General features: G+C 47.3%; 104 protein-coding genes, 1 other RNA gene and 1 other annotated feature (2 of these 106 only partly in view). Of the genes, 98 read left to right on the forward strand and 7 right to left on the reverse strand.

Annotated features, from left to right (window positions below; all coding sequences use genetic code 11):
• From AC3WU2_RS00960 to AC3WU2_RS00975, 4 genes are all read left to right on the forward strand, one after another.
• Positions 1-368: the 3' end of a thiol-activated cytolysin family protein gene (locus AC3WU2_RS00960; protein ID WP_492450516.1), read on the forward strand. Its footprint begins 1141 nt before the window's first position; only the last 368 of its 1509 coding nucleotides appear in the window; its start codon lies off the left edge, out of view; it ends in the stop codon at positions 366-368.
• 262 nt (positions 369-630) lie between these two features.
• Entirely contained in the window at positions 631-1821 is a 1191-nt protein-coding gene (locus tag AC3WU2_RS00965) for a multidrug effflux MFS transporter (protein ID WP_492450518.1), read from the forward strand.
• A 179-nt stretch (positions 1822-2000) separates the two neighbouring features.
• Positions 2001-3053, forward strand: a complete 1053-nt coding sequence (locus AC3WU2_RS00970) for a bifunctional transcriptional activator/DNA repair enzyme AdaA (RefSeq protein WP_492450520.1) — start codon at positions 2001-2003, stop codon at positions 3051-3053.
• A gap of 145 nt (positions 3054-3198) precedes the next feature.
• Positions 3199-3651: a hypothetical protein gene (locus AC3WU2_RS00975; protein WP_492450522.1), complete on the forward strand. Its 453-nt coding sequence runs from the start codon at positions 3199-3201 to the stop codon at positions 3649-3651.
• A gap of 108 nt (positions 3652-3759) precedes the next feature.
• On the opposite strand, the gene AC3WU2_RS00980 is transcribed toward AC3WU2_RS00975, so the two are convergent.
• Positions 3760-4806 carry a PocR ligand-binding domain-containing protein gene (locus AC3WU2_RS00980; RefSeq protein WP_492450524.1) on the reverse strand — a complete coding sequence of 349 codons (1047 nt, stop codon included), beginning with the start codon at positions 4804-4806 and terminating at the stop codon, positions 3760-3762.
• 202 nt (positions 4807-5008) lie between these two features.
• Here AC3WU2_RS00980 and AC3WU2_RS00985 point away from each other — a divergent pair, with 202 nt between their 5' ends.
• From AC3WU2_RS00985 to AC3WU2_RS01010, 6 genes are all read left to right on the forward strand, one after another.
• A complete protein-coding gene (locus AC3WU2_RS00985) occupies positions 5009-6145 on the forward strand; it encodes a glycerol dehydrogenase (RefSeq protein ID WP_492450526.1) in 1137 nt (378 codons plus the stop codon).
• 1 nt (position 6146) lies between these two features.
• A complete protein-coding gene (gene dhaK / locus AC3WU2_RS00990) occupies positions 6147-7910 on the forward strand; it encodes a dihydroxyacetone kinase subunit DhaK (protein WP_492450528.1) in 1764 nt (587 codons plus the stop codon).
• Between the two features lie 31 nt (positions 7911-7941).
• Entirely contained in the window at positions 7942-8088 is a 147-nt protein-coding gene (locus tag AC3WU2_RS00995; RefSeq protein WP_492450530.1) for a hypothetical protein, read from the forward strand.
• Between the two features lie 73 nt (positions 8089-8161).
• Positions 8162-9025, forward strand: coding sequence for an alpha/beta fold hydrolase (locus AC3WU2_RS01000; protein ID WP_492450532.1), 864 nt, complete (start codon positions 8162-8164; stop codon positions 9023-9025).
• 262 nt (positions 9026-9287) lie between these two features.
• Positions 9288-10457 (forward strand): metallophosphoesterase family protein, encoded by a 1170-nt coding sequence (locus tag AC3WU2_RS01005; RefSeq protein ID WP_492450534.1) that lies wholly within the window; start codon positions 9288-9290, stop codon positions 10455-10457.
• Positions 10458-10814: 357 nt separating this feature from the next.
• Complete coding sequence (locus tag AC3WU2_RS01010) at positions 10815-13988, forward strand: beta-N-acetylglucosaminidase domain-containing protein (RefSeq protein WP_492450536.1); 3174 nt, start codon at positions 10815-10817, stop codon at positions 13986-13988.
• A 72-nt stretch (positions 13989-14060) separates the two neighbouring features.
• On the opposite strand, the gene AC3WU2_RS01015 is transcribed toward AC3WU2_RS01010, so the two are convergent.
• A complete protein-coding gene (locus AC3WU2_RS01015) occupies positions 14061-14660 on the reverse strand; it encodes a nitroreductase family protein (protein WP_379342467.1) in 600 nt (199 codons plus the stop codon).
• Positions 14661-14912: 252 nt separating this feature from the next.
• Between AC3WU2_RS01015 and AC3WU2_RS01020 the strand changes: the two genes are divergently transcribed.
• The 16 genes from AC3WU2_RS01020 (at position 14913) to leuS (ending at position 31763) form a co-directional block, all read left to right on the forward strand.
• A complete protein-coding gene (locus AC3WU2_RS01020) occupies positions 14913-15809 on the forward strand; it encodes an aldo/keto reductase (protein ID WP_492450538.1) in 897 nt (298 codons plus the stop codon).
• Positions 15810-16024: 215 nt separating this feature from the next.
• Positions 16025-17281 carry a lysophospholipid transporter LplT gene (lplT, locus tag AC3WU2_RS01025; RefSeq protein ID WP_492450540.1) on the forward strand — a complete coding sequence of 419 codons (1257 nt, stop codon included), beginning with the start codon at positions 16025-16027 and terminating at the stop codon, positions 17279-17281.
• Positions 17282-17334: 53 nt separating this feature from the next.
• A complete protein-coding gene (spoVAE, locus tag AC3WU2_RS01030; protein WP_018756794.1) occupies positions 17335-17685 on the forward strand; it encodes a stage V sporulation protein AE in 351 nt (116 codons plus the stop codon).
• 253 nt (positions 17686-17938) lie between these two features.
• Positions 17939-18892 carry an AAA family ATPase gene (locus tag AC3WU2_RS01035; protein ID WP_314584686.1) on the forward strand — a complete coding sequence of 318 codons (954 nt, stop codon included), beginning with the start codon at positions 17939-17941 and terminating at the stop codon, positions 18890-18892.
• A 3-nt stretch (positions 18893-18895) separates the two neighbouring features.
• Positions 18896-20194, forward strand: coding sequence for a DUF58 domain-containing protein (locus AC3WU2_RS01040; RefSeq protein WP_492450542.1), 1299 nt, complete (start codon positions 18896-18898; stop codon positions 20192-20194).
• Positions 20157-22379, forward strand: a complete 2223-nt coding sequence (locus AC3WU2_RS01045; protein ID WP_492450544.1) for a transglutaminase TgpA family protein — start codon at positions 20157-20159, stop codon at positions 22377-22379. The genes AC3WU2_RS01040 and AC3WU2_RS01045 overlap by 38 nt, the downstream gene beginning before the upstream one ends.
• 402 nt (positions 22380-22781) lie before the next feature.
• Positions 22782-23306, forward strand: coding sequence for a YqeG family HAD IIIA-type phosphatase (locus AC3WU2_RS01050; RefSeq protein ID WP_492452136.1), 525 nt, complete (start codon positions 22782-22784; stop codon positions 23304-23306).
• Positions 23303-24439, forward strand: a complete 1137-nt coding sequence (gene yqeH, locus AC3WU2_RS01055; protein WP_492450546.1) for a ribosome biogenesis GTPase YqeH — start codon at positions 23303-23305, stop codon at positions 24437-24439. Before AC3WU2_RS01050 ends, yqeH begins: the two co-directional genes overlap by 4 nt.
• Before the next feature lie 55 nt (positions 24440-24494).
• Complete coding sequence (aroE, locus tag AC3WU2_RS01060; protein WP_492450548.1) at positions 24495-25358, forward strand: shikimate dehydrogenase; 864 nt, start codon at positions 24495-24497, stop codon at positions 25356-25358.
• 39 nt (positions 25359-25397) lie between these two features.
• Positions 25398-25688: a ribosome assembly RNA-binding protein YhbY gene (yhbY, locus tag AC3WU2_RS01065; protein ID WP_018756787.1), complete on the forward strand. Its 291-nt coding sequence runs from the start codon at positions 25398-25400 to the stop codon at positions 25686-25688.
• 30 nt (positions 25689-25718) lie between these two features.
• Positions 25719-26312 (forward strand): nicotinate-nucleotide adenylyltransferase, encoded by a 594-nt coding sequence (locus tag AC3WU2_RS01070; RefSeq protein WP_492452138.1) that lies wholly within the window; start codon positions 25719-25721, stop codon positions 26310-26312.
• Positions 26296-26868, forward strand: coding sequence for a bis(5'-nucleosyl)-tetraphosphatase (symmetrical) YqeK (gene yqeK, locus AC3WU2_RS01075; RefSeq protein WP_492450550.1), 573 nt, complete (start codon positions 26296-26298; stop codon positions 26866-26868). The genes AC3WU2_RS01070 and yqeK overlap by 17 nt, the downstream gene beginning before the upstream one ends.
• A gap of 3 nt (positions 26869-26871) precedes the next feature.
• A complete protein-coding gene (gene rsfS, locus AC3WU2_RS01080) occupies positions 26872-27216 on the forward strand; it encodes a ribosome silencing factor (RefSeq protein WP_018756784.1) in 345 nt (114 codons plus the stop codon).
• Positions 27213-28124 carry a CvfB family protein gene (locus AC3WU2_RS01085; protein ID WP_492450553.1) on the forward strand — a complete coding sequence of 304 codons (912 nt, stop codon included), beginning with the start codon at positions 27213-27215 and terminating at the stop codon, positions 28122-28124. Before rsfS ends, AC3WU2_RS01085 begins: the two co-directional genes overlap by 4 nt.
• Positions 28121-28903: a class I SAM-dependent DNA methyltransferase gene (locus AC3WU2_RS01090; protein ID WP_492450555.1), complete on the forward strand. Its 783-nt coding sequence runs from the start codon at positions 28121-28123 to the stop codon at positions 28901-28903. Before AC3WU2_RS01085 ends, AC3WU2_RS01090 begins: the two co-directional genes overlap by 4 nt.
• Positions 28904-29016: 113 nt before the next feature.
• Positions 29017-29247, forward strand: a binding site (T-box leader).
• 74 nt (positions 29248-29321) lie between these two features.
• Positions 29322-31763, forward strand: coding sequence for a leucine--tRNA ligase (gene leuS / locus AC3WU2_RS01095; protein ID WP_492450557.1), 2442 nt, complete (start codon positions 29322-29324; stop codon positions 31761-31763).
• Here the strand turns inward: leuS and comER are convergent.
• The gene (gene comER, locus AC3WU2_RS01100) at positions 31744-32589 is read right to left on the reverse strand and encodes a late competence protein ComER (protein ID WP_492450559.1); all 846 of its coding nucleotides are present in this window, start codon (positions 32587-32589) and stop codon (positions 31744-31746) included. The two genes, leuS and comER, sit on opposite strands and share 20 nt — an antisense overlap.
• A gap of 111 nt (positions 32590-32700) precedes the next feature.
• Here comER and AC3WU2_RS01105 point away from each other — a divergent pair, with 111 nt between their 5' ends.
• From AC3WU2_RS01105 to holA, 6 genes are all read left to right on the forward strand, one after another.
• On the forward strand, positions 32701-33222 hold the full coding sequence (locus tag AC3WU2_RS01105; protein ID WP_492450561.1) for a ComEA family DNA-binding protein: 522 nt from the start codon (positions 32701-32703) through the stop codon (positions 33220-33222).
• An 86-nt stretch (positions 33223-33308) separates the two neighbouring features.
• A complete protein-coding gene (locus AC3WU2_RS01110) occupies positions 33309-33815 on the forward strand; it encodes a deoxycytidylate deaminase (protein ID WP_018756778.1) in 507 nt (168 codons plus the stop codon).
• A 107-nt stretch (positions 33816-33922) separates the two neighbouring features.
• Positions 33923-36523: a DNA internalization-related competence protein ComEC/Rec2 gene (locus tag AC3WU2_RS01115; protein WP_492450563.1), complete on the forward strand. Its 2601-nt coding sequence runs from the start codon at positions 33923-33925 to the stop codon at positions 36521-36523.
• 166 nt (positions 36524-36689) lie between these two features.
• Positions 36690-37235 (forward strand): RNA polymerase sigma factor, encoded by a 546-nt coding sequence (locus AC3WU2_RS01120; RefSeq protein ID WP_018756776.1) that lies wholly within the window; start codon positions 36690-36692, stop codon positions 37233-37235.
• A 17-nt stretch (positions 37236-37252) separates the two neighbouring features.
• On the forward strand, positions 37253-38518 hold the full coding sequence (locus AC3WU2_RS01125; RefSeq protein ID WP_492452140.1) for an anti-sigma factor family protein: 1266 nt from the start codon (positions 37253-37255) through the stop codon (positions 38516-38518).
• 286 nt (positions 38519-38804) lie between these two features.
• Complete coding sequence (gene holA, locus AC3WU2_RS01130) at positions 38805-39830, forward strand: DNA polymerase III subunit delta (protein WP_492450566.1); 1026 nt, start codon at positions 38805-38807, stop codon at positions 39828-39830.
• A 56-nt stretch (positions 39831-39886) separates the two neighbouring features.
• On the opposite strand, the gene rpsT is transcribed toward holA, so the two are convergent.
• Complete coding sequence (gene rpsT, locus AC3WU2_RS01135) at positions 39887-40159, reverse strand: 30S ribosomal protein S20 (protein ID WP_018756772.1); 273 nt, start codon at positions 40157-40159, stop codon at positions 39887-39889.
• A gap of 191 nt (positions 40160-40350) precedes the next feature.
• Here rpsT and gpr point away from each other — a divergent pair, with 191 nt between their 5' ends.
• From gpr to deoC, 21 genes are all read left to right on the forward strand, one after another.
• Positions 40351-41358, forward strand: a complete 1008-nt coding sequence (gpr, locus tag AC3WU2_RS01140; RefSeq protein ID WP_492450568.1) for a GPR endopeptidase — start codon at positions 40351-40353, stop codon at positions 41356-41358.
• Positions 41359-41699: 341 nt separating this feature from the next.
• Positions 41700-42968 (forward strand): stage II sporulation protein P, encoded by a 1269-nt coding sequence (gene spoIIP / locus AC3WU2_RS01145; protein WP_492450570.1) that lies wholly within the window; start codon positions 41700-41702, stop codon positions 42966-42968.
• Between the two features lie 23 nt (positions 42969-42991).
• Positions 42992-43405 (forward strand): DUF3679 domain-containing protein, encoded by a 414-nt coding sequence (locus AC3WU2_RS01150; RefSeq protein ID WP_492450572.1) that lies wholly within the window; start codon positions 42992-42994, stop codon positions 43403-43405.
• 88 nt (positions 43406-43493) lie between these two features.
• Positions 43494-45308, forward strand: coding sequence for a translation elongation factor 4 (lepA, locus tag AC3WU2_RS01155; protein ID WP_492450574.1), 1815 nt, complete (start codon positions 43494-43496; stop codon positions 45306-45308).
• Between the two features lie 83 nt (positions 45309-45391).
• Complete coding sequence (hemW, locus tag AC3WU2_RS01160; protein WP_492450576.1) at positions 45392-46564, forward strand: radical SAM family heme chaperone HemW; 1173 nt, start codon at positions 45392-45394, stop codon at positions 46562-46564.
• Positions 46565-46700: 136 nt separating this feature from the next.
• Positions 46701-47162 carry an N-acetyltransferase gene (locus tag AC3WU2_RS01165; RefSeq protein ID WP_018756766.1) on the forward strand — a complete coding sequence of 154 codons (462 nt, stop codon included), beginning with the start codon at positions 46701-46703 and terminating at the stop codon, positions 47160-47162.
• Between the two features lie 253 nt (positions 47163-47415).
• Entirely contained in the window at positions 47416-48192 is a 777-nt protein-coding gene (locus AC3WU2_RS01170) for a hypothetical protein (RefSeq protein WP_492450578.1), read from the forward strand.
• 159 nt (positions 48193-48351) lie between these two features.
• On the forward strand, positions 48352-49377 hold the full coding sequence (gene hrcA, locus AC3WU2_RS01175; RefSeq protein ID WP_018756764.1) for a heat-inducible transcriptional repressor HrcA: 1026 nt from the start codon (positions 48352-48354) through the stop codon (positions 49375-49377).
• Between the two features lie 42 nt (positions 49378-49419).
• A complete protein-coding gene (locus AC3WU2_RS01180; protein ID WP_492450580.1) occupies positions 49420-50934 on the forward strand; it encodes a TCP-1/cpn60 chaperonin family protein in 1515 nt (504 codons plus the stop codon).
• 25 nt (positions 50935-50959) lie between these two features.
• A complete protein-coding gene (gene grpE, locus AC3WU2_RS01185; RefSeq protein WP_492450582.1) occupies positions 50960-51550 on the forward strand; it encodes a nucleotide exchange factor GrpE in 591 nt (196 codons plus the stop codon).
• Between the two features lie 68 nt (positions 51551-51618).
• Complete coding sequence (gene dnaK, locus AC3WU2_RS01190; protein ID WP_492450584.1) at positions 51619-53460, forward strand: molecular chaperone DnaK; 1842 nt, start codon at positions 51619-51621, stop codon at positions 53458-53460.
• A gap of 125 nt (positions 53461-53585) precedes the next feature.
• Entirely contained in the window at positions 53586-54704 is a 1119-nt protein-coding gene (gene dnaJ, locus AC3WU2_RS01195) for a molecular chaperone DnaJ (protein WP_018756760.1), read from the forward strand.
• A gap of 149 nt (positions 54705-54853) precedes the next feature.
• On the forward strand, positions 54854-55006 hold the full coding sequence (locus AC3WU2_RS01200; RefSeq protein WP_314584624.1) for a YfhD family protein: 153 nt from the start codon (positions 54854-54856) through the stop codon (positions 55004-55006).
• Between the two features lie 13 nt (positions 55007-55019).
• Entirely contained in the window at positions 55020-55367 is a 348-nt protein-coding gene (locus AC3WU2_RS01205) for a hypothetical protein (protein ID WP_492450587.1), read from the forward strand.
• A gap of 125 nt (positions 55368-55492) precedes the next feature.
• The gene (gene def / locus AC3WU2_RS01210) at positions 55493-56008 is read left to right on the forward strand and encodes a peptide deformylase (RefSeq protein WP_314584619.1); all 516 of its coding nucleotides are present in this window, start codon (positions 55493-55495) and stop codon (positions 56006-56008) included.
• Between the two features lie 125 nt (positions 56009-56133).
• Entirely contained in the window at positions 56134-57111 is a 978-nt protein-coding gene (gene prmA / locus AC3WU2_RS01215; RefSeq protein ID WP_492450589.1) for a 50S ribosomal protein L11 methyltransferase, read from the forward strand.
• 7 nt (positions 57112-57118) lie between these two features.
• Complete coding sequence (locus tag AC3WU2_RS01220; protein WP_492450591.1) at positions 57119-57805, forward strand: site-2 protease family protein; 687 nt, start codon at positions 57119-57121, stop codon at positions 57803-57805.
• Positions 57806-57900: 95 nt separating this feature from the next.
• Positions 57901-58665 (forward strand): RsmE family RNA methyltransferase, encoded by a 765-nt coding sequence (locus tag AC3WU2_RS01225; protein WP_492450593.1) that lies wholly within the window; start codon positions 57901-57903, stop codon positions 58663-58665.
• A 3-nt stretch (positions 58666-58668) separates the two neighbouring features.
• Positions 58669-60006 (forward strand): tRNA (N(6)-L-threonylcarbamoyladenosine(37)-C(2))-methylthiotransferase MtaB, encoded by a 1338-nt coding sequence (gene mtaB / locus AC3WU2_RS01230; protein ID WP_492450595.1) that lies wholly within the window; start codon positions 58669-58671, stop codon positions 60004-60006.
• 683 nt (positions 60007-60689) lie between these two features.
• Complete coding sequence (locus AC3WU2_RS01235) at positions 60690-61133, forward strand: NUDIX hydrolase (protein ID WP_492450597.1); 444 nt, start codon at positions 60690-60692, stop codon at positions 61131-61133.
• Positions 61130-61813, forward strand: coding sequence for a deoxyribose-phosphate aldolase (gene deoC / locus AC3WU2_RS01240; RefSeq protein WP_492450599.1), 684 nt, complete (start codon positions 61130-61132; stop codon positions 61811-61813). The genes AC3WU2_RS01235 and deoC overlap by 4 nt, the downstream gene beginning before the upstream one ends.
• Before the next feature lie 11 nt (positions 61814-61824).
• Here deoC and AC3WU2_RS01245 read toward each other — a convergent pair whose 3' ends face one another.
• On the reverse strand, positions 61825-62799 hold the full coding sequence (locus AC3WU2_RS01245; protein WP_379342544.1) for a Na/Pi cotransporter family protein: 975 nt from the start codon (positions 62797-62799) through the stop codon (positions 61825-61827).
• A 107-nt stretch (positions 62800-62906) separates the two neighbouring features.
• Between AC3WU2_RS01245 and AC3WU2_RS01250 the strand changes: the two genes are divergently transcribed.
• The 31 genes from AC3WU2_RS01250 (at position 62907) to rnpB (ending at position 101177) form a co-directional block, all read left to right on the forward strand.
• A complete protein-coding gene (locus tag AC3WU2_RS01250) occupies positions 62907-64271 on the forward strand; it encodes a class I SAM-dependent rRNA methyltransferase (protein ID WP_492450602.1) in 1365 nt (454 codons plus the stop codon).
• 29 nt (positions 64272-64300) lie between these two features.
• Complete coding sequence (locus AC3WU2_RS01255; RefSeq protein WP_492452142.1) at positions 64301-65122, forward strand: SPL family radical SAM protein; 822 nt, start codon at positions 64301-64303, stop codon at positions 65120-65122.
• A 113-nt stretch (positions 65123-65235) separates the two neighbouring features.
• Complete coding sequence (addB, locus tag AC3WU2_RS01260; RefSeq protein ID WP_492450604.1) at positions 65236-68787, forward strand: helicase-exonuclease AddAB subunit AddB; 3552 nt, start codon at positions 65236-65238, stop codon at positions 68785-68787.
• Positions 68771-72976: a UvrD-helicase domain-containing protein gene (locus tag AC3WU2_RS01265; RefSeq protein ID WP_492450606.1), complete on the forward strand. Its 4206-nt coding sequence runs from the start codon at positions 68771-68773 to the stop codon at positions 72974-72976. Before addB ends, AC3WU2_RS01265 begins: the two co-directional genes overlap by 17 nt.
• A gap of 92 nt (positions 72977-73068) precedes the next feature.
• On the forward strand, positions 73069-74259 hold the full coding sequence (locus AC3WU2_RS01270; RefSeq protein WP_492450608.1) for an exonuclease SbcCD subunit D: 1191 nt from the start codon (positions 73069-73071) through the stop codon (positions 74257-74259).
• Positions 74256-77708: an AAA family ATPase gene (locus AC3WU2_RS01275; protein ID WP_492450610.1), complete on the forward strand. Its 3453-nt coding sequence runs from the start codon at positions 74256-74258 to the stop codon at positions 77706-77708. The genes AC3WU2_RS01270 and AC3WU2_RS01275 overlap by 4 nt, the downstream gene beginning before the upstream one ends.
• 271 nt (positions 77709-77979) lie before the next feature.
• A complete protein-coding gene (locus AC3WU2_RS01280) occupies positions 77980-78330 on the forward strand; it encodes a histidine triad nucleotide-binding protein (protein ID WP_492450612.1) in 351 nt (116 codons plus the stop codon).
• A 126-nt stretch (positions 78331-78456) separates the two neighbouring features.
• Positions 78457-78630 carry a 30S ribosomal protein S21 gene (gene rpsU, locus AC3WU2_RS01285; protein ID WP_005547957.1) on the forward strand — a complete coding sequence of 58 codons (174 nt, stop codon included), beginning with the start codon at positions 78457-78459 and terminating at the stop codon, positions 78628-78630.
• A gap of 16 nt (positions 78631-78646) precedes the next feature.
• Complete coding sequence (locus AC3WU2_RS01290) at positions 78647-79090, forward strand: GatB/YqeY domain-containing protein (RefSeq protein WP_018756742.1); 444 nt, start codon at positions 78647-78649, stop codon at positions 79088-79090.
• 197 nt (positions 79091-79287) lie between these two features.
• The gene (locus tag AC3WU2_RS01295) at positions 79288-80655 is read left to right on the forward strand and encodes an NfeD family protein (RefSeq protein ID WP_492450614.1); all 1368 of its coding nucleotides are present in this window, start codon (positions 79288-79290) and stop codon (positions 80653-80655) included.
• 26 nt (positions 80656-80681) lie between these two features.
• A complete protein-coding gene (floA, locus tag AC3WU2_RS01300) occupies positions 80682-81680 on the forward strand; it encodes a flotillin-like protein FloA (RefSeq protein ID WP_492450616.1) in 999 nt (332 codons plus the stop codon).
• A gap of 3 nt (positions 81681-81683) precedes the next feature.
• Positions 81684-82178 carry a YqfB family membrane protein gene (locus AC3WU2_RS01305; RefSeq protein ID WP_492450618.1) on the forward strand — a complete coding sequence of 165 codons (495 nt, stop codon included), beginning with the start codon at positions 81684-81686 and terminating at the stop codon, positions 82176-82178.
• Between the two features lie 609 nt (positions 82179-82787).
• Entirely contained in the window at positions 82788-83081 is a 294-nt protein-coding gene (gene yqfC / locus AC3WU2_RS01310) for a sporulation protein YqfC (RefSeq protein WP_018756737.1), read from the forward strand.
• Entirely contained in the window at positions 83078-84259 is a 1182-nt protein-coding gene (gene yqfD / locus AC3WU2_RS01315; protein ID WP_492450620.1) for a sporulation protein YqfD, read from the forward strand. The genes yqfC and yqfD overlap by 4 nt, the downstream gene beginning before the upstream one ends.
• A 14-nt stretch (positions 84260-84273) precedes the next feature.
• Positions 84274-85248: a PhoH family protein gene (locus AC3WU2_RS01320; RefSeq protein WP_492450622.1), complete on the forward strand. Its 975-nt coding sequence runs from the start codon at positions 84274-84276 to the stop codon at positions 85246-85248.
• Positions 85249-85262: 14 nt separating this feature from the next.
• Positions 85263-87497 carry an HD family phosphohydrolase gene (locus tag AC3WU2_RS01325; RefSeq protein ID WP_492450624.1) on the forward strand — a complete coding sequence of 745 codons (2235 nt, stop codon included), beginning with the start codon at positions 85263-85265 and terminating at the stop codon, positions 87495-87497.
• Positions 87498-87508: 11 nt separating this feature from the next.
• Positions 87509-88006, forward strand: a complete 498-nt coding sequence (gene ybeY, locus AC3WU2_RS01330) for an rRNA maturation RNase YbeY (protein ID WP_492450626.1) — start codon at positions 87509-87511, stop codon at positions 88004-88006.
• Positions 88006-88383: a diacylglycerol kinase family protein gene (locus AC3WU2_RS01335; RefSeq protein WP_018756732.1), complete on the forward strand. Its 378-nt coding sequence runs from the start codon at positions 88006-88008 to the stop codon at positions 88381-88383. The genes ybeY and AC3WU2_RS01335 overlap by 1 nt, the downstream gene beginning before the upstream one ends.
• Positions 88384-88396: 13 nt before the next feature.
• Positions 88397-88810, forward strand: a complete 414-nt coding sequence (gene cdd / locus AC3WU2_RS01340) for a cytidine deaminase (protein ID WP_492452144.1) — start codon at positions 88397-88399, stop codon at positions 88808-88810.
• A 26-nt stretch (positions 88811-88836) separates the two neighbouring features.
• Positions 88837-89742 (forward strand): GTPase Era, encoded by a 906-nt coding sequence (era, locus tag AC3WU2_RS01345; RefSeq protein WP_379342578.1) that lies wholly within the window; start codon positions 88837-88839, stop codon positions 89740-89742.
• A gap of 123 nt (positions 89743-89865) precedes the next feature.
• The gene (locus AC3WU2_RS01350; protein WP_018756729.1) at positions 89866-90006 is read left to right on the forward strand and encodes a YqzL family protein; all 141 of its coding nucleotides are present in this window, start codon (positions 89866-89868) and stop codon (positions 90004-90006) included.
• A gap of 45 nt (positions 90007-90051) precedes the next feature.
• On the forward strand, positions 90052-90798 hold the full coding sequence (gene recO / locus AC3WU2_RS01355) for a DNA repair protein RecO (RefSeq protein WP_492450629.1): 747 nt from the start codon (positions 90052-90054) through the stop codon (positions 90796-90798).
• A 472-nt stretch (positions 90799-91270) separates the two neighbouring features.
• Positions 91271-92149: a glycine--tRNA ligase subunit alpha gene (gene glyQ / locus AC3WU2_RS01360; RefSeq protein ID WP_018756727.1), complete on the forward strand. Its 879-nt coding sequence runs from the start codon at positions 91271-91273 to the stop codon at positions 92147-92149.
• 1 nt (position 92150) lies between these two features.
• Positions 92151-94229, forward strand: coding sequence for a glycine--tRNA ligase subunit beta (gene glyS / locus AC3WU2_RS01365; RefSeq protein ID WP_492450631.1), 2079 nt, complete (start codon positions 92151-92153; stop codon positions 94227-94229).
• Positions 94230-94349: 120 nt separating this feature from the next.
• Positions 94350-94814, forward strand: a complete 465-nt coding sequence (locus tag AC3WU2_RS01370; protein WP_492450633.1) for a YaiI/YqxD family protein — start codon at positions 94350-94352, stop codon at positions 94812-94814.
• 35 nt (positions 94815-94849) lie between these two features.
• The gene (gene dnaG, locus AC3WU2_RS01375) at positions 94850-96679 is read left to right on the forward strand and encodes a DNA primase (protein ID WP_492450635.1); all 1830 of its coding nucleotides are present in this window, start codon (positions 94850-94852) and stop codon (positions 96677-96679) included.
• 38 nt (positions 96680-96717) lie between these two features.
• Positions 96718-97851 carry an RNA polymerase sigma factor RpoD gene (gene rpoD, locus AC3WU2_RS01380; protein WP_018756723.1) on the forward strand — a complete coding sequence of 378 codons (1134 nt, stop codon included), beginning with the start codon at positions 96718-96720 and terminating at the stop codon, positions 97849-97851.
• A 112-nt stretch (positions 97852-97963) separates the two neighbouring features.
• Complete coding sequence (locus AC3WU2_RS01385) at positions 97964-98812, forward strand: hypothetical protein (protein WP_492450637.1); 849 nt, start codon at positions 97964-97966, stop codon at positions 98810-98812.
• Between the two features lies 1 nt (position 98813).
• Positions 98814-99587: a tRNA (adenine(22)-N(1))-methyltransferase gene (locus tag AC3WU2_RS01390; protein WP_492450639.1), complete on the forward strand. Its 774-nt coding sequence runs from the start codon at positions 98814-98816 to the stop codon at positions 99585-99587.
• Positions 99563-100678, forward strand: a complete 1116-nt coding sequence (locus AC3WU2_RS01395; protein WP_492450642.1) for a Nif3-like dinuclear metal center hexameric protein — start codon at positions 99563-99565, stop codon at positions 100676-100678. The genes AC3WU2_RS01390 and AC3WU2_RS01395 overlap by 25 nt, the downstream gene beginning before the upstream one ends.
• Before the next feature lie 96 nt (positions 100679-100774).
• Positions 100775-101177, forward strand: an RNA gene (gene rnpB / locus AC3WU2_RS01400) — RNase P RNA component class A.
• A 61-nt stretch (positions 101178-101238) separates the two neighbouring features.
• On the opposite strand, the gene AC3WU2_RS01405 is transcribed toward rnpB, so the two are convergent.
• Positions 101239-103134 carry a S8 family peptidase gene (locus AC3WU2_RS01405; RefSeq protein ID WP_492450644.1) on the reverse strand — a complete coding sequence of 632 codons (1896 nt, stop codon included), beginning with the start codon at positions 103132-103134 and terminating at the stop codon, positions 101239-101241.
• Between the two features lie 145 nt (positions 103135-103279).
• On the opposite strand from AC3WU2_RS01405, the gene AC3WU2_RS01410 reads away from it, so the two are divergent.
• From AC3WU2_RS01410 to thiI, 6 genes are all read left to right on the forward strand, one after another.
• The gene (locus tag AC3WU2_RS01410) at positions 103280-103777 is read left to right on the forward strand and encodes a YpuI family protein (RefSeq protein ID WP_018756718.1); all 498 of its coding nucleotides are present in this window, start codon (positions 103280-103282) and stop codon (positions 103775-103777) included.
• A 100-nt stretch (positions 103778-103877) separates the two neighbouring features.
• Positions 103878-104111, forward strand: coding sequence for a DUF1540 domain-containing protein (locus AC3WU2_RS01415; RefSeq protein ID WP_492450646.1), 234 nt, complete (start codon positions 103878-103880; stop codon positions 104109-104111).
• Complete coding sequence (locus tag AC3WU2_RS01420) at positions 104108-104452, forward strand: hypothetical protein (RefSeq protein ID WP_492450648.1); 345 nt, start codon at positions 104108-104110, stop codon at positions 104450-104452. The genes AC3WU2_RS01415 and AC3WU2_RS01420 overlap by 4 nt, the downstream gene beginning before the upstream one ends.
• 225 nt (positions 104453-104677) lie before the next feature.
• Positions 104678-105391: a lytic transglycosylase domain-containing protein gene (locus tag AC3WU2_RS01425; RefSeq protein WP_492452146.1), complete on the forward strand. Its 714-nt coding sequence runs from the start codon at positions 104678-104680 to the stop codon at positions 105389-105391.
• A 126-nt stretch (positions 105392-105517) separates the two neighbouring features.
• Positions 105518-106669, forward strand: a complete 1152-nt coding sequence (locus AC3WU2_RS01430; RefSeq protein WP_492450650.1) for a cysteine desulfurase family protein — start codon at positions 105518-105520, stop codon at positions 106667-106669.
• An 8-nt stretch (positions 106670-106677) separates the two neighbouring features.
• Entirely contained in the window at positions 106678-107964 is a 1287-nt protein-coding gene (gene thiI, locus AC3WU2_RS01435) for a tRNA uracil 4-sulfurtransferase ThiI (protein ID WP_492450652.1), read from the forward strand.
• Between the two features lie 66 nt (positions 107965-108030).
• On the opposite strand, the gene AC3WU2_RS01440 is transcribed toward thiI, so the two are convergent.
• The gene (locus AC3WU2_RS01440) at positions 108031-108717 is read right to left on the reverse strand and encodes a TerC family protein (RefSeq protein ID WP_492450654.1); all 687 of its coding nucleotides are present in this window, start codon (positions 108715-108717) and stop codon (positions 108031-108033) included.
• A 140-nt stretch (positions 108718-108857) separates the two neighbouring features.
• Here AC3WU2_RS01440 and AC3WU2_RS01445 point away from each other — a divergent pair, with 140 nt between their 5' ends.
• From AC3WU2_RS01445 to AC3WU2_RS01480, 8 genes are all read left to right on the forward strand, one after another.
• Positions 108858-109523 (forward strand): TerC family protein, encoded by a 666-nt coding sequence (locus AC3WU2_RS01445; protein WP_018756711.1) that lies wholly within the window; start codon positions 108858-108860, stop codon positions 109521-109523.
• 137 nt (positions 109524-109660) lie between these two features.
• On the forward strand, positions 109661-110146 hold the full coding sequence (locus AC3WU2_RS01450; RefSeq protein WP_018756710.1) for a hypothetical protein: 486 nt from the start codon (positions 109661-109663) through the stop codon (positions 110144-110146).
• A gap of 162 nt (positions 110147-110308) precedes the next feature.
• Complete coding sequence (gene typA / locus AC3WU2_RS01455; RefSeq protein WP_379342610.1) at positions 110309-112150, forward strand: translational GTPase TypA; 1842 nt, start codon at positions 110309-110311, stop codon at positions 112148-112150.
• Positions 112151-112227: 77 nt separating this feature from the next.
• The gene (locus AC3WU2_RS01460) at positions 112228-112530 is read left to right on the forward strand and encodes a YlaH-like family protein (protein WP_018756708.1); all 303 of its coding nucleotides are present in this window, start codon (positions 112228-112230) and stop codon (positions 112528-112530) included.
• Between the two features lie 32 nt (positions 112531-112562).
• On the forward strand, positions 112563-112838 hold the full coding sequence (locus tag AC3WU2_RS01465; protein ID WP_379342613.1) for a hypothetical protein: 276 nt from the start codon (positions 112563-112565) through the stop codon (positions 112836-112838).
• Positions 112839-112873: 35 nt separating this feature from the next.
• A complete protein-coding gene (locus AC3WU2_RS01470) occupies positions 112874-113899 on the forward strand; it encodes an LCP family protein (protein ID WP_492450658.1) in 1026 nt (341 codons plus the stop codon).
• Between the two features lie 126 nt (positions 113900-114025).
• Positions 114026-114478, forward strand: a complete 453-nt coding sequence (locus AC3WU2_RS01475) for a pyridoxamine 5'-phosphate oxidase family protein (RefSeq protein WP_492450660.1) — start codon at positions 114026-114028, stop codon at positions 114476-114478.
• Between the two features lie 171 nt (positions 114479-114649).
• Positions 114650-115343, forward strand: the 5' portion of a protein-coding gene (locus AC3WU2_RS01480; RefSeq protein WP_492450662.1) for a PhoH family protein. It continues 638 nt past the right edge of the window; 694 of the gene's 1332 nt are visible here — the first part of the coding sequence; its start codon is at positions 114650-114652; its stop codon lies off the right edge, out of view.

The following is a 115343-nucleotide window of genomic DNA, read 5'->3' on the forward strand; positions in this document are numbered from 1 at the left end:
ATACGGAATATATTGAGACCAAAACGACTGAATATACCAGAGGTAAAATTACACTTGATCACAGCGGTGCATATGTAGCTCAGTTTGACGTATCTTGGGATGAATTTACATTTGATGCAAATGGACAAGAAATCATTACGCACAAAACGTGGGAAGGAAATGGTCGAGACAAAACAGCGCATTTCTCGACAGAGATTCCACTTCCTCCTAATGCCAAGAACATCAAAATTCACGCCAAAGAATGTACAGGTCTTGCGTGGGATTGGTGGAGAACCGTGATTGATGAAACGAACGTTCCATTATCCAGCAATATCAAAGTTTCAATAGGGGGTACGACGTTATATCCAAATGGTTCGATTAGTCAATAATCATTAATGTAAGGGGCCGTCTCAAAAGCCATGAAAATGGCCTAGGGACAGCCCCTTTTGTTTTAGGGTTGTTGGTCCGGGCTTTTTTGTGCGATTTTGGAATTATTGCTATAATGCTTGATAGATATACCCCCCTATATAAGAATTGTAAAGGTGAAAATAAGATGCTCTCATTTGCTAGATTGATTAAATGCAAACCCCCGATTCCCTAACAACCCTTAGTCGTTTTTGAGATTTTCGAAAATTATAGGGGGTATTTGCAGTGGAAAGAAAAATCTCAACGCCGTCTTTGTTCTTATTTATTATTCTTGTGGGTTTCCCGCAAATTAGCGAAACGATCTATACACCTTCATTACCGGATATCGCGAATCATCTCCATGCCAGCAGCAACATGATTCAGCTGACGCTTAGCATTTATTTTCTAGGATTTGCTTTTGGTGTTTTTTGCTGGGGAAGGTTATCTGATGCCATCGGACGACGTCCAGCCATGCTGTGGGGCATTGTTGTCTATGGTGTAGGGAGCTTGGGATGTTATTTATCCGGTTCCGTTGAATGGTTATTGGTCAGCCGCTTTATTCAAGCTTTTGGTGCGAGTACGGGTTCTGCTGTGACACAGACCATTCTGCGCGAGAGCATCGATGGAGCGAAGCGTCATGCGGTATTTGCACAAATCTCTGCAGCGCTTGCATTCACGCCGGCGATCGGTCCACTCATTGGCGGATGGGTCGATCAATCCTTTGGTTTTAGGTCGGTGTTCCTGACTCTTGTGGTGATGAGTGTTGGTATCTTGATGTATACGTTCTTTTCGCTGTCTGAGACAAGAGTATCGACCACAGTTACTAAGATCAGTACACTTTCGGTAGCTAGTCGTCTAGTGAAGGATCGTAGAATATGGGGATTTGGTTTCCTCATCGGTGCTACGAATGGGATCCTGTTCAGCTATTACGCAGAAGCTCCTTTTATTTTTATCGAATATTTCCATATTAAACCGGGTGTGTTTGGGTTTCTAGGTATATTCGTAGCGTTATCTTCGATCATCGGTGCGATGCTGTCCCGAAGCATGTTAACCAAATTCTCGGCGACGCATATCATTCTGATCGGTTCCATGGTGACGACGGTAGGAGCCGTCTGTCTAACAGGACTTGTGCTGTCCGGAATAAGCCCATCTGCTATCCATATGTGGCTTATCATCGCCTGCATCTTTATCCTCCTGTTAGGGATTGGTATGGCGATTCCGAATTGCTTGAGTTTGGCATTGGTGCAGTACAGTGACGTACTGGGAACAGCAGGTGCTATTTTTGGATTGGGTTATTATCTGATCGTCAGTCTTATAACGACCGGAATGAGCTATTTGCATAATGGTTCTCTCATCGTGATGCCGGTATATTTTCTTGTCTTGGCGGTTATCATGGTGATTGTAAGCAAGAAGATTGTAAGTAATGAAGTAAGATAAGTAAAATCAATTTGAAATGACAATTGCTAAATCCCCGTCGACCTTTGAAGGTTGGCGGGGATTTTTTGGCGACTTGTTATAGGCGTACAAGACAAAAAAATGAATGCCTGATTTTCGGTTACGGCCCGGCCCGGTTATGGCTATAATAAGGACAACAACACATATTAGGGAGTGCTGCAATGATTCCTACTGCACGGTACGGCGAATATTATCAAGCATTAATCGAGAAAAATTCAGAATACGAAGGTGTATTTTATGTAGGTGTCAAGTCCACAGGGGTATTCTGTCGTCCGACTTGTCCCGCTCGGAAACCGAAGTTTGAGAATTGCGAATTTTATGAGACTGCGAAGGAGGCGCTCCTGGCATCGTTTCGGCCTTGTCAACGCTGTCGTCCCTTGTCCCATCCGAACCAAGTTTCCGATGTTGTTCGTCAGCTCGTGGAAGCGGTGGAGCAGAACCCGGAGAAACGTTGGAAGACCCAAGATTTTAGAGATCTGTCCATGGATGAATCGACCGCGCGTCGACAATTCAAGAAGCGCTTCGGCATGACCTTTATCGAATATGCACGCGCCCGCCGCATGGGACTTGCATTCAAGAACATTAAAGCAGGGCATACGGTCATTGATACCCAATTAGCATCGGGTTATGAGTCCAGCAGTGGGTTTAGAGATGCGTTCTCTCGCATTATGGGCGCAGCGCCTACGATGCTCGATGACAGCAAAGTGCTTAGAGCTACTTGGATCGATACGAAGCTTGGCCCAATGGTCGCGATTGCGGATGAGCATGCGCTATATTTATTAGAATTTGTAGATCGGCGGGGTTTAGAGCGGGAGGTGGAGCGACTTCGACTGCGGACGAAATCGGCGATTATTCCGGGCACTACGAAGCCGATTCAATCGATTGAACAGGAGTTGACGCAGTACTTTGACGGTAAGTTGAAGGCGTTCAAGACGCCGCATCATTTACTCGGATCTCCGTTTCAGAAAAGTGTATGGGATCAATTGGTGCAAATTCCGCCCGGGGAGACGCGCTCCTACTCTGATATTGCGGTAACCCTCGATAGACCGACGGCTTTCCGCGCTGTGGCTCAAGCGAACGGGGCGAATCAGCTAGCCATCGTGATTCCATGCCACCGTGTTATTAATTCGAATGGCGATTTGGGCGGTTATGGCGGTGGATTGTCGCGCAAAGATTGGCTGCTGCAGCATGAGAAGACGATGAGCAGCATCTAGCAGACTATTACGCACTGGGATTTGTGGCTGTTAACCATTGCAAGAAGTTAATAGTTCACAAATTCATCTCCCTCATTCATAATAAAGGTGGAATTATTAACAAATTTTTCTACTAGTTATGAACTATCGGAGGTTGTAATAACGAATGAGAAAAACAAAACTTCTTGCATGGATAGTCGTTGTTTGTATCCTATCTCCTATTTTTGCAGTTTTACCTGCATCTGAAACATCAGCAACATCGAATACCATAATGATGGAAGTTCCTTCGAAACAAGAAATCGTTCTAAGTGATAGTCAACTGATTTCTCCTGTTCGCCATAGGGGTAGAGGAGCGTATCAGGGTTTATTTACGACAACAGCTCAGAATGGTAAAAATATGATCGTTAAAGTTCAGAATAAGGGTAAAGATACGGTGTATATGACCATCAAGCGTAATGATTCGGAGTTTGTATCGGATATTGCGATTCGCGGCGGTTCGCAGAGAGTACAGCATTTTGAAGAACAAGTTGCGATTGGAATTCGTGGAGATTGGAAAATCTATGTATATAGTAGAATAGGTGCAGAGTTGGATCTTCGTATTGAGGCAAATCAGTATTAACGATAGCAACATTGCAAAAGGGGTAGCCTGATTTTCAGGCTGCCCTTTTTGTGAACCACGGTCCGAACAAGCTTCGGCTTATGGGATGTGCTCCAGACGAGCAGTATTTCACTCGGTAGATTTGTTCGTGTATACCGTACGGTATACGGCAGGCGTTAAGTTCTCGAACTTCTTGAAGGTTTTGATAAAATAACCCGCATCGCAAAAGCCGAGCTCATCGCTAATTTGATTCACGGCGAGGTCGGAAGTCTCTAAGAGCTGCTTGGCCCATTCTATCTTAAGTCTAGCAGTAAAGACCGAGAAATTCTCTCCTGTCTCTTTGGTAAACATGCGGCTGAAATAACTCGAGCTCATATGACATTGCTGCGCCATCGATTGCAACGTGAAGTTCTCATTCTTATGGGCATAGATGTAATCAAAGGCTGGTTGAAGCGCAGGATTAGAGGCATGGAAGGTTTGGGCAACGGATTGTCTGACTTTGGTCTCAATCAGTGCGCTGGATAGTTCGTGCTGAATAGCCTGAATATTACGATGCGTGCGTTCCGACGTGTTCATCTCATCGAGAGAGGGATCCGCTTCGAACGATAATGCTTTCTTGTACATATCGATCGTTGCATTCTTATGTATCGCCTCTTCGACGATATACGTGCACAAGTGGAACAGCATGTCCGCTATCGTCGTCACCTCTTCGTAAGACAATACGGGCAGAGCGAGATAGTCTTCCTTCAGGTGTCGGAATTTGTTGTTCGTCTCCGCATTCGATGGACGGGATACGATTCTCTCCAACAGGGGGGCGTCTTCGTCACGAAGCTTGATCTGACCCGCCATGATTGCACCGATATATTGGTTATCGATAATAATCGGAATCGCAATGTCCAGGATATCGAAATGGCAGCGATAAATATAAGGTTTGTTCAGTCGAACCGCTTCCAAGCCGCCACGTGCATCGCATTTCTGACAATATTGCGCGAGGAAGGGATCTTGTCGTACCCCCTGACAGAACGATTGACAATAGCTGTGCTTGGTCACGGGAACCCCTTTGTAATCGACCGTGATGATCGCCATTTTGGTGACGAGGGAGAGTGAGTCCTGCAGCTTATGCCATTTGTCCATATCTATTATTCGTTCAAGATCATAACGTGATTTTACCATCATCGTTTTTTCACCACATTCATCGTATTCTGATTTGCCTCTATTATACGCGATTTTGGGGACACTAGGACAAGATTCTACTATTTTACAGGGAAATGACAAAATAATTCGATCTGAAAACGCTTGAATTCGCACGGATCTTTCCATGAATCTGCTGAGGGACAAGCCTATAATAGAGCTATATTCAACTAGGGAGGAATTCGTTATGAGAAGAGCGTTTATTAGCCCAACCAAATATGTTCAAGGGGAAGATGAGCTTCGGAACCTTGGTTATTTTGTACGGACATTTGGAGAATCTGCCTTATTGATTGCCCACCCTGATGATGTAGCGCGTGTGAAAGATAAGCTTGCTTTTACAAGTCAACAATATGACATCACGCTCGTTGAAAGCGGTTTCCAAGGCGAGTGTTCGAGACAAGAAGTGGCACGTCTGCAAGCTTTGGCGAAGGAACATCAATGTTCTTGTACGATCGGATTAGGCGGGGGAAAAGCAATTGATACGGCGAAATGCGTTGCCGAAGGTGAAGCGTTGATCATCGTACCGACCATTGCAGCGACCGATGCGCCGACAAGTCATTCTGCCGTGCTCTATACGCCAGAAGGCGCGTTCGATGATTATGCGTATTTCAAGCAAAGCCCTAGCGTGGTCATGATCGATACGACGGTGATCGCGAACGCGCCGACAAGATTTCTTGTGGCCGGAATGGGGGATGCGCTGTCGACCTATTTTGAAGCCAGAGCAACGGCAAAGTCTTATTCGAACGTGAATGCGGGCTTGCCATGCGGCGTTCGTGAAGGGGCTTGTGGCGAAGCAAAAGGAACGAAGACAGCATTGGCTCTTGCAAAATTATGCTACGAGACGTTATTAGAAGATGGTGTGAAAGCCAAACTATCCTGTGATCAGAACGTTGTCACGACGGCCCTTGAGAATATTGTTGAGACGAACATTCTATTGTCGGGACTCGGGTTCGAGAGCGGCGGGTTGGCGGCAGCCCATGCCATTCATAACGGATTAACGATGCTCGAAGGAACGCATCACTACTACCACGGGGAAAAAGTTGCCTTCAGTACGCTTGCGCAATTGGTGCTGGAAAATGCGGATCAAGCGGAAATCGATGAAGTGCTCGCGTTCTGTGCTTCTATAGGTTTACCGATTTGTTTAGCTGACATCGGCGTAGACGAGGTGACGCAGCAGGAATTGTTGCAGGTGGCCGAGAAAGCATGTATTGCAGAAGAATCCATTCATTCGATGCCATTCCCGATTACGGTGGAAGCGGTGGCGGCGGCGATTCGAGTTGCCGATCAGATTGGACGTGAATACAAACGGAATCGAGGCGAATAACATGAAGAAAATCATCAACCAACCCGAGACGCTTGTTCGGGAAATGTGTAACGGACTTGTGCTTGCACATCCGAATCTTGCTTTTGACAGCAAGTATAAAATCATCTCGAAGAAAGCGCCGAATCGTGAGAAGGTCACCTTAATCAGTGGCGGCGGTAGTGGACATGAACCCGCGCATGCTGGATTCGTCGGGAAAGGGATGCTCGATGTCGCGGTATGCGGTGACGTGTTCGCTTCGCCTTCGCAGATTCAGGTCTATCAAGCGATTCGTAACTCGGCGAGCAGCAAAGGGACGCTGCTAATCATTAAAAATTACAGCGGCGATATTATGAATTTCAAAAATGCTGCGCATCTTGCGGGTGAAGATGGGATTCAAGTTGATTATGTCAAAGTCGATGATGATATCGCAGTCGAAGATAGCCTCTATACGGTGGGAAGAAGAGGGGTTGCAGGGACCGTTCTGGTTCATAAAGTGGCAGGAGCTGCGGCGGAAGCGGGCTTATCTTTGCAGGAAGTGAAGGAAGCGGCACAGCATGCGATCGATAACGTTCGCAGTATTGGGTTTGCATATACCTCTTGTACCGTTCCGGCAAAAGGCACCCCGACCTTCCAACTCGAAGAGGGGGAAATGGAGTACGGCGTGGGCATTCATGGTGAACCGGGGATCCGTCGTGAGCGTATCCTCTCTGCGGATGAGCTGGCGCATCGTATGGTGACGGCATTGCTTGCGAATTTGCAAATGGGTGAGGGAGCCGAGCAAGAAGTGGCGGTGCTTATTAATGGGTTCGGTGCTACGCCGCTTCAAGAATTGTATCTGCTCAATAATTCGGTGACACGTGAATTGACGGCGAAGGGTGTTAAGATCTTCAAAGGTTTTGTCGGCAATTATATGACGAGTATCGATATGGCAGGCGCATCGGTGACCCTGATGAAGCTCGATGCAACGCTGAAGCAGTGGATATCGGCACCATGCGATACACCGGCGTTAAGCGTACATGAGCCGTTTGAAACCGTGGAGTACACAGAAGTTGTGCATCGACCAAATGCGGCAGAAACCCGCGTATCTTATAAGAACGAGAGCGACCCAGCTTGGGCGACGATGACAGATAACCAACTCTCGCTTCAGAACATGGTGTATCTCATTGATCAGATGAGTGAGATCATTATTGAAAATGAGGTCCCTTTCTGCGAGTTGGATGCCCATGCAGGTGACGGAGATTTTGGGATGAGTGTTGCCAAAGGGTTCAAGCAGCTGAAGACGGAGTGGAAGGATATTCTGGCGTATAGCAGCGGTAGTATTGGAAGCTTCTTGGATGCATGCTCGCTGATCATTATGGAGCATTGTGGGGGTGCATCCGGTCCGATCTGGGGATCGGCCTTCCGGGCAGCAAGTAGACAGGTGGGGGACAAGCAGACCTTGTCCATTGAAGCGTTCGCGGACATGATGGCGGCCGTCGTTAAAGGAATTCAAGACACGGGAGCAAGATCATTCGGACGCGGCGCTGTCGTGGGCGATAAGACTTTAATCGATGCACTCGTTCCGTATGCAGAATCCTGGCAGGAGAGCGCGAGACAGGGCGAGGATTTTAAGACCGCAACTGTAAAAGCGGCCGAAGCCGCGGTCCAAGGCGCGAAGAACACCGAGACGATCGTGGCTCGGATGGGAAGAGCGGGTACGGTGGGTGAACGCAGCATCGGGTACCCGGATGCGGGAGCCTATGCGCTAGGTGTGATTTTCACGGAGCTGGCGCAGGTGATTCGGTAAGAAAGATGGATATGGGGGGATCTCGTCGCAATTGGCGAGATTCTTTTTTTATTCTATTGCAATCGATGAGAACGCTATATTGCTAGTCAGCGGATTAACAAACCTTGCAATCATTGAAGCCATCTATGAATCCAGACGAACAGGCAAGCAGGTTGATATGAATATCGCTCGGATATAAGAATTTTCCAATCGGTCATTACGCATAATATAGCAGAATCACTCATTCTGTTGCCTAAAGGAGCTATTTGGAGATGCCTCTTCAGAACATTAACGGCACCATGCTATATTACGAAGTATCCGGACAAGGCATACCGATCGTATTTATCCATCCTCCGCTTTTGACTAGCGCGAATTTCAAATACCAGCAGGCGTATTTGTCCGATCAATTTCAGATTATCACCTTCGATGTTCGGGGACATGGCAGAAGTCACGCGTCCCCCGTGCCGGTCACTTATGAATTAATTGTCCAGGATATCGTCCGATTGCTGGACCACCTGCAGATCCATCAAGCTTATGTATCCGGGTACTCGACCGGAGGAGGCGTTGCATTAAGAGCCATGCTTGATTATCCGGATCGTTTTGCAGGCGGCATCTTGATTAGCGCGATGTCCGAGGTCAGCGATATTGTACTCCGAAGCCGGATTAAGCTCGCGATGGGACTATCTGCATGGCGGCCGACGTTTCGTCTGTTGATGTGGGGGATTGCGTGGGGGAATTCCGACCAGGTCCATACATTTCGTCACCTGCTACAGGATTCAGAAAGAGGCAACATGCAGAATATTCATGAGTATTACCGATCCGCTCTGAACTACAACTGCACGAATCAGCTTGTGATGATCAGCTCTCCTGTCTTACTGCTATATGGGGCAAAAGACAAAGGCTATAACCGTTACCGTAAAATATTGCAGCATCATCTTCGGCAATGGAAGCTGATCGTATTGGAGCAAGAGAAGCATCAGCTCCCAACCAAAGCCGCTGCCGAGATCAGTCAAGCGATAAAAAGTTGGATATTAGACATGGATCATCAAACGATAGACGAAAAAACAACTAGCCAGCATATGACTAATACGGCATCGATCCCACAGGAAGATTCTTCGCTGGATGCGAATTTATAAGTAATGAAATCGTCCGAAGTGGACAAGAGAATCCCCTCATGGTTAACAGCGAAGTAGATTTCATGCTGTTGGCCAGAGGGGTTTTTCTTATTTGACTATATTCGACAAAACCTTCGATTTGCTACAAAAACTTTCTTCATCCAATGTCGTATTTACGGGTTATCATGATTGTCTCATTGGTATAAAATGGAGGCATGAGCCATAATGCCGCTCACCTATGGTGAGATATACAGACGAGCATTTAGGAGGAGAGAGGATTAGGATGAAACCGAACATTCATTTTCAAGTGATTTCTGACACGCATGTTGCTGAAGATCTGAACGATATCTATTCTATTAACTTCGATCGAGCGCTCAAGGATATACGGAAGACGGCACCGGATAGTGACGGCATTATGCATGTGGGCGATGTGACTGATAGTGGTCTACCCGGTCAATTTAAGACAATGGCAGAGATTTGGGATCGCAACAAGGAAGGTTTACCGCCGATGTATTTTACAACAGGAAATCACGACGTTCGGTGGGCCGATTTTGAGGAACGAATGGCGAGCTTCAGAGAAGCGACTGGAATCGATCAGCAGTATTATGATTTCTGGATTAAGGGTTATCATTTTATTTTCCTAGGGACAGAGAAGCCCTTGAAAGATTGTGCCTATCTATCGGAAGAGCAGCTTGCTTGGTTCGAGCAGAAAATAGCGGAGAATGCGGTAGCGGATAAGCCGATCTTCATTTTCGTGCATGAACCGATGATGAACACGGTCGCAGGTGCGCAGACGCGGTTTGGTTGGCATGGCATTCGGCAGGATCGCGAATTGAAGACGATTCTATCGAAGTATCCGCAATCCATCCTGTTCACGGGACATACCCACTGGGAGCTGGGTGCCAAGGATACGATGTATCATGCCAAATATGCGACATTGTTCAACGTACCTTCGACAGCTTACCTATGGACGGATGAGGATGCGCATAAGGATGGTTCGCAGGGATACTACGTGGAAGTTTATGATGACAAGGTTCTGCTCAGAGGTAGGGATTTTGCGAATGGGGCATGGGTTAGCGAAGCAGAGTACAGCATTTCACTACCGCCACAAATCCCTATGATTGATCCTGAGACGGATCCGGATCTGACACTCAGCAACCCAACCATGCAGCTAGATAAGCGAAGTTACCTCGTCGGAGAGGCGATTCGAGTCACGTATACAGGTTCGCTCAATAAGGATGCGTTTGGTATATTTCCAAGGGGGGCTGTGCCGAATGAAGTTCGCCAAATCGAACCGATCGCTTCGATCTTGACGAATACGATACAGCAGCCGGATGGGGTATTGACGTTCGAGCATATCGAACTTCCCCCAGGCGAGTATGACATGATTTATTTGGGCGAGACGATGAACGTGGAATTAACGCGATGGCCGTTCGAGGTTGGAGCGGAATAAATTCTGATTTGCACGTGAAAAAGCAGACAAGATGTTGATCCATAAGAACCTTTGTCGAATGTATTGAAATGATTTCAAATCTTGATTACTTTAACATTGAAGACTGTAAGCGTTACATTTTTCGGTACATGGTCTTGGTCTTAAGATTTCGATCGTGAAGTGGGTATCTACATATCGATAACGAAATACGCCTGTCCAAGCGTGTAACCGGGTGAAGCCGGGCACGAGCTTAAAGAGGTCACTCTTTGGTTCGTGCTTTTTGCGTTTTTCGTGACGTGGAAAGGGGGGGAGAATAAGCTCATCATAGATCGATCATGATGGCATGACACAATGAATTGATAGAGAGGTGCTCTGTTCATGAACTATGCGAAGTCAAATAAGAATAAGAAGACCAGGTCTCGTTCGATTTCTTTCGTGCTTGCACTCGCACTTGCCATACCGATGTTTACGATGCAAGGTTCAAAGGTTTCCGCCGCAGAAGCATCCCAATTGCCTGAAATTTCGCCCATACCGCAATCCATTCAATCGACTGGGGATGGATTCGTCATTCCGTCTGAGGTGGGTATCGTAACAGGCAGTACATCGGACCCGGCTGCGGTCCAGAGCGTCGAAGAGATACTGCGAAAGGCTGGCGTGCAGAATATCAATCGTGTCCAGGATTCTGCAGTTCCGAATTCACCCGTCAATGTATGGGTTGGAGGAGCTTCAGAGAATCAAGCGACAGCAGCTGCACTGCAATCTCTTGGGGCTGCGGGACCGGATGATTTGAAGGATGAGGGGTATGTCCTGGCTTCCGGTACGGATACATCAGGCAAGCCCAAAATCGTGCTCGCCGGGAAGACAACACTAGGCACCTTCTATGCGGCACAGACGCTTCGTCAGCTGATTACAGCGAAGGACGGCGCTTATCGCATTCCGTCCGTAACCATTCGCGATTGGCCGAAAATGGCTTGGCGTGGTTCGATTGAAGGATTCTATGGCGACCCGTGGTCCCATCAGGATCGTCTTCGCCAAATCGATTTCTATGGCCAGCAAAAAATGAATATGTACATTTATGCGCCCAAAGATGACCCGTATCACCGTGATAAATGGCGTGAAGCCTATCCGGCTGCGAAGTTAGCAGAGATTGCCGAGCTCGTTCAGCGATCGAAGGAGAATCATGTGGAACTTGTCTTTGCCATCTCGCCGGGAAATAGCGTCTGCTTCTCCGATGATGCAGATTTTGGGGCGCTGACGACCAAAGCGCAAGCGATGTGGGATGTTGGTGTTCGCTCGTTCGCGATTTTCCTGGACGATATCGATAAGACATTACGTTGTAATGCCGATAAGACTAAATTCAACAGCGACACGAATCCGGTCGCTGCTGCGCAAGCCTTTCTGCTCAATCGATTCAAGACGGAATTCATTGATAAGCACGCAGGAGCTCATCGTCTGATTACCGTCCCAACGGATTATGCGAATATTACGGCGACCGCTTATATTAACCGATTTGCTGCCTTGGTGGATCCGAGCATTATCGTCCAATGGACAGGATCGGCTGTTGTTCCAGCGGGCATTTCGGCATCCGATGCGGATAAGGCGAATGCAATTTATAAGCATGATCTGTTGATCTGGGATAACTTCCCGGTGAATGATTATGCACGGGATCGGTTGTACTTAGGCCCGCTCTACAATCGGGATGCAGAGCTTGCTGATCATGGCATTATTGGTCTAACGACGAATCCAATGAATGAGGCGGAAGCGTCCAAAATTGCGATTTTCACCATTGCCGATTATTTGTGGAATCCAGCGGCGTATAATCCTGAGACAGCGTGGCAGCTGAGCTTGAAACGCTTCGGCGGTGAGGTTGCTGATGCACTTCGTATTTTCGCAGAGAATAATTATTCCTCTCCGCTCAATGCGAAAGAATCATTAACGATTAAGCCTCAAATCGATAATCTGTGGACGGTCTTTATTGGGGGAGGAAGCATTACCAATGCAGCGAACCAGCTAATTGCAGAATTTACGAAGCTGCAGCAAGCGCCTGCTACACTCCGCAGCGGCATGAACAATCCGGATTTCATCGATGAAACGAAGTTCTATCTGAACAAATACGAGTTGTACGGTCAAGCGGGCGTAGAAGCGACGCAAATGCTGTTGTCTCAGAAGCGGAACAACAAGCAGCAGTCGGCTGAGCATCGTACGGCGCTGAACAATGTAAGAACGCAGATCAATGCGATTACCAAAGCGAAAGCGAACCAAGTGTTCGAGGACTTTATGTCGCGAGCGATTCGCGAGAATGATACGTGGCTCGGCGTCGGCACCTCCAAACCGTTCCCGATTACGACGATGGGCACCTATCAGACGAATACGCCAGACAAAATGCTCGATGGCAATCTGAATACGTACTTCTGGAGCAACAATTCCCCGGCAATCAATGATGTCATTGGGGTGGATCTGAATGAGGTGCGCAAGGTGTCCAACGTTCAGGTATTAATGAGCAAGAGCGGCAGCGTGAACGACTATGTCCATCACGGTGTGTTGGAATATTCGGTCGATGGAGCCAACTGGACACAGCTTGCGACGTTAGAGGAGAAGTCGGAGATCAGCGTTCCGCTGGATAATCAGAAGGCGAGATTCGTTCGCATTCGTGTGACGGGAACGCAGGAATATTGGGTCATTGTGCGTGAATTCATTGTTACTTCAACCGCGATTCCGAAGGAACCTACAGCTGTTCTCGGCGGTGACGATACGGTTCAAGGTGATAAAGAGTTCAAGCTGCAGCTTGGCGTCGAAAATGTCACGCAGAGCGTGTATGCCCAAGATTTAGCGATGAATTATGATGCAAACGTGATGGAATTCGTGTCGGCGAAGTCTTTGGAAGATGGCGTGAATCTTCTTCAGACGGGCAAAGATACCCCAGGCAAGCTGCGGTTTATTCTGGCGAGTGAGGGTCCGGGTCACGCGATTACTGGAGATAAGCAATTGCTGGAGTTGACCTTCAAGGCGAAAAAAGTATCGCAAATGACGGAAGGAACGATTTCGATTAGCAATGCAACATTGGGAGACCATGTGGGAGCGGAATCAAACATTGCCGTGTCCTCGTTGGCCATCCAAGTGAACCCAGCTCCAAGTGATAAGACAGAGCTGAATAACCTGATTCGTACGGCGCAAGCAGCTTACGATGCGGCCGTAGAAGGTACGCAAATCGGTCAGTACCCAACAGGTTCGAAGGCGAAATTACTAACGGCCATTAAAGCGGCTCAAACGGTCGCGAATAACGCAAGTGCAACCGTGGACCAAGTGGCTGCAGCAATTCAAGCCTTGCAGCAGGCGCTGGACACATTCAAAGCATCGGTTATCGCGACGAAGCCGGGCGATGTGAATGGCGATGGCAAGGTTAGTATCGGAGATTTGGCGATGGTGGCGGCTCATTACGGCAAAACATCTTCCAGTCCTGATTGGGCACAGGTGAAGAAGATGGATATCAATGGCGACAATGTCATTGACATCAAAGACTTAGCTGCGATCGCATCGAAAATTATTGAATAGGTAGTAGTAGAATCTAAAAAGCCGACCTTGGACACTGCTGATGCAGGCCCCGGTCGGCTTTCCTTTGATGAATTAGTTGAATACTTTCACGCGAGCGTCAAGCGGTTGGAATTGTTTCTCGCCCACTTCGCCTACTGGCTTACCGAATGGCATTTGAGCAACCAATTGCCAGCTTGCAGGAATGTTCCATTCTTGCTGCACTTGCTCATCGATCAATGGGTTGTAGTGTTGAAGCGTTGCGCCGAAGCCTTCTTCTTCAAGTGCTGTCCAGATCACAAGTTGAAGCATACCGTTCGATTGTTGTGCCCATGTAGGGAAACGGTCTGCATACGCTGCGAAATTGCTTTGAAGTCCTTCGATGACCGTGTTGTCTTCGAAATACAATACCGTACCATAACCGCTGCGGAAAGCTTCCATTTTCTGTGCTGTTGGCTCGAATTGATCAGCAGGAACGATTTTGCGAAGCGTTTCTTTCGTGATATCCCACAATTTATTATGCTGTTCGTTCAAGAGTACAACGACACGTGCGCTTTGGGAGTTGAACGAAGATGGTGTATGTTTGACAGCAAACTCAACGATTTCTTGAATGCGAGCATCGGATACAACAGCTTCTTTCGAAATACCGTATACGGAACGTCTGTCTTCAATAGCTTGGAATAATGTTTTAGTCATGTTGTTTCAATTCCTTTCGACTCGTTAATATATTTTTGTTTGTTACTCAATATTTTCTATGTACTTAGTATAGTAGCGATAAAAAAGAAAGTCAATATATTTTTTGATGTTGTTTTCGAAACGGATAAGTTCTCTACTTTCTGTGAATATGGATCTTACGCTAGCTTAATCATTGTCGGTGGCATAATCGTTCGGAGAAGTGTATGCTTGAAATATATCTAGACTACATAATGAAATAAAGGAGCGATCGTAGTGAAATATCGCAGATTAGGCAAGACAGAGTTGAATGTATCCGTGGTCGGTCTTGGGACTTGGCAGTTCGGCGGTGAGTGGGGGCAGCAGTTCACACAAGATGAAGTGGATGCGATCCTTGATAAAGGAAAAGAATTAGGCATCAATCTAATTGATACAGCAGAATGCTATGGAGATCATCTCTCGGAGCAGTTCATTGGGAATTATATCGCGCGCCGAAATCGTGAGGATTGGGTAATCGCGACGAAATTCGGGCACCATTTCCACGAACGCTTCACGCGCACGGATACATATGGTGCGGATGATGTTGTGAAGCAACTCGACGCATCGCTTAAGGCTTTGCAAACGGAGTATATTGATCTCTATCAATTCCACTCCGGACCGGATACAGCATTCGATAACGATGCGCTGTGGACGGTACTCGATAAGCAGATCCAAGCGGGCAAAATCAGACATTTAGGTACATCCATCGGCAGCAATGATAACCTGCACCAGACGGCGGCTTCCTCGCAAGTCAATTCCCAAGCGATTCAAGTCGTGTATAATCGTCTCGATCGTACGCCAGAGAACCGGGTCTTCCCGTCATGCCAAGAGCAGGATCTGGGCGTGCTCGCACGTGTTCCGTTAGCGAGTGGTTATCTGAGCGGCAAATACAAGCCAGGTGCTGTATTCGATGCTACGGATGTACGCCACCGTCATGATGCGGACATGGTCAGACGCAAGCTCGAAGAGGTAGAGCGTATTAAGCGGGACGAGGTACCTGAGGGCGTTGATATGGCACAATGGGCGCTAGCTTGGTGCTTGAAGCACCCTGCGGTGACAGCTGTTATTCCGGGCTGCAAGAATCCGGAGCAGGTTGTTGCGAATGCAAGTGCGGTAGATTTAGTCGAAGGATAGTTCTCAAAAAGATAAGCTAACCCGATCGTCATTTGGTTGACCTTCTGGGTTAGCTTTTTTTTTCGTGTCCCTGCAAGGCGTTGTGGAGTTTTTTGTTCCGAAGGCCGATATTTCCTTACAATATCGTAAGGCAGAATTCGTAGTCAGATGAACATGGTTATGTTATATTTCTCAATAGTAAAAAATAGGAACATGAATAAAGGAGAAATTATACGATGGTTCACACACGAGACTCTGCTCGTTCACCACGACGTTGGCTGAATCCAGTCAATTCGGTGGTATTGACCCAGTTCATGAGCGCTTTCTCCGATAATTTGAATTTCTTCATCATTATCGGCATGCTGAAGCGGCAAGGTCTGGAGAATCCAGATCAAGCGGTCACCTACATACAGATTGGATTTCTAGCGGTCTTCCTGATCTTGGCGCCATTCGTCGGCTCTTTTGCAGACCGTAACGCAAAGTCTGGCGTGCTCATGGTCGGTAATCTATTTAAGGCAGCGGCCATACTGCTGCTCATCTTCGGACTTCATCCGATCTTCTGTTATGCGATTCTCGGGATTGGAGCGGTGATCTATTCCCCTGCAAAGTATGGGATTCTGACGGAGCTTACCTCCACAGAGGAGGAGCTGCTTCGCGCCAATTCGAAGGTGGAAGGAACGACGATTCTAGCGATCCTCTTGGGTACGGTTATTGGTGGGTTCCTTGCGGAATATTCTGATCTGCTGGGTCTGATCACTTGTTTTGTTGTCTATGGGTTGTCCTTTGGGCTTACATTCCTTATACCGAAGAATCCGGGAAATTCACAAATTCAATACATGGCTGCAGCAAGAAGATTCTTTCAGGATACGCGTACGTTGTTCCGTCATCCGCAGGCTCAATTTTCACTTATTGCGACAGGAGCTTTCTGGCTAACGGCTGCGGTGCTTCGGATTGCGCTCGTCGCATGGATTCCGGCGAATCTTGGCATTACGAATACCGATCAGCAATCGATGATTATCGGCAGTACCGCGATTGGCGTCGTACTCGGTTCCGTCCTCATGCCGAAACTAATCCCTGTAGGTAAAATGTACTTATCGTATTATTTCGGATTTTTGATGGTGTTCTGCGTATTGATTACTGCCTTTATGCATAATTTGATTCTTGCGGTGATCATGTTATTCTTCATTGGTGTATTCGGGGGGATTTTCCTCATTCCAATGAATACCATTCTACAGACGGTCGGTAAAGATATAGTCGGTGCAGGTAAGACGATTGCTGTTCAGAATTTGGTGGAGAACTCCTTAACGATTATTGGATTGTTCATTTATTTGTATTTGAGTACCAGAGTGCCGATTCAAGCAGCAGTGATCGGGATGGGCGTGATTCTACTTGTCTTTATTCTGTTCCTTCTGCCTAAGCTATCGATGCTTCGCCGGTTCAATCCAGATGAATATCTGCATGGTTCGCATAACCAGACCTCGAATAACTCATAATGTAATTGTTAGTGCAGTATGCAGTAGGTTGAGGAAGTCTGGAGGGATGAATCGTGCAGTTTCTATGGGCCTTTGTTATTGGGGGGCTGATCTGCGTGATCGGGCAATTGATGTTTGATGTGTTCAAATTAACGCCGGCACATACAATGACGACATTGGTCGTTGCAGGCGCTGTGCTGGATGGATTCGGTTGGTATGAACCACTGATTGATTTTGCAGGCGCAGGCGCGACGGTACCGATTACCAGCTTCGGGAATGCCCTTGTTCACGGTGCATTGACGGAGCTTAAGCGCGACGGCTGGGTTGGTGTAATCACAGGGATATTCGAAGTGACTAGTGCGGGGATATCGTCTGCGATTATATTTTCGTTCCTGGCTTCGCTCATCGTGAAGCCGAAAGGCTGACAGGTATGAAGCAGTTATGAAATAGGCAAAGAGAAGTGATGAATCATTCGTCACGGCACTCTTTGTCTATTTTTATTTTTGTGTTCCCGCAAAGTACCTGAATCGCTTTCAACGCAAAAACATCACTTTGTGGGGTTCCTTTGTGGGAAACAACATCTAACGCTGTAAAACTCTACTATATACGCCTTATTATTCATCATGTAAAATAAATTAAATGGAATATTTTATCAGATGATGAAAGGGTTGTTGCGCCATGAATATGAACTCGTATACGCACTCGATTTCAGCGATTCAGACCCAGCTAGAAGGATGCATTCTCGGCAAAAGCCTAGAGATTAAGCTGCTCCTTACTGCCGTACTCGCAGGAGGGCACGTGCTTGTGGAAGATGTGCCGGGTACAGGCAAAACGCAATTAATCAAAGCCTTAGCGAAAACGTTAGATGGTCAATTCAGACGCATTCAATGCCATCCTGATTTATTGCCGAGTGATATCACGGGCGTGTCGATATTCCACCCGGGTGAGGAGCAATTCGTATTCCGCAATGGTCCGGTTTTCACGAATATATTACTGGTAGATGAAATTAACCGTGCGACGACGAAGACGCAATCTGCACTTCTGGAAGCCATGGAAGAAAGGTATGTAACCGTTGACGGCGAGAGCTATGCGCTGCCACAGCCGTTCATGCTCTTCGCGACGCAGAACCCAATCGAATTTGATGGGACGTATATGCTGCCTGAAGCGCAGTTAGATCGATTTATGATGCGTATCTCGCTGGGTTACCCAGATGCAGCAACAGAGAAGCAGCTGCTGTACTCGCACCAGTATGGACAACCAATCGATACGGTGCAGAGCGTCACAGATCTCGATCAATTATCAACGCTTCAAGCGGAAGTTCGAAATGTACATATCGATCCGGCCGTCGGCGATTATCTCGTTCAGATTGTTCGCAAGACTCGGGATCATGCCTTATCGTTACTCGGTGCAAGCCCGCGTGCATCGGTGTCTTTTATGTCCGCTGCCAAAGCCTTCGCATTCCTTCATGGTCGGGACTATGTTCTGCCTGATGACCTGAAGCAGCTTGCCCCACATATCCTTGCACACCGCATTACCCTTCGTCCGGAAGCGCGTATGGAAGGGGTGTCGCCGCAGTCTTTTATCGAACAAGTATTGAAACAGGTGGATGCTCCCGTAAGAATGGAGCGATGATGCATGCGAATGAAGCCATTTGCGTCTCGGTTTAACCTCCGTCGAAGCGGGAAGTCCGCGTACTCGCTCAGGTTCTGGATGATCGTCACGATTTGGTGTGTTTGTCTGCTCTTCTTTCTCTTTCAAGGGGGGAAGACCTCCTTCATGCTGCTCGCCATGATGTCTGTCTTATGTCTATATCTATGGATTGGCAGATGGAGCGGGATATCCAAATCGACAGGGAAGCGGGAACTACTCTATGAGGGGGAGCATCGGCTAGTTTTTCATGCAGGGGATTCGATCGAGGCCCAATTAACCATTAAAGTACAGCCGATTGGGATTACGCCTTACGTCTTGCTTCGCGATCAGTTGGTCCGAAGGCACGGGGAGACGAAGACGTTCGAATCATTAGTCCTCCCCGATTGGAATCGGCATTGTGTAATGCGTTATAACTTATCGAATCTTCGGCGAGGCTTCTATAGCTTCGGAGAATCGGAATGCGCGATGGAAGATGTCATAGGATTGTTCCAGCATAAAGCTACGATTACGGTACCGACGCAGTTCTCTGTGCTTCCCCATACCATCCGTATTCCGAAGTGGAAAATATTCGATTCTCGGGAACAAGGCTTCGGAAGGAATGCATTCATCCAGAGATCGACGAGAGAAACGACGCAAATCAATGGCGTACGGGAGTACATCTATGGCGACCGCATTTCACGGATTCATTGGAATGCAACCGCGAAGACGGGGCACTGGAAGTCCAAAGAATTTGAACGAGAGTCTTTGCCCTCTATGATGCTGATTTTAGATCGAACGCAGCGTCATTATTACACGGAAGAACAATTCGAGCTTGCTATTTCCGTCGCAGCTTCGCTGTTAGCTTACGGGCGCGAACGGCATATACCATTAGGACTTATTTCGCTTGGGAAGACCGTGGAGACATTTGAGGCAGGTAGTTCAGCACATCAGCAGAGGCTTATGAATGACCATCTTATGGAGACAGAGGCAGATGGTTATCAGGATCTGAGTGTTAGGTTACAGCAAATGGGTTCAAAGTCTGTTCAAGGCAGCTTCTACGTATTAATTAGTCCGAGTGCGAATGACAAGGTGCTGCGACTTTTTAGTTTCCTTCAGCAGAAGCAGATGGGCGTGAGTCATATTCATTTAACGGATCCGGACGGTGCATCGCAAGACAATTGGAGTGCATTCCTGATGTCCAGGGGCATTCCAGCCTATTCAATTCGACAATTGCAAGAACTTCCTGTGGTGTTAGGAGGGTGGGCTAATGGGCAAGTGGCTGCGAGTAGTATTTCGAAATCTTAGGATAGACGGACTCCGTCAATTGATGATGTTATACGCGGCAGCCATGCTGTGGCAATGGTTCGGACCACTCGAGACGATTTGGTGGGAGGAGACGATGGAGATTGTTCGTCTCATCTTGATCAGTGCAGTTGCAGTTCATTTCTTCATTCCGCTTCGTCCGTGGATTCGCCGTGTCTTTATCGTTTTGGTTATGTTGCTGATTCACTATCAAGTGCTTCGCGCCTATCACTTGTACGCAGAGCAAAAGGAGGATATGGTTGAGAACACGATCTTATTCTTCAAGAGCCTGTTTCCTTATATTTTATTTGCGCTTGGGACTTGGATTTTATTGGAGCTAATTATGGTATGGGTGAGAAGCCGCGTGCGGATCGTTGCGCTTATCGTCCTTCAAATGATTGGACTGGCTATCCTAGATTCATTTACAGAAATGAACTTATGGCTCGCCGTTGCTTGGACCATGCTGCTTGGTCTCGCGTGGTTAATCACCGATCATTGTGTTGTGTTAAGGGATAAATATCCGGAAGGATGGCGGCATTTAGCTTCCTATCCGCTGCGTTTGCTTACGACCGTGGGACTCTTACTTTCCGTTATTTTCTTGGTGGGGGTCAGTATGCCCTCCACAGCTCCGTTGGTAACAGATCCATATACGCTATGGAAGACTTGGAAAGGTGAAGCTGTACCGGTCTTCTATAATGCAAAGGATGGAGAGAAGATCCAGGTTGGTATATATCGATCAGGGTATGGTCGGGATGACAGTGAGCTGGGCAGCGGGTTCACTTTCGATTACAGTAATGTGATGCAGATCACGACCAATCGGAAGAGTTACTGGCGTGGAGAGACGCGCTCGATCTACACAGGGAAAGGCTGGGAGACCTCGCCTGAGAAGAAGAATGCTGACCTGCCATTTGTAGCGTTAAATAGGCCGTTGGATTCGAACGGTATGAAGTTCTCGAAGACAGCCGAGTTAACGGCAACGGTGACCATCACACGGGCTGAGCCATATCCGGTACTGTTCGGCGCGTATCCGATTGGGCAGGTGACACAGCTTGGAGGCGAAGGCAGCTTGTCGAATCTTCGTTGGGATTCGGATACCTCCACATTGACGTGGGCTGATACCGCAGCACCTTCGTATCCGAAGCAATATACGATTGTGTCTCAGATTCCGCAAATTGATGAACAAGAGTTACGTAATTTTGGCAGTAATTCGGGACGAACATTATCTGCGGCCCAAGCCGTGGACTTGCAACTGCCTCATGAACTCCCTGCCCGTGTGCAGGAGCTGGCGAGATCAATTACTACCGGCCTGACGAATGATTATGATCGGATCAAAGCACTCAAAACCTATCTAACATCCGGTGAATTCAAATATACGAATGAGCCTGATTTATCACGCAAGGTGAGTGGCGATTTCGTTGATAGCTTCTTGTTCGATATGAAAGAAGGGTACTGCGATTACTTCTCGACTTCGCTCGTTGTCATGACGAGGTCATTAGGGATCCCTGCAAGGTGGGTGAAGGGATATACGACCGGCGCCAAGGCAGGACCTCGATCTGATCAGATCTCTTCCTTTGCGATGCATGAGGAGATGCAGCGTGAAGAAGGAACCTATTATGTGAGTAATGCGGACGCCCATTCATGGGCGGAGGTTTATTTCGAAGGCTTTGGTTGGGTACCGTTTGAGGCGACACCTGGGTTTTCAATTCCTGTCACATTACAACAGGAAGAGCAGCAAGCGTCTATACTTCCTGTAACAGAAGAGGAGAAAATGACCGAAGAAGTGACGAACGGAGGCAATTCGGGGGCTGTTTCACCGCTCGCTATTTATGGAACATTATTCATCATCCTCATCTTCGCGCTGTGGTTCCTGGTATGGAAATACCGGTTGTTAGGGACAATCTGGTGGCGGGCGATGCTCGCGGGGCGAAGGCCTTCAAGCGATCAAAAGCTCATCGTACTGACCGAACATTGGATTCGACATTGCAGGCGCAAGGGACTTCGCCGTGAAGAACACGAGACGCTGCGTGAGAGCGTGGCTAGGTGGGAACAGGAGAAGGATGCCCTTCGAGGGGCGTGGAGCGGCTTGCTCGCATTGTTCGAACAAGCCAAATACAGCACGAAGCAAGTGACCGAGCAAGATTGGTCCAGAGCACAAGTGGAGATGAAGAAGCTTTTGGAACGCTTATAATGTATGTTCAAAATTTGGCTTTTCAGCATCTGAGAGTTTTCGTAGAAAACTTACATCGTAAGCATATGCTCAGGTTGCGAGAATCCGAAGGGCTTCCGAAGCGAGTTTTTCTTCGAAAAACTTTCAGAGGAACGGAGGAGTTTAGGCAAAACCTAAATGAGTACCTGAGATGATTCCAGAGGAAACATACTACGTAAGCATATGCTCTTCGAGGGTGAACGCAAGATTCGATGTCGAATCCGCTACTAAAAACACTTCGTGATCAAAAGATGAATTTTTGAACAACCGCTTATAATTTCACAGGATCTTGCCGCTCGTCGTTAAATAAACACGGGCGGCAATTTTTTGCACGAAAAACAAAGAATATGGTATAGTTTGTCGTATGAAACAGAGGTGACGTATTTGTTAGAGAAGTTTATACCCAAGCTTCGGGTAAACACCGTATACGATATTGATCTTGAATCGTTATACGCGAAAGGGTATCGGGGAATTATTACCGATTTAGATAATACGCTTGTTGGGGCGAAGGAACCGTACGCGACGCCAGAGTTGATCACTTGGCTCGAAGGTGCGAAGGAGATCGGGTTTCAGATCATCATTGTATCCAATAATGATGAAGGACGGGTATCCAAATTTACGAACCCCCTCCAGATTCCATTCGTGCACGCAGCGCGTAAACCAAGGATTAGACCGTTCCAAAGAGCGCTAACCCTTATGAAGCTATCGGCGGCGCAGACGGTTGTCATTGGGGACCAGATGATGACGGACGTACTCGGGGGCAACCGATCGGGTTTATTTACCATTCTTGTTCAACCGATTGCGATTCATGATGAGGGATTCATGACGCGCTTCAATCGTCGGATGGAAAAATTGATATTGCGAAGATTACGGAACAAGGGTCTTTGGCACGAGGAGGAAAAGCAATGACAGAACAACAACGAGAGCAGGGCGCGGTAACCTCGTGCGAAGGCTGCGGTGTGAAATTACAGACAGAACGGCCGGAAGTTCCGGGATATATCCCGCAGCAGGCATTAGAACGGGAACCCGTTATATGCCAGCGTTGCTTCCGGATTAAAAATTATAATGATGCGGCTTCCGTTACACTGGAGCAGGATGACTTCCTTCGTCTGCTAAATCAGGTGGGAGCTTCAACGAATGATGCGCTTGTCATTCATATTGTTGATTTATTCGATTTTGACGGCAGCTTAATCTCAAGCCTTCAAAGGTTCGTGGGCAATAATCCTGTGCTGCTCGTCGTGAATAAAATCGACTTGCTGCCTATCGTAACGAACTGGAATCGATTAACGAATTGGGTACAGAAACGTGCCAAAGAACATGGCATCAAAGTCATCGATGTAGTCTTGTGCAGTGCAAAGAAGAATCAAGGCTTCGAACGATTGATTGACAAAGTTTCAGAATATCGCCACGGACGTGATATCTACGTTGTCGGTGCCACCAATGTAGGTAAATCAACCCTCATTAATCGCCTGATTCGTGACTATAGTGATATGGAGCGGGAATTGACCACATCACGGTTCCCAGGTACGACGTTGGATCTTGTGAAAATTCCACTTGATGACGGGAAATTCATCATCGATACGCCAGGTATTGTGTATCCATCACGCCTCACAGAGCTTGTGCATCGTAAAGATTTGGGTGCAATTATGCCAGATCGACCGCTCAAGCCGACGGTATTCCAGCTTAATGAAGGCCAGTCTTTGTTCTTCGGTGCCATGGCGCGATTTGATTTCGTACAAGGGGAACGTCAGTCCTTTACCTGTTTTGTGTCGAATGGATTGAAGATCCATCGCACCAAGCTCGAACGGGCAGATGAATTGTATGCAGAACATCGCGGTGTAATGCTTACTCCGCCGAATCAGGAACATATCGACGACCTGCCAGCTTGGTCGAAGCATCAGATTCGTGTAGCGAAAGGCAGCAAGACAGATTTGTTCATCTCCGGTCTAGGCTGGATTAAAGTGAATTCGGATGCTGGTGCGCTGGTGAATATTCATGCACCGAAGGGTGTCAAAGTGCTATCGCGGGATGCAATGATATAAAATCATGGGAATTTGCGGCGTGATTTGCCGCTTGGATAGAGGAGAGACGGAATTGATGGGGGATCATCTCGTAAATCGAATAAGTAGTGAAACCATGCTGCTCGGGGTTATTGGCGATCCCATTCGTCAATCCAAATCCCCGTTAATGCATAACAGTGCCCTTCAAGCCTTAGGATTGGATGGCGTATACACAGCGATGCATGTATTGCCGGACAAGCTCGAGGATGCCATCCGCGGTGTGCGTGCGCTAGGTTATCGCGGCATTAATGTAACCATTCCACACAAGTTGGATGTTATGCCATTATTGGATGAAGTCGATGAAGGCGCGCGGGTAATTGGCGCCGTGAATACAATTGTCAATGACAATGGGAAGCTGATCGGCTATAATACGGACGGGATTGGTTATGTTAGATCGCTTCGCGAAGAAGCGGAATCCGATTTGCTCGGCAAGCGAATTTTAGTCATTGGCGCTGGCGGTGCGGCTCGTGGTATCGTCTATGCGTTAACACAAGAATCACCCGAGGTCATCTGGATCGCGAATCGAACGTTCGAACGTGCCGTTGAATTAGCGGCGGATTTGCAGCCGTACGGGAATGTTCAGGCAATGGAACTAGAACGGATATTAGATATACGCTCCAATGTCGATATTGTGATTAATACAACGTCGGTAGGCATGTTCCCTCATGTGGATGCGTCTCCGCTTTCTTTAGAAGGATTTCGCACCGATTTGATCGTTAGCGATTTGATCTATAATCCGCTTGAGACGGCGATTTTGCGCGAGGCTCGGTTACGCGGTAGTCGTACCCATTGCGGCCTCGGTATGTTCGTCTATCAAGGCGCTTATGCATTTGAATATTGGACAGGTCAGGCTGCGCCTGTCGAAGTGATGCGGCAAGCTGTACTGCAATCCCTGAAGTAAGAAGTAGCTCAAAGTAAAAATTGGAGGTTTATCACACGCATGTTAACAGGAAAACAAAAACGCTATTTACGCTCGCTCGCCCATCATTTGAACCCGATTTTTCAAGTCGGTAAAGGTGGGGTTAATGATCAATTGATCCGCCATATCGACGAAGCGATTGAGACGCGTGAGTTGATTAAAATATCGATCTTGAACAATAACATGGATGATCGTGATGAAGTCGCTCGTGATCTTGCTGAAGGCTCGAACTCGGAGCTTGTGCAAGTGATTGGGAAGACGATCGTCTTGTATAAGGAATCCCGCGAACATAAGCAAATCGAGCTCCCTTAAGGCTCTAGAATAGAGGCGACAAGTCACATGGTGAAGGTCGGTTTATTTGGAGGGACTTTCGATCCCATTCATTTCGGACATCTCCTCTTGGCAGAGCATACGTGTGAGGCCTTGCAGTTCGACGCCGTATGGTTCATGCCAGCCGCAGATCCTCCGCATAAGTCTCGTCAGCCACTCGCGACGGGGCTGCAGAGGCTCGAGATGATCCGACTTGCGATCGAAGGGAATTCATTATTTCAAGTCACGGATATCGAAATGGAACGCGGCGGCGTATCCTACACCATCGATACGATTGAAGAATTGCAGCGTAGATTCCCTGATCATGCCTTCTCGTTCTTGATGGGGGCAGACATGGTGAATTATTTGCCGAAGTGGCATCGGATTGACGAACTCGCAGCCCGTATTGACTTCGTTGGTGTACAGCGACCTGGGACGTTGCTACAATTGGATAATCTCCCTGCTCATATTCGGGATCAAGTGACCATGCTAGAGGTGCCGCTCTTCGAGCTATCTTCAACGACGATTCGCGAGCGGGTCAGCCAAGGCATGTCGGTCCGGTATCGTGTACCGGATCGTGTTCATGAATTCATTCAAAGGAATGATCTATATGAATCGAAGCCGTGAGGCCATTATTGAAGCAGTACGTGGACAAATGCCGGAGAAGCGCTGGGCGCACACGTTAGGTGTCATGCAGACTTCCATCGAGCTTGCAGTGCGATTCGGAGGTGATCCGACTCGGGCAGAGCTCGCGGCGATTTTACATGATGTGGCGAAATATTGGTCAACAGACCGAATGGAACGTATCATTCGTGAAGAGCAGCTGCCTGCCATCCTACTTGAACATGACAAGCAGTTGTGGCATGCGCCGGTAGGCGCTTTTGTGGCAGAGCAAGAGTTCGGCATTACGGATGTAGAAGTGCTTGATGCGATCAGATATCATACATCCGGTCGTGTTCAAATGACATTAATGGATAAAATCGTCTGCCTCGCAGACTATATCGAACCTGGAAGAGATTTTCCAGGTGTGAATAATATTCGTCAGTTAGCCAACCATAGCTTAGAAGAAGGCTTAATTGCAGGGTTCGACTCGACGATAGAACTATTGCTATCCAGAAGTAAACGGATTTTCCCGCTCACGATTGATGCGAGAAATGATTTAATTCAACAATTGGGAGGTTGACGCATGCCCGTTCAATCCAAAGAAATATTAAACCTTGCCGTTGCTGCGGCAGAAGATAAAAAAGCAATGAATATCGTTGCACTCGATTTACAAGGCATTTCCTTAATTGCTGACTATTTCGTTATTTGCCATGGTAATTCTGATACCCAAGTGAATGCCATCATGACAGAAATTCGCAAGCGCGTCCAAGAAAAGGGCGGCCTCATTCGAGGTATTGAAGGTACAGATTCTGCACGTTGGGTGCTGATGGACCTTGGCGATGTGATCGTGCATATTTTCCACCGAGACGAGCGTGAATATTATAATATCGAACGTCTCTGGTCGGATGCGAAAGTTGTGAATCTATGAGTCTCATTGCAGGAACGACAGTCCATTTACCAATCGACCGTGAGGTTTCACCTTACGGCTTTTTTCTAACGAACGGCGAACAGGACGTTCTCCTTCACTACTCTGAGATTATTGGTAAAATAGAGCCGGGCATGATGATCGAAGTATTCATTTTCTACGATACGGAAGATCGATTAGCTGCGACCATGAAGAAGCCTTATCTGACGCTCGGCGATATGGCGATGCTGGAAGTCGCTGATGTTCATCCAAGGCTCGGATGTTTCCTCGAGATGGGACTCGGTCGTCAGCTTCTGCTGCCGATTCGTGAGCTTCCCGAGCTCAAAGAGCTGCATCCGAAAGTTGGCGATAAAGTATTCGTCATCATGGAGCACGACAAGCAAGGCCGCTTGAGAGCCAAGCTGGCAGGTGAGCGAGAACTCGCACCGCTCGCATTCCATGCGCCAAGTTCATGGCTTAATCAATGGGTGGAAGGTACCGTCTACAAGACGCTTCAAATGGGAACCTTCGTCCTTGTGGATGGCGGTGTTCTTGGTTTCGGCGTCATCGGCATGATTCACAGTTCGGAGCGTCTGCAGATGCTTCGACTTGGTGAACGCGTGCAAGCGAGAGTCAGCTTCGTCCGTGAAGATGGTCGCGTGAATCTTTCGATGGCGGCTCGCAAAGAGGTCGGACGTGATCTAGATGCGGATCGTCTCCTTACGTTTTTGAAGGAACGGCCGAATGGCGCAATGCCTTATTCCGATCAGACGCCACCGGACATTATCAAGCAACGCTTTGGTATTAGCAAGGCTGCATTTAAGCGGGCGCTTGGCAAGCTGATGCGGGAAGGACTTATCACACAGAAAGACAATTGGACACAGTTGAAGCCAGTAGATGGCGCTGAACCGTCCGAGTCGGAATCCAAATGACGACGTCTTATGCACAATTCGCCTATGTCTATGATGAACTCATGGCGGACATGCCTTATCCGGAATGGCTGGCGTTCGCACGTGAAGCGTGGGCTCGGTTCGGAAAACCGAAGACGATTGTTGACCTAGGATGTGGAACCGGTAGTCTGATGATTCCGCTGGCTAGTGAAGGGTATCATGTCACAGGTATTGATCTCTCCTCGGATATGCTCGCGGTTGCCCAGCTGAAGCTTGAGAGTTCTACGGTAGGCAGCCGCTTGCTTCGTGAAGGGAAAGTGCGTCTCATTGAGCAAGATATGCGAGATTTAGAGCTGCCTGCTCCAGTAGATTCGGTCATATCTTTCTGTGATTGTCTGAATTATCTGCTTGAAGAAGAAGATATTGTTGAGACATTGCGCCGTGCCTATGGTGCGCTTAAGCCAGGCGGTACATTCTTATTTGACGTGCATCATCCGCGGCAGTTCGAGCAATATGAAGCAGAGCAGCCATTTATCTATAATGAAGACAATGTTGCTTACTTATGGACTTGTGATCTGGATGCCGAGCGGTGTGAAATCGAACATCATCTGACGATTTTTGCACGCCAGGCAGGTGCTCCAGCCACGCAGGATCTCTTCCAACGCTTTGAAGAGGTACATATTGAGCGGGCGTATGATCCGACGTGGATGACGGAACAGCTCAAGGGCGTAGGATTTACGGAAGTTCATATATTCGGGGACTTTACGTGGGAAGCTCCGACGAATGAGACAGGGCGTTTGTTCTATATCGCGGTGAAATAGCGGAGCAGCCTTGACATGAGTGATGTCCTTTTTTTATAATGCTAAGAAGGTATATGATTTCGCCTCGATAGAGGTTTTCTCATAATGAGCAGTATTAAGTAAGTAGGATATGGAAGAAGACTATGATGAGGATTATACGTTTTGATCGAAATCTGTCAGAGAGTCGGCGGGTGGTGCAAGCCGATGGTTCGTCAAAAACTACTCGCCTCTGAGTCATACGATCAACTCCGATCGGATCAAATCGTATCGTCTAGCCCGCGTTAAGGGCATTGAGGGAGCACTTGGCAAAGCATGCCGAGGGCTAACTAGGGTGGTACCACGGGAGATAGCCTCTCGTCCCTAGCGACATTTTTTCGCTATGGATGAGAGGTTTTTTTTATGCAAATTGCGCTAGATAATGTAGGAGGATGAATGATTCATGACACAAGAAATTCAGCAATCACAAGGGTATAACCCGTTCCTGATCGAACCGAAATGGCAGAAGCATTGGGATGAGTTCAAGACATTCAAAACAAATGATGATTCCAGCAAGAAGAAATTCTACGCACTGGATATGTTCCCGTATCCGTCGGGTGCAGGTCTGCACGTAGGACATCCGGAAGGCTACACGGCAACGGATATCGTATCGCGTTATAAGCGGATGCAAGGGTACAACGTACTTCATCCGATGGGATGGGATGCGTTCGGCTTGCCAGCGGAACAGCATGCCTTGAATACGGGTGAGCATCCACGCGATATTACCGTGAAGAATATTAATAACTTCCGCCGTCAGATTAAATCATTAGGGTTCTCGTATGATTGGGATCGTGAGATCAGTACGACAGATCCTGAATATTACAAGTGGACGCAATGGATTTTCATCCAATTGTATAAGATGGGCCTAGCTTACGTGGCTGAAGTACCGGTGAACTGGTGTGAAGAGCTCGGAACTGTGCTTTCGAACGAAGAGGTTATCGATGGCAAAAGTGAGCGCGGCGGATTTCCAGTTATTCGCAAACCGATGCGTCAATGGATGCTTAAGATCACAGCTTATGCGGATCGTCTGTTAGATGACCTGGAAGAGCTGGACTGGGCAGAGAGCATTAAAGATATGCAGCGCAACTGGATTGGAAAATCGAAGGGTGCAGAAGTGAATTTTGCGATCGATGGTCATGAGGGTCAATTGACTGTCTTCACGACGCGTCCAGATACATTGTTCGGCGCTACATATTGCGTGCTTGCTCCTGAACATGAACTGGTTGCTGCGATCACGACAGCGGAACAAACGGATGCCGTGAAGGCTTATCAAGATAAAGCGGCGCATAAGAGCGATTTGGAGCGTACGGATCTTGCGAAAGAGAAGACAGGCGTATTTACAGGTGCATATGCCATCAACCCAGTTAATGGTGTGAAAGTGCCAATCTGGATCGCGGATTATGTACTTGCGGGCTATGGCTCCGGTGCGATTATGGCGGTGCCAGCACATGATGAGCGTGACTGGGAGTTCGCGAAGACGTTCGACTTGCCGATTATTGAAGTCGTTCAAGGCGGAAATGTTCAAGAGGAAGCTTATGCTGGAGAAGGCGTACACGTAAACTCTGGATTCTTAGACGGATTGAACAAAGAAGAAGCTATGGCGAAAATGATCGAGTGGCTTGAAGAGTGTGGTAAAGGACAAGGCAAAACCACCTACCGTCTACGCGACTGGTTATTCAGCCGTCAACGTTATTGGGGCGAGCCAATTCCGGTGATCCATCTTGAAGATGGCAGTATGAAGACGATCCCTGAGGATCAATTGCCGCTTCTTCTGCCGGATGTTGAGAATATCAAACCTTCGGGTACAGGAGAATCTCCACTTGCGAACGTGACAGAGTGGGTGAACACGATTGATCCTGAGACAGGAATGAAGGCACGTCGCGAGACGAACACGATGCCACAATGGGCGGGCAGCTGCTGGTATTACCTTCGTTTCATCGATCCGAAGAATAATGACGAGTTGTGTTCCAAAGACAAACAGCAAGCTTGGTTGCCAGTAGACTTGTACATCGGTGGTGCAGAGCATGCGGTTCTCCACTTGCTGTACGCACGTTTCTGGCACAAGGTTCTCTATGATCTGGGTATCGTAGATACGAAGGAGCCGTTCCATAAGCTGGTGAACCAAGGGATGATCCTTGGAACGAACAATGAGAAAATGAGTAAATCCCGTGGTAATGTCATCAACCCGGATGAAATCGTGAACGAGTTCGGGGCAGATACGTTGCGGATGTATGAAATGTTCATGGGACCGCTTGAAGCAACGAAACCATGGAATACGAGCGGTGTAGAAGGTTCTTATCGCTTCTTGGCTCGCGTATGGCGTTTGATGATTACCGAAGATGGTCAGCTGAATCCGAAGATCGTTGATGGCGAAGGCAGCGAAGCCTTCAAACGCACATGGCATCGCACCGTGAAGAAGGTAACCGAGGATTTCGAAGGGTTACGCTTCAACACAGCGATTAGCCAATTGATGATTTTCATTAATGATGCTTACAAAGCGGAAGAGCTTCCGCGCCAAGCGATGGAGAACTTCATCCAAATGTTGTCCCCACTTGCACCGCATGTGGCGGAAGAACTGTGGGAGCGCTTTGGACATTCCGGAGGCATCTCCTACGTAGCATGGCCAACGTATGATGAAGCATTGACCGTCGATGCAGAAGTCGAGATTGTCGTTCAAGTGAATGGTAAAATCGTAGAGCGCATCATGATTGGCAAAGATCTAGATGAAGCAGGCATGCAAGCAAAAGCGATGGAACAGTTCAGCGTTCAAGCTGCGATGGCTGGAAAGTCCGTTCGTAAAGTCATTGCTGTCAAAGGCAAGCTCGTTAATATTGTTGTCGGTTAACCTCTGGCAGGTGGAAGAGATCATCTAATTTGTCGAGATCTTCATTATACTTGTCATGTGTGGTACGGATTAATTGATGGAACACGCCTTGAAGCTCTTGGTCCATGAGACGAATGGCTTCGGCCGTGATCCCGCCGGGAACGGAGACGCGCATCTGAATTTCTTCAGGGGTGAGTCCTCCCTCGGTGAGCAGCTTGCCTGTACCGAGTACCATCTCGCTAGCGAGGCACGTCGCTTGATCCCGATCAATGCCCGTCGTTTCAACCGCCGCATCAATCCATTTATTTAGGAAAAAAGCAATGAAGGCCGGTCCGCAGCTGGAAAAATCCGAAGTTATCCGTGTGTTTTGTTCTTCAATCAACACGGGACGACTAATGGATTGCAGTAAATCCTCCAGAAGCAGCCGGTCTTCTCCTTTTATCCGACTACCGTACATACATAAGGTAGCTCCGCCGAGTACAGAATTGGTAATACTCGGAATGACTTTGGCGATTTTACATCGTAAATGATCTTCGAGATGTCGAATTTGTACCGGACTCGTAATGGAAACGATAATTTGATGATCGGTCACCACCGATTCAATCTCCTCTGTGATTCTCTTAAATTGCGACGGTTTAACGCATAGAAATATGATGTCACTTCCAATCACCGTCTCGGTATTGGAAGAAGCAATCTGCAACCCCGGATATTGAGAAGCCAATTGATGAACCTTCTGCATGGTTCGATTACTGGCGATAATTTGCCCCGGTTCAAGTGCACCGGATTCAATGAACGATTCGATCAGCGTCCTGCCCATACTCCCCGTTCCGATGAATCCTACTTTCATTTCGATTCCTCCTTTATGACTATCCCTAAGCACAACATTTTTCACAATATATGCAATACGGTTTGGCCAACATGCGATATATATTGAATATTTAATGAAGAAGGTGACCGAATGGAACCGTACGGACAACCCGTATCAGGCCGAAAAAGTTGGTTTTTGTTTAGTAGTCTATGCATTGGTATAGGTATATTGGTATTTGCTTGGATACGTTCGACATCGATTACGGGGATTCCAGGATGGACCAAGCTGAACGAGCCGATGTCACAGGCGTTAGCTGTCGAACCTGAGAAGCCAATTGTCAAATCCACAGTTGTGTCAGAACAAGTTGCAAACGAGAAACAGAAGCCGGAAGAGACGGCTCTAGCGCTTCCTGTGACGAACACGGTTACGACAGAGGCCGGACCCAGTACGGAAGCAGGTGCCTCCCAAGAGAATCTTTCGGGATTCATTCATATCAATACGGCAACGATGGAACAGTTGATGGAACTCCCTGGCATTGGGGAGAGTAAGGCGAAGGCGATTATTGCGTATCGCGAACAGCATGGGAAATTCAGCTCGATTGAAGGGCTGCGAAATGTGAAAGGGATTGGTCCGAAAATTTACGCCAAAATGTCGTCGAAGCTAGCTTTATAGCCTTACTGTCATCGAATGGAATTATGCATTGGCATGAAAAAATGCTACAATGTTCCCATAGAATACCCGCTGGAGATGAGACGAACATGCGTAAAGATTGGGACACTTATTTTATGGATATTGCTTACATGGTTTCGACGCGCTCCCGCTGTCCAAGACGCCATGTCGGCGCAGTGCTGGTACAAGGGAAGAAGCTGCTCGGAACAGCTTACAATGGTGCCCCGATGGGCGTGCCTGATTGTGAAGAAGCGGGATGTATGATTGCTGAAGAATATGAACTGAAGGTCGTCGATGGCCGTGAAGAGATGATCAAGAAGCAGCGCTGCGTACGGACCATACATGCGGAGCAGAACCTGCTATTGTTTACGGATCGTATCGATCGGGAAGGCTCAGTTGTTTATGTAACAGATCAGCCTTGCTGGACCTGTGCGAATATGCTCGCGAACAGTGGTGTTGTAGAAATCGTGTACCACCGCCCATATCCGAAGGATAGCGAGAAGGTCATTACGATGATGAAGACCAAAGGAATTGTATTCCGACATTTGGAAGGCTATCAGCCTCCACAGGATACGATCATGCAAGTATCCAATTAATCGAAATATGTAATGCAAAAATGAGGAGGAACCTCTATTCATCAGCCTGAGCGAATCAGGTGGATGGTTAGAGGTTTTTTTGTCGTTTGCAGAAAGGATGAATGGAAATGATCCAACGGCGGCCACTTGTCTGGCTTGCAAGCTGTTTTGTGCTTGGTACAGGACTCTCTAGTATGTGGCAAGGGACTCTCTTAATTATGATCGGTTGCGGGTTGCTGTTCATTGGCATCCCGCTTCTTCTGTTGATGCGGGCAGCATCCATCAAGCTTGCGGTGCTGTGCGCTGCAGCGGTTGTATTCGGCATGCTGAATTACGTCTATACTGATCTGCGAAATACGAGCCAAATTACCGAGATTGCAGAACGGTTAGGGGCTGAAACAGTCCTTGAGGGTGTGCAAGTGACAGGTGTAATTGATTCCAAAGTTGAAGTCGACGGGGATCGGGTAAGCTTTGTTCTTCGAATAAGACAAATGACGTTGGAAGGGAGGGCGGAGCAGCGAGTACTTGATGAGAAAGTAATGGTGCAAGTTCAACTCACGGAGCAGGCGCAGCAAAATGCAGCAGGCTCCTGGCAGCGCGGGGATGCGCTGCGAATGACGGGGGCGCTGAGTCGGCCTGCAACGGCCCGAAATTTCGGAAGCTTCGATTACCGCGCGTATCTTCGGTTGAAGCATATTCATTACTCACTCCGTATGAAAGGGGTTAGTTCTATTCAAGTCACCGCGCCTCCGGGGTGGAACGAGCAGACGTTACTGCGGATCAATGATCAGTTGAGAGCGCAATTAGGGAACCAGATGTCCAGGATCTTCGCTGCGCCGCATGATGGCTATATGAAGGGACTTGTTATTGGGGATAGCGGGGATCTTGATCCTGAGAAATTCCGTGAGTTCTCGAAGCTCGGTCTTACACACATTCTTGCGATTTCGGGGACCCACGTTGCTGTCTATGTAGGGTTCTTCCTGTGGCTGTTCCAACGGCTTCGCTTGACGAGGGAGACGAGTCTGCTCATCGTTATTGGTCTCATTCCGCCGTATGTACTGCTGTCTGGCGCTTCACCGTCTGTCATTCGTGCGGGAATCATGGCGATGATCTCGCTCTACGCGCTTAGGAGGCAATGGCTTAAGGATGGATTACATATTCTCAGCCTCACGGCATTTCTGATGCTGCTCTGGGATCCTTATCAAGTGCTGGATGTTAGCTTTCAGCTCTCGTTTATTGTGACCGCTGGGCTGATCCTGTGGGTTCCGCCGCTGCAGCGATTGCTGCCAATCCGATCGAAGTGGATTGCTAGCCTCTTGTCGATTACACTCGTTGCACAAATCGTATCGTTTCCGCTGACCATCTATTATTTTAACCAAGTTTCATGGCTTTCATTGATAGCTAATTTTGTGCTAGTACCATTTATCAGTCTCATCATCTTACCGCTTGGGACATTTGCCCTAGCGGTTAGTTATATGCATATCAACGCAGCGAAGCTTCTCGTATGGCCGACCGAATGGTTAAATGGATGGACCTTTCATCTGATAGAGTGGTTCAATGCTTCCCGTGAATTTTTAATGATCTGGCCTTCCCCTCCCATTTGGTGGATATTGCTCTATTACGGGCTTATTGGGCTTGCTATTGCTCATCTTGGGAAAGCCCGACCAGGTGCACAGAGGATTCCGCAATGGGTATCCGATGAAGAAACAGCACCTTTGATGCCATCTGAATCGATATTGAAGCATCTTCAACCAAGAGGAAGAAACGAAGCACGTACAATAGTTCGACGAATTTCATTCCTTCTAGTTATAGCACTTACGCTTTTCTATGCCTACAATCCTACGTTCTATAAGCAAGACGGTTATGTTCAATTTATTGACGTCGGTCAAGGAGACAGTATACTGGTTCGCACGCCGACTGGCAAATACATTCTCATCGATGGCGGAGGAACGGTGCGGTTCAGCAAGCCAGGAGATAGCTGGAAGACCAGGCAGGATCCCTATGAGGTAGGACGCAAGACGCTGGTCCCGCTCTTGAAGCAAAGAGGGGTGCAACAATTAGATTTATTAATCATGACCCATGAGGATCAAGATCATGCAGGCGGACTGCAAGCGGTATTAGAAGAAATTCCTGTCCATGCTTTTCTATTTAATGGAACGTTGAAGGAGAATCAACCGATATCCAAGCTGTTCCAGACCGCAATTGGACTTGGCATTCCACTATATGCCGCTGAAGTACCCGCAACCTTGCAGATGGACGCCGGGACTTCGCTTACATTCCTGTCTCCCTCCGCAACATTCATGAATAATCAGCGTATAACGAAGATGGATGAACAAAACGATGTCTCGGTCTCCTTCTTATTACATATGAAACAATCGACGTTCTTATTTACTGGCGATATGGGAGTTCGAGTTGAGCAGCAGATCCTGGATCAATTGGCGTTGAAGCCGGGTGGATCACGCGTCGTAGGAGGTCAAGGGATTGATGTGCTCAAGATCGCGCACCACGGTAGTAAAACGTCATCCTCTGACACTTGGCTGAAGTACTGGAAACCACAAGCAGCAGTTATTTCCGTAGGGGAGAAGAATCTGTATGGACACCCAAGCCCTATTGTTATGGAACGATTGGACATGAACCGTATTCAAGTATTTCGTACGGATCAACAAGGCGAAATTCAGATGGAAGTGACGGATGCGGGGATTCGAGTTCGCCACAAGAACCCCATGTAAAGTGGTCGCGCCTATCATTTTCTGATATCCTTAGACAAGACTCTAGTCTTTGCCCTCGTGACGAAATAAAGATTACCAAATTTTAATTCAGAATTATCGAAGCAACATTGCAACAAATTGAGGCATTGTGCCGTCTGTAATGTTGCAAGAGAGGAGGATCCTAGTAGTGGTAGAGCAACAACTCATTCGAGCTGCTCAGTCGGGCGATCGCGACGCACTCATAACTCTATTGCGCAATATTGAAACCCATGTATACCGGACAGCCTATTATATTCTAAATAATGAGCAAGATGCTATGGACGCTTCTCAGGAGGCATTAATCCGTATCTATACGAAAATTAACTCTTATGAAGAGAAAGCTCAGTTCAAGACTTGGGTGCAACGCATTGTAACGAATATTTGTATTGATAAATTTCGACGCACAAAGCCATCGGTCTCTATTGAGGAACATGAACTCGTGTTCAGGGGGGACGACAATGTGGAACGTGAGGTTCTGTCTACATATGTCGCCAAGGACATTCAAGAGGCGATCGAAAAGCTTCCAGAACACCATCGTGCGGTCGTCGTACTGAGGTATTTACAAGATTTCTCCTACAATGAAATTGCAGATTCACTTAACTTGCCTTTGAATACGGTGAAATCGTATTTATTTAGGGCAAGACAACAATTGCAAAGCTTACTTCAAGATTATCAGAAGGGTGGTGTTCGATGATGAATTGTCCAGAGGTGATGGAATTAATGAATAGATATTTGGATGCCGATCTTAACGAGTTGGAATCCGCTCACCTGATGGAGCATCTGAAGCAATGTTCGGATTGTTCCGAAATGTTCGAACGCCTTAGACACCTATCTGCTGAACTCGAGAATATGCCGAAAGTCATGCCGAAATATAGCCTTGTCGATGCCATTATGCCACAGCTCGATCAAATCGATCGAGAGCGTGAACATCCGTTGATGCCTGAGAAATCGCCACAGAAGGTTGTCCCGATGAAGCCGCGTTTCTGGGAACGTCTCTCCTTCCGATCCATTGGCGGTGTGGTTGCGGCTGGTATCATCGTAGGTCTATTCATGGTCACATACAAACCGGACACCGCTCAACAAGCAGATATGGAATTAATGAGTTCGCAAGAATCAGCAGCAGCGGATCAGAAGGTTGAGATGCAGATCGATGCTTCGTCTCCTTCAACCAGTCAAACTTCGGGTACACCAGACCAGGCTGTCTCACCAGAGGTTAAGACAGGTGGGGAACAAGGTGGAGCGGTGAACCCGGATACCAAATCTGCAGACATGGCTTCAAAAGAAGCGCCTGCAAGTGAAGGGGCTAAACTGGGTTCAGCCGATGATTCAACGAAGGCTCATCAAGGGAACACAGAATCAAGTGGTGGAGGTCATTCCAATCAAGGAACGACTGATCCGAAGTCCGCTGTAAGCTCTAAATCGGGCAACGAGGGTTCAGACGCAAGTAACCAAACAAATCCTCCAACCTCTCTAGCGAAACAAGAACAAGAAGATGGTGCGGCGGGAGACACGCAGCGCAAGGATCGGGATGCTTCTAGCGATGCGACCCTTGAGGACGGACAGCCCGTAACAGTCGAGATTGCATCTGGTGAACCTCGCAGCTTGAAATCCGATGCTGGGGATAAGGGTGGAAATAACCTCTTAGCGTTGGTCGAGTATGATACGGCGAATCCAGATTCTCGAGCGGAAGTGGCGACATCGAACGGAGCATATCGAGCTGTATTTGAGAAGAATAAGTTCATGATCTACAATGCCAAGGATAAAGAGGTATATCATCAGAAACTTACGAATGGTGTGTTCTCGAATCCATTATGGGCAGAGGATAACAAAACGTTAACCTATACGTTCACCCCGCGTAAAGCGGATGGACAAATGGGTGAGGAACAAGTGATCCAAGTGAAAGTGAAAGCGAAAGAAAAAGAAAAAGAAAAACAACAAGAAAAACAACAAGAAAAAGGCAAAAAGTCTAAATCATGATTTTTATTTCAAACGTACGCACACATTGCTGCGGCCGTCGTATACTATACAAACATGAAGTCAGCGGCGCCCCTTGCGTCGTATGACCGTTCGCTAAGGAGAACCGGACTTCTTCGCGAATGTTTATATAGATGCTGTGGGACAGAGGGATTATGCTGGAGGTTCAGCGTAATCTCTTTGTTGTTGTGTCTAGTTGGTGGTCATCCCCTTTGCGGGGGGTGGCCTTTTTTGTTAGTATAGAATTTATAAGTTTTCGTGTGGGGTTATTTCTAGAGGGGGAACAAGCTTGGATGCCAAAACAGCAATAAGAGATATTCATAAAGGAAACATTCAGCCGGTCTATGTATGCTACGGGACCGAAAAATATAGAATGGAAGAGTTCGTTCAGACGCTTACGAATAAGTTGATCGAAGAAGAACATCGAGATTTCGCGCTAAGCAAATATGATCTTGGTGAGGTACCGATCGATACGGTCATCGATGAAGCGCAAACACTGCCTTTCCTTGTCCCGCGCAAATTGATTGTGGTCCGCGATCCTTCTATATTCATGGCTGGCGGTAAAGAGTCCGGTAAAATTGAGCATCGCGTCGAGAATTTGATGTCTTATTTGAATAGTCCTGCCGAATACAGTGTCATTGTATTTATGATACAAGGCGAGAAACTGGATGAACGGAAGAAAGTTGTGAAGGCGATCAAGGACAAGGGGGCCGTTATCTCATTCATGCCTTTAAGCGCTGAGGAGCTGCTGAAATGGGTGGAGAAGGAAGCGGAGAAGAATGGAAGCCGAATGGCACCTCAGGTCGCTGATGTGCTCGTGAATCATGCTGGTACACACCTGCAGACGTTAGCAGCCGAGATTCGCAAGCTGAGCCTCTACGTCGGTACTGGTGGAACGATCGAAGCGCAGGTCGTGAAGGAACTGGTCGTGCGGAACACAGAGCAGAACATATTCGCTTTAATCGAGGAGATTGCGAACCTTCGTGTGGATCGCGCGTTATCGATCCTCTATGATCTGCTGAAGCAGCGGGAAGAGCCGATTAAGATTATTGCGCTGATCGCTAGACAGTTCCGTATTATGCTGCAGGTGAAGGAATTGACAAGACAAAGCTATTCGCAGCAGCAGATTGCATCCCAAGTTGGGCTGCATCCTTATGCCGTCAAGTTAGCGAGTGAGCAAGCTCGGAAGTTCGATGCGCAGCGGCTTGCTGCGATATTATCCAGCATTGCGGAATTGGATTATGAGATTAAGACAGGCCGGAGAGATAAGGTGCTTGGCTTAGAGTTATTCCTTCTGCGGCTTGCAGCATCTTGATAACATACAAAAAAGTCCTTGAGAATAAATTCTCGAGGACTTTTTTCTTCGCTTCCTTACGCTTGTGCGGAAAGAGCGTTTAATTTTTTCGCTAAGCGAGATTTCTTACGAGCTGCTGCATTTTTATGGATTAAGCCTTTAGTTACAGCTTTGTCCAGCTTTTTGGAAGCAACTTGAATTGCACTTTTAGCAGCTTCAACTTCGTTACCAGCTACAGCTACATCAGCAGCTTTAACAGCTGTACGAAGAGCGGATTTTTGAGAAGCGTTAAGTAAACGACGTTTTTCGTTTGTTTTTACACGTTTAACAGCGGATTTAATGTTTGGCATTGCATTCACCTCCTGTAAGGCATCACTACCTACAATAACTAGAATCCAAAAGAGATTCCACAACTTAAAACATTCTATCATGCAGGTTATTAAAAATCAAGGAAAGAATCCTGACATGTCTTACAGCGGGTTGAATAATCAATGGCTGCAACTCGCACACTAGGAGAAAATACCTGATGAGGAGAATATCGATGAACGATAAATTAGACTTGCAGCAATACTCTGTGCGAACGGATCTGGCGTTAGAATCTAAGGAAATGGCGACGGCCATTCATGGATCTCAAATTCCTGGCGTGCTCGAACAAATTGATGAGGATCGCGGGATCAAAGTAACACGAATTGATGTTGAGAGCGAAGCGGGTTCTAGAGCGCTTGGGCGTGTTCAAGGCCACTATATTACGCTCGAAGTACCGGAACTTCGCAACAAAGACACCGATCTGCAGGATCGTGTCGCGACGAAATTCGCCCAAGAGTTCGCTGCCTTCTTGACGAAATTAGGAATCAAGGAAATGGATAAAGTGCTGATTGTCGGTCTGGGCAACTGGAACGTCACGCCGGACTCCCTTGGTCCGCTCGTCGTCGAGAACACGATGATTACGCGGCACTATTTTGAATTAACCCCGGATCAAATAAGCCCTGGATATCGGCCGGTGAGTGCGGTTGCTCCGGGCGTACTCGGAATTACAGGGATTGAATCAAGTGAAATTGTCCAAGGGATTATTGATAAAATCAAACCGGATCTGGTGATTGCGATTGATGCTCTTGCCTCCAAAGCACTTGAACGCGTAAACACGACGATTCAGATTGCAGACATCGGGATCCATCCGGGGTCCGGGATCGGCAATAAACGTAGAGGATTAACAAAAGAAATTCTGGGAATCCCGTGCATTGCAATTGGCGTACCTACTGTCTGTTATGCTTCCACCATCGTGAATAATGCCATTGAGATGATGCGTGCGCATTTCCAACAAGAGACGAACAAGACGAAAGAAATCATGGGTATGCTCGACGATATCCCTGAGAACGACCGGTTGATGCTCGTGAAAGAAGTATTACAGCCGCTCGGCCACGATCTGATCGTAACGCCGAAAGAAATCGATGAGTTCATCGAGGATATCGCGAACATTATCGCAAGTGGGCTCAACGCAGCGCTGCACAAGGCCGTAGATAAGGACAACGTCGGGGCCTATACACATTAAGCCCCCCACTTCCCTTCCCTCCTCCTCCCTCCAAAATCGAATCCACCCGATTGCAAAAGGGGAGGGGGATATGAAAATAGAGATAGGATGATAAGTTAGGTGGGGTATCTCACGGAGGAGTTTACGTCCGATCTTTGTCTTCCTTTTGCATCAATAACATCTAATCAAAAGCAAAGGGAAGACAACAATCGGCCGGAGAGAGATACCCCTCCTTCTATCAACTCATCCTATCTCTATTTTTGCCCTCTCTACTTTTTCAAACCTATGGATTCGATTTTGGTTCTACTTGCTAGATTCTCCTCATAGTCTTAATTATCGCTAGATTTACAGGAGGAGATACGATGAAGACCACGACATTCCAGACGATACATATTCCTAAATTAAAGCGGCGGATGATGCAGATGCTCGTCACGGGCAGAACCTTTGCGGTCCTAACCATTTGCTCGATGCTCTTTTTTATATTGCTAGGACTCGGGACGATGCTGCATAAGCAGGTCAATACGTCACCAACGACTTCTATGAAGGGATTTGCTGCTGCGGTTTCAAGTCACTTTTTTCTGGATATGATAGGAATGGAGATCCCTCATATGAAAAACACATCAGAGGAGCCGATTCTATCAAAGCAGAAGATCGGTGCATTTCTTTTCCAGATGCTCACGAATGTGAATCCAATGGACCCGAAGAGCATGCTATCGCATGAGATGCCAGGACTTGGCCGAGATGATGCCGTTCCACTTCGTATCGGGATTGGAAATGATACCATGACAGGGCCGGAAGATTATCATGATGCAGCGTTACCGAAGGATGAGGTGCATCCGAATGATTTGCCTACGCCTACTGTGGACATTCCGAAGAAGGACGTGCCTGCAATCCCGGAGAAAGTTCCGGCGAAGGATACCGATATCGGCAAGAGCGCGAATGATCCGAAGCAAGCAGCTTCAGGGAAGAAAGTCGTATTTATCTATCACTCTCACAATCGCGAATCTTGGAATCCCGTCTTAGGAGAGACAGTCAAAGAACCTTCATCTGCGAAAAAGAATATTACACTCGTCGGTGAACGATTGGCGAATACACTCGAAAAACTCGGCGTCGGTGCTATGCATTCTTCGACAGACTATATGACGACGATGAAATCATACAGTTGGAATTATTCCTATAAATACTCCCGTGCAACGGTGAAAGAAGCGATGGCACAGAATCAAGAACTGCAATATTTCTTCGATATCCATCGTGACTCACAGAAACGAGAGAAGACAACGGTGAAAATCAATGGCAAAGATTATGCGCAAGTCTTCTTCATTATTGGTCATGGGAACAAAAATTGGCGTCAAAACGAAGCTTTTGCCAGCAAAATTCACGATAAGCTCGAGAAGGATTATCCCGGCATTTCCAGGGGGGTATGGGGAAAAACTTCAGCTAACGGCAATGGAGAGTACAATCAATCCCTCTCCCCGAACAGCTTCCTGATTGAGGTTGGCGGTGTAGATAACACACTTGAAGAGAGCTACCGCACGGCAGATGTACTCGCACAGCTTATTGCGGATACGTATCGAAATGCAGAGAAAGTAAATGCCCCTGCGAGCGGTCGCTCGGGGGCAAAGGTTAAATAGAGGAATAAAGGGAGGCGTTCTCAATGTCCATTTTTCAACGGAGAGTCTTTGTTATGGTTGCTATGGTCGCGGTCGGGGTGATGCTCGGTCTGAATCTTGCTTCATCGGGAATAGAACGGATTCAAGGTCCGGCCGAACTTCAGAATAATCCACCGGCTTGGACGGTCCAGCAGCCGCTCGATACGACAGAACAGGCAGAGGAGATTGCTGCTCAGGAACGGGTTACGGATAAGAAGGAACGTGCCATCCCGCAGACGATCGTCAAAGACGGCGTTCTAGATGGGAAACATACGCCGCAGCAGGACGCTTCGGCGATCAGTAACCGGAATGAACCAGCAGTAGATCGATTAGCCAGCACCACGGGCGGAGTACTTGAGTCCGTGTCGCACAAAGGAATTGAATGGGTTGTCTCGTTATTTAGCTCGATTACCAGTTGAGGATTTACCCCCCACCATTGAAGGGTTTTCACACAACTGCTATAATGAGTAAATTGAAAACATTTTGGCTTCGTAGTGGGGGTAAGGAATGACGGACATTCGGGCAAGACAAGAGAAAATTAGAAACTTTAGCATTATCGCACATATCGACCACGGGAAATCAACCCTGGCGGATCGAATCTTGGAATATACAGGCGCGTTGTCGCAACGCGAAATGCAAGCCCAGGTTCTCGATCAAATGGATCTAGAACGTGAGCGTGGTATTACCATTAAGCTACAAGCTGTACGTTTATCCTACAAAGCGGATGACGGCGAGACTTATTTGCTGAATCTGATCGATACACCGGGACACGTCGACTTTACGTACGAAGTATCGCGCAGTTTGGCAGCGTGTGAAGGCGCGTTGCTTGTTGTCGATGCGGCGCAAGGGATTGAAGCACAGACCTTAGCGAATGTGTATCTGGCTCTTGATAACAACCTTGAAATCTTGCCAGTCATTAATAAAATTGACTTGCCAAGCGCAGATCCAGATCGGGTCAAAGAAGAGATCGAAGAAGTTATTGGCCTGGATGCAAGTGAAGCGGTACATGCTTCTGCGAAGGCAGGAATCGGGATTAAAGAAATTCTGGAGCAAGTGGTAGCGAAAGTTCCAGCGCCTACAGGAGACCCGGATCAACCGTTAAAAGCATTGATATTCGATTCTCATTATGACGCGTACAAAGGCGTTATCGTCTATGTTCGGGTTATTGACGGCTCCATTCGTGCGGGCTCCAAGATCAAGTTCATGGCGACGGACAAGACCTTTGAAGTGATTGAGGTTGGCGCATTCATGCCTCGTATGGGAATCGTAGATGAGCTTGCCGTAGGTGATGTAGGCTTTGTCGTAGCAGGGATTAAGAACGTGAAGGATACACGCGTCGGGGATACGGTTACAGATGCGAAGAACCCGACACCTGAGCCATTGCCAGGTTACCGTCGTATTAACCCAATGGTATATTGCGGTCTGTATCCGATTGAGTCCTCTGATTATACAGATTTGCGTGAGGCACTTGAGAAGCTTGAGCTGAACGATGCATCGCTTCGCTTCGAGCCAGAGACATCGAGTGCGCTTGGCTTCGGATTCCGCTGCGGATTTTTGGGACTTCTGCACATGGAGATCATTCAGGAACGGATTGAGCGTGAATTTAATATTCCGCTTATTACGACAGCGCCGAGCGTTATCTATCGCGTAACATTGACGAATGGGGATGTCATAAATATCGATAACCCGTCCAACTATCCAGAAGTCGGTCGGATTGATTTCGTTGAAGAGCCATACGTCAAAGCGGCGATTATCGTACCGAATGACTATGTTGGTGCGATTATGGAGCTATGTCAGGGTAAACGCGGCGAATTCATAAATATGGAATATCTCGATTCGAACCGTGTTACGATTACGTATGATATGCCACTGGCTGAAATCGTCTACGATTTCTTTGACCAATTGAAATCAAGTACGAAAGGGTATGCCTCCTTCGACTATGAAGTTTCTGGCTACCGTAAATCGAACCTGGTGAAGATGGATATTATGTTGAATAGTGAACAAGTGGATGCTTTGTCCTTCATCGTTCACAGAGACCGTGCTTATAATCGAGGACGTATCATTTGTGAGAAATTGCGCGAGTTGATTCCAAGACAAATGTTCGAGGTACCAATTCAAGCTTCTGTAGGAACCAAGATTGTTGCCCGTGAGACGGTTAAAGCGATGCGTAAGAACGTCCTTGCTAAATGTTACGGGGGCGATATCTCACGTAAACGAAAATTGCTCGACAAACAAAAAGAAGGTAAGAAACGGATGAAGCAGGTCGGTAGCGTTGAAGTACCGCAGGAAGCGTTCATGGCCGTTCTTCGAATCGACGAATAGATCGTAAGGATGAAGGGGAGCCTCGTGCTTCCCTTTTTGCAAGTTCAAATGAAAGCAATGAAATGAAAGGAAGGTGAATCCACATGACAATGATTCCCTCAGCAAAGGTGCAGCTCGCTGCACCTAAAGCTTTATATATCCACATTCCTTTTTGTACCAATAAATGCTTCTATTGTGATTTCAATTCTTATGTGCTCAAAGGGCAGCCGGTTATGGAGTACTTAGAGGCTATGGAAGCGGAGATGGCGCTTACGACCGAGATGCAGCCGCCCAATGTGATCGAGACGATCTTCGTAGGGGGCGGAACGCCGACGGTATTAACACCTGAGCAGATGGCGTATTTTCTAGCGTCGGTTCATCGGGCATTTCCAAGCATGCATCCGAATCTCGAGTTCTCCATGGAAGCAAACCCAGGTACGACCGATCTGGAGAAGCTGCGCGTCATGCATGCTGGAGGGGTAAATCGGATCAGCTTCGGCGTGCAATCGTTCAACAACCAGCTTTTATCGGAGATTGGCCGTATTCATAATACCGATGATGTCTATCGCAGTATTGAGAATGCACGTGCGGCGGGATTTGATAATATGTCGATCGATTTGATGTTCGGACTGCCGAATCAGACGCTTGAAATGCTGGATGACAGCATCACGAAGGCGCTCGCATTGGACCTTCCTCATTATTCGATCTATAGCTTGAAAGTGGAAGAGAACACGCTGTTCCATACGATGTATCAGAAGAATCAGCTGCCGCTTCCAGATGAGGATATCGAGCTTGAGATGTATCTTCTCTTAATGAAGCGAATGAAAGAAGCGGGCTATGAGCAGTATGAGATTAGCAATTTCGCGAAACCGGGTAAGGCAAGTCGGCATAACATGAAATATTGGCTGAATGAGAGTTATTACGGCATAGGCGCAGGTGCGCACGGGTATGTCAACCGTCAGCGTCATGTGAATATTAAAGGCGTCCAAGCCTATAATGATGCATCGCACAAAGGTCTTCCGAGACTTGACCAATTTGCTGTCAATGCGAATGAAGCGATGGAAGATTTCATGATGGTGGGACTACGTATGATGCAGGGCGTTACACGTACACACTTCACCGAGCAGTTTGGCGTTGATCTGGATGACGTGTATGCGCCTCAGTTGAACAAGCTGCTTCAAGCTGGATTGATCGAAGCGACAACGGATGGTTATAAGCTAAGTGACCGTGGCGTACTATTCGGAAATGATGTGTTTGCAGAGTTTATTGAAAGCTAAATCATAAGGTTCGTTTTCTAATATAAAATATGGAATTTTCCTTCTTGCGTATTTATACCTCCTGATGTATATTTATTCTTATCAGAATTTGACAGGATATTAAATACATCCAGGATGTCGTAAGGGGGAGAACGCGATGCCTGCGGTTTGCAGAAAAGCGACTACAGAAGATATAGAAACATTGTACGAATTGATCAAAGGTTATGCAGAGAAAGGAATCATGCTGCCGCGCACGCGTGAGATACTGGTGGATCAGCTGGAATGGTTCATCGTTGCAGAGCTTGAAGGAGATATTGTGGGTTGCGGATCCCTTTGCAGGCTTGGTCAAGATTTAGTTGAAATTCGATCCCTCGGGATATCCGATGGTCACAAAGGTCAAGGTATCGGCTCGAAAATGGTCGATTATCTTATCGAGGAAGCAAGACGGCTAGACATTCCGAAAGTCATGGCACTCACATATGAAGTGAATTTCTTTCAGAAGAACGGATTTGAAGTGGTACAGAAAGAAATCTTCCCGGAGAAGGTCTGGAAAGATTGTATCCATTGCAAGAAGCTTCATTGCTGTGATGAGATCGCCGTACTCAAAATGTTGGGCTAGATATGCCATGGATTGTATGGATATGCATCACAGATTGAATAACCAAAAGTTGAAGCTCGGTGACCGTACCTCCATTTCGGAGCGTGGCTGCCGAGCTTTTGTTGTGCTATTGCAACGATTGACAAAATTCAACATTTGCACTTAAAATACTACGGGGCAAATTATGGAATCTATGAAAGGTGTTGGATGAAGTGCACGTGAGAAAGACTGCGCAGAATACAAGCAACTTGGCCACTTCGAAAGGAGGGAGGGCATGATGGAATATTCGCCTGAGACATTATCTCCTCAAGGCAAGAAGCGCAGCTACAAGCGACTCCTTTGGATTGGTGTAGCGGTATTGATCGTGCTTGGCATCTTCGGTAATCTTTCACACCGCAAACAGGAAGCCGAGCAGCAGGACAAGCGTTTTCAGTCTACCATTGTAGAACTGATGGCCGAAATGACGCAAGGGACGATGATTACGCCTCGTACATTTACGGAGAAGGAATACGGCAAGTACCATGAAGTATTGAAGGCGTTTCAAACGTTCGCTACAGAGATGTCAGTCGCTGTCATGGCGAATAATAAGTGGATGGAAGAAGCGGTGCCGGACGGATTTTTCACGGAGAAGCTGTTGAAGGATGCGATAGGCTTAGCGGAATACAATGCGCTTGTCGATATGTATGAAATGCGGATGACTGTTTTTTTCACCCTCCGAAATGAGGCTAGGGACAAACTGCTCGCATCTGTACAATACGGGTCCGAGCTGTCTGAGCAGGAGAAGGATGCGTTTATCAAACAATTCATGGTTTCGTATAAACAGGGGGCGAAGAAAACCGAAGAGGGGACGCGTGAATTGATGTCTCACCTCCGTGCTGTCCACGCGCTGCTGCAGCAGGCTGAAGGGCATTATGGCATCGTAGAGGGTGAAATTCAATTTGAAGAGCAGTCTATGGTTGATCAATTTCAGGACCATATGGACCGCATCAATGCAATTTCCGAATCGTATGAATCGAATTTAAACCAAGCACTGGACCAGCTGTCGAAGTAGTTGGCTTAAAATTAATAAATGGGTGCGGGCTCGCGCGATAAAGATGCTGAACTGACTTGACAATCATCTTGTCAGTTTGGTATTTTTGTATTAACGTTTAGCACTCGTTCGAGAGGAGTGCTAACGAGATCGGAATCATCGATAACGGGAGGGATTAGCATGTTAACGGAGCGTCAACGAATGATATTAAATGCGATTGTAGATGATTATATTCGTTCTGCCGAGCCCGTTGGATCCCGCAGTATTTCGAAACGCGGGGAAGTCACATATAGTCCTGCGACGATTCGCAACGAAATGTCTGACTTGGAAGAGCTTGGATTTCTGGAACAACCTCATACGTCGGCGGGGCGGATTCCATCTCACAAGGGTTATCGCTATTATGTTGATCATCTTATACAGTTTGGTACATTGCAGCCGTATGATTCGATGCAGATGAAGCATTTTTTCGCGGAGAAGTTAACGGCTACGGAGCAAGTCATCCAGCATGCCGCCACGATTCTGGCGAATATGACGAATTATACATCGATTGTCTTAGGGCCAGAAATGTTCAACACATCGCTTCGGCATTTTCAATTGCTGCCGCTTACGGAGACGACTGCGGTCGCGATCATCGTGACGAACACAGGGCATGTGGAGAATAAAACGGTGACCTTACCGGAAGGTGTATCGCCATCCGAATTGGAACAAATGGTTCATCTGCTGAACCACAAATTAGCGGGTGTGCCTCTATATAAATTAAAATCGCAGCTATTCAGTGAAGTTGGCGACGAGATGAAGCGTCATGTCAATCATTATGAAGAGCTCATGGGCATTGTTGAGAATGTGCTTGAAGGGGAATCTGAGAATCGTGTCTTCTTGAGCGGCGCAACGAATATGTTGACGCAGCCGGAATTCAAGGATGTCGATAAAGTGAAGACGATTCTGGATTTGCTCGATGAGACGCCGACGCTTCTGAAGATGATTTCTTCAGCGCAGAACGGTATTCAGGTACGAATTGGCACCGAGAATAATCATCAGGCGATTAATAATTGCAGTCTCATTACAGCAACCTATTCGATTGAAGGGCAAGCCGTAGGAACGATTGGAATTCTTGGTCCAACGCGAATGGAATACGGAAAAGTCATTGGATTATTGGATTTCTTAAGCAAGAACTTAACCCCTGTGCTTGAGCGTTGGTATAAATAAGACGTAACTCGCGTGGGTACGACTAGAGAGGATCTGTGAAGCATGACGCAAGGCAATTCAAATCTGCTAGAAGGCGATGAACGTCATGCGACGCTCATCAATAATGCGAATGCGATTCGTGCGATATGCTCATCAGTAGAGGGTACTCTTGGTCCGAAAGGACTGGATGCGATGCTGGTTAGTCCGCAAGGAGAAGTCATTATTACGAATGACGGCGTCACGATCCTGGAGAAAATGGATGTGACGCATCCTGCGGCGAAGCTGCTCATCCAAGTGGCCCGCTCACAGCAGCGGGTTGTCGGTGATGGTACCACAACGGCTACGGTGCTCGCGGGAGCGCTTGTGCAAGAAGGTGTTGCTCAAGTGCTTCGGGGCGTACCAGCTTCGAAGGTTGTTACGGGGATGCAGCAAGGGATCGCCTGGGTGAAGCAGGCGCTGGAGCAGCGTGCAATTCGGATTACAGGGATCGACGATCCATTGCTTCGTCAGACAGCGTTCATCGCAGGGCGCGAGCATCAAGACATCGTAGACTTCGTGATGGAAGCTGCTGCCCGTGTAGGGATGGAACGATTGCTCGATCAAGATTATAGCTTGTCGGAATCCGTATTTGCGCATGAGAAGGCAACCAGCGAAGTATGGCATGGACTACTACTAAGGCAGCAGCCGATTTATCGGCATGGGTCCGTTGAACGCAGGCATGCGCGGATTTTGGTCCTGCAAGATGCACTGGAGCCTGAACAGCTCGATGAAGAGCTGCTCACGACAGAAGCTGGATTCGGGCAATACATGGAGCATCGTGCTCGATTCATGCAACAGCTCGAATGCTTGTCAAGATTGGATGTCGCCCTGATCGTATTGGAGCGAGGGATCCATCCGGATGCCGAACAATTCTGTGCGGACCATAACATGATGGTGGTGCAGCGCGTAAGCCGGGAAGAAATTCGTCGGATTTGCAAGTCTACAGGGTCCATTCCGATCAAACGTGCCGCATTACATAAGCAGGAGGAGCAGTTGAAGCAGGTCCTTGGCTACTCCGAGCTTGTCCAATATGATGAGCGGCTCGAACGTGTCCGTGTGGCTTGTGAATCGGCTGTCTCCATTATTATTGGTGCGAGTACGGCTGAAGTCGTCGGGGAACGTGCGAGGATCGCTGCAGATGCGGCTTCGGCCGTACAGACTGCAGTCCGAGGCGGGATTCTTCCGGGTGGAGGAACGACAGAGCTTGCCATCTCTTATGAACTGGGTCGATTCCGGGAATCCTTGAGAGGGATGGAATCCTTCGGCGTTGTCGCCGTAGCTGCGGCACTGCATAAACCGATGTCACAGATCATTCAGAATGCAGGATTTAATCCATTAGAGAAGATCGAGCAAGCAAGATCCGCACAGCAGGAATACGGAACAGATGCGATGGGGATGGATTGCGATACAGGGGCATTTATTGATTATATCCAGCAAGGCATTATTGATCCTGCGAATGTCAAAATACATGCAATTCATGCGGCGGGCGAGGTTGCGGCTGCGATTCTAAGAATCCATACCGTAATCAAAATGCGCTAGTCTATGTTAAGGAGGTGAACGAATCGTGGAAGAGAGAGAGAATACGACGGAAGTGAGGGATGAACAGAACATGACAGATCATCATGAAGAAACGATGTCATCACATACAGAGGCAACTCCAGAAGTAGAACAAGAGACAGTAGAGACTGCGCCCCTATCGGATGCAGAAGTTGAAATCGAGCGACTCACCGTACTTGCGGATGAGAACAATAATAGAGCCTTGAGAGTCCAAGCGGATTTCGATAATTTCCGTCGCAGGACGGTGAAGGAAAGAGAAGAACTCGCGAAATACGCATCCCTGAAAGTTGTTGAGCAGCTTGTCCCGGTACTGGACAACTTCGAACGCGCCATTCAAGTAAGTGGTGAAAATCAAGATTTTGAATCCTTTTCTAAGGGTGTGCAAATGATCTTCCGTCAATTGTCCCAAGTGCTGGACCAAGAAGGTCTGCAACAGATGAATGCCGTGGGTCAACCATTTAATCCAGAATACCATCAAGCGATTATGCAAGTGGAGTCTGATGAGTATGAGGAAGGTATTGTCGTGGAGGAAGTTCAGAAGGGCTACATGTTGAAAGACAAAGTTCTTCGCCCTGCGATGGTTAAAGTGAGCATGTAATATCCGCATCACAGCGGTTTTTGAATAAATGAATCCGTCAGGAACGAATTTGAGGAGGAATACTTACGATGAGTAAAGTAATTGGTATTGACTTAGGAACAACAAACTCTTGTGTTGCAGTAATGGAAGGTGGCGAAGCTGTCGTCATCCCGAATCCAGAAGGTAACCGTACAACACCATCCGTTGTCGGCTTCAAGAAAGACGGCGAGCGTATCGTTGGTGAGACAGCGAAACGTCAAGCGATCACGAATCCAGATCGTACAATCAGCTCCATCAAACGTCACATGGGTACGAACCACAAAGAAACCATCGATGGCAAAGATTACACACCACAAGAAATCTCCGCTATCATCTTGCAAAAGTTGAAAGCTGATGCAGAAGCTTACCTGGGTCAAACGGTAACCCAAGCGGTTATCACGGTTCCAGCTTACTTCAATGACAGTCAACGTCAAGCAACGAAAGACGCGGGTAAAATCGCAGGTCTTGAAGTGCTTCGTATCGTCAATGAGCCAACAGCAGCAGCACTTGCATATGGTATGGAGAAGACAGAAGATCATACAATCCTTGTATTTGACCTTGGTGGCGGTACATTTGACGTATCGATCCTTGAGCTTGGTGATGGCTTCTTCGAAGTTAAAGCAACAAGTGGTGACAACAGTCTTGGTGGTGACGACTTCGACCAAGTGATCATCGACTATCTTGTAGCTGAATTCAAGAAAGAGCACAGCATTGACCTAAGCAAAGATAAAGCTGCTGTACAACGTCTGAAAGATGCTGCGGAAAAAGCGAAGAAAGAATTGTCTGGCGTTCTTACGACAACAATCTCCTTGCCGTTCATCACGGTTGTTGATGGTGTACCTCAGCATTTAGAGCTTAACTTAACGCGTGCGAAATTCGAAGAGATTTCTGCTAACCTTGTAGAGCGTACATTAGGCCCTACTCGTCAAGCGTTGAGCGATGCAGGATTGTCTGCTAACGAGATCAACCGTGTTGTATTGGTTGGTGGATCGACGCGTATTCCAGCGGTTCAAGAAGCGGTTAAGAGATTAATCGGTAAAGAGCCTCATAAAGGCGTAAACCCGGATGAAGTGGTTGCTCTTGGTGCAGCAGTTCAAGCGGGCGTATTGACAGGCGATGTGAAAGACGTTGTATTGCTCGACGTAACACCATTGTCCCTTGGGATCGAGACGGCAGGTGGCGTATTCACGAAAATGATCGAACGCAACACTACGATTCCTACAAGCAAATCCCAAGTGTACTCCACATACGCAGATAACCAACCAAGCGTTGAAATCCACGTCTTGCAAGGTGAGCGCTCGATGGCAGCAGGCAACAAAACACTCGGTCGCTTCACATTAGGTGAAATTCCTTTGGCACCACGTGGCGTACCGCAAATCGAAGTTACATTTGATATCGATGCGAACGGGATCGTTAACGTATCGGCTACTGATAAAGGCACGAACAAAACACAAAAAATTACGATTACTTCCTCCAGCGGCTTGAGCGATGAAGAAGTAGAACGTATGATGAAGGATGCAGAATTGCATGCTGAAGAAGATCGTAACCGTAAGGAATTGGTTGAAGCGAAGAACAACGCGGACCAATTGGTATACCAAGTTGACAAGACGATCAAAGATCTTGGCGACAAAGTAGATCAAGCGGAAATCGACAAAGCGAATGCTGCGAAAGAAAAAGTAACAGCTGCGCTTGCAACAGATAATTTGGAAGAAATTAAATCCACAACAGAAGCTTTGACTGAAATCGTGCAACAGCTTTCTGTGAAGTTGTATGAGCAAGCAGCGCAAGCGGGGCAAGGTGCTGAAGGTGCGGCACAAGAAGGTGCAGCTCCAGATAGAGACAACGTCGTGGATGCAGATTACGAAGTTGTTGACGACAACGAGAAGAAGTAATCATTCGTGAGCGATGAACGTTTCACATTGTGAAACAACAGGTCAAAGAGAGGGGATTTCCCTCCCTTTGACTTTCCTTTTGTTGTCGAACACAGTACAATGTATACCAGCATGGGGGTGGAATAGTGGCGAATAAGCGGGATTATTATGAGGTTCTCGGTGTAGATAAGGGGGCGTCTGATGACGATGTCAAGAAAGCTTATCGAAAGCTAGCAAGGCAGTATCATCCAGACGTGAACAAGGCTGCGGATGCCGAAGACAAGTTCAAAGAAGTGAAAGAAGCTTACGAAGTGTTAAGCGACGATCAGAAACGTGCCACATATGATCAATATGGTCATGTCGATCCAAATCAAGGATTTGGCGGCGGCGGTGCAGATTTCAGCGGCGGGTTCGGAGATATCTTCGATATGTTCTTTGGTGGCGGTGGTGGAAGAAGAGATCCGAATGCGCCTCAGCGCGGTAACGATCTTCAATATTCCATGACGATTGAGTTCAAGGAAGCGGTATTCGGTAAAGAGACGGATATTACGATTCCTCGTACGGAAAATTGTGATACTTGCCACGGATCGGGTGCGAAGCCGGGTACGAAGCCAGATACATGTTCGACGTGTCATGGAACGGGTCAACAAGAAGTGGTTCAGAACACGCCATTTGGTCGTATGGTGAATCGCCGCGCTTGTCAGACTTGCGGCGGTAAAGGACAAATTATTCGTGAGCGCTGCTCGACATGTAACGGGCAAGGTAAAGTGAAGAAGCAACGTAAGATTCATGTTAAAATTCCTGCGGGTGTCGATGACGGCGCGCAATTACGGATGTCTGGCGAAGGTGAAGGCGGCCTACGCGGCGGTCCAGCAGGCGATCTGTACATTGTCATTCGTGTGAAATCGCATGAGTTCTTCGAGCGTGAGAACGACGATATTTATTGCGAAATTCCGCTGACTTTTGCTCAGGCAGCGCTTGGTGATGAAATTGAGATCCCAACGTTAACGGAGAAAGTTAAGCTGAAGATTCCTGCGGGTACGCAGACAGGTACTTACTTCCGCTTGAAAGGCAAAGGGGTTCCACGTCTACGTGGTATCGGTCAAGGTGATCAGCATGTGAAAGTCGTTGTTGTGACACCGACGAAGCTGACCGACGAGCAGCGTGAATTGCTGCGTCAATTCGCAGGCTTAAATGGTGAGCATACGCACGAACAGCAGCAGTCCTTCTTCGATCGCATGAAGAAAGCATTTCGTGGAGATTGATGCCCTGAAATCAAGATAGTGTGAAATATAGAGCCTGAATAGTAACGGATCACCGTGCTATTCAGGCTCTTTGTCGTCTTCGCACGAATAGATTCTATCGATTACGCCGATCCTATAGCTGCAGAAACCTATAGAAGGAGTGACTCGAAATGGACAACCATCGAGAAAACCAAAAGAAAGCGAACAACTTACCAATTGCGAAGAATGAGGATGTCGAATTCGCCATGGATGATGCAGATCAGGCAGATCTGGATGCTCTAGCACGCGCCGAAGCCGCAGATGCGCGTCAAGAGAATTCGTGAAGGTGAAATAGATATGCAGACGATAGAGATTAAGGCGAATTTCACCAGATCCGCGGACGCAGAGGCGGCGCAGAACAAACTGCGTGCTCTTCGAATTGAGAATACGGCAATTAACGAGAATACGGCAGGGGATGGGGGATTTCTTAGTTATAACGGAGATCCTGCTTGGTTCAACTTGGGGAATCTGAGCACGATGTCGATGATGTCGTATTCCACATCCATGATGACAGGTTTGTATGCAGCAGGGTATGATGCGATGAATGAAGCTTCGCGTCAATTTCAACTCTCGGCAGTCGTACCGGATTCTGTCTATCATCAAGCCAAGATGGTCATTGAAGCCGCAGGCGGATCGTTACAATAGCTAGAATATCGTGAGAGCATCTCCATCTACATCGTAGATGAGATGCTTTTTTTCATTCTTGTCATTTGCATTTTGCATATAGTATATTGAGTGGATACAAATGTTCATTGGGGAGGAAGCTCGTAATGCAAGTGAAAGAAATCGTTCCATTCGGGGATCCGGTACTACGTAAAGTAGCTAAGCCGATAACTGAAATCAATGCCAAAATCATTCGTCTATTGGATGATATGAAGGCGACATTGTTGGATTCCGAGTATGGAGCAGGTCTGGCAGCACCGCAAATTGGAATGCTGCGTAGAGTCATTGTTATGAATATTGATGATACATTTTATGAACTCATTAATCCGGAAATCATCGAGAAATCGGGAGAACAAGTAGGCTATGAAGGCTGCTTGTCTTTGCCAAGATATATTGGGGTTGTGAAACGCTACAATGAAGTGAAGATCACCACCATGAACCGTGAAGGCGAGACAGTAGAGCTCGAAGCCTCAGGATTTCTTGCTCGTTGTATCCAGCATGAGATCGACCATTTGAACGGCGTGTTATTCATTGACCATGTCCAAGATAGTTATCTCATTCATGAAGAAACGGATAAGAAGATGTCTCTTATTGATGCTATGAAGCTTGCGGGATCCAAATAGGAGAATGAATGGTGGAAAAGGGCGTACAGGCGGATGAAGCTTGTACGTCATTTCTTTTTTTGTGAAAAAAGTCTCCTTATAGTACAATAGATCGTAAATGATTTTTTTGGGAGGACGTACGATTAATGTTATGGCATGAATTAACGATACATACAACAGAAGAAGCGGTAGAAATGATTTCGAACTTTTTGCATGAGATGGGAGCAGACGGAGTCTCCATCGAAGAAACGGGTTCCTTGAATAGAGAAAGAGATACGACCTACGGGCAGCTATACGATACGCCGTTCAATGACATTCCTGAGGGAGAAGCGGTGATCAAAGGATATTTCGCAGATGTATCGAATCCAGGCGATTTGGTAGCAGAGATTACGCCGCGTATTGAGGAGCTTCGCACCTTTGATATTGATCCAGGGTCTTACACCATGGACACACGGGTCGTCAACGAAGAAGAGTGGGCAAATGCCTGGAAACAATACTTCAAACCAATTCGCGTATCGGAGAAATTAACGATCAAGCCGACCTGGGAGCCGTATGAAGCAGGACCGGGCGAACATATTATCGAAATTGACCCAGGAATGGCTTTCGGTACAGGTACACATCCGACGACATCATTGTGCCTGCGTGCGCTAGAGTCCGTTATTCAGGGCGGAGAAGAAATTATCGATGTTGGAACGGGATCTGGGATCCTCGCTATCGGTGCGGTGAAGTTAGGTGCGAAGCATGTCCTTGCACTGGATCTTGATCCTGTAGCGGTCACGATTGCCGAAGAGAACACGCAATTGAATCAGTTGGAGAATGAGATAACCGTCCACCTTAGTGACTTACTTCAAGTGATTAATCGGAATCAAGAAGACAATGAATCCACACCACTTGGTGTTACCCTTCCGGTACAGATTGTGGTAGCGAATATTCTCGCAGAAGTTATCCTGTTGTTCATTGATGATGTATACAATGCGCTGGCGGAAGGCGGCATTTATATTACTTCAGGCATTTATAAGAATAAAGAAGAAGTGGTGGAGCAGGCGCTCCTTGCAGCCAATTTCACAATCGTAGATCGCTATCGCGAGGATGACTGGGTTGCCTTCGTAGCGAGAAAGTTGTAGGTGACGAATGGATTTTTTGGATAAACTGATCGTTTTTCCTGTTGAACATTTACCCTTTGTCTTGCTCGTGTTATTAATTTCTTTTACAGTGCATGAATTTGCGCATGCTTATTTTGCGAATGTATTCGGTGATCCGACAGCGAAGCTTCTTGGCCGCGTCACACTGAATCCGAGTAAGCATCTGGATGTATTCGGAACGCTATTGTTCTTGATTGCTGGGTTTGGCTGGGCTCGTCCCGTTCCGGTGAACCGAGAGAATTTCCGTAATCCGCGGGCGATGGGGATCGTTGTCTCGGCGGTTGGCCCGCTTAGCAATCTTTTGGTTGCCTTTATCGGTGCGCTTGTGTATATCGTCTTGATGAAATACCATGTGCAGGGCGCTTTTGCGAATGAGCGAGTCGGTGAAGCTATCAATATCTTCTTCGAATATTTGATCAATTATAATATTTTGTTGTTCCTCTTCAATTTGATTCCGCTACCACCATTAGACGGGTACCGGATTATCGAGGATCTTGCGCCGAGAGGCCTTCGGATCAAGCTTCAGCAGTTTGAGAAGTGGTCGATATTTATTTTTATGCTCATCGTATTTCTTCCGCCGGTTCGTGCGGTTACGATTAAGCCGTTGTTCGATCTGATCAGCCCGATGTATCTCAGTTTTTTGAAATTTTGGGCCAAAGTCATCGGACTCGGTTAATCCTTGGAAAATTCGATCAGATGTAGATTTTAAGGCTTAAAAGAGGTATGATATGTTTTGGTTTATTTCGAAATATGAATTAGGAACGATGAGATATGCAGAGATATTTTATAACGCCTGAACAATTTGGCGAACATTCGGTTATGATTACAGGCGATGATGCCCATCATATTAGTAAAGTTATGCGTGCTCGGGTTGGCGAGAAGTTTATTGTAAGTGACGGTGCCAGTCAAGAAGCCTTGGTAGAAATTACAGATATTGAAGCGAGCGGTGTAACAGCGGTGATCGTGGAGCGAATCGCGCTAACCCAAGAACCGTTGCTGCAAGTGACGGTTGCTCAAAGTCTGCCAAAGGGCGACAAGATGGAGACGGTCATTCAGAAGTGTACGGAGATTGGCGCAGTGCGGTTCATTCCTTACATTTCAGAGCGCACGATCGTTCAATACGATGCGAAGAAAGAAGCGAAACGGATTGAACGCTGGGGCAAAATTGCAAAAGAAGCTGCAGAGCAAGCGCATCGCAACCGCGTGCCAGAAGTCGAATCGACGAGCACATGGAAGCAGATGCTTGCACGGATAGCTTCGTACGATTTGGTGTTGTTCTGCTATGAGAAAGAGGAAGGACTTCAACTACGTGATGTCGTACAGCCGTTCATTGCTGGTATGGACCGGAACCGTGCTGCACAGGTGCTGGTGATGGTCGGTCCGGAAGGCGGTTTTACCGTTCAAGAGATGGAGGCTGCGGAAGCGGCCGGTGCGAAGTCTGTTGGGCTTGGAAGACGTATATTACGCACAGAGACGGCCGCGATGGTCGGTCTCACGTGCCTTTTGTATGAATCTGGAGAGATGGGAGGCGTGTAGAGAATGCCATCTGTAGCATTTTACACCCTGGGCTGTAAAGTTAACTTCTATGATACGGAAGCAATCTGGCAGTTGTTCAAGAATGAAGGCTATGAACAAGTCGATTTCGAGACACAGACTGCTGACGTATACCTTATTAATACATGTACCGTAACGAATACGGGCGATAAGAAGAGTCGTCAAATTATTCGCCGTGCGGTACGCCGAAATCCGGATGCCATCGTTGCGGTTACAGGCTGCTATGCGCAGACTTCACCTGCAGAAATCCTGGATATTCCGGGTGTGGATCTCGTGATCGGGACGCAAGATCGTGATAAAATCATGCCGTATATCGAGCAGCTTCAACAAGAGCGCCAGCCGATTAATGCGGTTCGTAATATTATGAAGACACGCGAGTTCGAAGAATTGGATGTGCCGGATTTCGCGGAGCGTACACGTGCGTTCCTCAAAATTCAAGAGGGCTGCAACAACTTCTGTACCTTCTGTATCATTCCATGGTCCCGCGGATTGTCTCGCAGCCGTGCGCCTGAGAGCGTCGTTGAACAAGCGAAGCAATTGGTCGCTGCAGGATACAAAGAAATCGTCCTCACGGGGATTCATACGGGCGGATATGGGGATGACTTAGAGAACTACCGTCTTGCAAATCTGCTATGGGATCTGGATAAAGTCGAAGGACTGGAACGCATCCGTATCAGTTCAATCGAAGCAAGTCAGATCACGGAAGAAGTGCTGGAAGTGCTTAAGAAATCTTCGAAAATGTGTCGTCACTTGCATATTCCGCTTCAAGCAGGCGAGAACGATGTGCTGAAACGCATGCGCCGTAAATATACGGTTGAAGAGTTCGCGACGAAAATCGAGCGCATTCAAGAAGCCATGCCGGATGTTGCGATTACGACGGACGTGATTGTTGGTTTCCCTGGCGAGACGGATGAGCAGTTCCGTAAAGGGTACGAGTTCATGGAGAAAATTAAATTCTCCGAGATGCACGTCTTCCCTTACTCCAAGCGTACAGGTACACCTGCTGCGCGGATGGAAGATCAAGTGGATGACGAAGTGAAGCATGCACGGGTGCATGAATTGATCGACTTATCCGAGAAAATGCAATTAGCTTATGCCGAGCAATTCGTCGGCCAAGTTCTTGATATTATCCCTGAGCGTGACTACAAGGGCGCGCCAGGAACAGGTAAAGTCATGGGTTACTCCGATAACTACCTGCAAGTAATCTTCGAGGGTGACGAGTCCTTGATCGGCAAACTATGCCGCGTGAAGGTTACGGAAGCGGGAGTGAATGAGTGCATGGGTACGCTCCTGCGTGTCATCGAGGAACAACAAGTAGGGTAAATTTTTTGCCACCTTCCAAATCCCTCATATGCTTACGATGTCAGCTTTCCTTCGGAAAGCTCTCGGGGGACCCCAGAAGGCTAGGCACTCTGGACTCCCGAAATTGAGCGTGGGATTTAGGGTTGTGGTTGTGAGTCAATATGTGCAAGGATCGCTTTCGTTTAGCCGAGATTCCCTCTGGGAACCTCGGCTAAACACGCTTTATGGCGTGCATGCTTATTTCAGGGTAAAATAACTAGTAGACCAAAATAAAGATCGATGATGGACACAAAATCCGTTATTTGTTCTTAACAGGCAAGTTATGATCATTTTATGGACTCAGGTGCCCTTATTGCCTAGGAAATAAATATATTAGCCTGCTATCTCGTGAATAGCGTCTCCTGTGTCCGTATTATCGCATGAATCACGTGTTTTTGCCCAAATAGCGGCTTCACGGTCCGCATCAACAAAGAAGAATATTAGTAGCAAAGTCTGTGCACAGTACAGCGTGTCCCGCACCTGTTTGCCCGCAGGGTCAAATAGGTATGGGACGAAAGCGCTCATTCGTTAAAAGGATGTAGATACATATAACAGTACCTCCTTCGCCCCTTTTGGGAGTCCAGAGGGCGTAGCCCTTGGGGTCCCCCTCCACTGGAGGGGGATTTAGGGGGAGGCCAAAGTTTATTTTAAAGAAACTAGAAAGGATGATTAAGATGCAAGAGATTAGCGCAGGCGGTGTCGTCTACCGCAAAAGCCCCGAAGGATTAGAAATTCAATTAATTCGAGATCGGTTCGGCAAGATTTCGCTGGCTAAGGGTAAGATGGAGCCAGGTGAGACGGTGGAAGAGACGGCTCTACGAGAAATCCAAGAAGAGACAGGCATGATCGGACGTATTGTGGCGCCTATCGATCAAATTTCCTATACGTATACACACCCTGTTCATGGGGAGACGGAGAAAATCGTGCATTACTATGTTGTGGAGGCGTTAGAGGGGGATCTTCAAGCGCAAGTCGAAGAGATCAACGGTGTATCCTGGTTCGCCCCGCAAGAGGCATGGTTACAACAGAAACAGCAAGGATACGATAATAACGATCGCATTTTGCGAAAAGCGTTGGAGTACTTACAGGTCGAGGTGGATTTCTCATGACAAATGCGGAACAATTAGCACAATATATCGACCATACATTATTAAAATCTGATGCCAATGAGGCAGAGATCATCCAGCTGTGTGAAGAAGCGAAGAAATATCAATTTTATAGCGTGTGTGTCAACGGCCGGTGGGTTGCAAAATGCCGTGAATTGCTCGAAGGAACGAACGTTCATATCGCAGCGGTTGTCGGATTCCCGCTTGGCGCGAACTCGAGTATCGTGAAGGCTTTTGAAGCAGCGAAAGCGGTGGGAGATGGCGCAACCGAGATTGATATGGTCTTGCAGATTGGTCTGCTAAAAGCCGGCAAGCTTGATGCCGTGCAAGAAGATATTGCCCACGTTGTTCGTATGGTGCAAGGAAAAGCGATTGTCAAAGTGATTTTCGAGTCAGGCATCCTAACCGATGATGAGAAAATTTCTGCTTGCAGATGCTCCGAGCAGGCGGGAGCGCATTTTGTGAAGACCTCGACAGGTTTTGGCAAGGGCGGTGCGACAGTTGAAGATATACGCTTAATGCGCGCGCATGTATCGCCGCATATTGGCGTGAAGGCGTCTGGTGGCGTTCGGGACCAAGAAACCGCGTTGCGTATGATTGAAGCAGGAGCAACGCGGATTGGCGCGAGTGCAGGAATACAGATTGTAACGGGGAACAAGCCTGCTGAAGGTGGAAGCTACTAAACACCCTGCGATTAAAATTCTGCTCGCATGCGACGCCATACGGGCAAGTAGCATAGCGGGAGGGCGACAACGGAGCTCACGACATTGAAAATGGTCTGGGCGTGTGCAATTTGAGCGGCTGGGTCAGGCGTCATCCAGCTCGATACGGTATGAAGTTGTGCGAGAAAAGGGTAGAAGAGAATCGCACCTCCAACATTTAATACCACATGCGTCCAAGCGACGTTCCGACCGGATCGACTGCCCCCAAGCGATGCGATAAGGGCTGTTACGCAGGTTCCTATATTGGAACCGATGACGATGGCGATGCCGAGCTCTACTGGAATGGCATTCATCGTAGCGAGCCCCATCGTTAACCCGATCATGGCTGCGCTGCTATGAATCAAGGCCGTGATGCAGGCGCCTGCCGCAAGTCCCCATAGTAAACTTTGTGCCGACTGTTCAAGGAACCAGTTGAATAGTCCACGTGCTTGTAAGGCAGGCGCGATCGATTTCATCTCCTCAATGCCGATGAGAATGAGAGAGAATCCAGCCACGGCGAGGGACAAGTATTGTGCGGTACGGATCCAGGATGCAATGGAATCAAGAGCACGCGGTTTATATTCGGCTAATGTTACAGCTAAAGCCCATATGCCCAGAGAAACGAGCAGAAGCGGAAGTGCGTATTGGTTCAGATTGAGACCGATGAGTTCGGTCGTTAGACAAGTTCCAATATTGCTGCCGAGTATGATGCCAAGTGAACTTGCAAATGGCAAGAGTCCGGCATTCACAAGACCAATTGTGATGACGGTTATCGCTGTACTGCTCTGCAGGAGTGCGGTTACGCCAGTACTGAATAATAAGCCGCGAAGCGGCGTTTTGGTCGAGACGGCGATGGCTTTGGTGAGATAAGGTCCAGCCCAGAGATGGAGCGCCAGTTCCATCAGTTTCATGCCGAAGAGGAACAAGGAAAACCCGTAACAGAGCGGAAAAATAATCGATATGAACATAAGAATACTCCTTTAAAGAAGGATAGGGATAACTACTCTATAAAGGTATGAACAGAATAGGACGACCATGACAAGCATCTTTGTCTGGGAGAGGAGAAAACAAACGAATGGCATCAGTCATATTACAGAAGAATCGCAAGAAAAGAGTAGAACAAGGTCATCCTTGGATTTTTAATAATGAAATTGATCGGGTGGAGGGGGAACCGAAGCCAGGCGATCTCGTGCAAGTCGTCAGCGAAAAAGGCAAGTTCCTCGCGGTTGGCTATTATAACCCAGCATCGACGATCACTGTGCGTGTCGTGTCCTATCAGCCCTTGGAAGCGATAGACCATGCGTTTTTCGTGAACCAATTCACACAATGTCTAGCTCATCGGGAGCGTTTTCTTGGCGAAGCGAATGCTTATCGTCTTGTCTATGGGGAAGCCGATTTCTTGCCGGGCTTGATCGTGGATCGATTTGCAGACGTACTTGTCGTGCAGATTCTAACGCTAGGGATGGATGTGCATCGCGAAGCAATTGTCTCAGCCTTAGTCGAAGTGATGCAGCCGCAAGGCATCTATGAGCGCAGCGATGTGCCGATTCGTGAATTGGAAGGCTTGGAACAGATCACAGGGCTGTTATACGGCGAATGTCCAAGACATGTACAGGTTCGTGAAAATGATCTGCTCATCGAAGTAGATATTGAGCATGGGCAAAAGACGGGATATTTCTTCGATCAACGTGAGAACCGCGCTTCCATTGAGCCGCTTATGAAAGGTTGGGGCCGATGCAGCGGGATTCAACTGCAAGATGTTGAATTAGAAGGCGTTATTGAACGGAAACCAGTGAATGCGAATGGCAAAGTCGTTACTTTCCCATATTGGGACGGCGCGACGGTTCTGGAATGCTTCTCGCATACGGGGAGCTTCACGCTAAATGCCTGTAAATACGGCGCAAAAAAAGTAACCTGCCTAGACATCTCGGAGCATGCGATTGAGAGTGCGAGGAAAAACGTAGATCTGAATGGTTTTACAGACCGTGTCGAGTTTGTCGTCGCGGATGCATTTGACTACTTGCGTTCGCAGGTCAAAGGGGCAGAAGAACGATCGGTACGGTCACAGCAAGATACGAAGGTGGATACATCCGTTAAGCTGAATGCGCAGACGGGACGGACATGGGACGTTGTGATTTTGGATCCGCCAGCCTTTGCGAAGACGAGGAGCGCGGTTGCAGGCGCCTGCCGTGGATATAAAGACATTAACTTACATGGGATGAAATTGGTGAACGAAGGCGGGTACTTGGTGACGGCGAGCTGTTCGTTCCATATGCGGCCAGATTTGTTCTTGGAGACAATTCAAGAAGCGGCGAAGGATGCAGGCAAAATCCTCAGACTTGTGGAATGGCGTGCAGCGGGTAAAGATCATCCGCAGATTCTAGGCGTACAGGAAGGTCATTATTTGAAATTCGCCGTGTTCGAAGTGCGCAGTAAGTAATCAATTGATCGATAGGAGGGGGAGCGTTGGTGCAGCTCGATATCAAAGCCACACATCCGAAAAGTATTCTCACGGCGACGGGCGGTTTTTTGAAAGGATATTCACACTCCCTGAACCCATACACGGGTTGCGCCTTCGCTTGCTCTTATTGCTATGTACGCAAATTGCCTGTATCTATTTTCCGAAGTCAACCTTGGGGGACTTGGGTGGATATGAAGCAGGGCGCGGCAGAGCTACTCCGTAAAGAATTGATTCGTGCGAAGAAGAAAGGTCCGGTAACCATCTTTATGTCTTCGAGTACAGATCCTTATCAACCCGTAGAATATGAGGCGCGGATCACACGATCACTGCTCGAAGTGATGACGGAGGAAAAGCCGGATTTTCTGTTTATTCAGACGCGCAGTCCGCTTGTAACACGCGACATGGATCTCTTCCTACAACTGCAGGATCGCATTCGCATTAGCGTGACGATAGAGACGGATTTAGAAGCGGTACGCAAGCAGTTTACCCCATCAGCACCACCGATAGCGGCTCGTTACCGTGCACTGCATCAGTTAACCGAAGCAGGATTACCGACGCAAGCGACAGTGGCACCTGTGCTGCCGAGCTCGGAGGTGTTTGGTGCATGGTTGTCCAAGGCTGCAGATCGTGTCTGTGTCGACGATTATTTCATGGGCGACGGCAATCAAGGAAAGCGGACCAAAGCCTTAGGAATTTCCAAGCTGTATACCGAGGAGCAAGCCGGATGGTACGATCCAGAGGCCTATCTCCGCGTAATTGCGACGCTTAAGCCCTATTTTGATGAAGATCACATTCTAGTCAGTGAACAAGGATTTTCCCCCACGATATAACCCACAGTTTTCCACTCCATTCGACATCTTCTTCCACAGCACAACAATTCGTCCAAATATGTTAAGATAGATAGATAAAGCAGAACGGACGTTTGTAAATAAGGGGGAGCTGCATGTCTATTCAATTCGTGATCGGTCGCTCGGGGAGCGGCAAGACGCATTTCATACTTAACCAGGTCAAGGAAAAGCTGCGGCTGCAGCCAGACGGCGCGCCGCTTATGATCTTGGTGCCAGAACAAGGAACGTTCCAAGTCGAGCATGCGCTCGTGAGCTCACCCGATGTACAGGGGATGATTCGCGGACAAGTACTCAGCTTCCGTCGTCTCGCCTTTCGGGTGATGCAAGAAATCGGGGGGACAGCCCTTCTTCCTATTAACGATGAAGGTAAGAAGATGCTGCTCTATAAAATAATCCACCGGCATCAAAAAGAGCTGCGTTTGTTCGGAAAATCGGCCGATCAGCTCGGTTTTGTCGATAAATTAAATGAACTCTATAACGAATTTAAACGGTATTGTCTCGATGTAACGCAGCTCGAAGAGCATGCGCAATTTGCTGCGCAGCATATGGGAAGTCAGACGCTCGTGCAGGACAAGCTGCATGACATTACGATGATCTATCGGGAATTTGAACATACACTCGCGAATCATTATGTGGATTCGGAGCACTACCTTGCGCTGCTTGCAGAAGGATTGCCTCAGTCGGCATCGATTGCGAATACGGAGATTTGGATTGATGGTTTTCACGGGTTTACGCCGCAAGAGTATCAGGTGCTTGAACAATTAGTTCAGCATGCGGCACAAGTGACAATTACCTGTTGTGTAGATAAGCCGTATGACGAGGGGATACCTCCTCATGAGCTGGAGTTGTTCCATCCTGCTGCGACGACATATATGCAAATTCGCGCACTTGCGGAGCAGTTAAACGTTCCTGTAGAGCCTACAATCGTCTTGGAGGATTCACCGCTTGCGCGATATCGGAAAAGTCCAATGCTCTCCCACCTAGAACGTGCTTATGACCGTCGTAGTCCTATGCGCATGGCAGATAAAACGATCGTACAGCCGGATCATCCGTCCTGTGGAATCACACTCTACGGTGCCGTGAATCGTCGGGCAGAGGTCGAAGGTGTCGTACGCGAGATGCTGCGACTGTCCAGGGAACGTAAAGTCCGGTGGCGTGAGATGGCGATTATGGTACGCAATATTGCGGATTATGAGGAACTGGTTACAACCATTTTTACAGATCATGATATTCCCTATTTCCTCGATCAGAAAAGAAAAGTGCTCCATCATCCGCTTGTTGAATTTATTCGGTCATCTCTTGAAATCGTATCGAACCATTGGCGTTATGACGCGGTGTTTCGGTGTATTAAGACGGATTTCCTCCTGCCAGCAGATGGAGAAATCGGACGGCATGAGATGGATGTGCTCGAAAATTATGTCCTTGCAACGGGAATTCAAGGCTCGCGTTGGACAGATGGACGACCGTGGCGGAGAATGCATGCGGTCTCACTGGATCCGAACGAAGATGCTAGTGCTGCGAACTTAGAGCTCGAGATGGGCCGTGATGACGTGCTCGAACGATGCCGTGAGCGAATTGTGCAGCCATTACATGCGTTTGAGAAGGCATTGAAAAATGCGCGTAACGTACGCGGCATGTGTGAAGCCGTATACAGCTTGCTTGTTCGCGTAGAGGCTGCGGATCGGCTAGATCGGATGAGTCATGAGCAAGTGATCGCGGGGCAACCGCAGCGGGCCAAGGAACATCGCCAGTTATGGGGTAATGTGATTGACTTATTGGATCAGATCGTGGAAATGATGGGCGATGAGGAACTGAACATCGAATTGTTCGCAGGGGTTGTCGAGACGGGACTCGAGAGCATGAAGCTCGCCCTCGTTCCAGCGGCACTGGATCAGGTATTGATCGGAAGCATGGATCGAACACGGTCAGGCCAGATCAAATATTGCTTCATGCTAGGGGTGAATGACGGTGTCATTCCAGCACGTGCCATTGAAGACGGAGTCTTAACGGAACAAGAGCGGGAACGCCTAGAAGAGATCGGACTTCGGCTCGCGCCGGGGATTCGTCGTAAATTGCTGGATGAGCGGTTTATTATCTATCAAGCATTGACGACGCCTAGTGAGCATCTATGGGTGAGCTATCCGCTTGCGGATGAGGAAGGCAGAACGCTGCTCCCATCGGAATTGATGCGGCATTTACGTACGATTTTTCCGGGGATTCAGGAGCGCTTACTAACAGGAGAACCGCATCCACTACAACCAACGGAAGAACAGCTGCGTTATATTGCACATCCGGAACGGACGTTGTCATATCTCATTGTTCAGCTTCGTCAGTGGCGTCGCGGACTTGATATTGCGGATTTCTGGTGGCAAGTGTTCGATTGGTTCGCGAATCAAGAGGCATGGCAGCCAAAGCTGCAAATGCTGCTGCAATCGCTATTCTATCGCAATGATGTTGCTTCCCTTGGAGCGGAGACAAGCCGGAAGCTGTATGGGACCCATCTGAAATCGAGCGTATCGCGAATGGAGAAGTATGTCTCATGTCCTTTCGCCCATTTCGCATCGCATGGACTTAAGCTCAAGGAACGGCAGTTGTTCCGACTGGAAGCGCCGGATATCGGGCAGTTATTCCATGCCGCCTTAAGTCAGATGGCCGTGCAATTTAAGGAAGAGAATCGCCACTGGGGTGATTTAACGCCGGAGGAATGCCGATTTGAAGCGGAGAAAATCGTGGATGCGCTGACGCCGCGTCTGCAAGGTGAAATTCTGCTAAGTTCCAAGCGGTTCGGATATATAGCACGCAAATTAAAAGAGATTGTAGGTCGGGCTGCAGCGATCTTGGGTGAACATGCACGGAGAGGGTCGTTCGAGCCGATTGGACTCGAGCTTGATTTTGGGCCGGACAAGCCGCTCCCATCCTTGCAGTTTACGCTGGATAATGGTTGTACGATGGAGATCGTCGGACGGATCGACCGCGTGGATAAAGCGGAAGGCGACAAGGGTGTGATGCTGCGCGTCATTGACTATAAGTCTAGTCAGACGGATCTGAAGTTGCACGAAGTGTATTATGGCTTGTCCCTCCAAATGCTGACGTATCTGGACGTGCTGCTCACGAATGCGGAAGTATGGCTCGGTGAGAAGGCTATGCCGGCAGGGACATTATATTTTCACGTACACAATCCATTGCTGCAGGCTTCGAACGGACTTACGCGTGACCAAGCGCATGAACAGACACTCAAACGGTTCAAGATGAAGGGGCTCGTGCTCGCGGATCGGGAAGCGGTGTCCTTGATGGATGCCTCGCTCGATAAGGGTTATTCCCAAGTGCTTCCTGTTGCCGTGAAAGCAGACGGTGGCTTCTACAGTAACGCGTCGGTTGCGACGATGGATCAATGGGATACGTTACGGACAGCGGTACGATCTACAATTCGCAGCATTGGAACGGATATTACGAATGGTGATGTAGCGATTGAGCCTTATAAAATAGCACAGACGACGGCATGCGACCACTGCTCGTATAAACCGGTCTGTCAATTCGATGAGTTAGTCGAAGGGAATCACTTCAAGAAGCTTGCGAAGCCGAAGAAGGATGATGTATGGAATTTGCTTGAGATGAAAGGAGACGCTAGCGATGACGATGTTAAATAACGTTCCCAAGCCGGAAGGCAGTCAGTGGACCGATGATCAATGGAGTGCCATTGTGCGGGGCGGTGAGAATATCCTTGTCGCTGCGGCTGCAGGATCAGGAAAGACCGCGGTATTGGTCGAACGGATTATTCGGAAGATTGCTTCGGAAGAAGAGCCGCTTAATGTCGATCAGCTGCTTGTTGCGACCTTTACGAAGGCAGCGGCGGCGGAAATGCGCGAGCGAATTCGGGAAGCATTAGAGAAGGAACTCGATAAAAATCCGGATTCAGAGCATCTGCGGCGTCAACTTGCACTCATGAATCGTGCTTCCATAACGACACTGCACTCCTTTTGTTTAGAAGTGATTCAGCGGTATTTTCAATTGATTCCACTCGATCCGGCTTTTCGGATTGCGAATGAGACCGAGGCGGATTTCATCCGTCAGGAAGTGCTGGAAGATCTATTCGAAGCGCATTATGCGAATGATGCCGAGGATAGCGATTTCCGCAAGCTCGTGGATTGGTTCAGTGGGGAACGCAGTGATGAGGCCATGGTGCGGCTGGTACAGTCGATGTACGATTTCTCTCGAAGCCATCCATGGCCTCGCGAATGGCTCTATACGATGGCAGATGCGTTCGCTGTCGAGGATGTGGCGATGCTCGGTCAGAGTGCTTGGGCGCAGAGCGTTGTAGCGGATGTGCGGTTACAGTTGAACGGTGTTGTAGGTATTCTTCGGCAGGCTATGATGCTCATTGAACAGCCAGGGGGGCCTGAGCCTTATCGGGACACGTTGATGGAAGACATGAGTATGGTGCTATCGCTTCGTGAAGCGGCAGAGGAAGCACCTTGGGAGACGCTCTATGAGCATTTTGCGGCGATTGCATTCGGGAAGCTGAAGGCTTGTCGCGGGGATCAGTATAACAAGGAGCTCCAGGATCAAGTGAAAGGTCTTCGGGACCAAGTGAAGAAAATACTGACGGCTATGCAGGAAGAATTATTCCGTCGGCCGCCGGAGCTCTTCTTAGGGGAGATGCAGACGCTTGCGCCGTTGATGCGAACACTAGCGGAGTTTGTACTGAATTTCGGTGAGAAATATGAGCAGGCGAAACGTGCGAAGGGGCTCGTGGATTTCTCGGATTTGGAGCATTATTGCTTGCAAATTCTGCGTCATCCAGCTTCTACACTCGAAGAAACGTACCCTTCAGGAGCGGCGATGGAGTATCAGACGCAATTCGCGGAAGTGCTGCTCGATGAATACCAGGATACGAATATGGTACAGGAAGCGATTGTCTCATTGATTTCTCGGCCTGGAGCGGGTAATCGATTCATGGTTGGTGACGTGAAGCAGAGTATCTATCGATTCCGTCTAGCGGAACCGGGATTATTCTTGAACAAATATAAATCATACCCTTCCGTTAGTACGGGGCAGGGGCTTCGTATCGATCTTGCACGGAATTTCCGCAGTCGCCAGGAGATTGTGGATGCGGTGAATACGATTTTTCGTCAAATTATGAATGCATCGGTCGCAGAGATCGACTATGACGAACGAGCAGAACTTGTATGTGGTGCGAAATATCCCGTGGGTGAAGAGGCATTCGGACAGGAATATCCAGCTGAGCTGTGGCTAATTGATCGCGGAAGCGGAGCGGCGGGCGCGCAAGGCGTGGAACCGCTCGATGATGATGCAGCGGATGCAGAGGCGTCAGATGGGGCCGATGAGGGCGGAGCATCGATGCGCCGAGCTGCGCAGATGGATGCAGAAGAGCTCATGACGGCTCAGCTTGAGGCGCGGCTGATCGCAACGCAAATCCGCCAGTTGATGGGCGAATACGGCACGCCATTCCAAGTCTATGACAAGCATCTGAAGGGGATGCGGAGCGTTACGTATCGCGACATGGTTATCCTGCTTCGCGCGACGCAGCAATGGGCGCCGCTTATGATTGAGCAGCTTAGAATGGAAGGGATTCCGGCATATGCGGAATTGAATACAGGGTATTTTGAAGCGACGGAAGTCGAAGTAATGATCTCCTTATTGAAGGTCATTGACAATCCGGTACAGGATATTCCACTTGCGGGTGTTCTTCGTTCTCCCGTTGTGAATCTGACAGCGGAAGAGCTGGCGCAAATTCGTCTGCATGGCAAAGGGTTGTCGTTCTATGATGCGATGATGAAGTTAACGGCGGAGGAAGAGGCCGAGGGGACGAGTCCGTTCGTGGATGAAGGATTGCTTACGAAGCTGCAGCGCTTCATGGCACGACTTGCCCATTGGCGGGATGAAGCGCGGCAGGGATCGTTGTCCGAACTGCTGTGGCGAATTTATCGCGAGACGGGTTATTACGATTGGGTTGGCGGTCTGCCAGGCGGCACACAGCGTCAAGCGAATTTACGAGCCTTATATGATCGGGCACGTCAATATGAATCGACTTCTTTACGCGGATTGTTCCGCTTTCTACGGTTCATTGAACGAATGCAGGATAATGGCGGGGATCTCGGTACAGCAAGGGCGCTTGGTGAGCAAGAGGACGTCGTTCGAATCATGACCATTCATAAGAGTAAAGGACTCGAGTTCCCTGTTGTGTTCGTAGCAGGGTTATCCAAAATGTTCAATCAACAGGATTTGAGTGCTTCATTCTTGATGCACAAGCAGCTTGGCTTTGGACCACGTTTTGTGGATCAGGAGCTGCGTGTGGCCTATCCGACGCTTCCTAGTCTCGCCATCAAGCGGCAGATCAAGATGGAATTGCTCGCGGAAGAGATGCGGGTATTGTATGTCGCGTTGACGAGGCCGAAAGAGAAGCTCTATCTCATTGGCTCAGTCCGCAATGTCGAGAAACAGCTGCAGACTTGGGGACAAGCGGTAGATCAACCGGATTTACTATTACCGGATTATATGTTGGCGCGAGGCCGCAGTTATTTGGATTGGATTGCGCCGTCACTGATGCGGCATCGCGATGGCTCTGAACTTCGTCGCTTAGGCGGTCTGCCAAATCGTGCAGGTGATTGTCTGTCAGATGATCCGTCGAAATGGTATATCTCTGTCGTTCCAGCCGAGGAGGTACAGCAGTGGGCAGCAGTAGGTCTTGAAACGGTTGATCAGGATGATGCTTACATGGCGAAGCTGAACCTCGTGATGCAGATGGCCCAGGGAGAGGTCGCGGGGATGCAGGCGGCGGTCTCTGATGAGCATGTGCATGAAGAAGTAGCTACTGCGGGGATGGATGATGGGCAGCTCGAATTGTGGTTTGATGGGCCCATTGATGGTGATCCGGAGTCCGTGCAACAACCGCAGACCATATCAGAAGAGAGCATGATTGTGAATGTGCATGCAGAGTCACAGACAGATCATGCTGCAGGCAGTCTGATTTCCGAAAGGCTTGAATGGCGTTACCCACACCTTGTGGCAAGCGGTGTTGCTGCGAAGACGACCGTGACTGAAATGAAGCGAATGCTTCAGATGCAGGAAGAGGATCCTGCGATGGAGCTGTTCCCAGAGGTGCTGGAGCACGATGCTATAGATGAGGGACAATTAGAAATGAGGCAGCCTTCTGGTGATGAATCGATCTTATCGCTGCATCTCCGCCGTCCGAAGTTCATGGAGAAGAAGAAGCTGACGCCTACGGAGCGCGGAACAGTCTATCACTTGGTGATGCAGCATGTTCCGATCACGCCGGAGCTAGACATCGATGCAGAAGCGGTGAGCGCTTTGCTGCAGCAAATGGTCGATCGTCGCTTGATCTCAGAAGAACAACGGAAGGCCGTTGATGCTGCAAGTGTAGCGGCTTTTTATTCGAGTGAGACGGGAGCGCAGTTAAAGGCTGCCAAGTGGGTGAAGCGAGAAGTACCATACAGCTTCGGCCTGCCAGCGGTTGAGGCGATTCCTCATCTGCGCAAGATGCAAGATGAAGCTGCAATACAAGCAGATACAGGGTTGCTGGGAGATATGACAACAGATCCAACTTCGCTCGATGGGGAGACGGTTCTGATTCAAGGGGTTATCGATTGTCTGTATGAACGTGCGGATGGTACCTTGGTGCTGCTCGATTATAAGACGGACCGCGTTGCGCCAGGGGAAGACAGCTTGAAGGAAGTGTCGGACCGTTACCGGTTCCAATTAGAGCTCTATGCGACGGCGATTGAGCGGATCTGGAGACGCCCTGTTGACGAGAAAGTGTTGTATTTCTTTGATGGCTGTCATGTTGTGCATTTATAGATTTGTAGATTTATAGAATTGTAGATTTTTAGCTGTTACTGATACAGTTTGATGATGGCATTGGGAGAAGGATGGAAGAGGGGGAACACAGGATGCGTATACTGCATACGGCGGATTGGCATTTTGGCCGAACGCTCGAAGGCCGAAGTCGCTTAGAAGAGCAGGCGGCATTCGTGGATGAATTGGTACAGATCACGGAGGAGCAGCAGATCGATCTGATTCTGCTTGCGGGAGATATCTATGACTCCGTCAATCCGCCTGCGGGTGCGGAGCAGCTCTTCTATGAAGCGATGGCGCGCTTATCCGCGGGGGGCAGCAGACCGATTGCCGTCATCGCGGGCAATCACGATCAGCCCGAGCGGCTCGCGGCATCAAGCCCGCTCGTGGCGCGAGCAGGCATCACAATCGCCGGTCTTCCGACCGGCGATGTGATGCGCTTCGCGACGCCGCGCACGGGCGAGCGCGCGGTCGTGGCCGCGCTGCCCTACCCGTCAGAAGCTCGGCTGGCCGAGCTTCTGACGGGGGAGGATGCCGACGAATCCGGCATCCGCAGCGCGTACAGCGCGCGCGTCGGGCGTCTGCTGCGCCAGCAAGCGCAGCAGTTCGCCAAGGACACTGTCAATGTGGCGATGAGCCACATTTACGTGCTGGGGGGCGTGGAATCGGACTCGGAACGTCCGATTCAGGTGGGCGGTGCCTATACGGTAGACACCGCCGCTCTTGCCATTGGCGCCCAGTACACGGCGCTTGGCCATCTTCACCGTCCGCAGACGGTGAAGGGGGATGGCGTGATCCGATATAGTGGATCACCGCTGGCCTATAGCTTCTCGGAAGCCGGACAAGCGAAGTCCGTAACGATATTGGATATCGCGCCGGGGCAAGCGGCCTCCACGCAAGAAATTTTCTTGAGCAGCGGTCGGCCGCTAGTCAGATGGCAAGCCCGAGGCGGCATGGAAGAGGTCTATCGCTGGCTGGATGAAGGACGAGATGCTCGGGCATGGATCGATCTCGAAATCCGCCTGACGGAAGCGATGACGATGGAGCAAATTCAACACCTTCGTAAGGCTCATGAGGGCATTGTGAATATTCGTCCGATTTACCCGGAGATGGAGTCTTCAGAGCTGCTCTTGTCGAACAGATCGGAGATGCCGATCGATGAATTGTTCCGTCGCTTCTATGAGCGGCAGACAGGAGGCGCGGAGCCGAACTCGGAGCTTGTGCAATTGTTCTTAGAGCTTATTCATCACTCGCATCCGGTAGAGAGTGGAGGGGAGACGGCATGAAGCCAATCCATTTGAAATTAGCCGGACTTCAGAGCTATCGCGAAGCGCAGGAGATTGATTTTACCGCGCTCTGTGAGACGGGGTTGTTCGGGATCTTCGGCCCAACGGGCAGCGGAAAATCGACGGTACTTGATGCGATTACGCTCGCGATGTACGGGAAAGTCGAACGCGCAGCAAATGGGACGCAGGGTATTATGAACCTGAACGAGAATCAGCTTGCAGTATCATTCACCTTCGAATTGCTATCTGCAGCTGGACCGAAGCGTTACCGCGTGGAACGCCGGTTTAAACGGATGAATGAGATTTCGATTAGCAACACGGTTAGTCGTTTCGTTGAAGTTACTGATGAAGGTGAAGTTGTACTCGCCGACAAATTGGCCGACGTGACACGTTGCGTAGAAGAAATTATCGGTCTTACGATCACCGATTTCACACGAGCCGTTGTACTTCCGCAAGGGAAGTTCGCCGAGTTCCTCTCGCTAAAAGGGAGCGAACGTCGGCAGATGCTTCAACGTCTATTCCATTTGGAGAAATACGGCGACGAGTTAATGATTCAATTAAGTCGCCGTCTGAAGGAAACCGATGTACGTCTCAAAGAAGTCGCAGCAGAGCAGCAGGGGTTGGGTGATGCCTCCGAAGACACGGTAAGACAAGCCTCGGAGACACTCGAGAGCGCAAGAACGTTGGCAGAGGAACAACGTGCGAAACGTAAAGCCCTTGAGGCTGTGGTGGAACGCATGAAGGCAACGCGAGATCAGGGCATAGAATTATCGGGGCTATTGCTGAAGCAAGCTGAATTGACAACACAGGAGCAACAAATCGCCGGGTTGGAGCAGGTGTTGACACGTGCGGACGCGGCTAGACGGTTGCTTCCTTTTCTAAATGAATATGAGCAGTCAGCTCTTCAATTGACGGAACGTAAGGCTGTATTAGCGACGGTTACTCACAAGGAGCAAAGTGCACGTGAAGCTGCCGAACGAGCTGCTGCTGTATTTGATGAAAAACAACAGAAGCTATCTGATTTGGAGCCAAAGCTGCTGCTTCGCCTCGATCATTTAGAACAAGCACGCTCGCTCGAGCAAGAATGCAAGCAGTTGAACCTCGAGACAACGGAGCTCACGAAGCGAAGCACGCAAAGTGTAGAACAACAGGCAGTAGTAATTGAACAGATCGCTAAATTAAGTCAACAGAGGGAAAAGGCGCTCAAACGTCAAGCCGAGCTCAATGAAGCGCAGAAAGCAAATGAAACACGCCCAGAATGGCGTGAGCAAGTCCAAAGAGCGGATCGTCTTCATCAATCGATCGAAGCGCTAGAACGTCAATTACAAGGTGCGACATCGGAGCTTGGTACCATTTCTGAGCGAATGAAGCAAGCCGATCTTGCTTATCAAGCCCATGAAGCCTTAGAGCGGGAGATTTATTCTGAGAATCTTCAAACGATGGACCGAATTCATGCACTTAACGGGTACTTGCGTCGCGAAGAGGAGAAGCACACAGTACTCCAAAACGCTCTGGCAGATGAGATCGCACGAGTGCGGCGTGTCGAGCGGGAGCAGGAAATCGAGAGACTGTCCGCAAAACTGGCCGAACAATTGGTCCAAGGTGAGCCTTGTCCGGTTTGTGGTTCAACGACGCACCCGCATCATTCGCAAGGTGCGTTTGGCAAGGAAATACGAGACAATAATTCTTCAAATATTCAAGAACAGATCACTGCGATGGAGCCATACGTCTTAGAACTACATGAGTTAAAAGCGATAAATTTACAGCTCATGTCCAGATTGATTGCCCTTCCGACAACCCTTGAAATCGAGGGTGTTGACATACCGTGGCAGCAAGAAGCGGCTGTGGCCGTGCTGGAACATCAAGACCATTCCGTAGCAATTACAGCTACAACATGGGAGGAAATTCAGGCAGCTATTGCATGCCTACGTATAGATCAGAGTGGGCATCGCTCAGAGGTAGAACAATTAGAACAACAGGGGAAGAAGCATCGCGCTCGAATTGCAGATCTTCAGCGGCAGTCCTCACAACTTCGGGCGGATCGTCAAGCGTTGGAGCAGCTCCATCAAAGCCAGCAGCGGATGGTTCAATCCATTACGCATGAGCGGGCAGTATTGCTAGAACAGTGGAAGACTCATATTTCGGCTTCTATTGTCCGCGAATCTATGGACGACATCCTGCTAGAGCTGAAGAACAAGGATGAACAGCTGCAAGATATTCAAGGTCGACTCGAACGCAGTGTTCCTTTTATCGAAGAGATGAATGCGCAGCTATTAGAGAGAGGTCAGGAGCTTACAGTTCTTGAAAAAGACGCAGTCCTGATTGCCGCTCAACTTGAAGGGAAGATGCAGCTATTCCACGAAAAAGAGGCCAGACTTCTTCAGCTTCTTGGTCTTGATGCAGGGGATCGGACGGTTGAAGCATTGATTCAAGAGGCAGAAGCCAAGTTGTCTACGCTTCGTGTAGACGCACAATCCGCGAAATCAGCCAGAGATCATGTGCTTGATCTGCTCAATGCCTTATCGGAGGAAGCCTTACATGCGAAGCAGTCTGCATTGTCTGCCGAAGAACGCGCAGCACAGGCGGAACGGATTTGGGACGAGCAAAGGTCGGAATCAATTTTCGCGATGGCAGAGGATGTTCGACAAGCTATACTGACGTCGGATCAGATCGTGAGTCATCAGGAGACGATTACTGCACATCGACAGCTTCAGCATAGACTTGCATCCCAGATTCAACGACTGGAAGAAATGCTGCAAGGTGAGCGGGTGACGGAAGAGGCTTGGGAGCAATCGAATCAATCCTTACAGCAGCATCTTGCACAGGATGAAGAGGCGGTTCGGGCGAAGGCCAAAGCAGAACGTGATCTCGAAGAACTGACGCGCAAAGCAGAACGTTGGACTGTATTAGAACAGCAGCGAGGCGCCAAACAGGAGTTGTTCGAACGCTTGTCGCAGTTGCAGACGGTATTCCGCGGGAATGCCTTCGTCGAATTTATTGCGGAAGAGCAGCTGATGCAAGTAAGCCGATCCGCATCTGAGCGGTTACGTTTCTTGACCAAGCAGCGATACGCATTAGAAGTGGACTCCACTGGGGGATTCGTCATTCGCGATGATGCGAACGGGGGCGTTCGGCGCCCTGTCTCGACACTATCGGGGGGAGAGACGTTCTTGACATCACTCGCCCTGGCGCTCGCGTTATCGGCACAGATTCAACTGCAAGGGAAGTATCCATTACAATTCTTCTTCTTGGACGAAGGCTTTGGTACGCTTGATCCGGAGTTGTTGGATACAGTTATTACGGCATTGGAGAAGCTTCATATGGATCGCTTGACAGTAGGGATAATCAGTCATGTCCCAGAGCTAAGAGCGAGACTTCCAAGAAAACTGGTCATTACACCGGCTCAGCAGTCTGGCGAAGGTTCCGTCATTGCCTTAGAATCGATTTAGAGAAAACTGTTATACTCTGTGATACACTTCACAGAGTATAATCGACCCCACTGTTATAATACAATTAACCGACATCTTGATGAGCACTTGTTAGAAATATACGCTGATCCTTACCACGGAAGGAAGCAACCTTGAATCGTCAGCCAGATTCTCGGCGTATATCTCTAACATGTGCTCTTTTTTTTCATGTGTATTGGACTCTGGGCCATTTTTTCTGTATGATGGTATTATAAAATTTACTGAACTGATACTATGCATGGGGGTAGCCTAGATGGATTGCATTTTTTGTAAAATTGTTGAGGGAACGATTCCTTCGAAGAAAGTATTCGAGAATGACCGCATTGTTGCGTTTTACGATATACAGCCCTCAGCTGCTCAGCACGTGTTAATCATTCCGAAGAAACATATTGCGACGATGAATGATGTGGCAACGGAAGATCTTCCATTGATCGGTGAAATTCATCAGACGGCACAACAGATCGCCAAAGATTTAGGAATCGCAGAATCCGGATACCGCTTGATTAACAATTGTGGTCCAGACAGCGGCCAAGTGGTCTTCCATATTCATTACCATCTGCTCGGGGGAGAGAAATTAGGCGCCCTTGTAGGGACAAGAGATTAATTTTTGGGCTCAGTAGAAAAAGGAAATGGAGTCATAGTTGACACCATATTTCCTTTTCACATATAATGAAATTTGATGAACCGTGTTATCCGTCTTGGACGGTCTGGTCGGAGGGAGGGAAAACTGGTGTCTGAAACTAAAGTTCGCAAAAACGAAACAATTGATGCTGCACTTCGTCGCTTTAAGCGCTCCATTGCTAAGGATGGTGTATTGGCTGAAGTGAAGAAACGTAAGCACTATGAAAAGCCAAGTGTTAAGCGCAAGAAAAAGTCCGAGGCTGCTCGTAAGAGAAAGTTTTAGGAGGATCTAACTACCAATGAATTTAAGCGAACGATTGAACGAAGATATGAAACAAGCGATGAAAAGTCAAGACAAGTTCAAACTCTCCACCATTCGAATGGTTCGCTCGGCGATTAAGAATCTTGAAATAGATTTGAAAAGAACTTTGAATGACGATGAAGTGCTTGAAATTCTAAGTCGTGAAATCAAACAGCGAAAAGATTCCCTCCAAGAATTTATTAAGGCAGGTCGTGATGACCTCGCCGTCAACTTAAAAGCAGAAATAGAAATAATTGGTCAGTACCTTCCTGTCCAGCTTACTGAAGAAGAGATTAAAGTGATTGTACAGCAGACCATCCAGGAAACCGGTGCTTCTTCTAAAGCCGATATGGGTAAGGTGATGAGTGCTCTAATGCCTAAGGTAAAAGGGCGCGCTGACGGTAAAATAGTGAACCAAGCGGTTTCACAGTTTCTGCAATAAAGATAAACACTCCATGAATATGGAATGTTTTAGACTGCCGGCAACAATGTTGTCGGCAGTCTTTTTTATATGAGCAAAATCCCTGATACCATGCGGGTTTTAGGGTTGATATTTATTTTCTTGAAACGAAAAATTTTCATGGACGTATTACTAGTATCGCACTTTGACGATATTTGACAGAGAAAGGGGGAAACGTATTGCATCATTTCTGGAAACGTTTTATATCTTTTGGATTACTTACAGTGATGTTGATTGCGGGCATTTCGGGCGCAGTGTTGGGGGGGATCCCAGACAAAGCTCAAGCAGCGGCAGCAGGTAAAAAGCTCGTCTATGTTATACCTGTTGCACATGAGATTGAGTCGGGACTGCAGCGGTTTTTGGAACGATCTTTTAAAAAGGCGGAAGAAGCGCAAGCTTCTCTCATCGTTCTGGAGGTCAATACACCAGGTGGTGTTCTAGGGAATGCGATGGAGATTGGAAAGTTGATCTTGGAATCGAAAATCCCGACGCTTGCTTATGTAAAGGGTGAAGCGGCTTCAGCTGGAAGTTACATTTCGCTCTGTGCAGACCAGATTGTAATGGCTGAAGGCAGTATGATTGGCGCTGCGTCAATTGTCGATTCATCAGGCAGATCGGTTGATAACCCGAAGTATACGGCAGCGTGGTCTAGTGTGATGGTTGCAGCTGCTCAAGCGAATAAGCGAAATGCAGATATTGCCGCAGGGATGGTTGATAAGAATATTGTTGTTGAGATGAAGGCCATTTCACGTGTGAAAAAACAAGGTGAGATTATCTCGCTATCTGCGCAAGATGCACTCGCGGTTGGTTATGCGGACCGTATTGTAAAATCGATGGATGAAGCGATTCAATTCGCTGGCATATCGGATTACCAGCTTGTTCAAGTGGAGCAGTCGTGGATGGAGAAGTTGGCTGGATGGATCACAAGTCCAGTCGTCTCTACGCTGCTGTTATTCCTTGGGATCGCAGGGGTAGCTATCGAGCTTATTGTTCCTGGCTTTGGTGTTCCAGGGATCGTGGGGCTTCTTGGTTTTGGTCTCTATTTCTTCGGTAACTATGTGGCTGGATTTGCGGAACAAGAGTCGCTTGTCTTGTTTGTATTAGGGATCATTTTGCTTGTTCTAGAGTTATTCGTACCAAGCTTTGGAATATTGGGTATACTGGGTTCAGGTTCACTGATTGCAAGTGTCGTGATGGCTGCATTTGACACATCCAGTGCACTCGTATCACTTGGTATTGCATTTGTTGCAGCCGTGATCGTTGTCATTATTGTAGCAAGAATCTTCAAGCATCGAGGAATTTGGAATCGGTTCATATTGAAAGATCAATTAACGACCGAGGAAGGTTACGTCTCTTCGACGTCTAAATCGGATTTGCTGCATCGTGAGGGTGTAAGTCTAACGCCCCTTCGTCCGTCTGGCGCGGTCCAGATTGGGGAAGAACGAGTGGATGTTGTCACGGACGGTAGCTTTATAGATGCAAATCGTAAAGTGGTTGTTACACGAATCGATGGTACTCGAATCATTGTTCGTGAGTTAGACAAATAAATTTTTTTCTGGAGGTAACGCTTTAAATGGATCCGACATTGGTTAGTTTCTTGTTAATTGCTGTTGTTGTTATTATTGTACTCTCTGTGTTCTTAAGTTTCTTCCCGATTATGTTGTGGATTTCGGCACTCGCATCAGGTGTGCGCGTCGGGATCATTACACTCGTCGCGATGCGGTTGCGCCGGGTTACCCCGAGCCGAATTGTTAATCCGTTAATTAAGGCGACGAAAGCAGGTCTTGGACTTAACATTAATCAATTGGAAAGTCACTATCTAGCTGGGGGTAATGTTGACCGTGTCGTTAACGCGCTAATTGCAGCACAACGTGCGAATATTCCGTTAGAGTTCGAACGTGCAGCAGCGATCGACTTGGCTGGTCGTGATGTATTGCAGGCTGTTCAAATGAGCGTTAACCCTCGCGTTATTGAGACGCCAATCGTCGCAGCCGTGGCAAAAGACGGGATTGAAGTGAAAGTTAAAGCTCGCGTAACCGTACGTACGAACTTGGATCGCCTCGTTGGTGGTGCGGGTGAAGAGACAATTATTGCTCGTGTTGGTGAAGGTATTGTTACTACAGTAGGTTCTAGTGGCTCGCATAAAGATGTGCTTGAGAATCCAGATATGATCTCTCGTACGGTATTGGGAAAAGGTCTAGATGCAGGTACAGCGTTTGAGATCTTGTCCATTGATATTGCGGACGTTGATGTAGGTAAGAACATTGGTGCACATTTGCAGACGGAACAAGCGGAAGCAGATAAGCGCATTGCACAAGCGAAGGCGGAAGAACGTCGTGCGATGGCGGTTGCGCAGGAGCAAGAGATGAAGGCGCTTGTCGTTGAGATGAGAGCACGCGTTGTGGAATCCGAGTCCCAGGTGCCGCTTGCACTTGCTGATGCCCTTCGCACCGGACATTTAGGCGTAATGGATTACATGAACTTGAAAAATATCGAAGCCGATACGCAAATGCGCGGAACCATCGGAAAATCCGGTGAGCCGGGCACAGGCGACATGAAAGACGGAAAATAGCCTATGAATATATCCGAAATGATTGAGAAGATCGTTCAATTTTTCGTGCATTCTCCAATCCTTGCGGTCATTCTGATTGGTATTGTGGGCAAGATCATCTCGAATGCTAAATCTGGGAAGAACCGGATGCCTTCCTTCGGCGGAGATAAACCATTCGGCAACCCGGATGCGCCGTCACAGACGAGTGAGGCTGAGCGGCGTGATGAGCCATCGCGTCATATCTACGAAGAGGTTGAGACCCATACGCCTGCCCCTATGGCGCAGCCATCTGTCTCTCCGTTTAGTGCTCCCGTAGCGGTGCAGGTCGAGCCTGCGAGACCCAATCAAATGGTTCGGACTGAGAGGGCTCCGATGCAGTATGTTTCAGAGCCCTCCTATGCCCTTCACAAGGCTGATGCAATTGAGCCAAGTGTATCTCGTGAGGAACTAGTTAAAGGCCTCGTGTGGGCCGAAATTTTAGGCCCTCCGCGTGCCAAACGCCCATATGGTAGACGGTAGTAATGCGCCGTCGCTTATACACCCCATCGTTCTCATTGAGCGGTGGGGTGTATATTATTTGGTAGCCAGATAAAATAAACAGGGAAGAGGGGTATCACTTGGAGGAGCTTGCGACCGATCTTTGGGAGCTATTTGCAACTACCAGTCTAATCAAAGGAAATGGCGGACAAGAATCGGCCGGAAAGTGATACCCCTTAACCCACCGTATATTATCTGGCTATACTCCTACCCTCTTCCCACACACCAAACCGTTCGCCTTGAGGGCGGTTGAGTGCTGCTTGTAAGCCCAGCCAGATAAAATAAACAGGGAAGAGGGGTATCACTTGGAGGAGCTTGCGACCGATCTTTGGGAGCCATTTGCAACCACCAGTCTAATCAAAGGAAATGGCGGACAAGAATCGGCCGGAAAGTGATACCCCTCAACCCACCCGTATTTTATCTGGCTTCGCGCTTCCAAGACCAACCGTTCTCACAGAGAACGGTTTTTTGCGCTTCCCTCATAAATGCCTCACCCCTTGCATATTTTGTAAAGTACATCATATTCATGGATGGCTTGTGAATTATGGAGCTGCATCACAATGCAATAAACGCAAGGGGGGCACACCAAGGATGCGTCGTTTTGCTCGCAAAATTCGAAAGATGACCGCCGAATTATTGGATCTACCACAAGACGTCTTGTTTGACCTGCCTCGGGTGACGATGATTGGGAATGCTCAGGTGCATATTGAAAATCATCGTGGTGTGCTTCATTTTTCGAATGAACGACTGAACCTATCGATTAGCATCGGAGAGCTTGAATTGACAGGCAGTGACCTTGTGATCCGAGCGATTTGGCCTGATGAAGTGATCGTTGAAGGGAAAATATCGAAGATTCAATATATGCGAACGGAGGGATCTAATTGAACGGACCTACTTCATTTATTCGGGGATACGTCAAAATTATGATTCGCGGCGAGCGGTGCGAGCAGTTCGTCAATCTCGCTGCGAGTAAGAATGTCGAGATTTGGGACATGCGTTATATGGCAGGACAGGGTATGCGCATGAAGATAATGCTTGCAGATTTTTTTCGCATTCGTCCACTTTTACGGCAGACAAGCTGTCGTGTCCATGTGGAAGCGCGGTATGGTCTACCTTTTGCATTGCAGAAAATGGGTCGACGTAAAGCGTTTATTACAGGCTTTTTTCTATTTTTCGTCGGATTGTACTTGCTATCTTCACTAGTCTGGAAAGTTGACGTTCAAGGGAATATGAATATTGCAGAAGATGACATCCTCAAAGCAGCTCGTGCTGAAGGGATTTATGTGTTCCAATGGTCTTTCCGGTTGAAAAGTCAAGAAGAGCTCTCTAGGCAGCTCACGCATCGGCTCCCAGGCGTCTCCTGGGTTGGTGTGGAGAAACGCGGCGCGAATATTACGATCAATGTGGCTGAATCCACCAAGCCGGAAGCGAAGCAGCTCATGAATCCAAGGCATTTGGTTGCGAAGGCGGATGCGGTCGTTACGGAGATCTTCACAGAACAAGGCCGAGCGAAAGTGCGGAAAAACTCACGAGTCAAAAAAGGGTCTATTCTTATATCAGGTATTATTGGGTCGGATCAGAACCCGCAAGCCGTTGTCGCGAAAGGCAAGGTCAAAGGACTCGTCTGGCATGAATATCAAGTCTCTGTACCTCTGCTGCAGAAGGAACGTACATATACGGGGGCATTTGAAGAACGGAAATATATCATTACGGGGAATCGGGCCCTGCAAGTAAGCGGATATGGAAAAGTTCCTTATGATAAATACGAGACAATCACAGAACGTAGCGATGTTCAAATCGGTCCCTATAAACTGCCTGTTGGGTGGATGACGGAGAAATTGATGGAGGTTCATTATATCGAACGCCACATTACGGAAGATGAGGCAAGAAAAATCGCCATGGAACATGCAAAATCTGACGCACTTGTCAAAAATGGGCCAGACGCAAAAATCCGAGACGAAAATATTTTGCATCAAGAGGTCAAGAATGGTAAAGTTTATTTGAACATACATTTTGAAGTGGAGCAGTGGATTGCGGAGGAATTACCGATTATCCATCAATAAGGAGACTGGGATTATTGCCTGAACAACACTTATACACCGTGAAAATACCGTTACATAATCCTTCTGAAGGGCTGTCGTTATTTGGTCCGCAGGATAAATTTTTGAAAATTATTGAAGAGCAGATTGATGCTCAAATTGGTTCTCGTGAAGCAGAAATTGTCATCAGTGGGGGACGCCGCGAGGTGGATTCCTTAGAACAGCTTTTTCAGGTCTTGTTGCAACTGGTTCGTAATGGCTATATCTTAACGGATCGTGACGTGCTCTATGCCTGTGATCTTGCGAAGGATATGCGTGCCGATCAATTGCTTGATTTGTACAAGGGTGAGATCATGACGACATTCCGCGGGAAGCCAATTCGCGTGAAGACGATCGGACAGAAGCATTATGTGACGACCATTAAGAAGAGAGATGTAGTCTTCGGCGTTGGTCCTGCAGGTACAGGGAAGACTTATCTCGCTGTCGTGCTCGCGGTTGCTGCCCTTAAGGAAGGATCCGTTAAACGTATCGTGCTTACGCGTCCGGCAGTCGAAGCAGGCGAGAATTTAGGGTTTCTGCCGGGTGACTTGCAAGAGAAGGTAGATCCTTACTTGCGTCCGCTCTACGATGCGTTGTACGATGTCATGGGACCTGAACAGACGGCGAAGGCACTGGAACGGGGATTGATTGAAATTGCACCGCTCGCCTATATGCGAGGACGGACATTGGATGATTCTTTTATTATTTTGGACGAGGCTCAGAACACGACGCCAGAACAGATGAAAATGTTCTTGACGCGGCTCGGGTTTGGCTCGAAGATGGTAATCACGGGTGATGTCACACAAATTGATTTGCCGCGGGGCAAAAAATCGGGACTCATCGAAGCGGCTACAATACTTCGGGATATCGAAGAAATCGGATTTGTACATTTTGCGGAGCAAGATGTTGTTCGTCATTCCTTAGTACAGAAAATTATCGTCGCATATCAGAAGGATTCCGAAAAACATGAATAGAGAGGACTGTCTCTATGTTCCAAAAAAAGCTATCCTCTGTATTGGGGACTACATTTCAATATAAAATGACAGGATGGAAGTACAGCGTCGGCGTACGCTTTCTTCTGTTTTTGTTTTTAACGCTTCTTTTTTATTTCAGCTTAGCTTCACACTTGGTACCGGAGAAATATAACATACAGGTTGGTTTGCCAAGTGATAAGCAAATTCTAGCACCGGCTCAGGTCGCGAACAACAAAGCGACACTCAAGGCGCAAGAGCAAGCCGCGGAGCGGGTTCAACCGATCTTTACGATTATTCCTCTGCGCAATCAAGATATTACGGAGCAGATGATCAATCGGATCGAGAATTTGAATCAAGATGATGCAATTTCGTTCACTGAGAAGGTTGGGATTTACCGCACAGCCATTCCGGATATTCATCATCAGTATATAACAGAGTTCATGAACAATAACCGCTCGAACTTTACGAGCAAGCTGCTGGAAGAGATGCGATCGAAAGTAAGTGAACAGGAATACCGCATTCCTGAAGAAACGTATATCAAAGTCGCGAGATTAACGGCGGATGATATTGCTCAAATCAAACCTGTGGCGAGAGACATTGTAGCCAAATTGATGAACGATCAGATTACGGATGCGGAGACGGTCCGTGCCAAAGTAGCTGAACTCGTGAACACGAGCTCCCTGAACAAGCGTGCGCAACGTGAAGTGGTGCAAGAGCTTGCAAGATTCTCGTTGACTCCGAACAAATTTTTTGATGAAGATAAGACGAGAGACGCGAAGGTTCAAGCTCGTGAGAATACACAGACCATTTTTATCAAGCAGGGAGATATCGTTGTTCATAAAGGGGAAATAATTACCCAAGAGACGTATCAGCTGCTGGACGAGTTGGAATTGCTTAAAAATGAAGTGAATTACTGGCCGCAATTCGGTGTGCTAATTCTCTCGATATTGCTGTCGCTCGTTCTCTTCATGTTCATCAGACAATCTGGCGGCGGTAATTTCAAATTCCATAATGCACAGCTGCTCATGCTCGTCCTGATCTTCTTCTTAAATATTATTGCGATGCAAATTGTAAGTCTTGCGCAGACCAAAGAAGTACCTTATATCGGTTTTATCGCACCGGTAGCGATGGGCGTCATGCTAGTGACATTGCTGCTTGATTTATCGCTTGCCTTTATATGCGCGTTTATCTTTAGCGTCATGTCGAGCGTTATTTTTAATGTAGGACAAGGGCAAATCTTTGACTTCCAGTTCGGTTTCGTTACTGCTGTTGTATCTTTTGCCTCTGTATTCGCGATTCATCGTGCAAGCCAACGATCGACGATCTTAAAGGCAGGGATCATGATCTGTCTGTTCGGCGCGTTGACCGTTGCGATGTTGACCATGTTGAACGGTGATTCTTTTGCGCAAAAAGATGTGCTCTATGCGATTGGATTCGCCTTTGCGAGCGGGTTGCTCACGGCCGTGCTGGTTATTGGATTAATGCCATTCTTCGAAGTGACTTTTGGTATTCTATCGGCACTGAAGCTTGTGGAATTGTCGAATCCGAACCATCCATTATTGCGCAAACTTTTGACAGAGACACCAGGTACGTATCATCACAGTGTAATGGTGGGTAACTTATCGGAGGCAGCGGCTGAATCGATTGGTGCGAATGGATTGCTGTGTCGTGTAGGATCTTTCTATCATGATATCGGGAAGACGAAGCGTCCAAGCTATTTCATTGAGAATCAGACGAATATTGAGAATCCACATGATTCCATTGATCCGAAGCTTAGCAAATCAATTATTACTGCGCATCCGCGCGACGGTGTCGAAATGCTCAAGGATTATAAAATTCCAAAGCCGATCCGTGATATTGCGGAACAGCATCATGGAACGACGTTCCTGAAGTTTTTCTATTATAAAGCGTTAAAGCAAGCCGAAGAACAAGGGAAAGAACCGGATTTTACGGAGGATGATTTCCGTTATCCTGGGCCCAAAGCGCAGTCGAAGGAATCTGCTATTGTTGGGATTTCCGACTGTGTAGAAGCCGCGGTACGTTCCTTGCGTAATCCAACGGTTGATCAAATTGAGACCCTGATCTCCAAAATCGTCAAAGACCGTCTGGATGATCAGCAATACAATGAGTGTGATCTAACGATGAAAGAGTTGGACACTGTGGCGCACTCTTTGAAAGAGACGGTGATGGGCATATTCCATTCCCGGATCGAATATCCAGAAGATGTAAAAGCCAAAACAAAATCATAGAGGTGTCGTTCATGAGTTTGCATTTAGAGTGGAATAATGAACAAGAAGAGCAGCAAATCCCAGAATCATTGATTGAGCAATTGAATCAGTTATTACAGCTTGCTGCTGAAATGGAAGGCGTTACAGAGGGGGAAGTGGAATTAACCTTTGTAGACGACGAGCAGATTCATCAATTGAACCGTGACTATCGCGGGATTGATCGACCGACAGATGTGCTTTCCTTTGCCATGCATGAAGAAAAGGATGAAGAGCTGGATATCATTTATGAAGTGGATTCAGAGGATGAGATGTCAGCCATTACAGATACATTCGGCGATATTATTATTTCTGTGACACGTGCTCGTGCGCAGAGTGAAGAGTATGGGCATTCTTTAGAACGAGAGCTAGGATTTCTGTTCGTACATGGATTCCTGCACTTGCTTGGCTACGATCACCAAGATGAGGCAAGCGAGCAAGAAATGATGAGTAAGCAGGAAGCTGTACTTCGCCAAGCGGGTCTGACGAGATAATGAAAAAACGGAGGTATGCGGTCCATCCGTTCGTTGCGGCGTTGTCAGGTATTATGCGTGCGGTTCGTACGGAACGTCATATGCCATTTCATTTGACGGCTTCCGTATTCGTTATCGCGGCGGGGTTCCTATTCTCCATCTCGAAGATGGAGTGGTTAGTGCTGCTAATTACGATTACCCTCGTGATTGGGGCAGAGCTTATAAATACGGCGATTGAGTACGCGGTCGATCTAGCGACTGAAGAAATCCATCCGCTTGCCAAAGCCGCCAAAGACATAGCCGCAGGTGCTGTACTTGTCACTGCGGTTTTTGCCGTCATTATAGGGATTATCATCTTCTATTCTCCAGTAATGAATTGGATTCAGACACTATTCTAAGGAGCGATAAATGATGCATGTAGATGGGTCAAAATTATTGGAACAAGCGGCTTTCGCGCGATTGCAAGCCTATGCACCCTATTCGAAGTTTCAAGTGGGGGCCGCACTGCTCGATAGTCAAGGAAAAATACATCTAGGCTGTAATGTAGAAAATGCAGCTTACGGACCTACGAACTGTGCGGAACGGACAGCTCTGTTCAGAGCGATTGCGGATGGGAATCAGCCTGGCAGCTTTCAAGCGATTGCAGTGATTGGCGATACGGACACTCCGATTACGCCATGCGGTATATGCCGCCAGGTATTAGTAGAACTGTGCGGTCGTGAGATGCCCGTATTTATGGGGAATATTAAAGGGGATTGGACGCAGACAACCGTAGGCGATTTATTACCGGGAGCGTTCGATTCACGAAGCTTAGATCATTCATAATTTAAAATACGGATTGGAGTACATCCATGCAAAAGTCAAAACAATTTAAATCCGGTTTCGTCGCGATTATCGGACGGCCGAACGTTGGTAAATCAACCTTAATGAACCAAGTGATTGGACAGAAAATTGCGATCATGTCCGATAAACCGCAGACAACTCGGAACAAAATTCACGGGGTCTATACATCGAGCGATAATCAAATCGTCTTCTTGGATACACCGGGTATTCACAAACGTCAATCCAAGCTTGGCGACTATATGAACACCGTTGCGTTGAACACACTGAATGAAGTTGAAGCCGTTCTGTTCTTGGTTGATGTTGCAGAAGGTCTTGGTGGTGGGGATCGCTATATTATCGAGCAACTGAAGCGCATTAAGACACCGGTATTCCTTGTGATGAATAAAATCGACCAAGTCCAACCGGAAGCGCTGCTGCCGATTATTGTTGCTTATAAGGATTTATATCCATTTGCAGAAATCGTGCCGATCTCTGCGAAGAATGGGAATAACGTGAATACATTACTTGAACAGGTGTCGAAATATTTGCCGGAAGGGCCACAGTATTACCCAGATGATCAAATCACAGATCACCCGGAGCAATTCGTCTGCGCAGAATTGATTCGCGAGAAGATTCTGCATTTGACACGCGAAGAAATTCCACATTCCATCGCTGTAGCCATTGAGGATATGAAGGTGCAGGAAAATGGCGTGGTGAATATTATGGCGGTTATTTACGTTGAGCGCGATTCGCAGAAGGGAATTGTCATCGGGAAGCAAGGGGCGCTCCTCAAAGAAGTTGGCAAACAAGCGCGTAAAGACATTGAGAATTTGCTTGGATCACGGATTTTCTTGGAATTATGGGTTAAAGTGAAAAAAGACTGGCGGAATCAGGAGCGAATCCTGAAGGATCTGGGCTTCCGTCACGACGCATAATGAATCGATAATATTCCAAGATTAGGAGTCATATCTCCCGTCTTTTTGCAGGATAGTTCCCCGTGTTTCGTACATCCTATGAAGGAGAGCATAGTCACTTCCGAACAGAAAGGATGAATACGAATGCGAGATTTTTCGTGGAAGTATTTTGCAATGACGGGGGATGTCGATGCGTATTTGCTGTATAACCAAGTAAATAATCAACACATCGAAGCAGAACAAGAGGAATTAGAAGAAATCAATCTAGATGAAGTCGTTGAATAACGTGCTCCTCTAGGTGGTGAATTGAGCGATCATGGGGGCTATTACATGCTATACAGGGTGGAGGGCATTGTCATCCGCAGCATGGACTACGGTGAGGGGAACAAAATCATCACACTCTGTACGAAGACAAATGGCAAAGTTGGCATTCTTGTGCGCGGCGCGAAGAAAGTGAAAAGCCGGCATGCCGCAATAACGCAGTTGTTCACTTACGGGGAATTCGTGTATTTTAAGACCGGGCAGCTCGGGACTTTGAATCAAGGTGAGATTCTAGAATCTCACCATGTTCTGCGTGAGCAGCTTCATTTGACTGCATATGCGTCGTACGTCGCCGAATTGCTGGACCGCGGGCTCGAGGCAGGGGAAATCGGAGCATTTTTATTCGAACAATTGAGCGCTTGTCTAACTGCGCTTGAACAAGGCAAAGATCCGCAAATCACGACGCACTTATTCGAGATGAAGATGCTGCAGGCAGCAGGGTACCATCCCGAGCTCCAGACTTGTGTCTCGTGTGGGCGTGATGATGCTCCCATGCTATTCAGTAGTCGGCTAGGGGGAACATTATGTATTCATTGCAAGAATCGTGACCCCGCAGCGATCATAATATCGGAAGGCACGCTTAAATTGCTTCGATTATTCGATCGGATGGATATGCGACGGCTCGGCAATATTACGGTCAAACCCGAGACGAAGGCACAGATGAAGCAATGTATGCGCACGTTTATGGATATTCATATGGGACTTCATCTCAAATCACAGAACTTTCTGGATCAGATGGACAAATACAATATTTAGCGCTATAATAAATCAAGTTATGTATTTTTAAGTATAAGTGCGTGTTCAAAAAGTCGACTTTTCAGCGCCGAGAAGGTTGCGTGAATCTGAAGAAGGAGGAACGGAGTTTAGGCAAAACCTAAATGAGTACCGAACTTCGAGGATGAACGCAAGATTCGATGTCGAATCTGCTGCTTGAAACACTTCGTGATCAAAAGATGACTTTTTGAAAAACCTTTATAAGTGGTCGGAAAGAGTAGTTCGTTGAGGTTGAGGTAAGCGAGTCGGGGGTGGTGGGAGCCCGGTCCAATGATGCGAATGAAGGGCACTCCGAGCGAAACCACATGTTAGGAAAAGCGGATCAAGTTTCTTGATCAAGTAGGGTGGAACCGCGGGAAAATATACTCTCGTCCCTATGTCTGTACAACAGGCATAGAGATGAGAGTTTTTTGTTGTACAGAAACCATTAAAGAGAAGAAAAGGAGTATGGAAAATGAATTTTCAACAGATTATTCTGACCCTGCAAAACTTCTGGGCCGAACAAAAATGTGTCGTAGTTCAACCTTACGATGTAGAGAAAGGTGCCGGAACGCTGAATCCAATGACATTCTTGCGCAGCATTGGTCCTGAACCATGGAACGTTGCTTATGTTGAACCTTCTCGTCGTCCAGCAGACGGACGTTATGGAGAGAACCCGAACCGTCTCTATCAGCATCATCAATTCCAGGTCATTATGAAGCCTTCACCGGACAATATTCAAGAGCTATATCTTGAGAGCTTGAAACGTCTTGGTGTAGATCCACTTGAACATGACATTCGGTTCGTCGAAGATAACTGGGAGCATCCAGGTCTTGGCGCTTGGGGATTGGGCTGGGAAGTATGGCTCGATGGGATGGAAGTAACCCAATTCACATACTTCCAACAAGTTGGCGGTATCGAGACGAATCCGGTTGCCGTTGAGATTACGTATGGTCTAGAACGTCTTGCGTCTTATATTCAAGCAAAAGAGAATGTGTTCGAATTGGAATGGGTTGATGGGATTACATATGGAGATGTATTCTTACAGCCTGAATACGAGCATTCCAAATATACTTTCGAGACTTCCGATGTTCCAATGCTGTTCCAACTGTTCAATACCTATGAGGAAGAAGCGCGTAAGACGATGGATCAGAATCTCGTGTTCCCGGCTTATGATTATGTATTGAAATGTTCCCATACATTCAACTTGCTTGATGCGCGTGGGGCGATCAGCGTAACGGAACGTACCGGCTACATTACACGTGTTCGTAACCTATCTCGTCAAATTGCTGCGACGTATCTGGCAGAGCGTGAGAAGCTAGGCTTCCCAATGCTTAAGAAAGGAGATGTGTAGAATGACTAGAGATTTATTACTCGAAATCGGTATGGAAGAAGTTCCGGCTCGTTTCCTTCGGAGTAGTATGGATCAATTGAAAGATCGTGTCATGAAATGGCTAGCTGAGGCAAGAATTGAATTCGGGCAAGTTGAAGCCTATGCGACACCAAGACGTATTGCGGTACTCATCCATCAAGTGGCTGAGAAACAACAGGACATTAACGAAGAAGTGAAAGGCCCTTCGCGTAAAATTGCACTGGACGATAGCGGCAATTGGAGTAAAGCGGCATTAGGGTTTGCGCGCAGTCAAGGCGTTGATCCTGAGCAATTTTACTTCAAAGAGCTTAGCGGCGTTGAATATATTTATGCAAATAAAAGCAGCGCGGGTGTAGAGACGGCTTCGGTTCTATCGGAAGGGCTCATGCACTGTATTTCATCCATGAACTTCCCGAAAAATATGCGCTGGGGCGCTTATGATTTTAAATTCGTTCGTCCAATTCGTTGGATGGTTGCATTGTTCGGAACAGACATTATCCCGTTAGAGATTTGTGGTGTTGCTGCGAGCGATGTAACGCGAGGACATCGCTTCTTAGGTCAAGAGACGGTCGTGTCGGAACCAACGGAATATGTAGCGAAATTGCGTGAGCAGTTCGTCGTTGCAGATCTTGCAGAACGCGAGCAATTAATCTTGGCTCAAATCAATGCACTCGCTGACGAGAAGCAATGGAAGATTGCGATCAAGGAAGATCTGCTAGAGGAAGTCTTATTCCTCGTTGAATATCCGAATGTCTTGTTCGGTACGTTCGATCCTTCCTTCCTGGAAATTCCACAAGAGGTGCTAATTACATCGATGCGTGAACATCAACGTTATTTCCCAGTGCTTGATGCATCCGGACAATTGCTGCCGTTCTTTGTTACTGTTCGTAACGGGAATCGCCATGCGATTGATACGGTAGCAAAAGGGAATGAGAAGGTATTGCGTGCACGACTGTCTGACGCGAAATTCTTTTATGATGAAGATCAGAACTTCCCGATTGCAGATGCACTTGCGAAATTGGAAACCATCGTATTCCATGAGGAACTAGGTACTGTTGGTGATAAGGTTCGTCGGATTCGTGCGATTTCGGATGAACTTGCTGCACGTATGCAAGCAGATGCGGATACTTCGAAGCTTGTTAGCCGCACAGCAGATATTTGCAAGTTCGATCTTGTGACGCAAATGGTCTATGAATTCCCTGAACTGCAAGGCGTAATGGGCGAAGATTATGCACGTAAAGCGGGAGAGTCTGTACAAGTTGCAACTGCCATTAACGAACATTATCAACCACGTTTCTCGGGAGATCATTCTCCGGCTTCACTAATTGGGGCTATCGTGAGTATCGCGGATAAAATGGACACGATCGTTGGCTGCTTCTCCATTGGTATTATTCCTACAGGATCAGCGGACCCATACGCACTCCGTCGTCAAGCTGCAGGTATTGTACAGATCATTCTTGATCACAAGCTGCCGATCAATCTTACGGAATTGTTCGACATGGCGATGGATATTCATGGTTCTGCACAATTGTTGAAACGAAAACGTGATGAAATACGTATAGACTTATGTGATTTCTTTGCGCTTCGCGTGAAGAACGTGTTCACAGACAAAGTACGTTACGATGTCGTAGACGCGGTCATGGCAAGTGGGTTCGATCATCTCGTATCTGTTGTTGCGCGTGGAACGCAATTGATGAAGATCGTATCGGAGCAATCTGATTTTAAAGTAACGGTTGAATCCTTCAATCGCGTATCCAATTTGGCGTCCAAGGCAGACTCCCTCGAGATTAATGCATCTAAATTTGTAGAATCGGTTGAGCATGACTTGTTCAATCAACATCAAGCGGTTCATGCCAAATATCATGAAGCGTTGCAAGCTGGAGATATGGCGGCTGCACTTGAACAACTTAGCGGATTGCAGGATGCCATTACAGCTTATTTCGATAAAGTAATGGTGATGGCTGAGGATGCTGATGTTCGTGCGAATCGATTGGCACAGCTCCATGCCATTGCGGAAGATCTGAAATTGTTTGCAGATTTCTCCAAAATTGTGTGGGCTTAAAGTTAAGTTAAGCGAGCGAGCAGGATTTTTTAATTCTCTATCGTATATAATATGGGGGAGGAGAATATAAGTTCTCTTTCTTCATATTATTCAAAATGAATCGGGTGGTCTTACATCGTAATGACATCGTATCGAATCGTAGTGGATGCAGATGCATGCCCTGTGAAGCAGGAAATTATTCAAGCATCCAGACAATTCTCGGTTCCCGTCTTGATGGTTGCCTCATTTGATCATCGACTACAGCCTTCAGAAGGTGTTGAAATTGTGCAAGTGGATCGATCCGATCAATCTGTTGATCTCTATATTGCCAATCGGATTCAAGCGCAGGATATTCTCGTTACACAGGATTTTGGTCTGGCGACCATCGGTCTTGCCAAACGAGCGATTGTTCTATCAACACGCGGTCAGCAATATACGGATGAGACGATTGATTTCCTGCTAGACCGCAGGCATACGCAAGCCAAACAACGTCGAAGCGGCAAGCATAGCAAAGGTCCCAAACCTTTTACAGATGAGGATCGACAAACTTTTCAACACAAACTGACAAAAGTTTTAAAGAACTTGCAGGAGAATTTGTTGGAATAGCGAATAAATACTACGTACGGATGAAGGTGGTTGTGATGAGTACCGGTAATGGCAACATTCCGGAGGACGTTATTGAGACGGTGCTGCGGCATCATGATATCGTCGATACCGTCGGCAAATATGTTCATCTATCGAAGCAAGGGAAGTATATGAAAGGACTCTGTCCTTTTCATTCCGAGAAAACCCCGTCATTTACCGTTACACCGGAGAAGCAGATTTTCCATTGTTATGGTTGCGGTAAGGGTGGGAATGCAATCAAGTTCATCATGGAAATTGAAGGATATTCATTTCCTGAAGCAGTTCGAATGCTCGCTGAAGATGCGAATATTCCCGTTCAATGGAACGCGCAGATGGAACACTCTCCGCGCAATCAGCGTCGCGACGATTTGCTCAAGGCCCATGATTTGACTGCAATGTTATATCATTTTCTGCTTAAGAATTCGGATCATGGTCAGCCCGCAATGGAGTATCTGCGAGGCCGTGGATTTACGGATAAACTGATTGATCAATTTCAAATTGGTTACGCACCGAATCGTTGGGATACATTGTCTCAATTCCTGACGAAGAGAGGATTTGACCTCTCGGAGATGGAGAAGGGCGGCCTATTGTCACTTCGATCCGATGGTTCCGGGTATGTGGACCGGTTCCGAGACCGCATCATGTTTCCGATTTGGGACCGCAATGGCAAGGTTATCGCTTTCGCTGGAAGGATCATGAATGATAGTCAGCCTAAATATTTGAATTCACCAGAAACGATGCTTTTTAACAAAAGCCGTGTGTTGTACAATTTGAATCAAGCGAAATCTTCGATCCGCAAACAGAATCAAATTGTGCTATTCGAAGGATATGCGGATGTTATTCAATCCTGGGATGCTGGCGTAACGAACGGAATAGCTACCATGGGGACGGCATTAACAACCGAACATTTAAATCAGTTGAAGACGCAGGCAGAAGAAATCGTCATTTGCTATGACGGCGATGATGCTGGACAAGCAGCGGCAATGAAAGCCATTCCGATGCTCGAACAAGCGGATTTTCGCGTATCTGTCGCTATTCTTCCTGATCGAATGGATCCTGATGAATACATAAAAACACATGGGAAAGAACGGTTCCGTCACCAAATTATTGAATCAGCTGTTGCTCCAACGAAATTTAAGCTTATATATCTGAAAAAAAGCCATATACTGCTAGAAGACGGTGGAAAACAGCGGTATGTGCGTGAAGCGACCAAATTGATCGCGGAGTTGCAATCGCCGACGGAACGTGAAGTGTATTTGAAAGATCTTGCAATACAGTTTCCAATCTTTGATTATGAGACACTCAAGCAGGAATGTAATGAATTTCGAATTGCCTTGCAAAAAAAGAAACCAGTTGGGGATAATAACGACAATTGGTGGAATAATGTTATGAATGAAAAACGAGTAACAGAACCACCAAACTTACTGCCAGCTTACCATAATGCAGAGCGTACAATGCTCGCAATGATGCTGCAGGATTTGGATGTGACTCGTTATGTAGAAGAACGTCTCGGATATGAATTTAACGTAGAGGATCATGCAGCGCTTGCTGCTTATCTATATGCATACTATGCGCAAGGTAAAGAACCAGACATTAGCCGCTTTATTGCTTCTTTGTCAGATGACCGATTGGAGAAGATTGCAATATCGATCTCCATGATGGAAGTCCCGATGGACTTTAATACTCAAGTGCTTGATGATTATATTCGGGAAATTCATAAGGTACCCAAGCAGCTTGAAATTAAACGGAAGAAGGAAGAAGTGTTAGAGGCGGTGCGTGCTGGTGATTCTTCGCGTGCTGCACAGCTTGGAATTGAGATTATAACCCTAGAGAGAGACCTGAAATGATGCACCAACGCAGTTTCTAGGGAGGAGGGAGTCGAATTATGGCGAATGATCAACATACTGAACTAGAAACAGAATTGACATTAGACCAAGTGAAAGAACAACTCATTGAAATTGGTAAGAAGAGATCCACCCTTAGTTACAAAGATATTATGGAGAAGCTATCACCGTTTGACCAAGATCCGGAGCAAATGGATGAATTTTTCGAGCAGCTTGCTGACCATGGTATTGAGGTTAACAATGAGAACGACGAAGATATGAGCATGCGAGGATCCGATGATCGGGAACGTGATCAAGAACATGATGAATTTAATTTCGATGATGATTTAACACTCCCACCGGGTATTAAGATCAACGATCCTGTTCGGATGTACTTGAAAGAGATAGGTCGTGTACCACTCTTATCCGCAGACGATGAAGTTGAACTCGCGATTCGAATTGAGAATGGTGACGAAGAGGCGAAGCGGAGATTGGCTGAAGCGAACTTACGTCTCGTTGTAAGTATTGCGAAGCGTTATGTGGGCCGCGGCATGTTGTTCCTAGATTTGATTCAAGAGGGCAATATGGGTCTAATTAAAGCCGTTGAGAAGTTCGACCATGGCAAAGGATTTAAGTTCAGTACGTATGCAACTTGGTGGATTCGTCAAGCGATTACACGTGCGATTGCAGACCAAGCCAGAACGATTCGTATTCCTGTCCATATGGTTGAGACCATTAACAAATTGATTCGGGTTTCCCGTCAATTACTCCAAGAGTTAGGACGCGAACCGACACCAGAAGAAATTGCAGCTGAGATGGAACTCAGTACCGATAAAGTTCGTGAGATTATGAAGATTGCTCAAGAGCCTGTCTCACTCGAGACACCAATCGGAGAAGAAGATGATTCACATTTAGGTGATTTCATTGAGGACCAAGAGGCATTAGCTCCGGCAGATGCTGCAGCATATGAATTGCTTAAGGAACAATTGGAAGATGTTCTTGATACGTTAACCGAGCGTGAGGAGAACGTTCTACGTTTACGTTTCGGATTAGATGACGGTCGGACAAGAACGTTAGAAGAGGTTGGTAAAGTATTCGGCGTAACACGTGAGCGGATTCGTCAGATTGAAGCGAAGGCACTCCGTAAACTGCGTCATCCAAGCCGCAGTAAACGTCTTAAAGATTTTCTTGAATAAAGCGCATTGTTCGGACCTTCTGCGGTTTGCAGTAGGTCTTTTTGTTAAAAAGGAAGCAATTATGGATCTCCAATCGACTGCGGTTCTCACATAAGGGAGAGGTTAAAGAGCCATGACAGCAGATAAACTGGATAAACGCAAAATCATTGTACGTGAAATTCATCATTGGCGTGAAAGCCGATTATTGCCTGACCAATATTGCGATTTTCTATTGAATCTATATCAAGACCATCCCGATGAACAATCAAATGGAAGTGCTTCGAAGTCTTCCTGGTTCCGAGCCGAACGTGTTCTGCAATGGAGCTGGAAACAATGTTTGCTTGGAATTGCTATTTTTTCCTTGATTTGTTTTGTTGTACTTCATTTTAAAGGATTTCATCCGGCAATGCAAATTTTCACGGGGATCCTTTTTATCACCTGTTGTTATGGAATTGGAGCGAAGATTAAGCGTAAGAATCAGACAATTGGGCTTATGTTGATAGGAATTGGAAGTTTGACAATGATTACGGTGGGGATGCTATTGCTCCGCTGGCACCAGTTGGATACTGAATTAAGTGTTGTGTCGCTTGTCATTGGCTGCAGTATAACCTGGCTGTTGATTGGAATATTTTTGCGGGTTCCACTGCTTCATTTTTGCGGATGGGCAGGACTTTTATTGATTTACGGTGCATTCCTTACACGCTCAATGCCGGACCCAACCTGGTATGAAATGGAGCTATTCTGGCTCCCAATTTCAGGCGTGATGCTCTGGTTAAGTTGGTACGTACACCATAAGAACAAGGCGGGATCAGCGGTTCTTTTCCTGGTTGGCGCATTATTGTGGTTCGTTCCAGAATTGCACCAGATGCTATATGATCAAGCGTTATTAGGATTAACTCAGTTTGCGTTATTCGTCAAAATTTTGGTTGGAGCAGCACTGTTGTTCACATTACGAAAAAAATGGATTGTGTGGGTTGTATAAGATGACGAAACTTATTAAATTATCAGAACGATTAACGACGATAGCAAGACAAGTACCCAAAGGTTCACGTATTGCGGATATCGGTTCGGATCATGCGCTGCTGCCTTGCTATTTGGTCCAGAATGGACAAGCGGTTCATGCGATTGCTGGCGAAGTGAATGATGGGCCACTGGAAGCTGCAAGGAAACAAGTGCGTGAAGAGAAGTTGGAAGCATTCATTGATGTGCGGGGTGGAGATGGTCTTGCGGTAATCCAGCCAGGCGAGGTCGATGTCATTACAATCGCTGGAATGGGCGGCAGCCTGATCGTAAAAATCTTATCAGCGGATCCTTCCAAGTTGCAAGGCGTTCAGCGGCTTGTACTTCAACCGAATGTTGGTGAAGATACCGTACGAACATGGCTCTTGCAAGAAAATTGGTTGTTAATCGACGAACATCTCCTTGAAGAGGATGGCAAATTCTATGAAGTCCTTGTAGCGATTCGTCATGAAGAGGCGGATGAGGAGAATGAGGCACTCTATGCGAATAATCCGTTGGAGTCATTCGGTATTGCTGTATCTCGGGAACAATTGATTTGGATGGGCCCATACTTGCTAGCGCAGCGGAACGACGCATTCGCAAGCAAATGGTCATCGGAGAAGAACAAATTCGAGCGGATCATTCAGACCATGCAGCAATCGCAGGCACCGGAAGCAAAAGAGAAGGAGCAGGCCTTTGGAGCGCTTGTGAAGCAGATTGAGGAGGTACTGCAATGTATGCAAAAGGACAGACCGTAATTCAATATATGGAGCAATTCGCACCTAAGCATTATGCGGTGGAAGGCGATAAAATTGGTCTTCAACTCGGTACCTTGAACAAGGAAATCCGTAACATTCTCGTCGCGCTGGATGTTACGGAGGAAGTGGTAGATGAGGCGATTGCTAAAGGCGTAGATTTAATTATTGCACACCATGCCATTATCTATCGTCCCATTGCGCAGCTGACTACGGATTCACCTATGGGCAAGCTGTATGAGAAGCTCATCAAACACGACATCGCGGTTTATATTGCACATACGAATTTGGATACCGCGGAAGGCGGCGTGAATGACTTGATGGCAGATGCGTTGGAGCTCCAGCATTGCACTTGTCTAGAGGAAATTCATAATGATCAGTTGTTCAAACTTGTCGTATTCGTGCCAGAGACGGACTATGAAAAAGTGCTTCGTGCAGTATTGGATGCAGGGGCCGGTCATATCGGGAATTACAGTCATTGCAGCTTCAATAGCCAAGGGACAGGCACATTTGTACCGCTCGCAGGTACGAACCCCTATATCGGTAGTGAAGGTGTAATGGAGCGAGTACCAGAGATGCGGATTGAGACGATTGTACCGCAAAGTATTCAGCGTAAAGTGATTCAAGCGATGCTTAAGGCGCATCCATATGAAGAAGTCGCTTATGATCTCTATCGGATGGATCTGAAAGGTCGCAGCTTTGGGTTAGGTCGCGTAGGGAAGCTGGATCAAGCTATAACACTTGATGCATTAGTGGCTCGGGTGAAAGAGCGTTTCGATGTTCCGCAAGTACGTGTGGTGGGCGATCTCAATCGAGAAATTAAGAAGGTTGCTGTCTTAGGCGGTTCCGGTTCCCGTTATGTGAAGCATGCGCTGTTCCGCGGTGCTGATGTACTCGTAACGGGCGATATCGATTATCACACGGCGCATGATGCAATTGCTGCAGGAATTGCGATTATTGATCCAGGCCATAACGTCGAGAAAATTGTCAAGCCTGCTGTGGCTGCTATGCTACAGAAGAAAATGGATGAGAATAAATATGCGACGAGCGTATTCGCATCAGAGCTGAATACAGAGCCATTCCAGTTCGTATAAACGAAGATTGCCACGCGTTCCATAATAAGCAAGGATTGTAAGGAGTTTGAGGTTGTGCTTTGACGGAAATGCGAGTATACTAACGTATGTTGTCGGAAAGTTTGACAGACAATCGCTGGTGATTTATTCACGAGAGGAAAGTCCGGGCTCCATAGGGCAGGATGCTGGATAACGTCCAGTCAACGCGAGTTGAAGGATAGTGCCACAGAAATGGACCGCCGATGGCCGCGCAAGCGGATCAGGCAAGGGTGGAACCGTGGTGTAAGAGACCACGAGGAACGCTGGTGACTTCGTTCCTGGTAAACCCCATCTGGAGCAAGACCTAATGAGACGCTGGCAGCTTTCGAGGTTGCAGCCTTAGCCCGAGGCGCGTCTGGGTTGGTCGCTGGAACCGTGCAGTAATGTACGGTCTAGATAGATGATTGTCACTCACAAGTGGGAGGGTAGCTCCCGTCGTACCACGGTGAGTACAGAACCCGGCTTATGGCGAGCTTTCCACGCTAAATAAAACCCGCAAGACACGGCTATCGTGTTTTGCGGGTTTTATTTCATTTACGGCTTTATTTATGAATATATTTTGCCTCCGCCGAATCCATTGATTTTTTGACGGAATAAGGGAAGAAATTGAGTGTATGGCTTTGTTGATCAGCGGCTTGTAATGCTTTGACCACATCAATTTGACCATAACCAAAATCAATATCTTTACCAGCAGGCCCCAGATCGATAACGCTCTTCCGCATCAAATCCATGACTTCTGTATTTTTAAGCGTCGGGTTCGCAGAACGAATGAGCGCTGCGAGTGCTGAGACATGCGGGCAGGCCATTGATGTACCGGAAAGCGCCGCATACTGGTTATTCGGGAATGTACTCGCAATATTTTCACCTGGAGCAACGACATCGACATAATCACCATAATTCGAGAAGGAAGCGCGATGCTTCGATTTATTCGTCGCAGAGACGGCGAATACCTCGGGATAAGCAGCTGGATAACCAGGTTGATCTGTATTATCATTCCCTGTAGCGGCGATGACGACGACATCTTTGTCATAAGCATATTTAATCGCATCATGCAAGAAATTGGCTTGAGCATAGTTGCCAAGGCTGAGGTTAATGACTTTCGCGCCATGATCGGTTGCCCAAATGATGCCTTGCGCTACAGAATAGGTTGTTCCTGCACCAGAATTATCGAGTACTTTGACCGGCAGAATCTTGTTATACCAAGACATACCAGCGATCCCTTCACGGTTATTGACTTTGGCGGCGATAATCCCGGCAACATGAGTGCCATGACCAACATCATCCATAGGGTCAGAGCCAGGATCAATGGCGTTATAGCCTTTGAGCAGTTGGCCTTTCAGGTCAGGATGGTTAATATCTACCCCTGTATCCACCACTGCGACAATAACTTGGTTATTACCCTTCGATAGCCCCCAGCCCTTGTTCGTATCAATGATAGGCAAGTTCCATTGGTACTCTTTGTAGAGCGAATCATTCGGCTGCTCTTCGCCTCCGTTTGTTGGTGTTACAGCGACATCATTGGTCATGTAGAGGAAATGCGGCTCGATATACACGGGGTCCCATTTCTTGAAGTAATTCTCTAATTCCTCCGCTGACATATACTTGGAGCGGAAAATGAATGCATAGCCCGCATGCCGAACATAGCTGCTATGGATATCTTTTTTCATTTGCGCCAGCTGCTTTTCTGTTGGCTGGTGTCTGAAGCGAACGACGATCTCATTCGTATAGTAGTGGCTCGTATCGCCGTTTTGCTCGCCTTGGGTGACCCGTTTTCTTTTCCCATCATCCGTATCGACTGTCTTCACCCGGTACTTTTGATCATGCGGATAAGGGATCAGACGAAGATTACGGCGCTGATGCTTATTAACCGTGTTTAATATTTCTTGATTGATGGCAGCGACAATACCGTGGCTCTCATTGGTTTTGGAAGGAACACCGAGAACGAGGTATTTATGACCCCCTTTCAGGGTTGGTGACGCTTCATAAGATTCACGCTGCTTGACTTTTTGTTTGGCCTTCTGGATTTCCTGTTCCAATTGAGCCTTAGCTTCCGGTTGCAGGGTTTCTGACAATTTTCCATACTCACGATGCTCTTCGTTGTTCACCCAGACGAGGTAAGCCATATGCTGATGGTCTTTCTGCAATTTCGCAGCATAGGATTTTATTTGTGCGGGAGAGGCTTGTTCCAGGTCTTGAAGCATTTGATGAAGATGATGGTTGCAATCGATTTTGCACATCTTTTCGGTTAACTGTACGTCATTTTGTACTACCATCTGCTTTATGTTCTTCTCTTGCAGGGCAGTAGCGCGAGGTGCAGCTGGTGCAGCTTGTGGAGTCGGCTGCGGCCCTTTGGGTGTCGAGTTATTAGATGTTATGATGGGGTATAGTAGCACCCCGATTCCGATCACGAATAAGAAGGCGATAAGGCCTCGCCGCATAAGTAATCCCTCCGTTGTCCTGAATAATAAACTCTCGTCTTAGATTGAGACTCTGGAGGTCATTTTATTCGACAGGAAAAGAGTACCGTTTCGAAATGATTTATGGTAGGATTTAGTTGGAACATTTGCTAAGGGGGAGCCATATATGTCAGCAGCCAATGTGAAGCAACTTTGTGAATCAACAAGAGATAAATTAAAGCTTGTGATTAAGCAGATGGAGAGCTTCTTGAATGAGTATTCACTTGCGAAATTAGCGGAAGAAGACCAAGAAATGACCGAATTCTACCAAGGATATTTGTCTGACATGCGGCATTTGCTTGTATTCTCCGAAGTATCTTATGAAGCGCTCGGTGTAGCGCTTAGACGTGCGACATTTGATGTCGATTTTGGCGAGAAAGCTTTATATGACGTTTATCATCGCTGCGTGAATAGCTTCTATTATCCGAAGAATGAATGCTATTCGGAAGACGGACGGTATGCTTATACAGGTCAAGATGCTATTCGATTCAGCAAGAAGCCTATTCGATTGGCACGGGAGATTATTTTGGAGCTTAGCAAGGTGTACGAGGAGTTACGCGAAGACCTTACTTATTATGAGAGTGATTATTTGACACAACGTCGGATGCAGAACCAGAAAGTTTAATGTGAACGTCTAAAATCGTTCAGTCGATTTTTTGAAAGACCTCTAATATTTACTTGTTTAGTGCACCGCAATGCAGGGTAACTTGTAATTGGGGTGATAAATGATGACAATAACCAAACCAATTGTAAATTGTAGTGTTGCGAACTGCAGTTACTGGGCTGCAGGGAACAAATGTCATGCACAATCCATCATCATTGACATTGATGCGAATGCACAAGCTCAATATGATGCCGAATTCGCTGCGGACTTCGGTTCGAAATCGCCTGAGAAAGCGCCTACCTCATCCGTCACATGCTGCCACACGTTCAAGCACAAAGAGGGTGGATCCAAGTGAAGAAGAAACGTAACGGATCTCACCATGTGAAGGACGAACATCGCGGACGCGTAGAAGACAGGGAAGAATACAGTGCGGAAGTTGCACCAGGCGCTTGGGTCGAGAAGGATGATATGGGCCGTACTGCTCGTGAAGATGCAGATGCAGGCGCAGGGGTGAGCTTGGGCTGGATTGCTCTTGTGTTTGCGATCGCTTCATTATTTTTCTGGCCTGTCATTATGGGACCAACGGCTGGTATCCTTGGCTTTTATGCTTATCAGCAAGGTCAGCGTGGCTTAGGTAGTTGGTCGATGATTCTTGGTGGGATTGCATTTTTTGTATTTGCATTCTTTATACGGTAATAAGAGCAACGAGGCGACATAATAAATCGCCTCGTTGTTTTTTTATGAGCATATCATTTTTATGTCTGGGGTCCCCTGCAATGTACTTGGTTGTGCTTCAAAGTCAAATCTCCACGTTGTGGGTTATTTTATGTCGAAAAATAGTGGTTCTAGCCATCGAAAAAGTGTACAATAATAGCAATGTTGTCTTTATTGAACTCATATCAATAAGAATGGGGAGAAATGATGCAAATCGATCCGCGCTTGATGAAGCAAATGATTCAGATGCAAGTGATGAACAATATTGATTTGACAGGTACGGCATTAGAGAGTACTACGGTACCGCAGGGTTCAAGTAATGACTTCGGTGCAATGCTGGAGCAGCTGTTGATGAATTCTGAGGGTATTCCCGCGACTTCCTCGACTTCGAACCTGAGTTTGAACACATTAGCTAATTTAAGTCCGTCATGGGATCAGGCATCATCGATTTCTGCGGATGGAATGAGCGGAATGAGTGATTGGAAATCGCAGCAGCCTACGATCACAACGGAATATGATGGTCTTATCCGTCAGGCCAGCCAGAAGTATGGCATTAGTGAGGCCTTGATTAAGGCGGTTATTAAGGTGGAGTCTTCCTTTAATCCAGATACGGTGTCTTCCGCTGGAGCGAAGGGGCTCATGCAATTAATGGATGCAACAGCTCGCGGTCTTGGGGTTAGCAATTCATTTGATCCTGCGCAAAACATTGATGGAGGTACACGGTATCTCAGTTATCAACTGCGTCGATTTGATGGACAAGAGAAGCTAGCGCTTGCAGCTTACAATGGCGGGCCGAATCGTCTAGCACGACTTGGTATTCAGACCGAGGAAGATTTGATGGCGAAGCTTCATTTGCTGCCGAAGGAAACACAGAACTATTTGCATAAAATAGATAACGCACTCCGTGCTGTTACGGTGTGAGGCTAGCTCTATAACAGGATAAGGATTCAATGACGGATCAAAATGAGGTATTCCTCATTCTTTGATCCTTTTCTTTGTATATCACATTGGGATGGTTTATGTGCCCGCAAGAGAGGAAGAACATTCATGCTATACTTTGATCATTGTGCTTCAACACCACCCTATGATGAGGTCGTTCAAACGTTAAGTGAAGTGATGCGGATGCAATATAGCAATCCATCTTCGATTCATCAAGCTGGACTTGCAGCGGAGAAGCTCGTAACGAGATCCCGTGAAGTTATTGCAGCGGCATTAAAAGTAAGTCCGGATGAAATCCTATTCACATCTGGAGCGACTGAGAGTAACAATATCGCAATTCAGGGTGCAGCGCTCAAGAAGAAGAGCCGCGGGAATCATATAATTACAACGGGCATCGAGCATTCCTCTGTCTATGAATGCTGTCGACTCATGCAGCGTCAAGGGTTCGATGTTACGTATTTACCGGTTGATGCATCGGGATGCATTCGCCTTGAAGATTTACAGGCAGCCATCACCGAACAGACCATTCTCGTGAGTATCATGCATGTGAATAATGAGATGGGCAGCATTCAACCCATCGCCGAGATTGGAAAATTATTAAGCGATTATCCTCGAATCATTTTCCATGTGGATGGGGTTCAAGGACTTGGCAAACTTCCTGTTCAGTTGAAGGAATGGGGCGTAGACCTCTACAGTATTTCTGCGCACAAAGTAAGAGGGCCTAAAGGTGTTGGCTTGTTATATTGCCGAGAAGGCGTGCAACTCCAATCCTTATATGCAGGTGGCGAACAAGAGCGGGGCTTGCGACCAGGAACATTGAACGTACCTGGTATCGTAGCGATGGCAAAGGCCATTCGGATGACGATCGAACGTCAGACTGAAGCCGTGGAGAAAATGCTGCAATTAAGAAATCAGTTGATTCAGGTCGTTGATTCGATTCCTGAGCTGGTGTTGAACTCAGGGAGAGATACAGAACGCGCAGCACCACATATTGTGCATTTCTCCTATCCGGGCATGAAGCCGGAAGTGATTATCCATATGCTTGAAGAATCAGACATTATGGCGTCCACCCAATCGGCTTGTTCTTCGAAGGATTTGAAGCCAAGTCGAGTACTCCTAGCGATGGGGTGCAATGAAGCGCGTGCTGCAGGTGGGATCCGAATCAGTCTAGCCGCGGAACAAAGTGAACAGGATATTGCAACATTAGAAGCGGCGCTCCGTATCATTGTGACGAAGTTGAAGCCGCTTGAGAGGGGATAATACGTTTCATGAAATACGATATGTTAATTCTTCGTTTCGGCGAAGTTACGCTGAAAGGCAAGAATAGGACGAGATTTGAAAATACAGCATTGAGCCATGTACGTCGTCTAGTGGCGGCGTTCCCAGAAGTTGAGGTACGTAAAGAATATGGGCGCATCTACGTTGAACTGCATGGTATAGAATCCGATCAAGTGGTGCCGCGTCTGCAGAATGTCTTTGGCATTAATTCGATTTGTCTTGTGAAGCGGGCCGAATCTGAGCTAGAGCATATCCAAGCAGTTGCACTGGAGTTCATGCATGAAGTGATGGAACGCCACGGAGAAGATGCGATCATTCCATTTAAGGTCAGTGCTCGACGTGTGTGGAAAGGATTCCCGCATGGATCTCAGGAAATGAATCATCTAATCGGAACACCGATTTTACGGACGTTCCCAGCATTGAAGGTAAACGTAAATCAGCCTGTTGTAGATCTGCGGATCGAGATTCGTCAAGATGGTACGTATATTTATCATGAGGTGGTTCAGGCAGTCGGTGGGTTCCCACTAGGGTCAAACGGAAAAGCGATGCTTTTATTATCCGGAGGGATCGACAGTCCAGTCGCAGGGTGGTCCGCACTTCGTAGAGGGCTTGAAATCGAATGTGTGCATTTCCATAGCTATCCGTTCACGAGTGAGCGAGCACAACAGAAAGTGCTTGATCTGGCGAAGGTTCTCGCTGGATTCGCGGGCAAGATCAAAGTGCATATGGTGCCTTTCACAGAAATTCAGACGCGGTTCACACAGGTAGGTCATGACAACCTCATCATTACATTGATGCGGCGTTCGATGCTTCGGATTGCGACGAAACTTGCGGAGCAGCATCGCGCGATGGCACTCGTGACCGGCGATAGTCTGGGACAAGTGGCAAGTCAGACGCTAGGCAGTATGAATGTCATTGGCAAGGCAACGGATATTCCGCTGCTCAGACCGCTCGTGATGATGGATAAGAATGAGATCATCGATATTTCTGTAAAAATCGGAACGTATGATTTGTCTATCCTGCCATTTGAGGATTGTTGTACCTTGTTCGTGCCGAAATCACCAGCTACAAATCCGAATTTGCGAATTGTTGAGCAGATCGAAGCGCATATTGAAGGTCTCGATGCGCTCATCGATGAAGCGGTTAAAAATACGGAGACTATCGTTCTTCGTGATGATATCGATGAGGAGAGCAGTGCGGAGAAAGAAACAGTGACTGCGGACTTTAAAGGTAGTAACGAGCCGACAACGAAGCTGATTGAGGATAGTTGGTTTTAGAAATTTTATATGAATATCAAAAGGGCATCCCGATGGGATGCCCTTTGTGTTTTGATTCATTGCGTGTTATGCATTTTGCTGTTCACGTCGGTGTTGGGCGTTCTTGAGCAATCTGCCGACGAGAAGAACGACAGCAACTATAATCAAGATGAAAGTCCACTTGAGACCAGGAGATTCTGCAAAGAACGGATGTATCTTTTTCTCCTCCGTAATCATCTTCGCGGCATTATATGCGAGCACAGCCGAACCGAAGTAGATGATCCATGGGAATCGGTCGATTAATCGAATGAATACGGTGCTTCCCCATACAACAATCGGTACACTGATGATGAGACCAATTGCGACGAGCAGTGTATGCCCTTGAGCTGCTCCAGCTACGGCGATCACATTATCAAGACCCATCGCGGCATCGGCGACGATGATTGTCCACACCGCTGCCATGAGTGAGGTTCCGGGCTTGATATTTTCTTCTTCCGTATGATCGGCTAATAGTTTGACGGAGATCCATAGGAGCAAGAGTCCTCCAACGAGCAATAACCAAGGGATTTGCAGCAGCTTCACGACTATAATTGTAGCGAATATTCGGATCAGCACGGCGCCTAAAGTTCCGAGAACAATCGCTTTCTTTTGCTGTTTCACATCGAGGTTGCGTGCAGCCATTCCGATGACGATCGCATTATCACCTGCGAGGAGCAAGTCTACGAATACGATGTTGGCTAGTGCGATAAAAAAATCTAAGCTAAATAATTCCACGTCTATCACTCCTCTGTCTACCCTTCTGGCACTTTTTTATGGATAGAATTTATGGTATTGAAATTCAAGTCCTATTAAGGGTCCATATTTAAGCATAGCTTGACTCTCTCCTACATACAAGTGTAAAAGGGGGTGAGCTGTTGGAAAATATATTTTTACTTCTCGAAATATTGATTATTAACATGGTTCTGAGCGGTGATAATGCGGTTGTGATTGCCATGGCGAGTAAGAACCTGCCCGTGTCACAGCGTAGACAAGCGGTGTGGTGGGGGGCTTTCGGCGCGGTGATTCTTCGTTGCATACTGACCGTTGCAGCCATGTTCCTACTGGACATTCCCTTAATTCAGGCGATCGGTGCTTGTCTACTGCTCTATATTGCGGTAAAGCTGCTTATCGATGAAGAGACTTTGGGACGCGTAAAGTCTGCTTCGAGCTTGTGGCTGGCGGTCCAGACGATTCTCATCGCTGACTTCGTCATGAGTTTAGATAATGTGCTTGCGATTGCAGCTGTAGCTAAAGGAGATTTTCCTCTTATTATTGTCGGGATTGCACTGAGTATTCCGATTATCGTCTGGGGCAGTACGATGATCATGAACTTACTTCATCGATATCCGGTGCTGATCTACCTCGGTTCTGGCATCCTAGGATTCACGGCAGGCCAAATGCTCATGGAAGACCCGAAAATGCAAGAATGGCTATTTCATGACTGGGTACCTGCTCTATATACGATAGTTCCCGTGCTGCTTGCTTTTATTGTAATTTCCATTGGGCTTGCATTCAAACGTAGACAATCCTACTCGCATTAATTTTTCATTCTGCAGGAAGTGCCTGCGGAATTTTTTTTTTGTGGCGGTGGTTTTTTTGAAGAAGTTCAGATAAACTAAAGGTAGAATCTGTCGCTTTTTGTCTTGTCCAAATGAAGATATTGACTGGGGGTAAGGGGATGACGAATAAACAGCAGGGACTAGGGATCGGTATCTTATTTGTAGGTATCGTAATCTTGCTGGGCAAACTGGGTGTATTTAACTTTATCGGCGAAGTGTTCTGGCCGTTATTTATATTGATACCCGGCATTCTATTGCAGTTCCTATACTTCTCGAGAGTGCTGCCTGCAGGAATACTCATACCCGCTGGAATACTTACGACGTATGGTCTAATATTTCTCATCTGCAACCTGGCAGGTTGGGAATCGCTTCAATATCTATGGCCGTTCTTTATTTTTGGCGTCGCCGTAGGCTTGTATGAATATTATGTGTTTAGTCAGGACCGACCGCATGGCGCTTATATCGCCTCCTTGATCTTAACGATCATTACCGTCGTCTTCTTGGCAGCGACGTTGCTGTGGACGATTGGGATTTATTTCATAGCTATTGGTCTTATTGTCGTTGGGCTTGTACTTGTCTTCTGGAAACGGAAAAGCAAATGGTAATCCTTGCATAACGCAAAATTCAGTTTGCATTTTTAATACAATTCCGTATAATTAAAGGGATATGTCAAGCGTCGGCATCTTGCCTGGCGCTTATTTTGTGTAAAGCATACCCTTTGGATTTACAATTAAATTTAAGATATTGAAAGGATTTGAACATTTCTTATGCATTCAAGAGAAAACATTCGTAATATCGCAATTATCGCACACGTTGACCACGGGAAAACGACACTTGTCGATAAGTTGCTACAGCAATCCGGAACATTCCGTGAAAATGAACAAGTAACAGAGCGCGCGATGGACTCCGGTGATATTGAACGTGAACGCGGAATTACGATTTTGGCGAAGAACACAGCCATTACGTATAAAGAGTTCTTAATTAACATTATGGATACACCAGGCCATGCGGACTTCGGTGGTGAAGTTGAACGGATCATGAAAATGGTCGATGGTGTATTGCTCGTTGTCGATGCATTCGAAGGATGTATGCCACAGACGAAGTTTGTACTTCGTAAAGCGCTTGAGAGCCAATTAACACCGATCGTTGTCGTGAACAAAATTGACCGTCCTAATGCTCGTCCTGCAGAAGTTATAGACGAAGTATTGGAGCTCTTTATCGAGCTAGGTGCAAATGATGAGCAGTTGGATTTCCCAGTTGTATATGCATCAGCATTGAACGGTACATCCAGCTTGGATCCAGAGCAACAAGATGAGAACATGCTTGCACTCTATGAGACGATTACTAGCCACATCCCATCTCCAACGGAGGATGTAACACTACCACTTCAGTTCCTCGTAACATTAATGGATTACAACGAATATTTGGGTCGTATTGCGATTGGTCGCGTGAACCGTGGAACGATTCGTCAAGGTCAATCGGTCGCTGTTATGACACGTGAAGGTCAGATGAAGCAAGCGCGTATCGAGAAATTGTTCGGCTTCCAAGGCTTAAAGCGTATTGAAGTTGAAGAAGCGGGTGCGGGCGACATTATCGCGATTGCTGGTATCAAGGATATCAACATTGGTGAGACCATTGCAGATCCTGCGAACCCTGAAGCATTGCCAGTCCTCAAAATCGATGAGCCAACACTTCAAATGACATTTATCGTAAATAACAGTCCATTCGCTGGTCGTGAAGGGAAATGGGTAACATCCCGTAAGCTTCGTGAGCGTCTATTCAAAGAACTTGAGACAGACGTAAGTTTGCGTGTCGATGAGACAGATAGCCCAGATGCATTCATCGTATCGGGTCGTGGTGAGCTTCACCTTGGGATTCTAATTGAAAATATGCGTCGTGAAGGTTTCGAGCTTCAAGTATCCAAACCTGAAGTTATCATCCGTGTTGAAAACGGCGTGAAAATGGAGCCAATCGAACGTTTGTTGATTGATATTCCAGAAGAGAGCATGGGTTCCGTTATGGAGAGCCTTGGATCACGTAAAGCGGAAATGGTCAACATGATTAACCATGGAAATGGCCAAGTACGTCTTGAGTTCCTTATCCCAGCTCGTGGATTGATCGGATATCGTACGAACTTCCTAACACTAACACGCGGTTACGGCATTATGAACCATGCATTCGATAGCTATGGACCGCTTGTTACAGGTCAAGTTGGTGGACGTCACCAAGGCGTGTTGGTATCCAGTGAGAACGGTACGTCGACATTGTATGGTATTCTTTCGATCGAGGATCGTGGGATTCTATTCCTGCAGCCGGGTTCAGAAGTATATGAAGGTATGATCGTGGGTGAACACACACGGGATAACGATATTATCGTGAATATCTGTAAAGAAAAACAATTGAACAACATTCGTTCAGCAGGTAAAGATGATACCGTCAAAATGAAAACACCTCGTTTATATACGCTTGAGCAAGCATTAGAGTACTTGAATGACGATGAGTATTGCGAAATTACGCCGAAATCCATTCGTCTCCGCAAGAAAATTCTGAACAAGAACGAGCGTGAACGTGCGGAGAAACACCGTAAAACGGCAGAAGCTAACGTCTAAGTGTGAGCGTGGATTTGAAATTCACACGGGCAGCATGAATCGAAGTTACATCTAATCAAGAAAGAGGAGTGAACAGCATGTTTCATGACTGGTTTGCTGCGCATCCGATTATATCTTTTCTAATCATTTATTGTTTCTTGGTGTATATCTTTAATAAAGTGTTTCGTGTTCGTAAATTGCCGATCCTCAAAGACGTTGTGATCTATTTGGTGATCGCAGTTGGAGCGTTTGTGCTGCTCGTGTTTCAAATTGATAAATTACCCATTATTCCTTGTCTAACGGTGGCTGTCGCCTTGATGCTAATGGTGCGCATTCGATATTTTGTCGAAGCGCGCCAGAAGCGTAAAAGCGCTGGACAACCCTCTGCGGATGGCAAGTAGGCTATAGTCAAAGGTTGAAAGGGGAATAAGGAATGAAGCTGCAGGATGCCTTGTTTAATTGGCTTCAAATTCGAATGGTTGCAGATGCAAGACCAGATGATCGCGCAGCAGTAGATACGGTTCAGTTCTTCGCCACGATTCTTCAAGAGGATCATGGGATGACTGAATTTGATATCGTCACGGTTGACGATACGATGGTACATATCAAGTATGTAATCGATGGAAAAGCGAAGAAACAAATGGTTCCACGCGAAAACGCTGAACAGTTGCTTCATGACATAAACTCGAACCCGAAATACAACGAATAATTACTGATTTAGCATTTGAAAAGGTGTTGTTGCAAATGAGTCCAGCTACTGGTCTCCCGCCGAGGGAGGGTCCAAAACGGAAACGTAGCGCTCAGAAGCCGAAGAAGCCCAAGAGTCCCGTGCGGAAAGTCTTTAAGATGTTGGGAATTCTGCTAATCGTCGGCATTCTAGCGGCTTGTACATATGTTGGTTATGTCGTCCACAAAGCGGATAAGGAATTAGATAATATTTCGACGGTGGTCGATGAGAAGCCTCTTCCTCCGGAAGAATCCGCCAAAGTGAAGCCGGTATCGATCTTGCTCCTTGGGGTGGATACACGTGAGGAATCTGGTGGTCTCAATACGGACGTCTTTATGGTTGCGACGTTAAATCCAGAGAGGAAGAGCGCGACAGTCGTCTCGATTCCTCGGGATACTAAGGTGGAGCTTCGAGGGTATAAATCCCATAAGATCAATAGTTACTATGCTACTTTCCGTTCGAAGAATAAAGACACAGCCAATGACGAGATCAAAGAAATGGTCAGTAAATATCTGGATATCCCGATCGATTATGTTGCTATGATTAATTTCAAGGGCTTTAGTGATGTGGTTGATGCGCTTGGCGGTGTCGATGTCAATGTCGACATGGACATGCGTTATATTGATACGGCGGATAATACGAATATTAATTTAAAGAAGGGCTTCCAGACCTTGAATGGCGAGGATGCGCTGGATTTTGTTCGTTACCGGAAATCCAACACGAAGAACCCGACGAAAGGTTCGAGCGACTTCGACAGAAACCGCAGACAAAGTGAAGTTCTTCATGAAATGATGCGTAAGTTGCAGAGCTTCGACGGGTTAACGAAGGTGCCGGCGATCATCGAGTCTGTTGGTAAGAATCTGAAGATGGATATTCAGAAAGAGCAAATTAAAGATATGATTACGACGTACATCACGATGAATAAGGATAATATTCAATTCATTCCGATCGAAGGAAAGTGGAAAAGTCCTTATGTCTATTTGGATGACGATAAGTTCGAAGCTGCCAAGCAAGCATTGAAGCAGCAGCTTAGCCTTCAATAATGATGTAACTTTATCGGGCGTAGGCATTTCTGCTAGTGGATGCAAATTTCTTCCTGTGCTATCATATAATTAATTAAAGGTTGTTCCAACATTCGCAACCGATAGGTTATAGGAGGCTAAGGTCCAATGGCAGAAGTGATTGATTCATTATCCGAAGCTTTGCTGAAGCAATTAGAAGAGGAATCCTTCGTCTTGTTAAGTACGGTTGATGCCGAATCGAGCGGTCCGACGACGAATGCTATTTCATGGGTTTATGCTGTGGATAACAAGACTCTGCGGTTCGCGATTGATCAGCGTTCTAGACTGATTGCAAATCTGGAGCAGAATCCGAAAGTTACGATATCGATATTTAGTATTGGTTCTCTTCACGCGGTATATGGGACAAGTGAGATCATCGCTGCCCCGCTCGCAGAGGTACCTATCAAGCTTGCTTGTGTGGAAGTGAAGGTCGACACGGTACGTGATGCGATGTTCTATGGCGCACGAATCTCTATGATTCCTGCATATGAGAAAACTTATGATAAACGTGCTGCGGACAAGTTAGATGGACAAGTTTTTGCAGCGATGCGTAAAGCCTAGTGAATTTTTCACTGGGCTTTTGCCTATTTAAGGGGCATGTTAACGGCTATTGCTTCGTATTATTCTGAGGAGAGGGTGATGGCCAGGTCTTTACCTCAATTGGATTGGCTCGATCATAAGAAAATGTATTACGCGATGCGGCAGTGATTACCACGCTTGGAGGCGGCGCAGATGAAGAAAATATTTGTGTTGGATACGAATGTATTATTACACGATCCCAATGCGATTTTTGCTTTTGAGGATAATGATGTCATCATTCCTGCGGTGGTATTGGAGGAGATTGATTCCAAGAAACGGAATGCAGATGAAATCGGAAGAAATGCAAGATATGTATCCCGGTTATTGGACAGTCTTCGTGAAAAGGGGCATTTGCATAGCGGTATCCAGCTGGATCAAGGCGGAACACTCACCGTGGAGCTCAATCATCGGAGCTTTGTTCGAGTTCAAGAAATGTTCGGGGAGATTACGAACGATAATCGAATTCTAGCGGTTGCCTTGAATTATCACATCGAAGAACAACAGACTGCTGAGCCGAGACTCGTCATTCTTGTCAGTAAAGATGTCTTGGTGCGAATCAAATCGGATGTTCTCGGGCTCAACACGCAGGATTATTTATCGGACCGCACGGTGTCGTTGACTGACTTATACCTTGGTAACTTAACGCTTCATGTGCACCCTTCCGTCATTGATGAGTTTTATACGTATCGGTTTTTAAATATTTCACAGCTGCAATTGAAGTACCCTCTGTATGCCAATGAATTCGTTATCTTACGCGATGAAATGGGTTCGAGCAAGTCAGCTCTACTGCGTGTCAATGCAGAAGCAACGAAGCTAGAGCCTTTATTCCTAAGCAATGACCCTATAT

The sequence above is a fragment of the Paenibacillus sp. EB106-05-06-XG162 genome (genome assembly GCF_058791655.1).

Excerpts from the sequence above, each read along its gene's own strand:
- AC3WU2_RS01205 (WP_492450587.1), top strand. The coding sequence starts at position 55,020 with ATGCAGACGATAGAGATTAAGGCGAATTTCACCAGATCCGCGGACGCA.
- addB (WP_492450604.1), top strand. The coding sequence starts at position 65,236 with ATGTCTATTCAATTCGTGATCGGTCGCTCGGGGAGCGGCAAGACGCAT.
- rsfS (WP_018756784.1), top strand. The coding sequence starts at position 26,872 with ATGCCCGTTCAATCCAAAGAAATATTAAACCTTGCCGTTGCTGCGGCA.
- dnaG (WP_492450635.1), top strand. The coding sequence starts at position 94,850 with ATGAGTACCGGTAATGGCAACATTCCGGAGGACGTTATTGAGACGGTG.
- AC3WU2_RS01460 (WP_018756708.1), top strand. The coding sequence starts at position 112,228 with ATGTTTCATGACTGGTTTGCTGCGCATCCGATTATATCTTTTCTAATC.
- AC3WU2_RS01390 (WP_492450639.1), top strand. The coding sequence starts at position 98,814 with ATGACGAAACTTATTAAATTATCAGAACGATTAACGACGATAGCAAGA.
- deoC (WP_492450599.1), top strand. The coding sequence starts at position 61,130 with ATGACAAATGCGGAACAATTAGCACAATATATCGACCATACATTATTA.
- AC3WU2_RS01040 (WP_492450542.1), top strand. The coding sequence starts at position 18,896 with ATGCGAATGAAGCCATTTGCGTCTCGGTTTAACCTCCGTCGAAGCGGG.
- AC3WU2_RS01405 (WP_492450644.1), bottom strand. The coding sequence starts at position 103,134 with ATGCGGCGAGGCCTTATCGCCTTCTTATTCGTGATCGGAATCGGGGTG.
- typA (WP_379342610.1), top strand. The coding sequence starts at position 110,309 with ATGCATTCAAGAGAAAACATTCGTAATATCGCAATTATCGCACACGTT.
- AC3WU2_RS00980 (WP_492450524.1), bottom strand. The coding sequence starts at position 4,806 with ATGATGGTAAAATCACGTTATGATCTTGAACGAATAATAGATATGGAC.
- rpsT (WP_018756772.1), bottom strand. The coding sequence starts at position 40,159 with ATGCCAAACATTAAATCCGCTGTTAAACGTGTAAAAACAAACGAAAAA.
- AC3WU2_RS01110 (WP_018756778.1), top strand. The coding sequence starts at position 33,309 with ATGCGTAAAGATTGGGACACTTATTTTATGGATATTGCTTACATGGTT.
- leuS (WP_492450557.1), top strand. The coding sequence starts at position 29,322 with ATGACACAAGAAATTCAGCAATCACAAGGGTATAACCCGTTCCTGATC.
- AC3WU2_RS01430 (WP_492450650.1), top strand. The coding sequence starts at position 105,518 with ATGCTATACTTTGATCATTGTGCTTCAACACCACCCTATGATGAGGTC.
- AC3WU2_RS01325 (WP_492450624.1), top strand. The coding sequence starts at position 85,263 with ATGTTCCAAAAAAAGCTATCCTCTGTATTGGGGACTACATTTCAATAT.
- AC3WU2_RS01370 (WP_492450633.1), top strand. The coding sequence starts at position 94,350 with ATGACATCGTATCGAATCGTAGTGGATGCAGATGCATGCCCTGTGAAG.
- hemW (WP_492450576.1), top strand. The coding sequence starts at position 45,392 with ATGACAATGATTCCCTCAGCAAAGGTGCAGCTCGCTGCACCTAAAGCT.
- AC3WU2_RS01270 (WP_492450608.1), top strand. The coding sequence starts at position 73,069 with ATGCGTATACTGCATACGGCGGATTGGCATTTTGGCCGAACGCTCGAA.
- dnaK (WP_492450584.1), top strand. The coding sequence starts at position 51,619 with ATGAGTAAAGTAATTGGTATTGACTTAGGAACAACAAACTCTTGTGTT.
- lepA (WP_492450574.1), top strand. The coding sequence starts at position 43,494 with ATGACGGACATTCGGGCAAGACAAGAGAAAATTAGAAACTTTAGCATT.
- yqeH (WP_492450546.1), top strand. The coding sequence starts at position 23,303 with ATGACAGAACAACAACGAGAGCAGGGCGCGGTAACCTCGTGCGAAGGC.
- AC3WU2_RS01290 (WP_018756742.1), top strand. The coding sequence starts at position 78,647 with ATGAATTTAAGCGAACGATTGAACGAAGATATGAAACAAGCGATGAAA.
- AC3WU2_RS01200 (WP_314584624.1), top strand. The coding sequence starts at position 54,854 with ATGGACAACCATCGAGAAAACCAAAAGAAAGCGAACAACTTACCAATT.
- recO (WP_492450629.1), top strand. The coding sequence starts at position 90,052 with ATGCTATACAGGGTGGAGGGCATTGTCATCCGCAGCATGGACTACGGT.
- spoIIP (WP_492450570.1), top strand. The coding sequence starts at position 41,700 with ATGAAGACCACGACATTCCAGACGATACATATTCCTAAATTAAAGCGG.
- AC3WU2_RS01105 (WP_492450561.1), top strand. The coding sequence starts at position 32,701 with ATGGAACCGTACGGACAACCCGTATCAGGCCGAAAAAGTTGGTTTTTG.
- AC3WU2_RS01265 (WP_492450606.1), top strand. The coding sequence starts at position 68,771 with ATGACGATGTTAAATAACGTTCCCAAGCCGGAAGGCAGTCAGTGGACC.
- AC3WU2_RS01275 (WP_492450610.1), top strand. The coding sequence starts at position 74,256 with ATGAAGCCAATCCATTTGAAATTAGCCGGACTTCAGAGCTATCGCGAA.
- lplT (WP_492450540.1), top strand. The coding sequence starts at position 16,025 with ATGGTTCACACACGAGACTCTGCTCGTTCACCACGACGTTGGCTGAAT.
- AC3WU2_RS01425 (WP_492452146.1), top strand. The coding sequence starts at position 104,678 with ATGCAAATCGATCCGCGCTTGATGAAGCAAATGATTCAGATGCAAGTG.
- AC3WU2_RS01410 (WP_018756718.1), top strand. The coding sequence starts at position 103,280 with ATGTCAGCAGCCAATGTGAAGCAACTTTGTGAATCAACAAGAGATAAA.
- AC3WU2_RS01235 (WP_492450597.1), top strand. The coding sequence starts at position 60,690 with ATGATTAAGATGCAAGAGATTAGCGCAGGCGGTGTCGTCTACCGCAAA.
- AC3WU2_RS01150 (WP_492450572.1), top strand. The coding sequence starts at position 42,992 with ATGTCCATTTTTCAACGGAGAGTCTTTGTTATGGTTGCTATGGTCGCG.
- AC3WU2_RS01245 (WP_379342544.1), bottom strand. The coding sequence starts at position 62,799 with ATGTTCATATCGATTATTTTTCCGCTCTGTTACGGGTTTTCCTTGTTC.
- AC3WU2_RS01415 (WP_492450646.1), top strand. The coding sequence starts at position 103,878 with ATGATGACAATAACCAAACCAATTGTAAATTGTAGTGTTGCGAACTGC.
- mtaB (WP_492450595.1), top strand. The coding sequence starts at position 58,669 with ATGCCATCTGTAGCATTTTACACCCTGGGCTGTAAAGTTAACTTCTAT.
- AC3WU2_RS01170 (WP_492450578.1), top strand. The coding sequence starts at position 47,416 with ATGATGGAATATTCGCCTGAGACATTATCTCCTCAAGGCAAGAAGCGC.
- AC3WU2_RS01220 (WP_492450591.1), top strand. The coding sequence starts at position 57,119 with ATGGATTTTTTGGATAAACTGATCGTTTTTCCTGTTGAACATTTACCC.
- AC3WU2_RS01085 (WP_492450553.1), top strand. The coding sequence starts at position 27,213 with ATGAGTCTCATTGCAGGAACGACAGTCCATTTACCAATCGACCGTGAG.
- thiI (WP_492450652.1), top strand. The coding sequence starts at position 106,678 with ATGAAATACGATATGTTAATTCTTCGTTTCGGCGAAGTTACGCTGAAA.
- AC3WU2_RS00975 (WP_492450522.1), top strand. The coding sequence starts at position 3,199 with ATGAGAAAAACAAAACTTCTTGCATGGATAGTCGTTGTTTGTATCCTA.
- AC3WU2_RS01350 (WP_018756729.1), top strand. The coding sequence starts at position 89,866 with ATGCGAGATTTTTCGTGGAAGTATTTTGCAATGACGGGGGATGTCGAT.
- yhbY (WP_018756787.1), top strand. The coding sequence starts at position 25,398 with ATGTTAACAGGAAAACAAAAACGCTATTTACGCTCGCTCGCCCATCAT.
- AC3WU2_RS01385 (WP_492450637.1), top strand. The coding sequence starts at position 97,964 with ATGACAGCAGATAAACTGGATAAACGCAAAATCATTGTACGTGAAATT.
- AC3WU2_RS01015 (WP_379342467.1), bottom strand. The coding sequence starts at position 14,660 with ATGACTAAAACATTATTCCAAGCTATTGAAGACAGACGTTCCGTATAC.
- def (WP_314584619.1), top strand. The coding sequence starts at position 55,493 with ATGCAAGTGAAAGAAATCGTTCCATTCGGGGATCCGGTACTACGTAAA.
- AC3WU2_RS00985 (WP_492450526.1), top strand. The coding sequence starts at position 5,009 with ATGAGAAGAGCGTTTATTAGCCCAACCAAATATGTTCAAGGGGAAGAT.
- glyS (WP_492450631.1), top strand. The coding sequence starts at position 92,151 with ATGACTAGAGATTTATTACTCGAAATCGGTATGGAAGAAGTTCCGGCT.
- comER (WP_492450559.1), bottom strand. The coding sequence starts at position 32,589 with ATGAAAGTAGGATTCATCGGAACGGGGAGTATGGGCAGGACGCTGATC.
- AC3WU2_RS00970 (WP_492450520.1), top strand. The coding sequence starts at position 2,001 with ATGATTCCTACTGCACGGTACGGCGAATATTATCAAGCATTAATCGAG.
- cdd (WP_492452144.1), top strand. The coding sequence starts at position 88,397 with ATGCATGTAGATGGGTCAAAATTATTGGAACAAGCGGCTTTCGCGCGA.
- era (WP_379342578.1), top strand. The coding sequence starts at position 88,837 with ATGCAAAAGTCAAAACAATTTAAATCCGGTTTCGTCGCGATTATCGGA.
- AC3WU2_RS01450 (WP_018756710.1), top strand. The coding sequence starts at position 109,661 with ATGACGAATAAACAGCAGGGACTAGGGATCGGTATCTTATTTGTAGGT.
- hrcA (WP_018756764.1), top strand. The coding sequence starts at position 48,352 with ATGTTAACGGAGCGTCAACGAATGATATTAAATGCGATTGTAGATGAT.
- AC3WU2_RS01225 (WP_492450593.1), top strand. The coding sequence starts at position 57,901 with ATGCAGAGATATTTTATAACGCCTGAACAATTTGGCGAACATTCGGTT.
- AC3WU2_RS01470 (WP_492450658.1), top strand. The coding sequence starts at position 112,874 with ATGAGTCCAGCTACTGGTCTCCCGCCGAGGGAGGGTCCAAAACGGAAA.
- AC3WU2_RS01035 (WP_314584686.1), top strand. The coding sequence starts at position 17,939 with ATGAATATGAACTCGTATACGCACTCGATTTCAGCGATTCAGACCCAG.
- AC3WU2_RS01180 (WP_492450580.1), top strand. The coding sequence starts at position 49,420 with ATGACGCAAGGCAATTCAAATCTGCTAGAAGGCGATGAACGTCATGCG.
- AC3WU2_RS01335 (WP_018756732.1), top strand. The coding sequence starts at position 88,006 with ATGAAAAAACGGAGGTATGCGGTCCATCCGTTCGTTGCGGCGTTGTCA.
- AC3WU2_RS01475 (WP_492450660.1), top strand. The coding sequence starts at position 114,026 with ATGGCAGAAGTGATTGATTCATTATCCGAAGCTTTGCTGAAGCAATTA.
- AC3WU2_RS01280 (WP_492450612.1), top strand. The coding sequence starts at position 77,980 with ATGGATTGCATTTTTTGTAAAATTGTTGAGGGAACGATTCCTTCGAAG.
- AC3WU2_RS01395 (WP_492450642.1), top strand. The coding sequence starts at position 99,563 with ATGTATGCAAAAGGACAGACCGTAATTCAATATATGGAGCAATTCGCA.
- AC3WU2_RS01125 (WP_492452140.1), top strand. The coding sequence starts at position 37,253 with ATGGAATTAATGAATAGATATTTGGATGCCGATCTTAACGAGTTGGAA.
- yqeK (WP_492450550.1), top strand. The coding sequence starts at position 26,296 with ATGAATCGAAGCCGTGAGGCCATTATTGAAGCAGTACGTGGACAAATG.
- AC3WU2_RS01090 (WP_492450555.1), top strand. The coding sequence starts at position 28,121 with ATGACGACGTCTTATGCACAATTCGCCTATGTCTATGATGAACTCATG.
- AC3WU2_RS01000 (WP_492450532.1), top strand. The coding sequence starts at position 8,162 with ATGCCTCTTCAGAACATTAACGGCACCATGCTATATTACGAAGTATCC.
- gpr (WP_492450568.1), top strand. The coding sequence starts at position 40,351 with ATGAACGATAAATTAGACTTGCAGCAATACTCTGTGCGAACGGATCTG.
- rpoD (WP_018756723.1), top strand. The coding sequence starts at position 96,718 with ATGGCGAATGATCAACATACTGAACTAGAAACAGAATTGACATTAGAC.
- prmA (WP_492450589.1), top strand. The coding sequence starts at position 56,134 with ATGTTATGGCATGAATTAACGATACATACAACAGAAGAAGCGGTAGAA.
- AC3WU2_RS01045 (WP_492450544.1), top strand. The coding sequence starts at position 20,157 with ATGGGCAAGTGGCTGCGAGTAGTATTTCGAAATCTTAGGATAGACGGA.
- AC3WU2_RS01465 (WP_379342613.1), top strand. The coding sequence starts at position 112,563 with ATGAAGCTGCAGGATGCCTTGTTTAATTGGCTTCAAATTCGAATGGTT.
- aroE (WP_492450548.1), top strand. The coding sequence starts at position 24,495 with ATGGGGGATCATCTCGTAAATCGAATAAGTAGTGAAACCATGCTGCTC.
- AC3WU2_RS01010 (WP_492450536.1), top strand. The coding sequence starts at position 10,815 with ATGAACTATGCGAAGTCAAATAAGAATAAGAAGACCAGGTCTCGTTCG.
- AC3WU2_RS01305 (WP_492450618.1), top strand. The coding sequence starts at position 81,684 with ATGAATATATCCGAAATGATTGAGAAGATCGTTCAATTTTTCGTGCAT.
- AC3WU2_RS01005 (WP_492450534.1), top strand. The coding sequence starts at position 9,288 with ATGAAACCGAACATTCATTTTCAAGTGATTTCTGACACGCATGTTGCT.
- AC3WU2_RS01250 (WP_492450602.1), top strand. The coding sequence starts at position 62,907 with ATGGCATCAGTCATATTACAGAAGAATCGCAAGAAAAGAGTAGAACAA.
- glyQ (WP_018756727.1), top strand. The coding sequence starts at position 91,271 with ATGAATTTTCAACAGATTATTCTGACCCTGCAAAACTTCTGGGCCGAA.
- ybeY (WP_492450626.1), top strand. The coding sequence starts at position 87,509 with ATGAGTTTGCATTTAGAGTGGAATAATGAACAAGAAGAGCAGCAAATC.
- AC3WU2_RS01165 (WP_018756766.1), top strand. The coding sequence starts at position 46,701 with ATGCCTGCGGTTTGCAGAAAAGCGACTACAGAAGATATAGAAACATTG.
- dhaK (WP_492450528.1), top strand. The coding sequence starts at position 6,147 with ATGAAGAAAATCATCAACCAACCCGAGACGCTTGTTCGGGAAATGTGT.
- floA (WP_492450616.1), top strand. The coding sequence starts at position 80,682 with ATGGATCCGACATTGGTTAGTTTCTTGTTAATTGCTGTTGTTGTTATT.
- yqfC (WP_018756737.1), top strand. The coding sequence starts at position 82,788 with ATGCGTCGTTTTGCTCGCAAAATTCGAAAGATGACCGCCGAATTATTG.
- AC3WU2_RS01115 (WP_492450563.1), top strand. The coding sequence starts at position 33,923 with ATGATCCAACGGCGGCCACTTGTCTGGCTTGCAAGCTGTTTTGTGCTT.